Raw genomic sequence first — 114,271 nt, forward strand, 5'->3', positions numbered from 1 at the left:
TGGTTTGCCGGATTACATCGAGCCCTTGTACCAGGCAGGCCGAGAGCATGAGACGGTCACCGTGTCTGAGACGCTGGAGGTTTTGGCTGCCCATCCCGCTTTGCGCTTTACGCCGGGTGAGCGGTTTGAATACAGCAATACCGGGTATTTTCTGCTGGCCCAACTGGTGGAACGGGCCAGCGGCCAGCCACTGCCCCGGTTTTCCCAGCGCTATATTTTTGAGCCATTAGGCATGGACGAAACTGCGATTGTGGATCGCTACCCGTCTGCGTTGCCACAATTGGCTCGTGGCTATCGGGTCAAGGATGGGCAAGTACAAAACAGTGAATCCAGTTGGGAGCAGACGGGCGATGGTCAGGTGCATAGCAGCGCAGCAGATATGTGGCGTTGGTTGCAGCATCTGGAGCAAGACACGGTCTTGCAGAGCCCGGAGGGGCAGCCGCTGATGGGGGTGCGTAGTCTGCTGACGCAATCGGCCCCTACCGAACCCAAAAATAATTACCAGTTCGGGCTGGAAACGGTGCAACTGGGTGAGGACTATGCTGCCTGGGGACATGGTGGAGGCTGGGCGGGCTATCACAGCTTCATGGCCTACTCACCGGAGCGGCGTCAGGGGGCGGCGGTGATGTGTAACGCGATTCATTGGGATGTGCGTGCCATGGCCGAGCGGCTGCTGCAGACCGGTATCGGGCAACTGGAGCCCATTGTGTATCAACCTTGATGGTACGACTTGACCGGAGCCCTGTTTGATATGGCAGCGTAGCACCTGAAAACAAGCCTTCAGGCTTCAAGCAAAACAGCGCGGCTCCTGTTGATAAGTCAGGAACCGCGCTGTTTTCGCATCAAGCTGTACCAGAAAAGGGACAATCGCTGTCCAGATGGACATTGTCCCAGGCATAAGCGTCCTGCCGGGGGTGGGCTGCGTTAGAATTAATTGTCCAGCCGCCGGGCTGGCTTATTTTTTTTCTTTCATTTTCATCAAGGTTTGCCGTTATGGAATTCGATCGGGCCGGTGTACGTGCATTAATGGAAATTACCCAGCGTCCGGAGTTGGTCTTTGTGCGAGGAGAAGGTTCCTGGCTGCAAGACCACAACGGCAAGCGATACCTGGACACCGTCCAGGGCTGGGCCGTGAACGCGCTGGGCCACAGCCCTGCCAACGTGATCAAGGCGATCACCGAACAAGCGTCCAAATTGATCAACCCCTCGCCGGCGTTCTACAACGAGCCCTCTATCGCGTTGGCCAAACGCATCGTGGAACACTCCTGCTTTGATCGTGTGTTCTTTGCCAACAGCGGTGGTGAAGCCAACGAAGGCGCCATCAAGCTGGCGCGCAAATGGGGTCAGATCAACAAGAACAACGCTTACAAGATCATTTCTTTTGAGCACTCTTTCCATGGCCGTACCCTGGCCACCATGTCCCTGTCCGGCAAACCCGGCTGGGATCGCATGTTTGCGCCTCAGGTTGAAGGTTTCCCCAAAGCCAAGTTGAATGATCTGGAATCCGTGCGCGCACTGATTGACGATCAAACCGTGGGCATCATGCTTGAACCCGTACAGGGCGAGGCCGGTGTTATTCCCGCGACCGTGGAGTTCATGAAGGGCCTGCGCGCTCTGGCCGACGAGCACAAGCTGCTGCTGATCGTGGATGAAGTGCAAACCGGCATGGGCCGTACCGGCACTATGTTTGCTTACGAACACTCGGGCATCCGTCCTGACATCATGACCTTGGGTAAAGGTATTGGTGGTGGCGTGCCTTTGTCGGCACTGTGCGCACGCGAGGAAATCTCCTGCTTTCAACCTGGTGATCAGGGCGGTACCTACAACGGTAATCCCTTGATGACCGCCGCTGGCGTGGCGGTGTTTGATGAACTGACCGCTCCTGGCTTCCTGGATTCGGTCAACGCCCGCGCCAAGCAACTGTCCGAAGGCTTGCTGGCCATCAGCGCCAAGTGGGGCATGGATGGTGAACGTGGTGAAGGCCTGCTGCGTGCCCTGATTCTGGATCAGGATGACGGCCCGGAAATTGTGGCTGCGGCCCGCGACCGTGCTCCGGAAGGCATGTTGCTGAATTCACCTCGCCCTAACCTGCTGCGTTTCATGCCAGCCTTGAACATCACGGCTGATGAAATCGACCTGATGCTAGCCTGGCTGGACGAAATTCTGGTCAAGGTTCGCGGCTAAGTCGTGTTGCTGCCATAAAGAAATCCGCCTTCGGGCGGATTTTTTTGGTCTTTGCACAACAGGGGCTGTGTTCCTGCCATAACGTGGAGCAGGGGATGGTGGGTGTCACCTTCCCTGGGGAAAAGGTGTATTTACACGGTTTCTAAATGGGCTTTTACAGCGGCAGCCACTAATTCAGGGTGGGAAATATGCATGCCGTGGCCTGCCCCTGTGACGGTGCGAATCGTGGCGCGTGGCACCCGTTCCGATATTTTCTGAATGACCGCTGCGTAGGTTGGTAGGGTCGCGCTACCGGTCAATAGTGTCGTCTGGCCGGCAAACGTGGCTAAGGCGCTGACATTGACCGCCAAGCGATCCGGGTCCCGGAATTGATCGAGCCACGTGTGTGCATTGGACAGGATGGTGGCGCGGGCCTGCGAGTCGAATACTTCATGCCAGGCCTTGTCTCCGAAGGCGACTTTCTCGATAAAAAGTTTTGCACCTGCTTCGACCTGTCCTTGTTCTATCATCATGGCGGCTTGTTTCATCAAGTCGCTTGCTTCCAGTCTGAGGGCCTCGTTTTCGTCTTGTAAAAGGCTGAAAACCGGGGGTTCCAGCAACATCATCGAACTGACCCGCTCCGGGTGGCGGCTGGCCAGAACAATGGAGACATTCGCTCCATAAGAGTGTCCGAGGACATGAGCTGTTTGCAGGTTCAGATGGTCCAAAAGAGCGATGACATCGGCGACATCTTCGCTCAGGCGACCCTGGCCTTTGGGAGCGGAGCTTTGGCTGTGGCCGCGCCGATCGTAGCGCAGAAGTGTATGGTCAGAGAGCTTGTTGGCAACACCGTTCCAGCTTTGGTGATCATCCCATGAGCCATGTATACAAATGATAGGGGTTTTGCCGTTTGTGGGGGGGTGGAGATAGGCGAGACTGAAATCCTGAAAATCTATTTTTTTCATTATGTTTCGCATGTTTAGGAGCCCTTTCTCGCTGTTTTCAGTTGGTTTCGATGAAACATGAGGTATATGCCATAATTGTAGATAGTATACCAAAAGGGTGGATAGCCTCTGTTAGGGATATTCCTGCCTGGCTGGGCCGATGTGCAGCAATAGGGTTGAATGTGAGTACGGGTTCTCGGATAGCCGCCACTTTTTGTGCTGGGTGGCAGTGAAGGACAAAAGCAGTGCCAAAACTGGATAATCCGCCCCTGTGTTGTGCCAGAGCTGGATAGTTCGGTGCCAAATTGATTCATAGAATAAAAACCAGCCAATCCGGGGGATTGGCATCCGACTGTGTCACACACGCAGCGGTTTTATTTCTATGAGAGAGACAAGTCATGACCCAAAACAGCACCCCACCCTACATCGAGATCGAAAAGCGCATCGACAAGGTCCGCGACGAATACGCTCTGGTTGAAGGTCACTTCGATACGTCTGAAGAAACCTCCCCCTGGATTCCTTTCGGCCCCAATATCTGGCTGCGTCACCTGAGCTTTGATATTCGCAACAACACCTCGGTACACATCATGCGTGCCGACAAGGGTGGCTCCCTGGGTCGTCACCGTCATCGCGCTGTGGTGACTGGCTACATCTTGTCCGGCAGCCTGCGTTACGAGGAGTACGACTGGGTGGCTCGCGCTGGTCATTACATCCACGAAAGCCCTGGCCGCACGCACACGCTGGTGTCTGATGAAGGCATGGAAACGCTGTTCCACCTGGGCACGCCCATCGAGTTCCTGGACGAGAACGACAACATCCTGGAAATCATCGACGTGTTCTGGATGATCGACCACTACACCAGCTACTGTAAGAAGCACAATCTGCCCATCAACCAGTCCATGTTCATCTAAGACTGTTTGAGGCTTGTGTGCCGTGTCTGCCCCGTTTGATGGGGCAGCTCCTTGAAGCGTTGCTGATAGTAGGCAGAAAACCGGCCCAGATGTCCAAAGCCATGTGCCAGTGCCACCTCGGTGACATTGGGGCGGGGTCGGCTTTGCAGCACTTGATGCGCGGCGTCCAGACGTAGATTACGTACCCAGCTCATGGGGGATTGCTGATGATGACGGCGGCACAGCAGATGCAGGAAGCGGGGGCTCACACCCGCTGCCTGTGCCAGGTCATTCAGTGTGATGTTGTTGTGCAAATGCGCCAGCACATAGTTTTTGGCCTGGAGCAGACGCATTTGCCCTGCCCGGGCTGCGGCTCCCATGGACTCATCCACCAGAGCCTGCACAGCTTGTTTATCGGTGGGATGACTGAGCAGGAATAAAGCCAGGCTGCTTTCAATATGCTGCGTCCAGGAGGCTGAACGGTCGCTGTGCTGCGCCGGGAGCAGAAGCAGGTGCTGGATGAGGTTGGCCCATTGCGGGCCCATACAGGGGTCCAACTTGTAGACACAGCCCCGAGTCATGCCCTCGTGCGCCAGCGTCTGATGACCTACGCCATCAAACAGGCTGTAGGGAATTTTGACGATTAGTTGTTCGCAACCGGCTTGCCATAAGGTGCGCACATGATGGCGGGGGGATACCACCGCAATATCGCCGGGATAGGCTGTTAATTTGTGATGACCATCACTGATGAATTCGGCCGTGCCTTGCAAGGGCATTTGCACCAGACAGAAGTCGCCGAAGGCATCGGCCTGGATTTCCACTTCGGCACCGTAGCCCAGCCGCATCAGGCTGATCTGATCAATATCGCGGCGGTACAGGCTGGTGTTGATGCGCCCGCGACCCCAATGCAGAGCATGCCGGGAAATGGCCCGGCTCAGTGGCTGATGGGACAGCTCGGCGCTGTGTGAATGAAAGATTGGATGACGGTACAACACCGACAGATCCAAGCCATTTTCTGCCGACATTGGGAACCCCTTGTTCCAGAGCATAAGGATGCGCGTGATCAGCGACTAGTGTAAAAGTTGCGCGGCTGGGCGGGCATGGGGGCTATCCCTGATCGGGGCTTGTGGGTTTCAGAATATTCTTTATTTACAGAAGGATAGGCTGGTTGTTATTTTATTTAGACTTAAAAGAAGCTACCTGGTTTTTGGCGTTGTGGTTGAGGTTTGAAGAAGTGAGCCATAGGTCTTCAATGTCGTGAGCTGACCTTAAATAAAAGGACGAATAATCAGTTGCAAGCCCAATACCGCCAGGAACAGCAACAGACATTGCTTGAAGCGTCGCGGGCTGATGCGCACGCGAACTTTTTGCCCCAGCCACATGCCCAGTAAAGCTGGAACAATCACCACGGTGGACAGGCTCAGCTGATTTGGCTTGAACACATCGTGCATGAACAGGCCACCTGCCAGCGCGAGGGTGGAGATGGTGAAGGACAGCCCCAAGGCCTGTACCAGCTCATCCTTGTTCAGATTCAGGGCCTGTAAATAAGGTACGGCAGGCATCACAAAAACGCCGGTAATGCCGGTCACGATGCCCGTCACCAGGCCAATCAAGGGTGCAAGCCAGGGCTCGAAGCGGGGTGACACCGTCAGGGTGGGGGCGATAAGCGCATAGCCTGCATAAACCAGTAGCGCGATACCCAAGGCCATACCTGATAGCTGCGGTGAGGTATTGGCCAGCAACGACGAGCCCCAGAGCGTGCCCAGCACAATGGTCAGCATCATGGGCCAGAGCCTGCGCAGCAAAGCCAGCATGGACGGCCCGGCAAGGCATTGCCAGACATTGGTGATGAAAGAAGGCAGCACCAGCAAGGCGGCGGCCGAGGCGGGTGACATCACCAGACCCAGCAAGCTCATGGCGACCGTAGGCAGGCCCATGCCGGTAATGCCTTTGACCATGCCTGCTACCAGGAAGGTGGCGCCGATCAGAAGAAAGAAAGTGAGAGATTCATGCATGCCTGTATTGAAGCGTGGCAGGCAGGCGTACACAATGTGGATTTAAGACGGTATCCTTCGGTTTATCCGAAGGGTTTTCAGGAGTGGTCATGCGACTGGGTCTGGCAGATCTTCACTTGTTCTTGAGCATTGTGGAGGCAGGTAGCATCACACAGGGGGCGGTACGCGCGAATCTGGCATTGGCTTCGGCCAGCGAGCGTTTGCGTCGTATCGAGGACGACGCGGGTGTTGCCCTTCTGGAGCGTCTGCCGCGTGGAGTCGTCACTACCGAAGCGGGTGAGGCCCTGGCCCACCATGCCCGTTTGATGTTGCGTCAGCATGATTTGCTAAAGGGCGAATTGCAGGATTTCGCCCTTGGCGTGCGGGGGACCTTGCACCTGTACGCGAATACGGCGGCCTTGACTGACTTTCTGCCGCCCCGTCTGGCGCCCTGGTTGGCGCAGCGGCCTAACCTGCATATCGAACTCAAAGAGCGCACCAGCGCTGATATTGCGCGTACGGTTGCTGCGGGCTTGGCCGAGGCCGGTGTGGTGTCGGATGCGGTGCAGGCACCGGGACTGATGCTGGAGCCGGTCGCCAAGGATCATTTGGTGCTGATAATGGCGGCGGCTCATCCCTTGGCGGCGCTCAGCAAATTGAGCTTGCAGGAGGTTCTGCATGAGCCATTCGTGGGCCTGATGCCCGGTAATGCCTTGCAAGACCATCTGGACGAGCATGCTCGCGCTGCGGGCCATGCTTTGGCGCAGCGTATCCGCATGAAAACTTTTGAAGGGCTGTGCCAGATGGTGGCCCACGGTGTGGGCCTGGGGATTGTGCCGCAAGGGGTGGCCAGCCGCTACAAGCGCCGTTATGGCTTTGTAGCGCGGCCTTTGAGTGACGCCTGGGCCAATCGCTCCTTGTGCCTGTGCTATCAGGATTGGGATGCCCTCTCCAAACCCATGCAGCGTTTGTTGCAGCATTTGGGGTCTAAGGAGACGGTCTGAGTCCACATTTTTTGTGGAAACTTGTTCACGGAGCTGCATGCTTTACAAGCAGCCAGGGGACAGATGCCAGGCGTAAGGTTCGTGCTGGTTTCTGAATTTTTTGTGGGATTCTTCTGTGGGATTCAGCGGCCCGTTTATTTTGTCGCTGGTGCTGTGTAAATCTGTCGTTTGATTACTTGCGCTAATGCTGGAGCTTATCTTCCTGGCTTTCGTTTAACCCCCGAGCGGACAATGCTGATAAATAGCGGGCTGCTGGCGTTCTTATTCCAGCTCCTCCATCTTGTTAGCTGCAAGTGGCTCGTTTGATTCTGCAGGCTCTGTCAGGCTGACTTTCACCCCAATATCCGCCGGTTTTGCGTAGTGCAGGCTGCTGGTCACCAAGGCATTCACGCCCGTTGTGGCATAGGAGGCGGCATTGCCTGCATGAATCCCGCCCGCCGCCAGAATGGTGACGTTGGGATGCGCTTTGCGCAGCGCAGGCACGATTTGCGTCAGAATTTCAGGCGGGACTTTATCGAACTGCACCACGTCCGCGCCAGCCTGGGCCGCGCGATAGGCTTCGTCCAGATCGGCTGCTTCAATTACGATTTTTTTCTCGCATAAGGCGTATTTGTGGCGGGCAATTGCACGGCCTACCTCTTCCCAACCGCCCATCAGGGCGCGGTGCTGCGGGAAGATCAAAATGGTTTCACCCAGGCCCAGCCGATGCGGCATGGCACCGCCCGATAGTGTGGCTTTCAAGGCCAGCTTGCGTACACCAGGCGCATGTTTGCGGGTGGTCAGCACCGCTACCGAGGCATCCACCGTTTGCACGGCTTGCACCACTTGATGTGTCAGGGTGGCGATGCCGCAGGCAAACTCCAGCAGGTTCTGGCCGACTTTCCAGGCGCGCAGCAAGGCTTGGGCGGGGCCTTGGGCCAGCAAGATGGTCTGACCGGGCACAGCCGCCACGCCGCTGGGGGTGTAGTGCTGGGTCTGGCCGCCGCAAGAGCGCACAATCTCGGCCACTTCTTCAGTGCCTGCTACGCGGATAGGGTCACGCACGACGTAACGCAGTGTGGTGTTCTGCTTGTGCAGGCCCAGCATATGGCTGGTCAGGTCCAGGTAGGACGCATCTTCGCCAATCCATTGGTCGATTTGGCTTTGTTCAAAAAAAACCGTCATTTTTGATTCCCGTAGCGCCGTAGCGCCCAAAAACAGGCTAATGCCGTCAGCCCCAGCATCCAGGACAGTGCATTGGCGCAGTCTGTGTCGCCATCCAGGACGGCGTTGTAGATAGATAAAGACAGGGTTTCGGTACGGCCCGCGATATTGCCACCCAACATCAGCGAGATCCCGACTTCGCCCAGCGCCCTGCCGCCCGACAGAATCAGGCCCGTGGCCAAGGCGGGCCGCAGCAAGGGCAATTCCACCCGGAAGAGATAGGACCAGGTGCCGTGGCCCAGCGTGGCTGCGGCTTCACGCAGCCGTGGCGACAGGCTGTTCATGCTGTTTTGCACGGGTTTGACCATTAAAGGCAGCCCAGCGATAAATGCGGCAATCAACAAGGCCGCAGGCTGAAAAACAATATTGGGTGACCAGCCGGTGGCACTGGCCAGCCAGCCCTGTCTGCCCAAGGCAAGCAGCAGCAAATAACCGATGACAATCGGTGGAAAAACCAGCGGCAGGCTCACCAGCGAATCGAGTAATCCGTGGCCCGGAAAGCGTTTTCTGGCCAGTACCCAGGCCAGTGCCACCCCCAGAACCAATTGGGCCACCAGGGTGGCGGCCAGCACATAGACACTCAAGCCCAGCGAGCTGCTGGAGCAGCTCATCCAGGCAGACATCACAGGCCGTGGCGCTCAAGAATGGACTTGGCTTTGTCCGAGCCCAGAAACTGGGTCCAGGATTGCAGCGTGGGACTGTCAGGGCGGTTCTTGAGCACGGCCAGACTCAGATCAATCGGATCGTGGCAGTGGGCGGGCATGGGCAGGATGGTGCCTAGTTTGTCCTTGTGGGCCAGCGCTTCGCTGCGGTTGATGAAACCGGCATCCACTTCGCCGTTCAGCAAGTAAGTCGATACTTGCGGGAGCATGGCCACTTCAAGGGTGCGACCATCGGCCTGGATTTTTTCGCGTTCCATGCAGGTGGTGGCGGCACGGCCGTAAACCGTTTTCTTGGCATCGCCAATCGCGATGCGGGCGTAGCTGGGCTGCTGCAGATCCTGGATGGAATCAATGGTCTTGCCCTTGGGCACGGCCAGCATCAGGGCACCCTGACTGATGTTTACGAACTGCTGGGCAATGCCCATGGGTTCCAGAAAAAAGCGGTCGCCAATGATGGCGGCAATGTCCGGGTTTTGCTCGCTCTGGGCGCGGACCTGCTGCATATTGCCAAAGCTGCTCTCTACCGTCAGGCCGGTTTCTTTATTGAAGGCTTCCATCAATTCGGTGACGGGTTTGCGGTAGCCCGCGCCGGAGGCAATCAGCAGGTCGGAAGCGTGGGCCGTGGTGGAGATCGCCAGCAGGCAAGCGGCGGAGAACAGCAAAGATTTCATGGGGTTTCCTGTCGGTCAAATTCGTTATGAGCTCAAGTTTATAACGAGAAGGGACTGACAGGGACTACCGGGGTGCTTTTAGGCCGTGGGTTTGACAACGGTTGCAGGTGTTGTGGTTCGACAGCGTGTTTGGGTGTTTTGGGGAGGGGCAAGTCGCGATCAAACAGGAAAGCTCAGCAAAGGCATACCCTTAAACGAAAAAATCCCCATCCTGCATCAGCAGGATGGGGATTGGGGGGCACCCGCCACCCGGAGTCAGGCTCCGGGCGACATCGTGTGCTTTAGGCTTGAGCGGCTTTGAAAGCCAGACGCCATTGGTGCAGCAAAGGCTCGGTGTAGCCGTTAGGCTGTTCCAGACCCTTCAGAACCAGATCCTGAGCGGCGCGGAAGGCAAAGGAGCCTTCAAAGTTGCCGGCCATGTTCTGGTAGGCGGGGTCGCCCGCGTTTTGCTGGTCCACCACAGCCGCCATGCGCTGTAGGGTTTCAACCACTTGTTCGTGGGTGACGATGCCGTGCAGCAGCCAGTTGGCGATGTGCTGGCTGGAGATACGCAGGGTAGCGCGGTCTTCCATCAGGCCGACGTTGTGGATGTCAGGCACTTTGGAGCAACCCACGCCCTGGTCAATCCAGCGCACGACGTAACCCAGAATGCCTTGAGCGTTGTTGTCCAGCTCTTCCTGGATTTCCTTGGCGGACCAGTTGGTGTCCGTGGCTACAGGAATGGTCAGGATGCTGTCCAGGTAGTCGTTGGTGTCGCCTTCCAGACCTTTCTGGACGTCGACCACGTTGACTTGGTGGTAGTGCAAGGCGTGTAGCGTGGCAGCAGTAGGCGATGGCACCCAGGCGGTGTTGCCACCCGCTTTCACGTGGCCAATTTTTTGCTCCAGCATTTCTGCCATCAGGTCAGGCATGGCCCACATGCCTTTACCGATCTGGGCGCGACCGCGCAGACCGCATTGCAGGCCGATCTGAACGTTGTTGCGTTCATAGGCAGGCTGCCATTCGGCTTGTTTCATGTCGGCCTTGCGCACCACGGCGCCCGCTTGCATGCACGTGTGGATTTCGTCGCCAGTGCGGTCCAGAAAGCCTGTGTTGATGAACACCACGCGCTCGGTGGCCTGGGCAATGGCGGCCTTCAGGTTCACGCTGGTGCGGCGCTCTTCGTCCATGATGCCCAGTTTGACGGTGTTGGGAGCCAGACCCAGCAGGCTTTCGACGCGGTCAAAAATTTCGCTGGCAAAGGCCACTTCGTCAGGGCCGTGCATTTTGGGTTTGACGATGTACAGCGAGCCGCTGCGCGAGTTTTTCTTCAGTTGCAGATCACGCATGCCGATCAGGGTGGTGATCACGGCGTCCAGAATGCCTTCAGGGATCTCGCGACCTTCGCCGTCAATGATGGCGGGGTTGCTCATCAGGTGACCGACGTTACGCACGAACATCAGCGAGCGGCCAGCCAGAGTCTGGGTAGCGCCCTTCAGGTCGGTGTACTGGCGATCGTCAGCCAGGCGGCGGGTGAAAACCTTGCCGTCTTTCTTGATTTCTTCGGTCAGCGAGCCGGTCACCAGACCCAGCCAGTTGCGGTAGGCCAGAACCTTGTCGTCGGCGTCCACGGCAGCCACGGAGTCTTCGCAGTCCATGATGGTGGTCAGCGCGGCTTCCAGAACGATGTCTTTCACGCCAGCCGGGTCGGTCTTGCCGATGGCGCTGTTGGGGTCGATCTGCAGTTCAAAGTGCAGGCCGTTGTGCAGGAACACGATGGCCTCAGGCGCATCGGGCTGACCACGGTAACCCAGCAGGGTCGATGTATCTTTCAGGCCGGTGGTGCCGCCGTTTTCCAGGGTGACGCGCACAGCGCCGTCAGCGATGGTGTAGGAGGTAGCCTGGTCGTGGCTGCCTTGAGCCAGAGGAATAGTGTCGTTCAGGAACTGGCGGCCAAAGGCGATAACCTTGGCACCGCGCACGGCGTTGTAGCCACCGCCACGCTGGGCACCGTCGGTGTCAGGGATGGCGTTGGTGCCGTACAGAGCGTCGTACAGGCTGCCCCAACGTGCGTTTACGGCGTTCAGCGCGTAACGTGCGTTCATGATGGGCACAACCAGTTGAGGACCACCTTGTTCGGTGATTTCAGTGTCGACGTTGGTGGTGTTGACCTTGACGTTGGCAGGCGCCTCTTTCAGATAGCCGATGGAGCTCAGGAAGCTCTTGTAGGCAGGCATATCGGTGATGGGGCCTGGATTGGCCGTGTGCCACTTGTCCAGTTCGACTTGCAAGCGGTCGCGTTCGGCCAGCAAGGCGCGGTTTTTAGGTGCCAGATCATGGACCAGCTTATCGAAACCAGTCCAGAAGGCTTCGGAGGAGATACCTGTGCCGGGCAGGGCTTCTTGTTCGATGAACTGATGAAGCACCTCGGCGACTTGCAATCGCTGGCAGGAGATTCGAGTGGTCATGTGTACCCTTGCTGATAGTTAAAAGTGATTCGGTACAGCGGCAGGCCAAACGGCCTTGCTAACTGCGATTACCTGGTCAAGAGCGCATTCAGAACTTGCTGAAATCGCGGGTGGATAGACCCACGCGGCGCCAGGACACAAATGACATCAGAGGGCGAGCAGATTGCTTGAAGCGAAAATCATTAAAATACGCTAACCCATTGTAAATTAGCCTAAATACAAGCTAATTTGCGCGATGACGAGCTATGTCTCACACGCATGCCGAGCACACTGCCAGGTTGGATAACTTAAATTATGAAGGACTGACGCAAGCTGGATTTAATACTAAAAGTATTAAGACTACATACTTAATGTATTTACTGGTTTTGGGCAAGTCTTATATATGAGGTAGAAGACGTAGCTGACTTTCCCTTGTCATCATAAGCTGCCACATCGAGTACTGCTTGAAATACTTGAAATGCCTGCCAAGCCGCTTGTATAGGGCCTTTGACATCAAAGCGGGTTCTAGGGGGCAGGCGTACGTCAGGGTGTCCTTGGCCGAATCGGTGAAAAGTGAAATGTGCCCAAAACCGGGGCAAAGGCGCTGATCCAAATAGGGACCGTGAGTGAATTCCGTCTGAAAACCACAGAGAGTCGCGTCCATTGTGTGGACAGGAGGGCTTGTGATTCAGTCAAAAACCAGTGACGACATTTGCTTTGGGTTGGGTGCTGCCTTGGCCATCCTGCGCGGATACGGCAAGACGCTGGGGGCTGACCGAGCCATTTCAAAGGTAGATGGGGGATGGCTGTAGGTGTAGGCGAAAACGATAGCCGGGCTTCTGCCTCGGGTGGTGGTGGTCTGCGAAAGCGGCAGACGGCCAGGCATGTTTGTTTGGCTGGCACATAAGCGTGCGGATCAGGCAGTTGAATTTGTCATAGAGCCGTGTAGGAGGCCAGACAATAAACAGCTTATGATGCTTGCAGATCTGCTTGTCTTTGTTTCCCCTTGGAATACTTGTTATGTCTGATCCCAGCGGTTTTTCTCGTATCACGTCCACGCCTGAGTTGATTCCGTTCAAGGCTTATCAGGACGCCGGCCAGGCTTTGGAGCAGTTGCGCCATATCTACGATCGCAATACCGCTTTTTTGCGTGATTCTTTTGCCCAGTGCCTGGAAAGTGGCTTTCCACGCGGGCAGCGGTTCAGAGCCTGCTACCCTGCGGTGCGCTTGCGCGTCGATACCTATCAGGAAGTGGATAGCCGTCTGTCTTACGGGCACGTGGTTGAACCTGGTGTGTACATGACCACCATTACCGCCCCTGGCCTGTATCACGATTACTTGCTGGAGCAGTTGGAGTTGCTGCTGCGCAATCATGGTGTGCAGGTAGAAGTGGGCGAGTCATCCGTGCCTATTCCATTGCATTTCGCCCTGAACAATGGCGTGCAAACTACCGTGACGACTGTGCCCGAGTCCCCCGGTGACACCTTGCGTGACCACTTCGACGTGCCCGATCTGGCGTATATGGACGATGCCATTGTCAACGGCACGTGGGAGCGTGTGCATAACGAACCTTTGCCGTTGGCCCCGTTTACCGCGCCGCGTATCGACTACTCCTTGCATCGTTTGCAGCACTACAGCGCCACCCGGCCCGAGTACTTCCAGAACTTTGTACTGTTTACCAACTACCAGTTCTATGTGGACGAGTTCTGCCAGTGGGCGCGTGAAGTGCTGCAGGCCGACGAGCAGGGGTATATCGATCTGGTGGAACCCGGCAATATCATCACCCCGGCGGGCGCGAATGCTTCAACAACAGGTTCGCCCCTGGCCCGTGCGCCGCAGATGCCCTCTTACCATTTGCGCCGGGCTGATCACTCTGGCATCACGCTGATCAATATCGGTGTGGGGCCGTCCAATGCCAAGACCATTACGGACCACGTTGCCGTCTTGCGCCCTGCCGCCTGGCTGATGCTGGGCCACTGCGCGGGGTTGCGTACTACCCAGCGTTTGGGTGATTACGTGCTGGCACATGGCTATGTGCGTCAGGATCACGTGTTGGACGAAGATTTACCCACCTGGGTGCCTATCCCTCCCCTGGCTGAAATCCAGGTCGCTCTGGAGCAAGCCGTGGCCGAGGTGGCCGGGCTATCGGGTTGGGAGCTGAAACGCATCATGCGCACGGGCACGGTGGCGTCCATTGATAACCGTAATTGGGAATTGCGTGACCACCACGAGCCGGTGCGACGTTTGTCGCAGTCGCGGGCGATTGCACTGGATATGGAGTCCGCCACGATTGCCGCCAATGGCTTTCGCTTTCGCGTACCGTATGGAACCTTGCTGTGCGTGTCGGACAAGCCCTTGCATGGCGAGCTGAAACTGCCGGGTATGGCCAGTGAGTTCTATGCGCGTCAGGTTGGCCAGCATTTGCACATCGGCATTCGGGCGCTGGAATTGCTGCGCGAGATGCCCAAGGAAAGGCTGCATTCACGCAAGTTGCGCAGCTTTCTGGAAACGGCGTTTCAATAAGCTATCGCAGTGCCTGTCAGTGTTTGCCAGCCTGGACGTGTTGCAAACTTGCAGTGCCGCTAAACCATCTTGAGCAGCTTGCCAACGGGTCATGCTGGCAAGTGGCGAACGGTCTACTGGTTTGTATTGCGGGCGGCAAGCTAGAAATTTTTTGCTTAAGCGCGTTGGTCGAACAAAAAAAGCCGGGCCTGAAATAGGCCCGGCTTTTAGTATTGCCAACCCAGTTATTTAGCGGCTGGCAGCAATGGCGTCACGCGCTTTCTTTACCAGATCTTCACCAATGGTTTTGGTCCATTTTTCGACCACACCTTCGGTTGCCTTGGCAAAGGCGGCATGCTGCTCAGGAGTCAGGGTGGTGATTTTCACACCGTGGCTTTCGATCTCTTTGAGCAGGGACGGATCTTCAGCCGTGATGCCGGTGCGCGCAATGACGATCTCACGTTTGCCAGCTTCCATAGCGGCTTCACGCACGATCTTCTGGTCTTCCTCACTCCAGGATTTCCACACATCGCGGTTCACCACAAACACCAGTGGATCCGACACGTAGTTCCACAGAGTCAGGTATTGCTGCTGCACGTCGTACAGCTTGGCACCGGCGTAGATGGACAGGGGGTTTTCCTGGCCGTCCACGGCCTTATTGGCCAGTGCTGGCTGTGCGTCAGCCCAGCTCATTTGTGTGGGATTGGCGCCCAGGGCACTGAAGGTGTCCATGTACAAGGGCGAACCCACCACACGTAGTTTCAAACCCTTCATATCCTCAGGCTTGGTCACTTCGTGTTTGGAGTTGCTGAGCTGACGGAAACCGTTTTCACCCCAGGCCAGAGGCACCACACCGGCTTTCTCGATGTAGCCAAACAGATCCTTGCCCACTTCGCCGTGGATCAAGGCGTCGGTGGCTTTGGCATCGGGCTGAAGGAATGGCAGGGAGAACAGGTTCAGTTGTTTGATCTGGGGGGACCAGTTGATGGTGGAACCCACGGCCATATCAATGATGCCTTGGCGAATGGCGGTGAACTCGCGTGTCTGGTCGCCTTGCACCAGCGAGGTACCCGGGTAGATTTTGATATTGATGCGGCCATCGGTGCGTTCGCGCACCAGGTCGGACCAGATCACCGCACCTTGGCCCCAAGGGAAGGAGGTGCCCACCACGATGGACAGCTTGTATTCGGATTTGTAGGCGGCTTGCGCTGCCGGAACCACGGCCAGGGTGGCGGCTGTACATGCCAGAGCGGCCAGAATGTGACGGAATTTCATGGGTCAGGTCTCCCTTTCTATGAGTTGTGTTGCAGTCTTGTGGTTTTAGTTAAAACCCAGGTAGCGTGGCAGCCACAGGGCGATTTCGGGCTCTATGATCACTAGCATCATGGTGGTGCCCATACCCAGCAGCAACCAGCCTACCCAGCGCAGGGTGCTTTCCATGGGTACGCCTGCGATACGGCAGGCCACCATCAGGTTCACGGCGACGGGTGGGGTGAATTGGCCCAGGGCGACATTCAACGTCAGCAGAACCCCAAACCAGACGGGGTGCCAGCCAAAGTTGTAGGCAATCGGCATGAACAGCGGCACAAAGATCAGGAAGATCGAAATGCCATCCAGGAACATGCCCAGCACAATCAGCATGACAATCATCAATGCCAGAATGCCGTACTCGCCCAGACCGGAATGGATGATGGCATTGGTGACGGGGTCAATAATGCTCAGGGTGGATAAGGCCCAGGCAAAAATACCGGCCAATGCCACGACCATCATGATGACGGCTGATAGTTCGGCGGCTTCTCGCAGGATCAAAAACAGATCGCGGAACTGGATGGTGCGATGGATGACCATACCCACAAACAAGCCGTAGAACACGGCCACCACAGCCGCTTCAGTGGGGGTGAACAGACCCAGGCGCATACCGCCCAGAATAATGACCGGGGCAATCAGGCCCCAGGCGGCTTCTCGCAAACTACGCCAGAATGGCGGGCGCGGCAGTTCGGCTTCGGCCAATCCCAGCTTGTGACGACGCGACAGCCAGATGGCTGGAATGATCAGGCCTATCCCTGCCAGCATGCCTGGAAACATACCGGCAGCAAACAGGGCCGGTACCGAGGCTTCCGGCACCAGCACCGAGTAGATAATGAACGCAATAGACGGTGGAATCAGAATGTCAGTGGCAGCACCCGCGCCCACAATACTGGCGGCAAAGGGGCCTGGATAGCCCGCGCGTTTCATCGCGCCGATCATGACTGCACCTACGGCGGCGGCGCAGGCGGGGCCGGAACCGGAAATACCGCCCAGGAACATGGCCACCCCAATGGCGACGACGGGCAGCATGCCGGGACCACGGCCAACCAGCGCCACGGCAAAGTTCACCAGACGGCTGGCAACGCCTGAGCGGTCAAAAATGGAGCCCACCAGCACAAACATGGGGATGGCCAGCAAGGGGTATTTGGCCAGGCCGGCGTAAAAACTTTGCGGTACCGCCATCAGGCCAAACCAGTGCGTGTCCAGGTTCGACATCAGGATGGCAAACGTACCGCCTATGCCTAGCGATACGCCAACGGGTACGCCCACCAGCATCAAACCGATAAAGATGATGAACAGCAAGCTTGCAATCATGGTTTGGCCTGCCAACGACGGACCCACATGCCCAGTAAACGCAGACTCAGGGTTGTGGACAGGATGGGCAGCCACATGCTGTACCACCAGGTGGGCACGCCAATGGAGGGAGAGGTATCGCCCCACTGGAATTCATCTAAGGCCATGCGGCCCGACAGAATGGCCATGCCAATAAAGAACAACAGGCTCATGCCAATGCTCAACAAGGCCAGGCGACGTTGCCGATGCTGTGTACCTGCATCGGCAAAGACTTCAATGCGAATATGCAGGTGGCGCACACAGGCACTGGCACCTGCATTCATGGTCAGGACCACCAGCAAGAAGATGGAAATTTCCTCGGTCCAGGCAAAGGAGCTATTGGTCAGATAGCGGACAAACACGTTGGCGAACGTAATTAAGGCCAAGGCCGCCATGATCAGGACCGATGCCCAGTCCTCTATTTGCAAAGGAATACGCAGTCCGGATTCGGCGGGCGGGGCGGTGTGATGATCAGGTGTATCTGTAGAACTTGAATCCATGAGATCGGTCGGATTGGGCAATAAAGCTACATGCTAGCGGTCAAAGACGGGGCTGGCAGTGAGTAATTTCCCCCGGTGCACGAGCACTGACGGGCCATTGCTGGCCCTGAGGGGAGACGATAGGAATCGAGGGCGAGGGCACACGCGGTACGGGGTTGGTGCTTCGCCTAGCTGAGGAGGTGTAAAACCTGGCCCGGCACGACAGATGGGCCTGTGTGTGGCGCTCTGAGAGAGCCCGGCAGGGGTGTGGCCGGGCCTGCTGTGCGGGGCGATTAGCAAGGGTGCAGGCTGCCGGTGAGGCAGCCTGGGCTAATGCAAGCTGGGGGACAGCTTACTCTTTTTTACGGTCCTTTTTTTCCTTTTTGCCTTCTTTGTCCTTTTTGGACGATTTTTTGTCTTTATTTTTATTCTTGTGTTTGGCTTTGTCTTTCTTCTTCTTTTTGCTCTTTTTGTCTTTTTTATCTTTGTGCCCTGAAGACTCTGTATCGTCGTCCGTGTCGTCGTCTTTATCCTGATCGGGCTCGTCCTTTTCCACTCCCTGTTTAGTGGCGGCGGCTTGTAGATCAGCCGTTTTTTGCTTGACCGAGACAGGGGCTTTGCGGGCTTGCTCCATTTCTGCATCCAACTCGGCGGCCACGTCACGCAGCTCGTCTGCCACAGCCTGGGAGCGATCCGATTGCAGGGCAATCATGGTGCCACGGCATTGGGCCGCGCCACACAGACAGCGATAGTTCTGCTTGAGCTCTTCGGTAATTTCATCGTCGATGACCAGCGAGTAGTCATACAGAAGCTCTTGCCCGGCAGGGATATCGCGCATGGCCACAATGAACACGCGTGAGCCGTCTGCGTTCTCGTGACCTTCACAGTTGGGTGCGCAAGAGTGGTTGATCCAGCGCGAGTCGTTGCCCCTTTGGCCACCGTCCACAATTTTGCCGTTGCTCAATGCAAAGAAAAAAGTGTGAAAGGGCTCGTCGGGATTGACCGGGAACAGGGCATCGGCCTGTTCGGGTGTCAGCCGCTTGCCCGCGTATTGCAGAATGCGCGTTCCGGCAGGAATATCGCGCAGCGCAAAAACGCCATTGCCATGCAGTTTGGACGGTTTGACGACATGCCAGGGTTGGCGTTGAGTGACCATGGGGAATCAGCCTGTAAAAGGGGATAAACTGGACGGCGATCTCTATCTTACAAAACATGCAGGGCTACGCAACCATGTCACTTGAAACGACCGCCCATAACGGCGCGCAAATCTTGCTCGAAACCTTGATCGCTCAGGGTGTGGATACCATTTTTGGTTATCCTGGCGGAGCGGTGTTACCGCTCTATGATGCGCTTCATGCTCAACCGCGAATTCGTCATATTCTGGTCCGTCACGAGCAAGCTGCCGTACACGCGGCCGAAGGCTACGCCCGTAGCACCGGTAAACCTGGCGTGGTGCTGGTGACATCGGGGCCCGGTATGGCCAATACCACCTCCGGTTTGCTCGATGCCTTGTGTGATTCTATTCCTGTCCTGTGCATTAGTGGTCAAGTAGCGACCACCGCAATTGGGACTGCTGCGTTCCAGGAGTGCGATGCCATTGGCATTTCCCGCCCTGTGACCAAGTGGAATGCCCAGGTGCGTCGGATTGAAGATGTGGCTTCCTTGACAGCCAAAGCCTTGCGCCTGTGTACCCAGGGTCGCCCCGGCCCGGTGTTGCTGGACTTTCCCAAAGATATTCAGATCGCCACCCTGCCGGCTGCCAGCAGCGAATCACCCGTTCAGGAAGAGGCCGACAGCCTGTTGGCGCCTGCCGCTCCGGCCCCTGCTCAGGAAGCGGCGATCAAACGCGCGGCTGCCATGATCGCCCACGCTCGTCGCCCCGTATTTTACGGCGGTGGTGGCTTGATCAACTCCGGGGCCGATGCCAGCCATGCCTTCACCAGCCTGGTTCAGGAAACTGGCGCACCTTGCACGCTGACCTTGATGGGGTTGGGGGCTTATCCTGCGCGTGACGAACAGTTTGTCGGCATGCTGGGCATGCACGGCACCTTGGAAGCGAATCTGGCCATGCACCATGCCGATCTGATCATCTGTGTGGGTGCGCGTTTCGATGATCGCATTACCGGCCGCCTGTCCGACTTCTGCCCCCATGCCAGCAAGATTCATATTGATATCGACCCCGGTTCCATCGACAAGGTCGTGCGTGCCGATGTGGCCTTGGTGGGCGATTGTTATCCCCTGCTACGCGCCTTGCGCAAAGAGCTGTCGCATCACGAATTGCCCGAAGGCCGCTTGAACGACTGGTGGCAGCGTATTGGCGTGTGGCGTGCGCAAGAGTGCTTGAACGTCACCCCGCGCAGCGATGCGATCTTGCCGCAGCATTTGCTGCAACGGTTGGACGCGCATTTGGAAGGCCGCGATGCCATCGTGTCTACCGATGTGGGCCAGCATCAGATGTGGGCGGCACAATACATCAAGTTTGATCGCCCCCGCCGTTGGCTGACCTCCGGTGGTGCGGGCACCATGGGGTATGGCGTGCCCGCCGCGTTTGGCGCGCAGATTGCACATCCCGACAAGCTGGTGGTGTGTGTCAGTGGTGACGCGTCGGTGCTGATGAATATTCAGGAACTGGCCAGCGCCGTGCAGCATCGCACGCCGATCAAGGTGATTTTGTGCAATAACCGCCACATGGGCATGGTGCGCCAGTGGCAAGAGCTGATCCATGATGGCCGTTACAGCCACAGCTATAACGAAGCCATGCCGGATTTTGTCGCGTTGTCACGCGCTTTTGGTTGGGAAGCCGAGCGCGTGGAGCATCCCGATCAGTTGGATGCCGCGCTGGAGCGCTGTCTGTCTCATGACGGCCCCTTCTTCCTGAACGTGGAAGTGCTGGCGCTGGAAAACTGTTTCCCCATGATGCCAGCGGGCTATGGCCACCAACAGGTCATGTTGTCCGAAGATAACTGGTATGTAGAAGAATAAGGTGTCTGGCGGGGGGCACAGGCGTAAAAACCCCTATGTCCCAGCCCGGACACTACGCATTAAATACACTGATCCATTCAGACAGGAGGGGCATGCATGATGTACCGACACATGAAGAACCGTCTTTTGGCCGCAGGTTTGATGCTGGGCTTGGGCCTGGCGGCGGGGGCGGCTACGGCTCAGACTTCCTTGAAGTTGGCCTACGCTTTGTCCACCAGTTCCCACTACGGTGCGGGCGCCAAAGCCTTTGCCAGTGCGCTGGAAAAGGATGGCAATTACACCATCGAGGCCTTTCCCAACAGCGCCCTGGGCGGCGAACGCGAAGTCATTGAAGGCCTGCAACTGGGCACAATTGATCTGGCCATTGTCTCGACCGGCGCAACCTTGAACTTTGTGCCCAAGACCGGCGTATTCGATATTCCTTTCCTGTTTCGCGATCTGCAACATGCCCGCCATGTGCTCGATGGCAAGATCGGTCAGGACATGCTGGCTGAATTTCCCAAACGCGGGATTGTGGCCTTGGCCTGGGGTGAGCAAGGCTTCCGTCACCTGACCAATAATGTGCGTCCTGTGACGACCCCGGCCGATGCCAAGGGTTTGAAGATACGCACGACAGAAAACCCTATTCACATTGCCGCTTTCCGCGAGATTGGCATTCTGGCCACGCCCATGGCCTGGCCCGAAGTGGCGACTGCCCTGCAACAAGGCACCATCGACGGCCAGGAAAACCCCTTGTCCGTGATTGTGTCGGCCAAGCTGCCGCAGTTGCAAAAGTATCTGTCGCTGACTGCTCACGTGTACGGCCCGGCCCTGGTGCTGATGTCCCCGGCGGTGTATGACGGCCTGTCCGACCAGGACAAGCAGTTGATGAAGGATGCCGGTGTGACAGCCGCCCAGGCCATGCGTGATTACGTGGACGACATCGAGAAAACCGGCGTGGATGCCGTCAAGGCTGAAGGCATGCAGGTCAATACCGTTGACCACGCGGCGTTTGCCAAAGCGGTCGAGCCGGTCTACCCCCAATACTACAAACAGTTCGGCCAGGAACTGGTCGAGGCCATTCGTCAGGCTCAGTAAACGGCGCTCATCATGAAAGTGCTGCTGTCCGTTCTGGATAAGGGCCTGTTCCGTCTGGTGTCCTGGGTGACGCAGTTGCTGCTGCTCTCGGCAGTGGCGGCTGCGTTCTATCAAGTGATTGCCCGTTTCGTGCTCCAGTCGCCCGCCGACTGGAGCGAAGCCTGGTCGCGTGCCGCCCTGATCTGGACGGTCATGCTGGGGCTGTGTCTGGCCTTGCGTCAAGGCGCCATGCTGAGCGTGGATGTGCTGCGGCTCTGGGTCGGGAAGCGAACTCAGCATCGGCTGGATGTGGCCGTGCTGTTTACTTGCCTGGCTTTTTTCGGCCTGCTGACCTGGGTCGGCATTCAAATGACCTGGCGGGTGCGGTTCCAGACCATGCCCAGTCTGGAGTGGTCCATTTCCTGGGTGTATATCGCGATCCCGATTGGGGCCGTGCTGGCCATTTTGGGCCTGCTGGCCCGTTGGCTTGAAAGACCGGCACCTGCTGTGGTGGATCACACGCAGCTTTGACCCCTTGTCTTTAAAGCACCACCGAACGTTGGATGCCAGGCAGGCATCTGTTTAGACCGGAGACCGTATCGTGCCCCAGATCATGCTTGTGTCCATGCTGCTGTTTTTTGTATTGACGGTGCCCGTGGCCATTGCCGTGGGGCTGGCCAATATGGCGGGGGTGGCGTGGGAGGGGCGCATGACGTTTCTGGTGATCGCCCAGCAGTTGTATGCGGCCCTGGACAAGTATCCCCTGGTGGCGGTGCCTTTCTTCATCCTGGCGGGCAATTTGATGGAATCGAGCGGCATGTCCAGCCGTATGGTCGAGTTTGCCAAAAGCCTGGTCGGTGGTGTGCAAGGTGGCTTGGCCTGCAGTTGTGTGCTGACCTGCATGATTTTTGCCGCTGTGGCCGGCTCCAGTGTGGCAACCACCTTTGCGGTGGGGGCGATTTTGATTCCTGCTATGGTCCGGCACGGCTATCCGGCGCCGTTTGCGGCGTCCTTGCAGGCATCTGCTGCGGAGCTGGGGGTGATTATTCCCCCTTCCATTCCCATGATTCTGTTTGCCGTCTCAACGGATACTTCGGTGGGCGAGCTGTTTGTCGCGGGGATTGGTCCAGGCTTGTTGATCGGTGGTGCCTTGATGCTTTACGTGTGGCTGTATGCGCGCCGTCATGGACTGGGCCTGCAAGATGGTGTGGGTCGTTTGGGCGTCTGGACGGCCTTTCGTCAGGCGTGGCTGGCCTTGTTGATGCCGGTGATCATTCTTGGTGGGATCTATGGGGGTATTTTCACGCCGACCGAGGCCTCGGCCGTGTCGGTCGTTTATGCCTTGATCGTGAGCATGGTGATCTATCGCAGCGTGAAGTGGAGCGATTTGTCCAAGGTGCTGCATCGTTCCGTGGTATCCACGGCGGTCATTATGTTCATCATTGCCAATGCCGGTGTATTTGGTTTCTTGCTCAATCGCACCGGCATTCCAGCCGCCTTGGGCACATGGTTGGGGGAGTTGTTTAGCAGCCCTGTGCTGTTTTTGATGGGGATAAATGCCGCCTTGTTCGTGGTGGGCATGTTTGTCGAGACCTCGGCCTCAATCGTGGTTCTGGCCCCTCTCTTGTTGCCGGTGGCCGTGCAGTTTGGCATTGATCCGGCGCATTTTGGCATCATCATGGTGGTCAATTTGGCATTGGGAATGATAACGCCCCCCTTTGGCGTGAACTTGTTTGCCGCCTGCTCAGTGGCCGGAATTTCCTTGGAAAAACTGGTGCGCCCCCTGCTGCCCTTCGTGGCGGCTATTTTGGTCTGCTTGATGCTGATCAGCTATGTGCCAGAAGTCAGTTTGTGGGCGCGAGACCTGGTGTACCGTTGATGAATTGTCTGCTTTTCTGAGCACTGTTCATGAGCTACTTTCTCCTGCTGTTGATCCATCTTTTGGCTGCGATTTTTTTCATCGGCACGGTGTTTTTCGAGGTGCTGATGTTGTCGCCTCTGGCGCGCCATGTCTCCCGGCCATCGATGCGGGAGTTCGAGCATGCCTTGGGGCGACGGGCGCGCCGTATCATGCCTTGGGTCTTGTTATTGCTTTACGGTGCGGGTTTGAGTCTGGCCTGGCAGCATCGGGCCCTGTTTGAGGTGGGTGGGGCCCGTGCCTGGATTTTGGGCTTGAAAATCGCCTTGGCGTTAAGTGTATTTGGACACTTCCTGTCCGTCATGGTGATGAGCCGGCGCAAGACCATGACGGCGCGGCGCTCACGGATTATTCACCTTAGTGTTCTTGCTCACGTATTGTTGATCGTGGTGCTAGCTAAGGCTTTATTTTATTGGCCGCTTTAAGGTTCCGGTTGTTGTCGTCTATGCCAAAACCTGACAACTGTCCGCTTTCTATTGGCGTTTCCATATGCTGCGCTATTGCTATGTTGATATTGATGTACAGCCGTAAATCTGGCCGGTATAAAGAACGGAAAAAAAGTCGTCAAATATACTTATATTAACTAATGTAAAATTCATATAAAATCTATTAATATCAATATATTTAGATGTGATCGCAATCGAAATTTAAGTAGGCAAAAAATGTATGATTCTCCTCATCAGTTCGACCCTCTTGTTCCGGCGAGCTTACCTCAGGCTTTGATCGAGAAAGCGGCCGATATTGCTCGTGATGCAAGCCGTTTGGCGGGTGTGGCTCACCCGCGCGCGCGTGAAAGTATTCGTGAGCTTGTACGATCCATGAACTCGTACTACTCGAACCGGATTGAGGGACAAAGTACTCATCCGATCCATATTGAGGATGCTTTACACAAGCAGTTTTCAGATAAGCCAGACGTTGCTCGACTACAGCGCGTCGCGTTGGCGCATATCCAGGCGGAAAAAGATCTGGAGGAGTTGCTTGATCAAGGAGTGTCTCCGATGAACTCGGAGTTTCTGCTGATCGCTCATGAGAAGTTGTACTCGCAACTGCCTCAGGAGGACCGGCTTACCGAAGATGGCCGAGTCATTATTCCTGGCAAACTTCGAGAGGAGACGGTGCAGGTTGGCCGACACATTCCTCCGGTCGCCACATCTTTACCCCGTTTTATGAAGCGCATGGACGAGGTCTATGACCAAAGCCATTCTTGGGATCGACGACTTATTCTGGTCGCCTGCTTGCACCACCGTGTCACATGGGTGCACCCCTTTTTGGATGGTAATGGCCGCTCTGCCCGCTTGCAGACGCATTGTGCTCTTTGGCCTTTATCCGAAGGCTTGTGGTCGCCCAGTCGAGGGCTGGCCCGTGCCACGCAAGACTATTACGTTCATTTGAATAATGCAGATTCGGCCCGCCGTGGGGATTTGGACGGTAGAGGCAATTTGAGCACTGCCGGTTTGAATGAATGGATTGAGTTCTTTCTTGGTATTTGCCAAGACCAAGTGAAATTCATGGGACGTATGCTTGATTTGGATGATATGAAGCGACGCATTGAGGCGCTCATCATATTTCGCCACGCTCATGACAAGGAGGTGCGTAAAGAGGCTATCTTGCCTCTCTATCATTTGTTTGCAGCGGGTCCTCTCAAGCGCATGGAGTTTGCGCAGATGACGGGTTTAGGCGAGCGTACAGCACGCTCCTTGATGTCGAAGCTGTTAAAAAGCGGCTTGCTTGTCAGTGATACTGCATCTGGGCCAGTGCGTTGGGGCTTGCCACTTGATAGCTTGCAGTTCTTGTTTCCGGAGTTATATCCGGAAGCCGCAACCAAGCCGGATTAAGTCTCGCTATCTTGTCAGGCGATATGGCGTTGTATAAAAAAATGGCCCCCCAAAAAAGGGAGGCCATTTCTTCCAACTAAGCCGAGCTTTTTACTCTGCCTTGCTGGCCGTCTTTTTAGCAGTCGTTTTCTTGGCTGCCGTCTTCTTGGCCGCTGTTTTCTTCACTGCCGTTTTCTTTGCTGCTGTTTTTTTAGCCGCCGCTTTAGTCGCCGTTTTCTTGGCGGCGGACTTGCGGCCTGGCTTCTCTGGACGAGGCTCGAACTCAAAGCCGATCTTGCCGTCGGCCTGACGCACCAGGAAGGCTTTGAACTTGCGGTTGGTGCGCGAGGACACGAAACCATCCAGCAAGTCTGTCTTGCCCTCACCCAGCAACTTGGCCATCTGCTCGCGGGTAATTTCCTGCTGCAAAATCACCTTGCCGCTACGGAAGTCGCAGCTCTTGGATGGGCCAACGGACTTTTCGCACAAGTAACGCAAGCCATGCTCAAAGACGGAGGACTGGCACTTGGGGCAGGGACCGACCGGGGTCTGGCCGCTGAAATCCAGGGTTTCGTCATCATCGTCGTCGTTCTGGCCGAAGTCGAACTCCAGCTTGTACTCGTCGGTGATGCGCAACAATGCCGCAAAGGGGCGACCCATTTTGCTGATGAAACCAGGCAGAGGGCCCAGTTCCTTCTTGGCCAGCAGCTCTTCGACTTCCGGCAGTTCAAAGGTGCGACCGCCGGGGTGTTTGCCAATCGAAAAATCGCAAGCCGTGCAGGCATAACGACGGTAATTTTCTTTGACCACACCGCCACATTTAGGGCATGGCGTCTGCAAGGTTGCGTAGTCGCCAGGAACAGTGTCGCGTTCGTACTCTTTCGCACGTTTGACGATCACTTGCGTCATTTGCGCGATTTCACGCATGAATACGTCGCGGTCCAACTGACGTTGCTCGATCTGCTTGAGCTGGTGCTCCCACTCGCCTGTCAGTTCGGGCGAAGTCAGTTCGCTAACGCCCAGACCGGACAACAAAGTCATCAGTTGACGTGCCTTGGCGCTAGGCACCAGTTCGCGGCCTTCACGGCGCAGATAGGCTTCGTTCAGCAGACCTTCAATAATGGCGGCACGAGTGGCTGGTGTACCCAGACCGCGCTCGGACATGGCTTCGCGCAAGGCTTCATCGTCGACGAGCTTGCCCGCGCTTTCCATGGCCGACAGCAAGGTCGCTTCCGTAAAGCGTGCAGGCGGCTTGGTGGCCAGTGCCTTGGTGTTCACATCTTCAGTGCGGACCTTCTCGCCATCGGCAACGGGTACCAGGGACGCGTCTTCGCCTTGGGCATCACGGCCATAAATAGCCAGCCAGCCCGGTTTGACCAGCACTTTGCCTTCCGTCTTGAAATGGTGTCCCGACACCTGCGTGATACGTGTGGTGACGCGGAACTCTGCGGTCGGAAAGAACACGGCCAGGAAGCGACGGCTGATCAGCTCGTAAATCTTGTGTTCGGCATCGCTCAGCTCCCGGGGTACCTGCAAGGTGGGGATGATGGCAAAGTGATCCGACACCTTTTTGTTGTCGAAGATCCGACGGTTGGGCTTGACCCATTTTTGTTCGACCACTTCCTGCGCAAACGGCTGCACCGAAGCACTGGCAGGCGTGCCGCTGTCAGCCAGCGCACGCATGGTTTCTTGCACCGTGCTTATATAGTCTTCGGGCAAATAGCGCGAATCCGTACGGGGGTAGGTCAGCGCCTTGTGACGTTCGTACAGCGTCTGGGCCAAGGACAAGGTGGTCTTGGCCGAGAAGCCAAAGCGCGAGTTAGCCTCGCGTTGCAGCGAGGTCAAATCAAACAAGGCGGGCGACATCTGCGTGCTGGGCTTGGATTCCTCGGTGACCACACCGGGCTGCTCGCGGCAGGCAGCCACAATGGTCTGGGCGGCAGCCTGGGACCACAGACGCGAGTCTTTCTTCTCGGGGTCGTGTTCGTCCTTGGTGAATTTGGGGTCAAACCAGCGGCCGGTGTACAGGCCGGCAGCGGCGATAAAGTCCGCGTGTACTTCCCAGTAGTCGCGTGATACGAACTGGCGAATGCGGTTCTCGCGCTCGTTCACGATGGCCAGCGTGGGGGTTTGCACACGGCCCACGGGAGTTTTGAAAAAGCCGCCGTCCTTGCTGTTGAAGGCGGTCATGGCACGAGTGCCATTAATGCCCACCAGCCAGTCAGCCTCGGCACGCGAACGGGCCGCTGCTTCCAGCGGTTTCATGTCCTCATCATCACGCAGGTTTTCAAAGGCTTCACGAATCGCCGATTGTGTCATCGAACGTAACCAAAGCCGTTGCACCGGCTTTTTCGTTCCGGCGTATTGCATAATGTAGCGAAAAATCAGCTCACCCTCGCGCCCTGCGTCACAGGCATTAATAACAGCAGTGACATCTTTTCGTTTGATGAGCTTGACTAGCAGTTTCAAGCGTTCAGTCGATTTTTTGTCTGTTGGGTTGAGCTCAAACTGAGGGGGTATAACAGGTAGATGTGTGAAGCTCCACTTGCCGCGAACCGGATCATTAGGGGCTACCAGGCCCAGCAGATGGCCGATGCTGGAGGCCAGCACATAGCGATCGCTTTCAAAATAATCACCTTCTCGAGTGAAACCGCCCAATGCCCGCGAGATATCTACGGCGACTGAAGGTTTCTCGGCAATGATTAGTGTTTTATCCATATGATTCCAGTGACAGCAACTGCGCTGCAATGCGCGAAATGATACGAGGTGCTTATCCCTCTATGCAAGTTATGAGACCTGACAAGACTAACGTATGGCCAACTGACTGGCGAGTGTTTCTGACAAAACTGGCCTGGGGTTTGGCCGTTTTGCTGCTTGCCAGTGGTCTGGTGACCTGGATTGCGGCCAATTGGGAAAACTGGGGGCATGCCGCCAAATTTGCCCTGGCTCAAGGTGCCGTGCTGATTTCAGCAGGACTGGCCTTGCTGTTTCGCCGACGTTCCGGTGGCTGGGGACATGATCTGGGAGTGCCTGCTGCTTTGACCGGCCTGGCCGCCGTGGCCACGGGCGGTTTGCTGGCACTGATTGGCCAGACTTATCAGACTGGCGCAGACCCTTGGCAGCTTTTCGCATTGTGGACTGTGCTGATCATACCTTGGGTATTCACCGTGCGCAGTGTCTTTCTGTCCGTGCTGTGGCTGGTACTGATCAATACGGCCTTCTACCTATGGATAGATGTGGCCCGTCTGGACTGGTTTGGGCGCAGCTACACCACGCAGACCTTGCTGGCTCTGGCCGTCAATGCGCTGCTGTTGCTGGCAGCCGAAACCATCTGGCGTGCGCGTCATGACCCGTGGCGCATCGTGCCGCGTGTAGCAGCGATTGCGGTGGGCTTTTTCATCGGTGCCCAGGTCATGGAAGGCAACTTCCTGCTCGGTCTTGCCTTGTTCCTGGCGTTGTACGGTGTTTATCGCTACCGTCGCCCGGATTTGCTGATCATGTCCTTGGCCTCGTTCGGCGCGTATGGTTCCTTGAGCATGCTGATTATCGAGTATGCAGGCGATGCGTTTCTACTGATCGTGGTGGTGATTGTGGGCCTGGGTCTGGGCTTGCTGCGCTTCCTGCAGCAACAGGTTGTCCATTGGCGACGGACTCATGGTAGCGAGGCGCTGGCTGTTAAAGATGATGTGGTGTCAGATGTCACCTTGGGGACGGCCTTGGCAACGGGTGCAGCAGCGACCAACGCCACGACCAAGACAAATGCTGGAACCGAAGCGGCCGCAACTCAAGCATCAGTAAACGCAGCAATGGCAAGCAGTCCTGCCGCCTCAACAGCACAGATCCTGGCCAACGCACAGTTTAGTGTTCACGCTGACGCTCAGGACAGTGACGAGCATCACCCCTGGTATCTGCGCGTGATCAAGCTGTTCCTATACCTGCTGTTACCACTGATTATTCTGCTGTACCTGGCTGTTTCTCTGGACTTGAGTCTGGAAGCGCTGGGTGTACTGGGCGGCATCATGGCTCTGGTGTCACCCGTACTGTTTGCCAAGGCTCAGACGGTCTCCAGCCGGGATCTGGTCGGCGGCTGGGTTGCGTGCGCGGTGCTCTTGCTTAGCGTGCCGCTTGTGGACATGCGTTACCCCTGGCCACATGAAGTCAGCGCCATGATAGCCGTCGTGATCAGCACCTTGCTGTACAGGCTGGCCAAAGGACAGTTCGTATTGCGCATGTTGCTGGTGATTTGGGCACTGGCCGCGATCGAGTTTCTGGTGATCGAGCGTCTGTTTGATCGCTGGACCATGATGCCTTATTGGGTGCTGGAAATGCCCGCTGCATTCATGTTCTTTGCTGCCTTGTTGTTAGGACATCTTTATTTGCGTGGTGAGCGCAAGCCGCATTTCTGGCTGCCCTTGTTCTGGTCTTTGCTGCTTGCTTCCCAGATTCATCTTGTTTTGGCGGGCACGCTGTTTTATTCCATGCCCTTCTGGGACGAGTCGCGGCCTTACCTGACCGTGGCTGGCTTTTTGCTGGCGATGGCTCCTTTGGCGATACTGGCGTTTTATTGGCGCGGCTGGCGTGACCAGCCTCTGGTCTATGGCATTGCCTTGCTGGGTCTGACAGCCTTGTGCGCGGTCTGGACACCCTATCCGCCGGTGGCTCTGGCTTTGAGCTGGATTCTGGTGGCTTATGCCTGGCGCTATCTCAGCTTGTTGGCCGTGGCCGTGGCAATGGGCCTGTTCTGCCTTTGGCGTCTGTATTACATCCTGAACATCAGTCTGCTGGACAAGGCCGAACTCTTGCTGGCAACGGGCGTAGGCTGCTTGGTGTTTGCGTATCTGGGTCAGCTAGGTCGCAATAAAGTGGTGGCCGACGCGCCGGTGCAGGCGGCTCCCAAAGGCATTCTTGCCAGCGTTTTGTTGGGGACGGTGCTGGTGCTGGGTGTGGCCAACGTCGCTATCGTGCAAAAAGAACGTATCTTGAGCGATGGTCAGACGGTGTTGCTGGAGCTGGCTCCGGTGGATCCCCGTTCGCTGATGCAGGGCGACTATATGTCCTTGAACTTTGCCCTGTCGCAGAACTTGTCTGCCCTGTCCTGGGGCTTGCCCAAGGATGCGCTTGCCAAGATGGACGCTCAGCAGTGGGTGGTTGTGGCGGTGCAGCTGGATGAGAACAAGGTGGCGCAGCTCAAGGGTGTTTATCTGGAGCAGGACGGCCAGGAGCGCCTGTGGAGCGAAGAAGGCCCTGTGGCTGAACCTTCCGATGTGATGCGCTTGCGCATGCGCCGTCACCGCAGTAACTGGACGCCTGGAACAGATGCCTGGTTCTTTGCGGAAGGCTCGGCAGATCGCTTCGATGCCGCCCGCTACGGCGAGTTTGCCGTGGTCGAGGATGGTCAGAGCCTGTTGCGCGCGATGCTGGACAAGGACAGGAAGGAAATCAAGTGAGCCTGATCGGATCAGTTGCGCTCAATAGCCTATAGTCGGATTGCCCCTATCTAATAAAGACAATCCGGCTTTCTTGAGTGTCTGCCTTATCCACAAAGAAGGTTAAACACCGTCCAAGCGACAGCAAGACCCATCAAAAAGGCCCGAATCCGATGAAGTGTCGGAGTCGGGCCTTGGTTTTTTGTGTGGAAGGACCCTCTTTATCGGGGCCGTTTCTTGAACAAAAAATAGGTTCCTGTGTATCAGCTTAGTGGGACTGACGGGTGGAGTCGTCGCTGAGCAGCTCTTCAAAGATCAGATGATCGATTTCGGCTTCGTGGCTCCACAAAACCATCAGGGCGACAATTTTTATTTTGTCCAACGAGACCGGGCTTTCGTCCACTGTCATGGCGCTTTCAATCAGAATTTCGCGCAGGTGGGCGGTAAGAGCGCCGGAATTTTGCAAAAAGGTGATGAAACCCATCGCGTCAGCGCCCAGCACATTCTGTTCGTGCTCAGAAAAAATACGCTGACTGTTGGGACTGAGTTGAGCGGTAGGCTGACACTGTTGCGAGGTCTCGCCCAGTGCATGTAGCCAGCCCAGTGCGTCGTTGATGTCCTCGTCTTCAAAGCCAATAGCGGCCAATTTGTGGGCCAGAACCTCCGCCTTGGGACAGGACTGGGGGTTGTAATACGTCTCGAAAAGATAAACCAGGATATCAAACATGGGTATAAGGTTGCCGTCCTAAGTGATTAAAAAAACTGCGTGAATTCGGTAACCAGTGACCAAACTTTACGCTGATTTGCGGTAGGGGGCAAATGGGGGGTTCAGGGCTTGGGTGGGTTCTGCCGTGAGCGGTGAGGCCGATTTTTACCGGGTTTTGCTCTGGCAGACGCCCTGTGCGGCGGGGCGTCTTTATGATTGAAACATAAATCGATTGTTCGGGCAGAAACTGTCGTTTATTTGAAACCTAATAAGCTGGCACAGAGAGCCGACGGAGGGGCACACTGGTTGGCAGCAGGCAGCAGGCAGCAGGCAGCAGGCAGCAGGCAGCAGGCAGCAGGCAGCAGGCAGCAGGCAGCAGGCAGCAGGCAACAGGCAACAGGCAGCAAGGAATCAGCGCTCAGAATCCAGTGTGCTGCATGGATACCTGGATTTTAGCTAAGCGATAAGGGGAAGCGCCGTGCCCAGGCGCTGGTGGCCTGGCTCCAGAACTCGTCCAGAGTGTTGGCAACCAGGGGAGCAAAGCCCAGAAAGGCCCAGACTCGTTGCAGCGTTTCCATTGGATGGTCCAGATCAAAGGCCGGGGCATGGTTCTGTTTGGAAAGCTTGCGGCCTTGCTCATCGCAGGCCAGCGGTACGTGCAGGGTACGCGGGAGCGGCAGGCCCAGGATTTTTTGCAATACCCGCTGGCGGGCCGTGGAACTGAGCAAGTCTGCGCCACGCACGACATCGGTGATCTGGCTGTCCGCATCATCAATGGCCACCACAAACTGGTATGCCCAGAGTTTGTCGGCGCGTTTAAGAATGTAGTCCCCTACTTCTTTGGCTACGTCCTGCTGTTGCGGCCCGGCCCAGCGATCCGTGAAGTGTTCCATCCCTTCCGGTACGCGTAGCCGCCAGGCTCGTACGGCGCGATCTGCCGGGATGCCGTGGCGGCAGGTGCCTGCATAGGGATATTCATGCGAATCCGGGGCAAGCGGCATGGAGGCGGCCAGAATCTCCTGACGGGTGCAGGTGCAGCCGTAGACCAGATCCCGCTCGCGCAGGCCGTCAAACACGTCCTGATAGCGAGCCAGCCGCTGGCTTTGCCATAGAACTTCGCCATCCCAGTGCATGCCCAGGCCCCGCAGTTGCTGCATGATGATCTGGTCTGCCCCGGCGACCACGCGTGGCGTGTCTATATCTTCAATGCGTAGCAACCAGCGCCCGTTCTGGGCGCGTGCATCCAGGTAGCTGGCCATGGCCGCAACCAGTGAACCCTCGTGCAAGGGACCACTGGGACTAGGCGCAAAGCGACCACAGTAGGGGGTAAGAAGCTGGGCGGTCATGAGTCGTTCTTAACGGCAAGAGCCCCTGGAAGGGGGCTCTTGGTAATGCGACTTTACGCCTATTTTTCTAGCCCGGCAATGCGTTTTGTGCGGGCTGGAAAGAAGAGGTTTTAGCTCTCCATGGTGACCAGCTCTGCGCCTTCGGGCACTTGATCGCCCACCGCAAAGAACAGTTCGGCCACGGTGCCATCGGCAGGTGCCTGAATGGAGTGCTCCATTTTCATGGCTTCCATGACCAGCAGCACATCGCCCTGCTTGACACTGTCACCTGCAGCCACATTCAGGGCAATAATCTTGCCCGGCATGGGAGCGGTCAGGTGGCCACCGTGCGCTTCCTGGCCGCTGGTACTGGCGCTGGCCAGGGTGTCGACCACGGCCAGGGTCCAGTCCGAACCGGCCTGGGCCACTTGCAGATGGTCGCCATCTTGCAGCACCTGGGCACGGTATTCGACCTGATCCAGCCACAGGCGTACGGTCAAGGTCTGGGCTAGACCCGCCGTTGCCTCGGCTTGCCAGCGCAGCGCGTGTTGAGCTTCGCCCAGCGTGATCTGCCACTGGTTTTCACGACGTTGCAGCAGCACGTCGTGGGCTTGTTCACCCAGTTGCAAGGCTACTTTCTGATCGTAGTCCCCACTGAGGCGCCAGCCGTCATGTACGGCCCACGGGTCGGAGTTGGGAGCTTGCCCGCTCAGACCCTGGTGAGTCAGTACGGCGCAGGCGGCAAAGGCCAGCACAGAAGCCGGAACGTCCTGATTGCTGGGGAACAGCGCATCGTGACGGCGTGGGATCAGGCCCGTATCCAGATCGGCCTGGGCAAAGGCGTCATCGCCCAGCAGACGTTGCAGGAAGGTCTTGTTGGTGTGAACACCGGCCACCTGAGTGTCCGCCAGCGTGCGAATCAGGCGACGACGAGCCTGTTCACGATCAGCACCATGAGTGATGACCTTGGCGATCATGGGGTCGTAGAAGGGGCTGATGACGCTGCCTTCACGCACACCGCTGTCGATACGCACCTCACCGGAGGTGAAGGACGCATGGGCGGGGTACTGCAAGCTGCGCAGCGTACCGATGGACGGCAGAAAGTCCTTATCAGGATTCTCTGCGTAAATGCGAACTTCAATGGCGTGGCCATTAATGCTCAGCTCGTCCTGTTTGGCCGGCAAAGGCTGGCCATCGGCCACACGCAGTTGCCATTCCACCAAGTCGTGGCCAGTAATCAGTTCGGTGACGGGGTGCTCCACTTGCAGACGGGTATTCATTTCCATGAAGTAGAAACGTCCGTCCTGTTCGGCAATGAATTCCACCGTGCCTGCGCCCACATAGTTCACGGCGCGGGCCGCTGCAATGGCGGCTTCGCCCATGGCCTGGCGACGCTCGGGCGTCATGCCGGGGGCGGGAGCTTCTTCAATCACTTTCTGGTGACGGCGCTGTACCGAGCAATCGCGCTCGAACAGGTACACGTACTCACCATGTTGGTCACCAAAGACCTGGATTTCGATATGGCGTGGTTTGGTGATATAGCGTTCGATCAGCACGCGGTCGTCGCTAAAGCTGCTTGCGGCTTCGCGCTGGCAAGAGCGCAAGGCTTCCAGGAACGCGCCGGACTCTTCCACAATACGCATGCCCTTGCCGCCACCGCCAGCACTGGCCTTGATCAGCACGGGGTAGCCGATCTGGTCGGCTTGCTGGTGCAGAAAGTCGGGGTCCTGGTTGTCGCCGTGGTAACCGGGCACCAAAGGCACACCGGCTTTTTCCATCAGGGATTTGGCGGCGGATTTGCTGCCCATAGCCGCAATGGCTTGAGCGGGTGGGCCTACAAAAATAATGCCGGCTTCTTCACAAGCGCGAGCAAAGTGCTCGTTCTCGGACAGAAAACCATAACCAGGGTGGATGGCATTGGCACCAGTGGCACGGGCCGCTTCCAGAATGGCGTCGATCTTCAAGTAACTGTCGCGTGGCTCGGGGCCACCGATGCGCACGGCTTGATCACAAGCACGTACGTGCTGGGCGTCCGCGTCCGCGTCGGAGTAAACCGCAACGGTACGCAGCCCCAGGCTGCGGGCAGTGGCGGCCACCCGGCAGGCAATTTCACCGCGATTGGCTATCAGCAGGGTCTGAAACACAGTGTCTCCTTGTCTTACATGCGGAACACGCCAAAGCGGGTGTCTTCAATAGGGGCGTTCAAGGCGGCGGACAAACCCAGGGCCAAAACGCGCCGGGTGTCCGAAGGCTGGATGATGCCGTCATCCCACAAACGCGCGGTGGCGTAGTAGGGGTGGCCTTCATGTTCGTATTGTTCGCGGATTGGGGCTTTGAAGGCTTCCTCGTCCTCGGCACTCCAGGTCTGGCCACGGGCTTCCAGGCCATCACGGCGCACGGTCGCCAGCACGCTGGCAGCTTGCTCACCACCCATGACCGAGATACGAGCATTGGGCCAGAGAAACAGCAGGCGCGGGCTGAATGCGCGGCCACACATGCCGTAGTTACCGGCACCGAAAGAGCCGCCCAGAATCACGGTGAACTTGGGTACGGCAGCCGTGGATACGGCGGTGACCAGTTTGGCGCCGTGGCGGGCAATCCCTTCGTTTTCGTATTTGCGGCCCACCATGAAGCCGGTGATGTTTTGCAGGAACACCAGGGGCGTCTTGCGCTGGCAGCACAGTTCAATGAAGTGGGCGCCTTTTTGAGCCGCTTCCGAGAACAGAATGCCGTTGTTAGCGATGATGCCCACGGGCATGCCGTGAATATGGGCAAAGCCGGTCACCAGCGTGGTGCCAAAGCGGGCTTTGAATTCATCAAAATCGGAGTCATCCACAATGCGGGCGATCACTTCGCGCACATCGTAGGGCTTGCGGGTATCGGCGGGGATGATGCCGTTCAACTCTTGCGGGTCGTAACGTGGCTCGCGTACTTCTTTCAGCGGCCAGGGCAGTTTTTTCTCGCGGTTCAGGCGGCCGACGCAGCGGCGTGCCAATTCCAGCGCATGCAGATCGTTCTCGGCCAGATGGTCGGCCACGCCGGACAGACGGGTGTGCACATCGCCACCGCCCAAGTCTTCGGCGCTGACTTCTTCACCTGTTGCGGCTTTCACTAGTGGCGGGCCACCCAGGAAGATGGTGCCCTGGTCGCGCACGATGATGGACTCATCGCTCATGGCCGGAACGTAGGCACCGCCAGCGGTACACGAACCCATCACCACGGCGATCTGTGCAATCCCCTGGGCCGACATATTGGCCTGGTTGTAGAAGATGCGGCCAAAGTGGTCCCGGTCCGGGAAGACGTCTTCCTGGTTGGGCAGGTTGGCCCCGCCCGAGTCCACCAGGTATACGCAAGGCAGATTGTTCTGCTGGGCAATTTCCTGGGCACGCAAATGCTTTTTAACAGTCAGCGGATAGTAGGTACCGCCTTTGACCGTGGCGTCGTTGCAGACCACCACGCATTCAATGCCCGCAATGCGGCCAATGCCCGTGATGATGCCCGCGCCGGGAGACTCGTTGTTATAGACGTCCTGGGCAGCCAGAGGCGAGAGTTCCAGAAAGGGAGTACCGGGATCAAGCAGCCGTTCGACGCGCTCGCGGGGCAGCAGTTTGCCGCGACCCACATGGCGTTGCCGGGAGGATTCAGACCCGCCCAAAGCGGTTTTCTGTAGCTTTTGGCGCAGATCAAGGATCAGGGCCTGCATGATCGAGGCGTTGTCCTGAAAGTCTTGGGAACGCGGATTGATGCGGGATTCAATAACTGACATGGCGTGCCTGGAAAGAGAACAGAGAAAAGCCCATAAAATCAGCCGGGCCGCAGCCCGGCTGATGAGCTTGCTTTAAACCAGCTCGACGGCCAGGGCGACCGCTTCGCCACCGCCAATGCACAGCGAAGCAATACCACGCTTGCCGCCGGTCTTGCGCAGGGCGCCGATCAAGGTCGCCAAAAGGCGAGCACCCGATGCACCGATGGGGTGGCCCAGGGCCGTGGCGCCACCGTGGATGTTGACCTTGTCATGCGGGATGTTCAGCTCTTTCATGGCGGCCATGGTGACCACGGCAAAGGCTTCGTTGATCTCGAACAGGTCCACATCGGCCACGCTCCAGCCGGTTTTATCCAGCAGCTTCTGGATAGCGGCCACCGGTGCGGTGGTGAACCAGGCGGGTTCCTGAGCGTGCTGGGTGTGAGCCACAATGCGGGCCAGCGGTGTTGCGCCCAGTTCTTTGGCCTTGTCTTCAGTGGTGATCACCATGGCGGCGGCGCCGTCCGAAATGGACGAGGCGTTGGCAGCGGTAACCGTGCCGTCTTTCTTGAAAGCGGGACGCAGCGTGGGGATCTTCTCGGGCATGGCTTTGGCAGGGGCTTCGTCCTTGGCAATGACGACATCACCCTTGCGACCCGCAATGGTCACGGGCGCAATTTCCCATTCAAAGCTGCCGTCATCGCTGGCTTGGCGAGCGCGGCGCAGCGATTCCAGCGCGTAAGCGTCTTGCTCTTCGCGGCTGAATTCGTATTTGCTGGCGCAGTCTTCGGCAAACACGCCCATGGCGGTGCCACGGCTGTAGGCATCTTCCAGACCGTCCATGGCCATGTGGTCATAGACGGTGGAATGGCCGTAGCGGTAGCCCTGGCGGCCTTTAAGCAGCAGATAAGGGGCGTTGCTCATGCTTTCCTGACCGCCAGCCACCACCACGTCCACACTGCCTGCTTTGAGCAGATCGTGGGCAAACATAGCGGCTTTCAGACCGGAACCGCACACTTTGTGAATGGTGGTGCAAGCCACACCCTGGGGTAGACCGGCGCCCAAGGCAGCCTGGCGCGCGGGGGCCTGGCCCTGACCGGCTTGCAGCACATTACCCATGATCACTTCATCGACCTTGTCGGCCGGAATGCCCGAACGCTCCATGGCCGCCTTGATGGCGACGGCGCCCAGTTCGTGGGCGGCCAGATCGGACAGGCTACCCATCATGCCGCCCATAGGGGTGCGGGCGATCGAGACGATGACAACGGAATTAGTCATGAAAGACTCCTGGTTGCAAAGAGGAGACCGGCGCGCGTTTGGCAAACTCGTGCAGCTGCCGATCTTTGTTGTACGGAAAAATATTTTCGATCCGACCTTGTGTTACCCGCAAGCGACATTGGGACCACCACTCAGGTTCGAGCAGTTCGGCATGGTGGGCCATGAAGGCTTTGCGAATGCGTGGGTCGGTTAGTAGAAAGTAGCCGAATTCTTCAGGAAATACATCGTTCGGGCCGATCGGATACCAGGGTTCGCTGGCCATTTCGGCTTCTTCGTTCGGTGCGGGTGGAATGGCGCGAAAGTTCATCTCGCGCATGTGCTGGATTTCGTCGTAGTCATAGAAGACGACGCGGCCCAGGCGGGTTACACCAAAGTTCTTGAACAGCATATCGCCTGGGAAAATGTCGGCAGCAGCCAGCTCGCGGATTGCTTTGCCGTACTGGTCGACAGCGGCATTGAGGGCGGGGTCGCTGGCCTTGTTCAGATACAGATTCAGCGGGGTCATGCGTCGTTCAATGTAGACGTGACGCAGCAAGATGGTGTCCTCGGACTCTTCCAGCAGGCTGGGCACTTCGCGGCGCAGTTCTTCCAGCAAGGCGTCGGAAAAGCGCGCCTTGGGTAAGGCAACCTGGGCGTAATCCCAGGTGTCGGCCATGCGTCCGACACGATCATGCTTTTTGACCAACTGGTATTTGCTGCGTACCGTGGCATGGTCCATGCCCTGCTTTTGAATACGGTCGCGGATCAGTTTGAACACATAGGGGTAGGACGGCAAGGTAAATACCGTCATCACCATACCGGCAATACCGGGAGCCAGATCAAAGTGATCGTGCGAGTGCGACAGGTGATGCAGAAAGTCGCGGTAGAACAGGGTCTTGCCCTGCTTTTGCAGACCGATGGCGGTGTATAGCTCGGCCTTGGGTTTGCGCGGCAGCAGGCTGGACAGGAAGTCCACATAGGCCGACGGCGCTTCCATATCGACCAGGAAATAGGCGCGCGTAAAGCTGAACAGCGTGGACAGGTCGTCCGTGGTGTGCAACAAGGCGTCTATATACAAGTGTCCCGAGGGGCGATGCAAAATGGCCAGGGAGAACGGTAGCACTTCGCCCTGGTTGATCAGTCGGCCCACCACATAGGCACCCTTGTTGCGAAAGAACAGGGAGTTCAGCACCTGAATCTGGCAGTCCGAGCCAATGCGCGAGCCATAGCCGCGCGGCAGACGGCGGCATAGTTGACGCACGGCCATGCGGGCCAAGGTGCGTACATCGCGCGGCAGGTCGGCAAAGGGGGCAGCCAGACCGAAGTCGGCCAGCATACTGGTCAGACTGGCTTCCAGACCCTCTTGGGTGGGGTAATAGACGCGATATGAAGGCAGTGCGCCGTCCAGGTAATCCGTGGCAACGGCTGGGCGCACGAAAATGAATTCGTTGCGAAAGTAGTGCCGGTGCAGCACGCGGCAGGAGACGGAGTTGAAGAAGGTCTCCGCACATTCGGGCTGACGGTGGCCCGAGAGCAAACGCACAAATTCAGCTTTGGCCTGCAACCACAATTGCTGCTGGGCATCGTCCAGATGGGCCGGATCGGATGGCGTAGGTTGATGCAGACGCAGGCTCTGGCTAAGCATGGCCGCGCATTCGCGCACCCGTGTCGCGTAGTACTCGATACGTTCGCGCGAGAGCTGCTGAATGCCATGCCAGTCGCCCGATTCGTACAAAGACTTGGCGCGCTGGGCGCTGTAGCGAAACAGTGCATAGTGGCGATTGAAACCATTGAGCATGGTCTGGGCCACCTGGATAGCGGTCATCCCCGGTTTCTGAACCGGGGTGATGACAGTCGTTTCGCCAAAGTCAGGGTTGGACATGCCTGTGCCTTTTTAGGCGGTTTCGGCGAACAATTCGCGACCGATCAGCATGCGGCGGATTTCGCTGGTGCCCGCGCCGATCTCGTACAGTTTGGCATCGCGCCACAGACGGCCTGTGGGAAACTCGTTGATGTAGCCGTTGCCGCCCAGAATCTGGATGCCTTCACCGGCCATCCAGGTGGCTTTTTCCGCGCTGTAAAGAATCGCGGCAGCGCAGTCTTTACGCACGGAACGCACGTGGCCGGCACCCAGACGATCCAGGTTCTTGCCCACGGCATAGCACAGGGCGCGGCTGGCTTGCAGGGTGGTGTACATATCGGCCATCTTGCCCTGAATCAGCTGAAATTCGCCAATGGCCTGGCCGAACTGCTTGCGATCGTGAATGTAGGGAATCACGACGTCCATGACGGCTTGCATGATGCCCAGTGGACCACCGGCCAGGACGGCACGTTCGTAGTCCAGGCCGGACATCAGTACTTTGACGCCACCATTGAGCTGGCCCAGTACGTTTTCTTCCGGTACTTCGCAGTCCTGGAACACCAGTTCACCCGTGTGGCTGCCGCGCATGCCTAGCTTGTCCAGCTTTTGGGCAACGGAGAAACCAGCAAAATCTTTTTCGATCAGAAAGGCGGTAATGCCGCGCGCACCGGCTTGCGGATCCGTCTTGGCGTACACCACCAGGGTGTCGGCGTCCGGGCCGTTGGTAATCCACATTTTGGAGCCATTGAGTACGTAGCGATCGCCCTTCTTTTCGGCGCGCAACTTCATGCTGACGACGTCCGAACCGGCACCGGGCTCACTCATGGCCAGGGCACCGACATGCTCGCCGCTGATCAGCTTGGGCAGGTATTTCTGCTTCTGGGCCTCTGTCCCGTTGCGGTTGATCTGGTTCACGCAGAGATTGGAGTGCGCGCCATAGGACAGGGCCACCGAGGCGCTGGCACGCGAGATTTCTTCCATCGCGATCATGTGGGCCAGATAGCCCAGGTTGGCACCACCGTATTCTTCGCTGACGGTCATGCCCAGCAAACCCATCTCACCGAACTTCTTCCACAAGTGCATGGGGAACTGGTCATCGTGATCCAGTTGAGCCGCTAAGGGGGCAATTTCGGCCTGGGAGAAGTCGGCGACAGCGTCGCGCAGCATGTCCAGGTCGGAGCCAAGATCGAAATTCAGGCCGGGCAGGCTCATGAGACACTCCGTGGAAATAAATGGGTTGTGGAATCGTATTTATATTACGTTTACGTAAACGTCATATATATGGGTTTTCCCTTATCGGGACTCCAGCTTCAATTGTTCGCTCATGGTGTGACAGATATCGAGCTGATCCTGAATTTCCTGCAGGGTCTGGTCCAGATCCTGCCGTTGTCGCTCCAGACGCAGGCGGTGCTCGGTCAGGACCTCCTGATAATGCTTAAGCTGGGAGGCGGTGTCCATCGGGGATTCATACATATTGATCAGTCGCAGAATCTCCGATAACTGCAGTCCCAGCCTTTTGCCGCGCAGGGCCAGTTTCAGGCGGGCGCGATCACGGGGCTGATAAATGCGCTGTGTACCTTGACGCAGCGGGCTCAAGATTCCTTGATCTTCATAGAAGCGCAGGGTGCGAGGCGTGATGCCAAACTCGTGCGCCAGATCCGATATTGTCCAGGTTGTCGTTGTCATTTTTAGTGTGATTTACGTAAACGTAAACTATCATGCCATAGAGCCGGGGTGCGAACCAGGGCCTTTTAGTATGGACAGCCCTTACGCCCTACAAGAGCCATTCTATTGGAGCGAGCATGAATCCTAACGAACAAAAATTGAATTATCCCTGGGCAGATACCCTGCCCCCAGCGGGCGGCAGCCTGGAAGTGGCGCCGGGGGTGCGTTGGCTGCGCATGCCTTTGCCCTTTGCGCTGGATCACATCAATCTGTGGTTATTGCGCGACCAGATCGACGGGCGCGAGGGCTGGACGATTGTGGACTGTGGCGTGGCCCGCCCCGAAGTACTCGAGCTGTGGGAACAGGTTTTTAACAATGAGCTTCAAGGCTTGCCCGTTCTGCGCGTGATCGTCACTCACATGCACCCGGATCACATCGGTTTGGCGGACTGGTTGTGCCAGCGCTGGAATGCGCCGCTGTGGATCAGCATGACGGACTACGCAATTGCCAAGCTGTGGTCGGGTACAGGTGGACGCCAGACGGGTGCGCAAGCCGGTGGCCCGAATGGCGCGGCCGCAGAAGCGCACTTTGTCCGTCATGGCCTGCAGGACGAGAAAGCCCGTGAGCAGATTCGCAGCCGTGGGGATTACTACCCGTCCATGGTGCCTTCGGTGCCCGAGCGTTTTGTACGCTTGATGGATGGTCAGCGTGTGGTGATTGCCGGTCGCCCCTGGCGTTTGATCGTGGGCTATGGCCATGCTCCCGAGCATATGTCTTTGTATTGTGAAGAACTGAAGGTGTTGATCTCTGGTGACATGCTCTTGCCGCGTATCTCCACCAATGTCAGCGTGTTCGATACCGAGCCCTTTGCCAATCCTTTGCCTTTGTACCTGAACTCGTTGCTGTCCTATCAGGATCTGGCCCCGGACACCCTGGTGCTGCCTTCGCACGGCAAGCCTTTCCGTGGCATGCACGAACGTATCCGTCAGCAGCAGGAGCATCACGCCGAGCGTCTGGAAGAAGTACTGCAAGCCTGCTCCCAGCCTTGTACGGCCGCTGACATTTTGCCCGTGCTGTTCCACCGCAAGCTGGACTCGCACCAGATGACCTTTGCCATGGGCGAGGCCATTGCCCACCTGCACGCCTTGTATTTTGATGATCGTTTGCGTCGCGAGATGGGCGAGGATGGGGTTTACCGTTTTCAGCGTATCTGAATACCGGAGCGCCTCTTAATAAGAGGGGGCAATATAGCGACTGTCGGCATAGGGTACCGGGCCTGCTGGCCTGTGGTAGCGTAGAGCTTTTCTTGCTACCGCCTGCCGACACTATGAGCTCTGATCTCGCCCTGGATACTGCCCTGCAACACACGGGTCTGGCCCCGTTCGATCCGCATACGGATGCCGCGCCAGTGGCCGTGCCCATCATGCGCACCAGTACGGTGCGCTTTCGTAATCTGGATGCTCTGGATCGGGCTCAGGCTGACAAGGCAGATCCTGAAAAACGTTCGGTCACTTACGGGCGCTCGGGTATGGATACCCATGCCGCGCTGGAGCAGGTGTTCTGTCAGTTGGAGTCTGCCACCCAGGCCTTGCTGGCGCCGTCGGGTATGGCGGCCATTACCTTGGGTTTGTTGGCCTTGCTGGATTCGGGCGATCACGTGCTGATTGCCGACAGTGCTTACGGCCCGGTGCGCTATCTGGAAAAGACCGTGCTGCGTCGCATGGGCATACAGGCTACCTTCTGCGCCCCGACCCCCGAGGAGATGGCCCGTCATTTGCAGGACAACACTCGCATGGTGTACGTGGAGTCACCGGGTTCCTTGCTGATGCAGATGCTGGATATGCCCGCCCTGGCGGAGTTTGGCCGCCAGCACAATTTGCTGCTGGTTACCGACAACACCTGGGGCTCGGGCTATATCTACCGTCCCTTGGAGTTGGGCTTTGATGTGTCCATCGTAGCTGGGACCAAGTATGTGGCAGGCCACTCTGACTTGATGTTGGGGGCAGTCATGTCCACCGACCCTGCCATTAACAAACGCCTGCACGATAACCATTATGCGCTGGGCTTTTCCATCAGTGCGGACGATGCCTGGTTGGCCTTGCGTGGTGCACGTACCCTGCCCATCCGTATGCGTGAAAGCGCCGCCAATGCGCTGGCCGTGTGTCAGTTTCTGGATAGCCGCCCTGAAGTTAGCCGTATTTATCACCCGGCTTGGCCTCAAGATCCGGGCCATGCTTTGTGGCAACGCGACTGCACCGGCTCTAATGGCATGTTGTCGGTGCAACTGCGACTGAACAATGCGCAGGCTCGTGTGTTTGTGGATGCCCTGACGCTGTTTGGTATCGGCTTTTCCTGGGGTGGCTTTGAAAGCCTGGTGCAACTGGTGGATACCGCATTTTTAAGCGGCCACAGCTATTGGCAAGAAAGCCAGGACAGCCTGGTGCGCCTGCATATCGGCCTGGAATCGACCAAGGATTTATGTGCAGACTTGGCACAGGCTTTTGAAAAGGCGGCGCAGGCTTAGGCCTTTAACTGACTGCTCTAGCCAGGGACGCACCCTGGCTTTAATAACTGGCTCAGACTTGCAATGACGTTGGAATCCCGTACCTTCTTGTAAGCCGCTGTTATCGAATGACTGACGAGCTATCGGCAGCTAATAGATCACAGATATAGAAACACCAAGGGCCCTCAAAACCGGAACGAATCCAGTCTTGAGGGCCCTTGGCCGTATGGCTCAGCCAGAGCGCCAATTAGCGATTGGTGACCATTTTCAGCAGCTCTTGAGCCTTGCTGATGCTTTCGTCGTAGCCATTGGCCAGTGCCGGCGAAGTCACGAACTTGCCGCCCACAGCCAGACTAGGTGTGCCCTGGATCTGGTAGGTGTTGGACAGTTCGTTGGCTTTATTGGCCTTGGTCTGTACGCCAAAGGAGTTGAAGGTCTGCTCGAAACGAGCCTTGTCTACGCCTTGTTTGGCAGCCCAGGCCGTGATGGTCTTGGCATCAAAAATGCGCTCACGCTTTTGATGAATGGCTTCAAACACCTTGGGGTGCAGGTCCAGACGGTCCATGGCTTCCAGGGTGTAGTACAGCTTTTGCAGATCGGTCATGCCGGCATTGAAGGCGACAGGCACACGGCGCAGCACGACATTGTCTGGCAGGGTCTTGGCCCAGGTTTCGACCTTGGGTTCCAGGATGGCGCAGTGTGGGCAGCTGTAGGAGAAAAACTCCAGCACTTCGGTTTTACCGACGCTGTCCGAGGGCTGAGCCGCAGGCAGGGTGACGTAGCCCTGGTTGGCTTGTTGAGCCAGCGCGCTGGTGGCGGGCAACAAAGTCGCCCCAGCCAACAGACTGGCACCGACCAGGGATCGTACAAACAATGCGTTCAGCTTCATGAATCAATTTCCTTAAGGGGGAAGATGAGGTCTATGACCTGTGCAATGGCGGAAAAGTTCACCTTGGGCCTACCCAGGGTGCAACTTGTTCAGGGCCGTACCACCGAGCTATCAATTTTTTCCTCGGCCAGACGGCTGCGAGCCCGGTTCATTTCGTCTATGCCCTTGAAGGGACCCAGGCGTACCCGGTTCACCGTGCCGCCATTGACCTGGGCACTTTGTACCGAGGCATTAAAACCCAACATCAACAAGCGGGCTTTCATGGCTTCGGCATCCGCATTGTTGCGAAATGCACCTGCTTGCAGGTAGTAGGGGGTGGATGTGGTGGCTGGCTTGGCGGGCGCCGGGGGCGCAGCAGGTGTCGGTGTAGCCGGTTTGCTGGCGGCCGGTGCCGGAGTGCTTGGTGCAGCAGGTGTTGTGGCTGGTGGTGTTACGGCAGGAGCGGTAGTGCGAGTCTCTGGCTGACGGGCTGGTTCCGTACCCATGGCAGGCAGGGTGGCAATCAAATCACCCAAGGCATCCGGAGCGGCAGGCTTGGAAGAGATGCTGGGCAAATTGGCCGGTGGCAAGGTCAATCCGGGGATGGTGTCGCCCGGCGCAGGCGTCTGCCCGCTGGAGCTGCCATACAGACCCCGGTTCGGGTCCAGCAAGTCTCGCCCTTCAGGCAAGGCAACGGTTGGTTTGTCCCGGCTGGCCTTGTCCACAAAGGGCATGGGTACTTTGGTGACAAACAGGGCAACGGCCACCGCCGCGCCCAGACCCAGAATCAGGCCAATCAGAATGCCGGTATAGGTACCGCCGGAACTACTGGATTTTTTACGTGCTCTTGCCATATCTGCCTATGGGTTTACATACGTTCGGGTGCGGACACACCCAGCAGGTTCAGACCATTACGAATGACCTGGGCGCAGGCCTGGGCCAGGCGCAGACGGGCCAGACGCAAGGCCGTGTCGTCGACCGACACGCGCTCGGCGTTGTACCAGGAGTGGAAGTCTGCAGCGCAGTCGCGTAGCCAGAAAGCAATGTGGTGAGGGGCCAGTTCGCGAGCGGATTGGGCCAGCACATTGGGGTATTCGGACAGGCGTTGCATCAGAGCGATCTCGGTGGGGGCGGTCAAAGGCGTGATGTCGGCCTGAGGCACTTGATCCAACAGTTCTGCCGACTGGTTCAACACGGAGTTGATACGGGCATGTGCGTACTGGATGTAGTAAACCGGGTTTTCTTCGCTCTTGGACAGGGCCAGATCGATATCGAATACGAATTCGGAGTCGGCACGGCGCTGGATCAGGAAAAAGCGCACGGCGTCCTGGCCTACCCATTCGATCAGGTCACGCAAGGTGACGTAGCTGCCTGCGCGTTTGGAGATTTTCACCTCCTGGCCATTGCGCATGACTTTGACCATCTTGTGCAGGATGTAGGCCGGAAATTCCTTGGGGATACCCAGGCCCAGACCTTGCAGACCAGCGCGTACACGGGCAATGGTGCCGTGGTGGTCGGAGCCCTGAATATTGATGGCGTGGTGGAAGCCGCGCTCCCACTTGGCCACGTGATAGGCCACGTCCGGCACGAAGTAGGTGTAGCCGCCTTCGGATTTGCGCATCACGCGGTCTTTGTCGTCGCCTGTGCCCAGTTCCGTGGTGCGCAGCCACAGCGCGCCGTCCAGCTCGTAGGTGTGACCGGCGTCGATCAGGGCCTGCACGGTTTTTTCAACCTTGCCGGAGGTGTACAGCGAGCTTTCCAGGTAGAAGTTGTCGAACTTCAGGCCGAAAGCCTGCAAGTCCAGATCCTGTTCGCGGCGCAGGTAGGCCACGGCGAAGCGGCGGATGTCTTCCAGATTGTCCAGATCACCACTGGCGGTGACAGAGGCGCCATCGGCAGCCTGAACGGTTGCACCAGCCTGATAGTCGCGGGCGATATCCAGAATGTAGTCGCCCTTGTAGCCGTCAGCGGGGAATTGCTCGCTGTCGGGCTCGATGCCACGAGCACGGGCATGCACGCTGGTGGTCAGGTTGTCGATCTGGTTACCGGCGTCGTTGTAGTAGAACTCGCGGGTAACGTCGTAGCCTTGCGAGCTGAATACGCGGCACAGGGAGTCGCCCAGCGCCGCTTGGCGGGCGTGACCCACGTGCAAGGGGCCGGTCGGGTTGGCCGACACGAACTCCACCATCAGTTTTTCCTGGGTAGGAGCAACGTGGCCAAAGTTATCGCCTTGCTCGGCAATAGTCTTCAGGACGGCCTGATGGGTGGCCGTGGACAGACGAAAGTTGATAAAGCCCGGGCCGGCAATTTCCGCGCCTGCCAGCAAAGCAGCGGCGTTCGGATCGGCCAACAGGGTATCGACGATTTGCTGAGCCAACTCGCGCGGGTTACGACCGGCGGGTTTAGCCAATTGCATGGCAATATTGCAGGCGGCATCACCGTGCGCAGCCACTTTGGGGCGCTCCAGCGTGATGTTGGGTTCAGCCTGGGGCAAGATGGCACGGACGGCAGCCTGTAGGCAGGCGATTAATTGAGATTGTTGCTCAGCAAGCATAGGAAAGGTCTGGATTGGTAGAAAGACAACTGGGGCGAGTTGATCTCGCCTCAGATGGAAGGCGCGACATTGGCCCGCCGGATAGCCCCACATGATAGCGTGATTTGACGCCAAATTCTTTTCAAGCACCCTAGCGTTCCCATCCCAGGTGGTTATGTAGCCACGCATCGTAAGCATCCATGTCTACCCAGCCTACTTGATTGTCACCGCGCAGGCGCCAGTCATTAAAGCGTGTGATCAGGTTTTCCAGGGTGTTGCGCACCTGTCGGCCCAAGGCTGGGTGCGAGTCCTGATACAGCAGATCCTGACCCTGGCCGTGGTAGTCAACGCGGCGTACTCCCTGTGTGCTCAGACGCAGTCCGGGTGTACGCATGTCCTGCAAGATGGGATGCCTGATCTGCAGATCGGTTTGAGGCAGTTCGGCCAGCGTCAAGCCGGCGGCGGTGGCTTGCCAGTGCATCCAGGCCAGGGCCACTTTGTCCAGGTCGCTGATGCTGTTGTCATCGGGCAGTACACCACCACCTATCTGGCTATGAGCGCCGATAAAAGGCATTTCCACTGTGTTCATGGCCTGGGCCAAGCCGCTTAAGGGAAAGAGCACGCGGTGTTCGTGCATTGCTACGGCGTGGGCCACCCAATTCCAGGCTTGCGAGACGCCCAATCGGTATTGAGAGTTGCTCCAGCCGCCCAGCCCAAATTGCGCCACCGTATCGAAAAGCCCTAGAAAGCGGGGGGTGATGCAGGCCCGGATGGCCCCACGCTGTGGATCATTCAGCACAAACCAGCCTTGTTGGGTGTAGTCCATAATGCGATTGGAAAAGTCCCTGGCCAGCGCTGCTCCCCGTGAAAAACCCAGCAAGTCCACCGGTACGGCGCGAGCTGCGGGCCCCTGCTCCTGCATGCGGTTCAGAAAGCGGTTCCATTGCGCCTCCAGAATGCGACCTGCTCGCCACGCCGTCAGCGCATCCAGATCCGTGCTCACAGGATTGCCGGGACCCTCGCTGTAATGCACCGCCCCATCCTGATACAACTGCGACAGTTTCCAGACATTGCTGTTGGTGATGGGGGCTTGCCGTGTGCCATCAAACGCGAACAGCAGCAGGCCGGTGGGATCAATATGGCGCAAGGGCTGTTGCTGGGCATAGCCCACTGCCTGGGTGTGCGGCCACGGGCCCAACGGGTCCGCTTCCAGATAGTGACCGCGATCGGGGAGATAGGTACGCAGCAGATTGTCGTGCCAGCCGGTAGCGGACTCTGCATACTGCCCCGGCAGGCGTAAGTTGAATTCCAGCGTTTCGAGTAAAGGCTCGGCCTTTCCCAACGGGTTCAGATCTGTGGCCCAGATTGGCCGGGCTTGGTGATCGCTAATCAGTCGGACGGCGCCCATCAAATCACTATGCAGGTAGTACAACTGCTCTTGCCCATCTGGTTGATAAACAATCATCCCTACGGGCGTCAGCCCGGCATACAGATAGCGCCGGGAAATGAGCTGGCCGGGCGCAGCGGCTAAATCCAGTTCAGCCATTAATTGCTGGCCGTGAAAGAAGAAAGCGCGCTCCTGATTGCCTTGCTTGCGCCAGATGCGCTGGCCAAAGGCATCGTGCCGGTACTCGACCAGGGTGGAGTTGGCCGTGTGCACGCGCCGTAAGCGACGGTTGGGGCCGTAGTCCAGATTCAAGGCTCCGACGGCTTTCGCCGTGCCGGTGGAGGAACGCTGAATGGAAGCGGCTGGCTTCGGGTAGCGCGCAGCAAGTGCGCCGCTGTGGCTCCAGGCCAGCCATTGTTCTGATTCTGTCTTGCCCTGACGCAAGGCAATCATCCGGTTCTGGGTGTCGTAGTGCAAAAACCAATGGCGTATTTGCTGTAGCAGCGGGTAGTCGTGGCGGTCCTCCAGTACATTTCCTTGTGCATCCAGGCGGCGGGTTTGTGTCCAGACAGGTTTGCCATCCGGCTGCAAAAGCATTGCATCCACAGCTTGACCAGTGCTGTTCGCATGGCTGATCAGTTGAAGGCCATTGCCCCAGGCGTAGCCCACCTCTTGTGCGTGGATGACAGTCTGGATTTGCCCGGTTTGCTGGACCCATTCCAGAGACTGTAGACGTCCATGAGCATCCCAGCGGTAGCGTAGTTGTCCGCCTTCCGGCAGTGAGTGCAGCGTCAGCCTACGCTGCTCGTCATACTCAAAGCGATCGGTCCAGTTTTTTCCAGGGCTATGGCTACGCTCCAGGCGACGTTCTTGTAATAAACCCGATCGTAACTTCAGCCATTGTGTTTCCGTGGGGTGACGAATACGTAGCGCGCCAGGCCCCAACCAGTCCAGTTCACTGCGTTCAACTTCATGGCCTTGTTGGTGTTCAAGACGGCTCAAGCGCCCCTGCTGATCGTAGTGAATCTGAAGCGAGCCTTCTTCTGCGTAGTCAATGCGCGTCAGCTTGCCATCCGGGCTCCAGTAGCGGGCTTCGCTTCCATGCTGGCTGGACGCCCACCGTTGCAAGCGCCCTTTTTCATCAAGCCCTAGGCTTAGCGACCCCCAGCCACCCTGCTTTTGCTCCAGCCGTGACACCGTTCCATTTGTACGGCGCTGCGCTGTCCACGGCCCAGCCTGCAACCAGCGTCCTTGCGGATCGTACTGCCATCGCGTGCTATAGGCCGGGCAGTCCTCGCACAAGCGGCTTTCCAGTTTTTGTAGCCGCTGCTGGCCTTGATAGTCGCGGTAATGGAAGCGATGTCGTTCTGTGCCGATGGACCATTCACTCAGGTTCGGCCCATAGTGTGCCGTCCAGTCCTGATTGAAGGCATGAGAGATCAGACGGCTGACTCGGCCTTGGGTGTCGTATTCCCATTGCTGTACTGACTGGGCAGCTTGTCCAGGCGCTTGCAGGCTGCTGCCGCCTAAACGATTCGACCAAGGCGCGGGGGCTGGATGGTAGAGGCGCTGCATGCCATCGGGTCGGCTGACGCCGGCCAGCCAGACTTGTTGGTCGTGCTGTTCCAGAAGCAGGCGAAACGGCCCGGCTGGGGTTTTAATACTGATGGCTGTGGCTGTGGCTGTGGCTGTGGCTGTGGCTGTGGCTGTTGGCGTGGTTGTGACCATCGCCATCGCCACTGTCGCAGTTGCTGCCGTTTCCGCTGCTCTTACCGCCGTTGTGACATTGGCTAGGGGCCTGGTTTTGGTGTGGGATTGAGCTTGTCTTGGAGTCTGAACCTGAGCTTGGTTTTGCCCTTGCCCCTGTGGCGACGCCTGCTCCTGCACTTGGCTTTGCCATTCAAACACCAGCGTTTGGCCCAAATGATTACGCACAGTCTTAACCGCATACGCCTGCGGATGCGTGCCGGGAAAGCGTTCTATATCCAGCCACTGCTGTGTCGAAACACGCACATGGATTAGCCAGCCCTGCTCGTCAAACCTCAGAATCAAGCCATTCGGGCCTTGCCAGAACCAGCCCTTACGTTGCACGTGTGCCGGTGGGTACAAGCGGGTCTGTCGTCCATCCGGCATGAACAGGGCATGTCCTTGCTGCCGCAATTGCAGGTCGTAACTCAAGGCCCAACCTGTGTGTCCCAGCGTCGGCGTAGGATTGCGCCCCCACCCATTCCAGTGACGCTGCAATTGCAGCAAAGGCCAGGCTTGGCTTAGCGGTAAGTCGGTATCGCTTTGGTATTTCTGCCCGCTCAGCAAGTCCACTGGATTGAGCAAACCCATATCGGCTGCGGGTTCGCCCTGTTCCCCTAAGGCGGCTGCTGGCGCGCAGCGGGTGGATGACGGGGGCAAGGGACATTCAAGCGAGCTTTGTGACCAGGCCAGGGATGGGCAGGTGATCAAGAGCAAGATTAGCCAAGACAGGAATGCGGCAGGCATGAAGGACTCTCCAAGACGGGGAAAATCCTGCTATCTTGCAGGGGTGTGTATCCTGAAAGTCGAATCGGAAACACAAAGATCCATAAGGAGAAACCGTATGCTAGTCGTCTTTAAAAGCAAAGCCGCCGCCGATGTGCTGATGTTCTCCGAACATGCCATGCCTATTCTCCGGGCCGCAGGGCGCTCCTACCCCGATGGTTTGCCCGAGCGTGGTGTGTTCACGGCAGAGCAATTGTCCGAAGCCATTGGCAATATTGAACGAGCGATTGGGCAAGACCGGGAAAACAAGCATTCGCCCCACGAGGACGAAGACGAGGAAAAGGAACACCCGATGTCCCAGGTCGTCAGCTTCAGCCAACGCGCCTATCCTTTGCTGGATATGTTGCGCCAGGCAAATAACACCGGCGTGCCGGTCATGTGGGAACCGGCAGATAGTTCCTGGTAGTCCCTGGAATGTCGGCCTGCCGACAATTTGGTAGGCCTTCTTTGCTTAAGCTCCAGAGTTGATCTATTTTTTTTCGGAGATCGTCTATGAGCGCTATGGTGCTTGTGATCTTTAGTCCTCGCCAGCACATAGAGCTGGTCACTCCTATACAAACCATTGATCCGGAAAGCGGCAAGCAATCGCGCGACTGGTTCGATCGCACCTGGCAAGAGCTGGGCTGTGAACCCCTGCGAGCCAGCGGCAAAGTCCTGTTGTTGGACAAAATCATGGGCGTGGCTGATGCCATGGGTTATACGATGCTGTCGCAGGACGATGAACGCGCCCAGGAATTTGCACGCCATTGCTTGCAAGCGGTGGGTTCCATGCAGGTCACCGTGGATTTGCCGGGTTTGGCGGTCACGTATTGATCAGGCCAAGGCAATGGAAAACCGGCTCTGTAGGGCCGGTTTTTTTTATGTTTTTTTGAATGCTTTTGGGCTTGTAAGGCGGTTGGTTTGCAGTTGATGCTGCCGTCACAGCCACAGCCACAGCCACAGCCACAGCCACAGCCATAGCCACCGTCACCGTCATCACCGCCGTTATTGCCGCTGCCAGCGCCACTACACGGGGCAGGTATACCTTAATCATTTGAACGGCTGTCGGCCTCGCCTTGTTCCTGCCTGAGTTCCAGTTACACAATGCATAGGCTCAGTCCCCAAGGGCTTATTACAATCCAGCAGATTCAGACTTGGCCTTAGCCGGCATAGTCAGCAACCCTGTCACCCGAAGCAATATGGATCTCAAAACGCTAGAAAAACACCTTGATGCCTCGCCGCTGCTGCAAGCGCATAAACAGTATTTCCTGGATTTGGCGCAGCCAGCGGTGGCTATCCATTTGGGTAAGGACAAGGGCCAGCCCTTGCAAAGTCGTTTTGGTGGTCAACCTATGGTGCCTCCCGGTTTTACCTGGCCCGAGCATCCTGACGGCCATTATCTGTTTGTTGGCCAGATCAACTTCGCGGAATTGCCCAAGGGGCCGGATCGCCCGGCTGATTTGCCCAGCAGCGGCCTGCTGTCACTGTTCTACGGTTTCGATGAAGACGATGCCATTTTCTGGCGTGATGAGGACTATCTCAAGGCTTACTACTGGCCAGACACCAGCGGTTTTCAGGAGATCCAGGCGCCCCACTGTTGGAGTACCCGTAGCTGGGCGCTGCAGTTTGAAAACTGCATCGACATTCCGCGTCATGAAGAACTGCGTCAGGATTGGCCAGTGCCTTTCGAGGAACTCTACGACTGGTTCGATAAGCTGGAAGAAAACGGTGATTTGCCTGGCGACTATCTGTTGGGCCGTCCTTCCTGGGACAGCCTGGCTTATGACCCTACGCCCAATCAGGTGGAGCATCCAAGTCAATCGCGCTGGCGCTCTTTGCTGACCGTACAGTCGCACGAAAAACTGCATTGGTGCTGGCAGGATGGTGCCCGTCTCATGGCTTTTATCGAGGACGATAAATTGCGGGCCAAAGACTTCAGCCGTTTGCAGGTTGACTGCGGTTAAAGGCAATCAAGCTATTGAGGGCATGGCTGGTTGCGTTGACGCGGAATAACAAAGGCTGAAGATATTTCCCCTACGCTCTGTTGCCAAACCAAACCAAACCAAACCAAACCAAACCAAACCAAACCAAACCAAACCAAGCCAAGGTGGATGTTTGCGCCATTGTTGATGCGGGTTGCATTTCGTTGCTGGGTTTGCCGCGTGTTGAGATGAGCAGTCATGCTGCGCCCACGAAAAACCCGCCTTGTGGGCGGGTTGCAGGCAGAGCGACGATAAGTCGGGCTGCGAAAGCGGGTCAGGCGCGGCCGGGATGGGCCGGGCGGGCGCTGGAGTGGGATCACCACCCCAGTCGCGACATAAAGATCGTTAGGCGGTGGTCGCTTCAGCTTCTTGCTGGGCGATGGTGTGGCGGTTAACCGCGCTCAAGATCGCCAGGAAGGAGGATGTCACGATGTCGGCGTGAACGCCCACACCAAAGCCCGATGGACTGTCACCGATACGCATTTCCACGTAAGCGGCAGCGCGGGTTTCCGCACCGGAACCAATGGCGTGTTCGTTGTAGTCCATGATCTTGATGGACATATCCAAAGCATTCACAAAGGCAGAGATCGCGCCTTCGCCCGACCCCTTCAAGGTGCGAACCTGACCGTCGTGTTCCACATCCACTTCAATCGTGAATTGCTGGCCGCTGTCGGCGTGCGGCTGGCTGATGATGTTGTGCTTGAGCAGCTTGTAGTGCTTTTTGCAGTTCAGGTATTCGGACTCGAAAATGCCGTACACATCTGCAGGTGTTACTTCCTTGCCGGAAGAATCGGTCACGCGCTGAATGGCACGGCTGAATTCGATTTGCATGCGGCGTGGCAAGACCAGACCGTGCTCTTGTTCCAGCAGGTAGGACACACCGCCCTTGCCTGACTGGCTGTTGACGCGAATAACCGCATCGTAGCTGCGGCCCAGGTCGGCCGGGTCGATTGGCAAGTAAGGCACTTCCCACAGTTCGTCGGATTTTTGCTGTGCCAAGCCTTTCTTGATGGCGTCCTGGTGGGAGCCGGAGAAGGCGGTAAACACCAAGTCGCCCGCGTAAGGATGGCGTGGGTGCACGGGCAACTGGTTGCAGTACTCGGCGGTGCGGCGCACTTCGTCGATGTCCGAGAAGTCCAGCTCAGGGTTCACACCCTGGGTGTACAGGTTCAGGGCCAAGGTCACCAGGCAGACGTTGCCGGTGCGCTCGCCGCTACCGAACAAGCAACCTTCGATACGGTCTGCGCCCGCCATCACGGCCAGTTCAGCAGCAGCCACCGCCGTACCACGGTCGTTGTGCGGGTGTACGCTCAGGGTCACGTTGCTGCGTTGCTCCAGATTGTTGTGCATCCACTCGATCTGGTCGGCGTACATATTGGGCGTGGTGGCCTCAATGGTGGCGGGCAAGTTCAAAATGACGCGCTCGTCGGTGGCTGGGTCCCAGGCTTTCACCACCGCATTACACACGTCCAGAGCGAATTCAGGCTCGGTGGTGCTGAACACTTCGGGCGAGTACTCGTAGCCCCATTGGGTTTGCGGGTACTTGGCCACTTCGCTTTTGACCAGACGTGTACCGGTCAAGGCAATTTCCTTGATCTCGTCCTTGCTCAAGTTAAAGACGACCTTGCGAAAGGCCGGCGCACATGCGTTGTACAAGTGAATGATGGCGCGTTTGGCGCCCGCAGCGGCTTCGACTGTGCGCTTGATCAGGTCTTCACGCGATTGCGTCAAGACGATGATGGTGACGTCTTCAGGGATACGGTTTTCGTCGATCAGCTTGCGAACGAAATCGAAGTCGGTCTGCGATGCGGAAGGGAAACCGACCTCGATTTCCTTGAAACCGATTTTGACGAGTTGCTCGAAAAAGCGCAGTTTGCGAGCCACGTTCATGGGCTCGATCAGGGACTGATTGCCGTCACGCAAGTCAGTGCTCATCCAGATGGGCGCTTTGGTAATGCGCTTGGACGGCCAGGTGCGCTCGGCGAAGTCGCGATCAAAGGCGACAAAAGGACGATACTTTTGAGAGGGGTTTTTCAGCATTGCCATGGGGATACCTGTCGGACAAAAAGTGTTGATTACTTCTTGCCGTCACCAGCGATTGCAGCATTTACGTAGGCCGGTGGCGGCACAAATGACGTAGATGTGGCTGAGTATTGGCTGCCGAACTGCCACAGGACACTAGGCCCGGCAACCGGACGCTAGTAGTAGCAGCTGGGATAGGATGGAGGCAGGGGCCGAGGAACGGCCTTCACGCACGGAACGCGACAAGGTTGCTTCAGCGGCGGGGCTGAAACCTTGGCAAGCGTAGGAGAGTTGGCGTGCGTGAGTCATGACCGTTAGTCAAACACAAAAGAAACAGGAAGGCAAGTGTCAGGTTTGTGGTTCTTGGCGCTCATAGTCGGCCTGTAACAGGCGGCTTTGTTGCTCGGCCAGTTCGATCTTGCCAAAGCGGCCAGCGCGCAACTCGCTATAGGCGCGTTGTAAATCACCCACAGTCAAAGGGCTGCGCTGATCGGGCCAGCACCACAAAATGACTTCACGGGCCGGACGGCTGAGCGATCGGGCCAACTGAGCCACGGTGGACTCGTCGATAATGCGTTGCTGGTTGCGTTGCATGACCCTTTGTATAAAGCCATACAAAAGATAGGCAATAATGAGCGTTATGACGCCCACTACCGTCCACCAGAAAAACGGGTTGTATTGTTTGATCAGCGCCAGGTTTTGAATGCTCAAGGCCTGCAGGCCAGAGTAATCCAGGCCACGCCCGAAGCTGATAAGACGGTTGAGAAGGTCCCACCAGATAATGGCTACTACGACAGTGATGACGGTGCAGATAATAGTGGCTGTGGCGCACAGCTTGAACAGAGTGCTACGCAGAGCCTGACTATCGTTGGCGGTGGGTGTCTGGGCGTTGTCAGTTTTCATGGAAACGATTGTACCTATGCTTACGCGTCAGTCACTAGATTTACGCCAGCAGCAAACGCTGGTTTTGACGCCGCAATTGCAACAGTCTATTAAAGTGTTGCAGCTATCGGGGGCCGAGCTGGAGCAGGAGTTGGCTCAAGCTTTGCTGGACAACCCTTTGCTGGAACGTTTGGACGTGCAGATGGATGTCGCCGCCGAGCCATTGCCCGAAGCCGCTTCGGGCGAGGCGGAATCCTCGTGGGCGAGTCTGGAGTTTCCCAAGCACCAAGGGGATTCGCATGACACTGATTGGTCCCCCGAATCGGCCATTGACCAGGACCTGGCTGCTTATCTAAGCGAGCAGTTGGGATTGTTGCGTTTGAGCGACCGTGACCGGGTCCTGGCACAGTTGTTAATCGACGAGCTGGACGATAACGGCTACCTGCCCGTCTCTTTGGACGAGGTGCTGGCCTGCCTGCCCGCTGAGCTGGATATTGATGAAAGTGATTTGCGCTGCGCGCTGGCACAGGTGCAGTCTTTGGACCCGGCCGGTGTCGGTGCGCGGGATCTGGCCGAGTGCCTGAGCTTGCAACTGATGCAACAGGCCCAGCAACTGGAGCCCGCCTTGTTTGATTGCGCCCGCTATCTGGTGCGTGAGCATGTCGGCGTTCTGGCCTCGCCCAGTCAACTGCGTCAGCGCTGTGCAGGCCTCTATCCGGCCGAGCTGGTGGAGCGGGCCCATCATTTGATCCTTAAACTGGACCCCAAGCCGGGGCGTGCCTGGACGCAGAACGTCTCGGCGTATGTCGTGCCGGACGTCTTGCTGATTCGTGGCAAGGATAGCTGGCAGGCGGCCTTGAATCCCTTGGCTGTACCGCGCCTGCAACTGGTGAACCTGCACGATTATGAAATTGAAGCGCACCCAGCCTTATTGGCAGAGCGCCAAAAAGCGACCGGCTTGCTGCGCAGCGTCAACAGTCGCTTTGTGACGATTTTGCGCGTAGCACAAGCGATCGTGCAGATGCAGCAGGATTTCTTCACGCAGGGTGTGTCGGCCTTGAAACCCATGCAGTTGGCCGATCTGGCAGCCGAGCTGGATTTGCACGAGTCCACGATTTCTCGTGCAACGCGGCAAAAGTACATGCAAACACCGCATGGGGTGATGGAGCTTAAACAGTTCTTTACCGTGGCCTTGGCCAGTGTGGATGGCAAGGCCGATATGTCCGCTGCTTCGGTGCGGGCGCAGATTGTACAGATGATTCGTGACGAGCCACCGGCCAAGCCTTTGTCGGACCAGCAGATTACCGATCTCTTGCAGGCTCAGGGCCTGACGTTGGCGCGCCGTACAGTGGCCAAATACCGGGAGGCGGAAGGTTTGGCACCGGCTTCACAGCGCAAGATGCGGGCAGCGGCGGGAGTCTAGGGCGACAGCCACAGCAGGCCCAAGATACTTGGCAAGACCTTGGAAACAATAAAAAAAACAGGGCCTGCATACACGCATGAACAGGCCCTGCAAAAGCAAAGTTAGCGCCTGCCATCCAGACGGAGTCACTGGATCGCAGGGTTATTGTTGGTCTATTTAGAATTTCATGGTGGCCGAAGCCAGGAAGGTACGTGGTGAGCCTTGGCCATTGCTTAAAGGCACGACCCAGTAGGCTTTATTGCCTACGTTTTCCAGGCTGGCGCGCAAGGTCACTTCCTTGCCGGCAAAACGTGTTTTGTAGCGCATGCCCAGGTCATAAGTGGTCACGCCCGGCATGTAGTAACTGTTGCTGGCGTTGGCATATTGCTTGGACTGGGTGTGCAGATTGGCATTTAAGGTCAGGCCTTGAACAAAGGGGGTGTCCCATTCAATCCCGGCCTTGGCAACCCAGCGGGACAGGCCCACGGCGCTACGCCCTTCGGTATCCGGGTTGCTGGCCTTGCGGATTTTCGGATCCAGGTAGGCGATACCGCCAGTCAGGCGCCAGTTCTTGGCAATCTGGCCAAACACCTGTACTTCCACGCCTCGGTTGCGCTGACGACCGTCGTAGCTCAAGTTGGGCTTGCCATTGAAGCGCTCATTGCTCTCGTAGCTATTGGGTTGGGTAATGTCGAACAGGGCGGCGGTCAGTGCGTAGTCGCCACTGTCGTACTTCATCCCGATCTCGTATTGGCGTGTTTTCTGGGGGGCGAAGACTTGACCTTCGTTGGCGTAGTCGTCGCCCACAATCATGCCCTGGGTTAGACCTTCGGCATAGTTGGCGTACAGCATCCAGTCGTCCTGCAGTTGCCAGACACCGGCAATAGTGGGTGTTAGGGCGTTCTTGCGGTAATTATCGCTTTTGCCGCTTTTATCCTTGGTGCTGACCCATTGCTGGCGCAGACCCAGGGTCAACTGATATTTGCCGTCTGCAAAAGACAGGGTATCGGCCAGCGCCGCACTGTACAGATAGCTGACATTAGGCGCACTTAGCCCATTCATGGGGACATAAGGGCGTGCCGGGTAGTCCGGATCATAGATATTGATGGTCTCAGACCAGCCCTTGATGGAGGTGTTGTCGCTGCGCGAGCTTTTACGATTCCAGTCCAGCCCGGCGCTGATGGTGTGCTGCACCGAGCCGGTGTCGAAGCTGTAGAACAGGCCGGTATTGGCAGCTAGGTTGTAGCCAGTATTGTTGCGCCGAGTCGCGGCCAGCTTCAGGTCCCCTTGCTCGTTCAGCAAGGTGCTGCCCTTGGTGTTGTAGTTGTTCATCTCGGACTTGCTGTAACCTGCCGAACCGTACAGGGCCAGCTTGTCGCTGGCAGCCCAGTCTGCACGGATCAGCGCCGTGGTTTCACGCGTCAGGCCGGCAGCCCAAGGGACACCCAACAAGACATCGCCTTTGGGAGGCGTAGGCAGTGGGTTCTTGTCCAGACCCTTGGCCAGACGCACACCTCGATTCAGGCCGGAAATGTACTCTTCCAGGTGATACAGGTCGGCGGACAACTTGAGCGATCCCAGACGGTAGTCCGCTCCCAGCGAGATCAGTTTGTCGCGATTGGTACGGTGATCCACCACGCCCTCGCCGTCCTTGAACACGCCATTCAAGCGCAGGCCCAGCTCATTGGATTCCCCGAAACGACGGCCCAGATCCAGATGCGTCCCGAATTGGGAGGGCTGGATGTAGGACAGGGTGACGTTGCTAATGGGATCGTCCGTGGCGCGCTTGGTCACCAGATTGATCGAGCCACCCACATCATTGCTGGCATTCATGCCGTTCAGAACGGCAGAGGGGCCTTTGAGAATTTCTAAACGCTCTGCGATGGCCATCAGGCGGCGGCCACTGGTCAAGCCTTGCAAACCATTTAGAGACACGTCACCGGCACGGAAACCCCGTATATACAGAGTGTCTTTCCCACCTGTTCCACCTGCACCGGGTGTCTGCACGGAAGGGTCGTTCTTGCTGATCAGAATGCGCAGTTCCTGGCCTTGCAGGTCCTCGATGTAGTCGCTGGTGTAGTTGATGGTGCTAAAGGGGGTGTTCATGACATCCCGGTTGCCCAGCAAACCCAGATTGCCGCCGGTAGCGACATGATTGCCTTCGTACGCAGGCGGCAAATCAATGTATTCGCTGGCTTTGACTTCAATAGTGGACAAAGACGTGACCGGGGGAGCCTCGGAAGATTGTGCCCAACTGCTGCCTGCACTGAGCAGGCTCAGGCCAACAAGATAAGAAATACGCATGGATTTGCAATCTAAATATAAATGATTCTCATTAATGTTTCATTTGTAGCATTTGCTTGTAGGGGGTTCAAGCAGTTAGGTGGCTTTGTGATATAAAAACGACCCTAAGAAACTTAGGGGTATAAGGAGACGATGCAGTCGATTTCGCTCCGAAATCGCGCCGGAATTAGGGTTTCAGGGGGATCTTTGAGCAAAATCGTGGCACGTCTGACTCGACGGTGGGAGTGCGTCCCATGGAGCGATTGTTGGAAAGCAGGCAGTGTTGCCGAGAGCTTGTCGCCCGCTGCGCGCTTGTTGATGGACCACTTGTTGCAGAATTGATGCGTTTGTCGGTGTTGGGCCAGCCTGCAAAGGCAGGCGGAAAGCGCTTCTTGGATATATGTTGGCGTGATAGCTTTCTTAATGAGAATGACTCTTGATATTTTTATGTTTCTTGATAATAATAGTTCTCATGTTTATCTGCATATGTAACGCGATCACCGAGCGTCAAGTACAAGAAGCTGTACGTGGCGGCGCTTCCAGCCTGGCAGACCTGCAAGGTCAGCTTGGCGTGGCGTCTTGCTGTGGCTGCTGCGCCGAGACCGCTCAGGATTATTTGCCCGGCGGGCGCTATGCCAATCAAACCATGATTGCTAGCCTTGAAACCGCCCGGGTGGATTACGCTGCCAACGACAGCCTGATCCCTGCCCCTGAGTTCGGCCGCCTTGTTTGTCGCGCCTAAGCGCGTGTTTTTGATCAGGATTTCACATTCCCGCTGTTGCTAGTGGGAATGATTGTTATTGTTCCTGCTACTAACCCAAAAGTGCAACGCTTTCTGGGTGCTTCTTTGTTTTTTAAGCCATTGCCCATGCGTGCATGGTAGCCTGTCACATTCACCCCTCACTGTGTTTTTGCCTATATCGCGCTTGTGTGCGATCACTGGCGGAAGTAGCGTTTGTGGGGGCTCGGCGGCTCCTTGGGGGGAGCGCCGTCAGATTTACAGGAGAACAGCATGTTTGGCGATAAAGTGGTAATTCAGCATCTGAACAAGCAGCTAAAGAACGAACTAACAGCAATCAATCAATACTTCTTGCACGCTCGCATGTTGAACCATTGGGGCTTTAACAAGCTGGGCAAACATGAGTATGACGAGTCCATCGGCGAGATGAAACACGCCGATATGCTGATCGAACGTATCTTCATGTTGGACGGCCTGCCCAACCTGCAGGACATGCACAAGATCATGATCGGTGAGAACGTGCCTGAACTGCTGGGCTGTGACTTGAAGCTGGAACAGGCTGCCCGTCAGACGGTGGTGGAAGCGATTGAGTACTGTGAGTCCACCCGCGATTATGTCTCGCGTGATTTGTTTTTGAAGATTTTGGACGATACCGAAGAACACATCGATTGGCTGGGTACACAGCTGGAGCTAATCGAAAAAGTGGGACTGCAGAACTACCTGCAATCACAGATGGGCGATCACGGCGAGTAAGCTTGCTGGTTGCTCAGACAATAAAAAGCACCCGTTCTCTAACGGGTGCTTTTTTATTTTCCCTGCCATTCGCAGTGCGCGGCCTTGGACGTGCAGTGCTTAAGGGTAAAGGGTGGTAGTGGTCAAAAAACGCGGCTGTTTCTTTAGAAGGATTTTTTTGGACAGCCAGGAACCTTGCCCCATGCATCGTTTGGACCGCAATATTTATTCCGGGCGTCCCAGGAGCAACTTGGGCGATCAAAAAATCCTTTTTGGCTACAGGCATTTAACTCTTGCTGCAGTTGTGCCTGCCAGGCGCCGCCATTGTTGCTGGCCACTTGAATATCTTGTGGTGGTGGTGGCGGTGGTGTGCCGACATCGACCGGCTGAATGGGCTCGGTGCCACCCAGATTCACGCGGGCAATTCCTTGCAACTCCCGGTTCTGCTCAGCCATGGCGATTTGTATCGCCTGCTCCAGCGAAATGGAGGTTGTGGCCAAAGCAATGGGAGGCTGCTCTTCAGTAAGGGTAGACGTGTCGATTTCCCAAGCAATCGGCGTTGGGGCTTGTGGCACGCCTAAGCGACCGTTGATCAAGGGTTGTGGCGGCTGGGCGGTAAAGGGCTTGCCATCGGCATCGAGCGTAGGCAGATCGGACGGATCAGGCGTACTGACCACCATAGACTTCTCTGGGCCGTGCGCGATGAGCCAGTTCCCCAGTTCCAGGCCGCCCCACACTGAGGCACCTGCGGCCAGCAGCAAGACAGCAATGATAAAACGCCAGGGCATAAGCGATGTCTCGGTTTTGAGTCAGGAGCGATCCGATGGGTCGGATGCGCGTTATTAAAAGAAAAGAGCCGTCATTGTAGCGAAATGTCGGCCCTGTTCTTGTGACAGAATTAGACGGCATCCCCGAAAACGTGTCCACCGTGTTCACGTAATGCGTGAAATTCAATGCCTGGATTGAGCTCCTGAGCCACACGCAGTTGCGCAGGCGATGTTGCTAAAAAGGCAATGGCCTCGACCACGTCATAGGCAATATTGCCGGCGTTGGTCTCGATAAACTTCTTCATGTCTTTAGGGTCTTTGGCGGTGACCCAACGAGCCAGGTTAAAGCGGCTGGACGATAGGCGTGCTTCCACACCGTATTCGGTTTTCAGGCGGTGTGCCACCACTTCAAACTGCAGTTGGCCGACAGCACCCAGGAGCATCATGCCCCCTGCCATATGGGGACGGAACACCTGAATGGCGCCCTCTTCACCCAGTTGGGTCAGGCCGGTACGCAACTGTTTAGTGCGCAAAGGATCTTTGACCTCAATGGACTGGAACAGTTCAGGGGCAAAGAATGGCAAGCCGGTGAACTGCAGGTTTTCGCCTTCAGTCAGCACGTCGCCCAATTGCAGGATGCCGTGATTGGGGACACCGATGATGTCACCGGCAAAGGCATCGTCCAGCAGTTCACGACGTTGCGACAGGAAGGACACCACGTTGTTGGGGCGAATTTCCTTGCCAGTACGTGACACTTTCAGTTTCATGCCGCGCTTGAAATGGCCCGAGCTGACGCGCACAAAGGCCACGCGGTCACGGTGGGCGGGGTCCATATTGGCTTGCACCTTGAACACCACACCACTGAACTTGGGTTCGTCGGGCTGCACTTCGCGCTGCAAGGCGGCGCGTGGACCTGGAGAAGGGGCCAGGTCAACCAGCGCGTCCAGCACTTCCTGCACACCAAAGTTATTGATGGCCGAGCCAAAGAAAACAGGCGTTTGCTGGCCAGCCAGGAACATTTCCAGGTCGAACTCTGGGGCGGCGGCGTTGAGCAGCTCAATCTCTTCCTGTGCCTTTTCAAAGGGTTCGCCAAAACGCTCGGCAATCACGGGGTTGTCCAGGCCGGGGATGATTTCATCCTGGCCATGGCGTTCCTGACCGGGTTTGAACACACGCATATGATTGGCGCGCAGATTGAACACACCGCCAAAGCGACGCGCCATCCCGATAGGCCAGGAAAAAGGCACTACTTCCATACCCAGGTGCGACTCAATTTCCGACAGCACATCCAGCGGCTCTTGAACTTCGCGGTCCAGCTTGTTCACAAAGGTGATGATGGGCGTATTGCGAGCCCGGCACACTTGCAAGAGGCGGATGGTCTGCGGTTCCACACCGTTGGCCGCGTCAATCACCATCAAGGCGGCGTCCACAGCGGTCAGCACACGGTAGGTATCTTCCGAGAAGTCCTGGTGACCAGGGGTGTCGAGCAAGTTGATCACGCAGTCGCGGTACTCCATCTGCATGACCGAGGAGGCCACCGAAATACCACGTTGTTTTTCAATTTCCATCCAGTCCGAAGAGGCGTGGCGGCTGGCTTTACGGGCCTTGACGCTCCCTGCAATCTGAATCGCACCTGCGAACAGCAGCAGTTTTTCAGTCAGTGTGGTCTTACCCGCGTCAGGGTGCGAAATGATGGCAAAGGTGCGGCGTTTCTTGACTTCAGAGCGTATGTCACCGGACGACATTGAAAATCCTTGTGGCAGCGCCAGTCTGGCGCGTGGAAAACAGTGAGCGAATTATCCGTAAAGCAGGGCTTGGGGGCAAGTTGATGCGTGCACAAGGCTAACGCGACACGCCGGCCAATACCGTCCCTGCCAAGATAAATAGCGAACCGAATACGCGGTTCAGCAGCCGTACGTGGCTGGCCTGACGGAGCAAATGCAACATGCGCGCGGCCAGCGAGGTGTAGCAACCCATGGCCACCAGGTCCGTAAAGCACAGGGTCATGGCGATCAGCAGGTATTGCAGTGGCATGGGCCGATTCAAGTCCAGAAACTGGGGCATGATGGCCAGCAGAAATACCAGCCCCTTGGGGTTGGTGATATTGATCAGACAACCACGAAGCAATAGATCACGAATGCGAAAATCGCTGGGTGCCTGGCCTGTGACCTGCACCGGCATGGCGTCAGTGCGTAATTGCTTCCAGCCCAGATAAATCAGGTACGCCGCGCCCAGCCACTTAAGCGTGGTGAACGCCAGTTCCGAGCGCGCCAGGACTTGTCCAAGCCCCAGGCTGATGATGAATATCTGGATCATGATTCCGATATTCAGGCCAATTGCCATCCAATACCCACGTTTGAAGCCGTATTTCAGGCCCGAGGACATGGAGGAGATCGCGCCGGGACCGGGTGAGAAGGAAATGACCCAGGAAGCCGCGAAAAAGGCGAGCCAGGTGCTCAGTGCCATGGTGTGCTCGGTTCAAAGGCGGGCGCTGTGCCCGCCTTTGGCAGGCACAGCCCCTTTTGCAGGGTTTAGGCTTTGGCTTGGGCGGCGCTGCGGTTGCTGCGGTTCGGGCCACGGCTGTCCTGACGGCCACCGGGGCGGCCTTGACCGGCACGGGCAGCACCACCACCTGCACCACCAGGAGCGGCGCTGCGACGTGGACGGTTGTCATTGCCAGGACGGCGTGGACGGCTTTCGCCATTACCACCACGGCCTTCAGGCGAGCGAGCCTGACCACCACCGCCACCCGAGCGGCGAGCACCTGCTGGAGCACGAGCACCAGGGCCAGGAGCGCTGTGGAAACGGCGCTCTGCGTAGGTGTCTTCCTTGGCTTCTTCAGCCAGAGCAGCACGCGAGGGAGGCGTCCAGCCTTCCACCACGATGCGCTCGATAGGATTGCGGGTCATGCGCTCGATCTGCTTGAGCAAACGCATTTCGCTGCGATCGACCAGCGACAGGGCCACGCCTTCGCTACCGGCACGGCCAGTACGGCCAATACGGTGAACGTAATCTTCAGGCACGTTAGGCAGTTCGAAGTTCACCACGTAAGGCAGTTGATCAATGTCCAGACCACGTGCGGCGATGTCGGTGGCAACCAGCACCACAACCTTGCCGTTCTTGAAGCCGGCCAGCGCACGGGTACGAGCCGCCTGGCTCTTGTTGCCGTGCAGGGCTTCAGCCGCCATACCGTCTTTGGACAGTTTTTCGGCCAAACGGTTGGCGCCGTGCTTGGTGCGGCAGAACACCAGCACCTGGTTCCAACTGCTTTCGCGGATGATGTGGCTTAGCAGGTCACGTTTGTGTGCCTGGTCAGCCAGAATCACTTGCTGGGTAATCAGTTCATTGGTGGTGTTGCGAGCAGCAACAGCCACTTCGACCGGGTTGTTCAGCGAGCTGCGGGCCAGCTCACGGATTTCGTCCGAGAAGGTAGCCGAGAACAGCAGGGTCTGACGCTCAACGGGCATCAGGCTGATGATCTTGCGAATGTCGCGGATAAAGCCCATGTCCAGCATGCGGTCGGCTTCGTCCAGCACCAGAATTTCCACGCCAGTCAGGTCTACCGTGCGTTGACGCACGTGATCCAGCAAACGGCCAGGGGTCGCGACCAGAATGTCCAGTGGCTTGCGCAGGGCATGGAACTGGGGGTTGATGTTCACGCCACCAAACATGACCATCGAGCGCAGACGGGTGTGCTGGCTGTACAAACGTACCGATTCTTCAACCTGGGCGGCCAGTTCACGGGTAGGAGCCAGGATTAGCGCACGTGGGCGGCCTGGTTTACGATTTTGCTGAGGGTTGTTCAGCAGACGGTGCAAGATAGGCAGGGTAAAGCCTGCGGTCTTGCCAGTGCCGGTTTGAGCAGCGGCCAACAGGTCACCACCTTCAATGACCTTAGGGATAGCCTGGGCCTGAATAGGGGTGGGGTGGGTATAGCCTGCGTCGGTTACAGCACGCAACAGAGGTTCTGCCAGCTCAAGAGAGGCAAAAGTGATTTGAGAGTCCAAGAATTTTCCAGTGACTAGCCCAAAAGCCCTCTTTGGGGCCCTACCAATCCAGGCTAAGGTATTTTGTTTATGGCGACGATGCCACGGCAGGGGCAAGAACGCCGCCTGCTGCAAGAGGCGCAGTGATTGGTGCGCTGCGCAATCAGCCATTATAGCGTGAAATCAGTAAAAATCCTCATTGACCATCTTGTATCATTTTGAGTGGTCGCGTTAAAACAACCTGTTTCAAGCATCAAAGGTCAGGCTTGCTGCGTAGCCGGATTTGACAGAAATTGTTAAGCGCCGTCATAGACGCACTTGTTATGCGGCGGGACGCGGTTTACGCTGGGCGTGCACGCACTGCCGGGCTCGGTTTGGCAGGTGCCCGAGCGAATGGGTTAGAACCCTTTTTTGTTGTTTATCTGCTTATTTTTGCAGGAAAAAATCATGACATCATGGATACGATGGGTCTTTATCAGCAGTGTAGCGGTCTTGCTCTCTGGTTGTGGGTATAACGAGATCCAGCGCCTGGACGAGCAGGTCAAGGCTGCTTGGTCGCAAACCTTGAATCAATACGAGCGCCGGGCCGAACTGGTGCCCAAACTGGTCAGCTCGGTCAATGCCTATATGGTTAACGAGCGTGCGGTGCTCACCCAAGTCACCGAGGCTCGCGCCAAGGTCGGCACGATTCAGATGAAAGTGGATGATCTGGACAACCCCGAAGTCATGGCGCGTTTCCAGCAAGCCCAGAACCAGTTGTCCTCGGCCTTGTCGCGTTTGATTGCCGTCTCGGAAAACTACCCACAACTGAAAAGCGACGGCCTGTTCCGTGATTTGATGACACAGCTTGAAGGCACGGAAAACCGTATCGCTACCGAGCGTGGCCGTTATGTACAGGCTGTGCAGGAATACAACCTGTTCATTCGTCAGTTCCCTACCCTGATTACCGCCAAGCTATTTGGTTACAAGGTCAAGGAAAACTACGGTGTGGATCGTCAAAGCGAGATCACGCGGGATCCCGAGGTCAAGTTTGATATCCCTGCGACCCCTGCTCCTGCCGGGTCTTGATTAATTCTGGAGGTGGCACCATGAGCGTGCACGATCTTGCACGGACTGCTGGGCCTGGGTCTGCACGTTCTGGCAGGCTGGTCTGGGTTTGTGGCTGGTTGATGGCACTGCTGTTCTTGTGCTGGCCCTGGGCACAAGCGCATGCCAAACCCGAGCCTATTCCCGCCATTGCGGGTTGGGTGACCGATACCACGGGCACCTTGAGTCCGGATCAAAAAGACGCTCTGAACCAGCAGCTCAAGGCGGTGGAGCAGGAAAAAGGCGCACAGGTGGTCATTTTGATGGTGCCCACCACGGGCGACGAAACCATCGAGCAATACGCCTTGCGTGTTTTTGATCAGTGGGAAATTGGTCGCAGAAAAGTGGATGACGGCATCTTGCTGTTGGTGGCCAAGGATGATCGCCGCATGCGTATCCAGACCGGCTACGGCTTGGAAGGCGCAGTGACCGATTTGCAGGCTGGCCGCATCATTCGCGAACAGATGACGCCTCGTTTTATGGAAGGCAATTTCTACGCGGGTATTCAGGCTGCTGCCGATAGTCTGGTGGGCTTGGTCAATGGTGAAGAGCTTCCCCCTCCCCCTAAGAATGCGCCTGTTACCTCTTCAGGTGAAGAAGGCGTGTTCTGGGAGCCTTTGCTGGCTGTGGGGGCAATTGTGTTTTTTGCCTCTCCCTTGTTTGCTGCCTTTGCCGCAGGCGTCTTTACCCTGATTGTCTCGGGCAGCATTGGCTTGGCTCTGCTGGCCGCTGTTGTCGGTGCAGGCTTGAGCATGATTGGTCGACTCTTCGGGGCAGGCGGCAAGTCCAGCTCCGGGCGCGCCTCACGCCGTGGTGGCGTCATTGGTGGCCTGGGCGGTTATTCCTCCGGCGGGTTTGGCGGGAATGGCGGCAGCAGCGGCGGTGGCTTCGGCGGTTTTGGCGGAGGCAGCGGCGGTGGTGGTGGCGGTAGCGGAGGCGGTGGCGCTTCCGGTAGTTGGTAAGGCCACAGGGGAGCGATATGAATGTGAATTGGAAAGAACTCTCGGGCTGGGCATCGGTACACGGCCAATGGCTGCGCCGTCGATATTTCAATGCTGAAATGCTGGGCCATCTGGCCGAGCAGATTCGCAAGGGTGAAGAAAATCATAGTGGCGAGCTGGTCGTGGCGATTGAAGCGGTTTTGCCCGCTCATGAGGCCGACAGCGCCCAGCGTGCGCTGGAGGTTTTCGGCCGTTTGCGCGTCTGGGATACGCCCTTGAACTCTGGCGTTCTGCTGTACCTGGCCCTGGGCCAGCGCCGTATCCATATCATTGCGGATCGGGGCATCAAGGCCGATCCGGTGCAATGGGCACAGATCTGTCAGCAACTGGAAAAAGACCTGGCCGCGCGCGAGTACCTGTCTGGCCTGCTGGCGGCTGTCAGTGCGATTGAAGCGGTCTTGCAGCAAGGAGCGCCATCCCAGGCGCCAGGCGCAACGCCGGCCAATGCCTTGCCTGACGAACCGGTACTCCTTTAAGTGGTGGCCAGTGCCATGAAACCGTCTGAATCCGTCGGCTCCTGGCAGCAGCAAACTCTGGTGGAAGCCATACGTTTGCGCGAAACCCTGTGGGGCCCTATTGAGGACCTGTCTGAATCGCGCCGTGCGCGGGCGGCGGGTGGTTCATTTGCTCAACGTGTATCGGCACGCGCTTTGGCTCTGGCGCGGCGCGATGGGCTGGAACAAGCCTGGACGCGTTGGTGGCGTATGGCCCGCCTCCTGCTGATCGCCATGGCGGTGCTGGCTTTGTTGGCAGGCGCCGGGACCGCTGCAGGAGCACTGGGCGATGGCAGTCGAGCCGTGAATGTATTGACGGCCTTGGGGGCTTTGCTGGGTTTGCACGCGCTGACCTTTATTTTCTGGCTGTTCAGCTTGTTCTGGTCCGGCAAAAGCGCTGGCACGGGCAGTTGGGCCAGTGATGCCTGGTGGTGGCTAAGTCGCCGCTTCGTCAAAGGCGATGCCAGTCTGGTACCCCAGGCTTTTGCCGCCGTACTGGCACGCCGAGGTAGCCAGTCCTGGCTAGCGGGTCTGATCAGCCATAGTTTGTGGGTGCTGGCCTTTTTGTCAGCCTTGAGCACCCTGCTGTTATTGCTGGCTTCGCGCCGCTATCACTTCAATTGGGAAACCACGCTTTTGACGCCAGATAGCTTTGTCTGGCTGGTTGAAGGCCTGGGTGCCCTGCCGTCCTTATTGGGCTTTGCCCAGCCCGATACCTTCACCATACGTAGCAGCGATGGCCTGCAAGTGCTGGATGCCCAGGCTCAGGCCCTGTGGTCCAGTTGGCTGTTGGGCGCGGTGGTCACCTATGGTTTGCTGCCTCGTGTGCTGGCCTTGGCCTGGAGCCTGTGGCAATGGCGTAAACATACGGCTCGCTTGAGTCTGGATGACAGCCTGCCGGGCCTGGCAGAGTTGCGTCCGCGCTTGATGCCAGCCAGCGAACCGACGGGCGTGGATGAATTGGCATCGCCCGACAGGGTGGCTCGCATTCAAAGTCAGCCCAGCACGCCTTTGACCGCTAATGCGCTGTGCGTGGTGGGGCTGGAGTTGCCGCCAGAACATAGCTGGCCGCCTGCTTTCGTGCAGACACAGATGCAGGACTTGGGCCGGGTGGATTCGCGCGCTGAGCGCCTGGATATTCTGGGGCGCTTGCAGTTGGCCAGTCCTCGCCATTTGTTGATGGTATGTGATGCCGCCCAGACGCCAGACCGTGGTGTGGTGGCAACGCTGGTTGAATGGGCACAGTTGGCCCAGCAATCCGATGTGGTGTTGCTGGACGACGCCTTGGCCGACCCGGACCAGACGCGCCGGCGCAGTTGGCATGAGCGCTTGGTGGCGGCAGGCTTTGCGCCTGGGCAGATTCACGATCAATGGCCAGACTTGTCTACGAAGGAGCCATCATGAGTGCGGCGGCTTTGACGCTGGCGGTGGTGGGTCACACCAATACGGGTAAAACCTCTTTGCTGCGTACCCTGACGCGGGATACGGAGTTTGGGCAGGTCAGCAATAGCCCTGGCACTACACGGCATGTGGAAGGAGCCAGACTGACGGTGGACGGCGAGGCCCTGGTGGAGCTGTTCGACACCCCCGGCCTGGAAGACAGCATGGCCTTGCTGGACTTTATGGATCAGCTCAGCCAGCCCGGTGAACGTATTGATGGACCGGAGCGGATACGTCGTTTTCTGGAGTCCCCGGCGGCACAGGGCCGTTTCGAACAGGAGGCCCGTGTGCTGCGCAAGTTGCAATCTTGCGATGCGGGTTTGTATGTGGTGGATGCGCGCGATCCTGTCTTGAGCAAGCATAAGGACGAGCTGACTTTGTTGGCCTATAGCGGGCGGCCTTTGTTGCCTGTGCTCAATTTCGTGCGTAGTCCGCAGGCGCGGGTACAGGAATGGCGCAGTGCGTTGGCACGTCTGGGGCTGCATGCCTTGGCGGAGTTCGATACGGTGGCACCGGCTTTGGATGGCGAGGCTTTACTGTACGACAAGCTTGCTGTTCTGCTGGAGACGCAGGCCGGAGTGTTGCAGCAGTTGAAAGTGGATTTGGCGCAGCAGGCGGTATTGCGGCGTCGAGACGCGATGCGGCTGCTGGCAGAATTGCTGGTGGATGTGGCGGCCTGGCGGGTCAGTACACCCTCGGACAAGGAGGCCATGGAACTGGCCGCGCAGCAGTTAAAGGAGCCGGTCTTGGCGCGCGAGGCCAAGAGTGTGCAGGCTTTGCTCAAGCGCTACAGCTTTGGCCGTCAGGATGTGGTGGCGGATCTGCTGCATTTTGACGGTGGTCGTTGGGGCATGGACTTGTTTGATCCCCAGGCCTTGAAGGAGTTTGGCGTGCAGTTGGGCAAGGGTGTGGCTGCCGGTGCCATGGCCGGCGCGACGCTGGATGTGATGACGGGCGGTCTGAGCTTAGGAACCGGGACGGTTCTGGGCGCCTTGGCAGGTGGTTTGTGGCAAGGCGCGGACAAATGGGGCCAGCGTTTGATGGGCAAGTTGCGGGGCGAGACTGAGCTTAGCGTGGATGATGCCGTCTTGCGCTTGCTGGCCGTGCGGCAGCTAAGTTTGATGGCGGCTTTGGAGCGACGCGGTCATGCCGCACAGACGCCGATTCGCCTGGGCGAGATTGATGCCGAGAATTTCGATCAGGCCTTGCAGAGGGAGTTGAACGTGTGGCGGGCACAAGGTCTGCCGGAGGAGCTGGCACAGGCACGGATTCATCCGGCCTGGTCGACTTTGCGAGCGGACTATGCGCCGGACTCACGGCGCGAGGCGTGTGTGCAGGGGTTGGTGCAGCGTCTGCTGGGGGCGCGCAATGCGCCTGGCGCTAATACTGTCGGGCGGCCGCAGGGATAGCCAGTCACGGCTTATTGCTTGTCTTCTTTCACTACGTGCGCGTAACAAACCGGCGAACTGGGTTCATTGCCGTCGTGTAGGCGATCCTCTTTGGCCAAAGCCTCGATCACAGCCTGTTTCAGCACCGTCAGATAGGAGGTTTGCGGGTCGTGGGTGGCGGTTAGCAATTGCAGCTCGCCTTGGCGGGCCAGTTTCATCAGGGGAAACAAGGCGTCGGGGTCGTGCTGCAGTTGTTCGTGATAGCGGTGCTGGAATTGCTCGGGGGAGATGGCGCCGCTATGAAAATTTTTGCGCAATTCGCTTGCCGGGCTGGCCTCGTGCAGCCATTGGATGTCGCCCAACTCGTCTTTGCTCAGACCGCGCGGCCAGAGGCGGTCTGTGAGTACACGGGCCGCTTTGCCGGCAGGCTCATGGATGGCGTCGTAAATGCGACTTAAGGTGATCGTGTAGGGCATGACTGGCTCCGGGAGCGTCAGGCTTTGTGTGTTCAGGCGCTGGCGGTCAATGACACAGCGTCTGTTTTTTCTGTGAGTCAGGGTCGCGATAGCTACAGGTATCAGTGAATCGCGCCTTATGCAGACTGGCAGACTGCGGTATGGCAGCCTTCCAGTAGTGTGTGGCCGTGGGGATACTGCGGATTGCCAATCACATTAGCTGCAAGGCTGCGGTTTTGTATTTATACGGCGTTTTACGCTTTTTTGCTGACCAGTCCGTAGACAAAGAGGACGATGATGGCACCCACGATGGAGCCGATCCAGCCTGCGCCTTGCCCTGGCACGTACCAGCCCATGGCTTGTCCCAGATAACCTGCAACAAAGGCACCGACAATACCCAGGATGGTTGTCATTATCCATCCCATTTTTTGGTCGCCGGGCATGATGGCTCGTGCCAGCAAACCTACGATAAAGCCCACAATAATCATGGAGATAATACCCATCGTGCTACTCCTGTGCTGTGTGTCGGTCTGGGGTTCGGACCGCTCCGCTTATATTAGGTATGGAGTTTTTAGGCGTCTATCGTTTTGCGTTTTGGAAACAGAGAAAAACGTCAGGTTTTGTAAATGAAGGGCTTGTAATCCACTTCGTTATGTCGGGTGATCGTTGCCTGCATCTGGCTCGGCTTAATCCAGTAAGGCGGGTTTGCGTTTTTGTACCCACTGCGTGGCCTGCTCATATGCGTAGGGCAGTGACAGGGGGCTTTGCGTTTGGCAATCTAGCCCGACAGGGTCTGCGTATTGGCCATGATGATGTCTCGGGCCATACCCCGGTCGGGGGAGGTTGTTGCGAAGGCTTGGCGCTCTAAAGAAGGGGGCCTGCCTGCCAGCGACAGCAAGCCGGTGGTTGTTAAAACGTGGTGGCGCGTACCCGGCTGTGTCGGGGAAACAGCCATGGTTGTCTCCGGTGTTTTTATAGGCTTTCCAAGCGGTCGAGCATATTCTATGCAGGTACAATGCGCGGCTCAAACGCCAAAAAAACATCAAGTTGATGCGGTCTGTGCATAAGCCGGTTCAAGCGTCAGCAAGGGGGCAAGCATGGACTTTCGCAAGCTGCGGCATTTTGTGGCCATTTGCGAACACGGTACGTTTGTCAGGTCGCACGCAATTGCCGGCCTTGGATATTGTTTATGATCTGGCGCGCCGTCTTTGCAGGGCTTAGGCTAAACGCCCTTTTTCTCGATCCGTCTTGTTTGAGGGTTTGCTGATGACGATTCCCTTGCCTACGCTGGACCTGCAGTCGCTTGATGCCGATCACGTTTTGCGCGCATTTATCGGTTGGTGGCCGGACGTACAAACCCGTGCCTGGCTGGCCGAACAGGCGCTGCAGGCGCATGCGATTTACGGCGGGCGCATGATGCAGCCCGATCACTTTCACTTAACACTGGCATTTCTGGATGGCAGCCGCGTGTCTGATCTGCAGACCTTGGCGACACAGATGGCGCAATGGACGGAGCCGCAGATCAAGATGGACCTGACAATGCGTGATGTGTTTGAGAAACCGCGAGTGGTGTGGGCCGGGCCGGACGCGTCGCAAAGCCAGGCATTGACGGCCTTGCAGCAGTGGCACGAAGAGATTTGGGCCAAACTGATTGCCTTGGGCTGGACCCGGCAACCACGTCTTTTTCGTCCGCATGTCTCCTTGCTGCGCCATGCTCAGATTGCTGCTGGTCAGCCGCATGGCCATGCTTTGCCTACGCAGGCTTTTGTGGGGGATGGTGTGGGCCTGATTGTCTCTGTTCCTGGTGAACAGCGCAGTCAGTATCATCTGGCTGCCATGATCAAGCCCGAAAGGACAGGTGCATGAATATCCGCTTTTTGGAAACCTTTATCTGGATCGCTCGCTTGGGCAGTTTTCGTGCAGCCGCGAACAAGCAGCATTTGACGCAAGCGGCTGTCTCAGGGCGGATTGCGGCTCTGGAAAGCGAGTTTCAGAAAACCCTGTTTGAGCGCGGTCATCGTGATCTGCGCCTGACCCCGGCAGGACGCAAGCTGATGCAGTATGCCGAGCAGATGCTGGGTATGGAGCACGATTTGCGCGAGGCCCTGGCAGGCTCCAGCCGTTTAAGCGGCCGTATGCGCCTGGGTGTGGTCGAATCCATTGTGCATACCTGGTTCAAGGATTTGATTCGTCAGTTGCATGCCCTCTACCCCGAACTGGAAATAGAGCTGACCGCCGAATCCACCTTGCGCCTGCATGACTTGCTCAAGCGCGGCACCATTGATGTGGCCTTGCAGACCGACCCCATCATGGGGGATGGCATACGCAACCTGCCGATGGGCTCCATGCGTATGGGCTGGGTGTGCATGGCCGATGAATCCATGCCGGTACGTAGCGGCTTGCAGGAACTGGTGCAGCGTTGGCCTTTGGTGACGTTTCCCCGTGGCTCCCAGCCGCATCTGGCCTTGGTGCAATTGCTCGAACCCTTGCCGGTGGATCAGGCACGGATTCACTATGTCTCTTCGATTGCCGCCAGCACGCAATTGATCGAAGCTCAACCTTGCATTGCGACTTTGCCCTTGGCGGCAGTCAGCCGTCAGTTGGACAGTGGGCTGTATCAGGAGATTGTGTGTGAGCATGCCTTGCCCGACTTGCGCCTGGTCGCCAGTTGGCGGCCTGACCCTTTAACGCAGACCGCCCAGGCAGTGATTGGCGTGGCGCTGGAGCGCATGCATCATTTTGCGGCCGAGCATCCTGGACTGGCTTTACCCCCGCCAGACACGCGTGTCTTTGCCATTTAGCCTTTGAGGGTTTTCCCCTTGACTGTGCCTGTGTACGGATTGTCACCTTGCTTGATAATCTAGATACTGCGCCATTCGCTTTGTCTGATCGCTTTTTCCTATCGACCCAGGTGGAAATAAAACATTTGGACTCTGCTTAGAAGCCGTTGGACACTCCCACAAAGAGTGTGCAATAACCTTTTTGGGGAGGCTTTCGTGTCTGCTACTTTTCGTACTGATCGTGATGCACCGGGGGAACTGTTTATCTGGACGGATATCGCCCCTGAGCATGAGCAGGATTTCAATCAATGGTATGAGCGCGAGCACATGGCTGAACGCGCGGCCATACCGGGTTTTCAATGGTCGCGTCGTTATGTGCGCCATGGTGCCGGGCGCAAGTATCTGGCTTTGTATCGCACGCAGTCCTTGCGTGTTTTTGGGACGGCGGAATATAAAAAAGCCTTTGAGCAGCAAACGGACTGGTCTAATACCAATTTTGCCCGTATGAGCAATACCCAGCGCCGCGTAATGGCGGTGTCGTTGCTCGGTGGTGCTGGCACAGGTGCTGTTGTGTTGCTGGTACGTCTGCCAGAAGCGGCTCAGCGACAAGCGTTGGCACGTCAATGTGCCGCCTATCTGGAACAGACCGATGGCCTGCTGGCCTTGCGCGTACTGACACCTGATCCGGAGCTCTCTACCCCTTTACCGTCCGAGGATGTGCAACAGCGCAGCCTGGACCCTTACCTGGTGGCTGATCTGACCACCCTTGACGCCGCTCGTATCCTGGCTGCCCGCTTGCAGCAGGATTTAGGGGTGGCAACAAACGATGTATCCGAGTTTTCTTTGCTGTGGGATCTGCAGTCACGGGATCTGAATGCGGGCCGCTCATAAGGCGGTCATCACCTCAATTCTTGGGAGAAGCGACATCATGATTAAAAAACTACTTTCCATTGCCTGCGTCTTTGCGTTGGCAGGCACTGCTCAGGCCGCGACCAACTGGAACATGAGTACCGAGCAGCCCGATAGCAATTTCCTGACGCAAAATGCGCGCGAGTTCGCGGCGGATATCAAAGCGGCGACTAATGGCGAATTGAATATCAACGTGCAGTCGAACTCGGTGCTGCTCAAGCGCCCCGAGGTCAAGCGTGGCGTCCAGCAAGGCGTGGTGCAGGCTGGTGAAATGCTGGTGGCGGCCATCGGTAATGAAGATCCCCTGTTTGAAGTCGATAGCGTGCCCTTGCTGGCTTCGTCGTTCGATGAGTCAGAAAAGCTCTGGAAAGCCACACGTCCCTTCCTGGCAGAGCGCCTGGACAAGCAAGGCATCATTCTGGTGTATGGCTCGCCTTGGCCTCCGCAGGGGATTTACACCAAAAACCCCGTGGAACAATTGTCTGACCTGGAAGGCGTGCGTTTCCGTGCTTATAGCCCGGCAACCAGCCGTTTGGTCTCCTTGATGGGGGCCGTGCCGACCACTGTGCAAACGCCCGAAGTCCCTCAGGCTTTTTCCACCGGCATTATCGATGCCATGCTGACCTCGCCCGCCACGGGTGTGGACTCGCAGGCCTGGGACTATGTGAAGTACTACTACGATGCCCAGGTGTTTATTCCACAAAGCTTTGTGATCATTAACAAGCGTGCCTTTCAGCGTCTGCCCGAGAATGTTCAGAAAGCGGTTCTGGAAGCGGGTGAACGCGCCGAACAACGCGGTTGGGCCATGTCGCGCGAGCAAACGTCCAAACTGACCCAGACCATGGCCGATAAGGGCATGGTGGTAGGCCAGTTAAGCGAAAAGCTGGCCGGCGAGATGCGGGCGATCGGCCAGACCATGACCGAAGAGTGGTTGAAGAAAGCCGGTGCCGACGGTCAGAAGCTGCTTGATACCTACCGTCAGCCCTAAACAAGGAGTGCGTCCATGATTGTGCTCGAGCGTATGGCCAGAGTATGCGGCGCACTGGCCGCACTCTTTCTATGTTTGATCGGGGTGGTGGTGACGGCGCAGATCGTGGCGCGCCTGTTCTCTACGCAAATCCCCGCGTCGGATGATTTTGCTGGCTGGTTTATGGCAGCGTCGATTTTTCTGGCGCTGCCCTACGCCATGTTGCATGGTGACCATATCCGGGTGTCCTTGTTGCTGCAGGTGATCCCGGAGCGTTTGCGACGCCCTTATGAACTAGTGGCAACGCTGATCGGGCTTGTGCTGGCTGCCTGGTGTACCTGGGAGACGGCCCACTTTGTCTATGAGTCCTTTATCTACAAGGAAGTGGCGCAAGGCATGGTGGCAGTGCCGCTGTGGATTCCCCAATTGGGGATGCCCATTGGTCTGGGCTTGCTGACCTTGATGTTGTTGCGGCGCTTGCTGCGCGTGGTTCAAGGTCAAGAATTGGAGGCGACTGAGCATGGCTGATTTATCTCAGGCAATTGTGCTGTTTGTTGTTCTGCTTGCCTTGCTGGCCAGTGGCGTGTGGGTGGCGCTGGTTTTGATCGCTTGCGGTATCTTGTCTATTTTTCTGTATGCCGATGCGCCTGCAGGCATTATTTTCGCGACCAAGGCGTGGGACTCTTCGGCCAGTTGGGCCTTGACGGCCTTGCCCCTGTTTATCTGGATGGGGGAGATTCTGTATCGCACCCGCCTGGCCGAGGACATGTTCAGTGGCCTGGGGCCGTGGGTACAGCGTTTGCCGGGCCGTCTGTTACACGTCAACACCTTGGGTTGCGGTATTTTTGCGGCGGTCAGCGGTTCGTCGGCGGCCACGGCGGCCACGATAGGCCGTATTTCCTTGCCTGAACTGAAGGCGCGTGGCTATGACGACAGGATCAGTATCGGTTCGCTGGCCGGTGCCGGGACCTTGGGCCTGCTGATTCCGCCTTCCATTGTGATGATTGTGTATGCGGTGGCCGCACAAGTTTCCATCATTCGACTGTTTGTGGCGGGTGTGCTGCCAGGCCTTTTGCTGATGTGCCTGTTTTCGGCCTACATCGCTTTTTGGTCTATCCGCCATCCGGATCGTGTGCCCTCGGCAACCGAGCAACTAAGCCTGAGCGAGAAGGTACGACGCTTGCGCTTGCTGTTGCCGGTCGTCTTGCTGATCATTGCGGTGATCGGGTCGATTTACGGGGGTATCGCCACGGCGACTGAAGCGGCTGTGCTGGGTGTCATTGGTTCTTTGGTGATTGCCGCTTTTGGTCGTTCCCTGAGCTGGAAAACCTTTACCGCCAGTTTGCTGGGTGCGGCGCGCACCTCGTGCATGATTTCCTTCATTCTGATCGGCGCCGCTTATTTGACCAGTGCCATGAGCTTTACTGGCCTGCCTGCAAATCTGGCGGCCTGGATTGGCTCTTTGGGCCTGAACCAATACGCCCTGATTGCTGTATTGACGGTGTTCTTTGTGATTTTGGGCGCCTTTCTGGATGGTATTTCCATTGTGGTGCTGACCACTTCGGTCTTGCTGCCTGCGGTGATTGCCGCCGGTATTGATCCCATCTGGTTTGGTGTTTATCTGATCCTGACCGTGGAAATGGCCCAGATTACCCCGCCTATTGGTTTTAACTTGTTTGTGATCCAGAGCATTACCGGGCGCAATCTGTTCGAGCTGGTACGCATGGCGCTCCCGTTTTTTCTGTTGCTGGTTCTGGCGACCGTTCTGGTGACGATATTCCCGCAAATTGTCCTGGTCTTGCCTAACGCCATGTAAGGGAGGCGGAAGATGGCACTTGCTTATGTGATCTTGGGTTCGCAACGCTACAAAGTAGAGCGCGCCTGGACTCAGGCTGATATCAGCGGCATCACCAGTGTGGCGGTGCTGACAGACGGGCGTATCGCTGCCTTGCTGCGTCGTCCGGCCTGTGTCTTGGTACTGGCACCGGATGGTCAGGTGTCAGCGCGCTGGTCTTTGGAGGACATGCTGTGCCCGCACCATATCAGTGCCCGTCCGCAAGGCGGGGTACTGGTGACGGATCTGGATGGACATCAGGTCCTGGCTTTGGGCCCCCAAGGCCATGAGCAATGGCGTTTGGGCACGCCTGGACAGCCCTGTTGGCAAGAGCCGTTCAACCATCCCACGCACGCCGTTGAATGTGGTGATGGCGGCTTGTGGGTAAGTGATGGCTACGGCAATACCGTGGTGCATCGCTTTGATCCGCAGCGCCAATGGCTGGCTGCGTTGGGGGCGCCTGGCCCAGGCCCTTTGCAGTTCAGCACGCCTCATATGCTCGCGTGTGCTGCTGATGGTTCGATCTGGGTAGCCGACCGCGAAAACAACCGTGTCCAGCATCTGGATGTCCAAGGCCGTTATCTGGGTGAATTGCGCCCCCTGCACAAACCCATGGCGGTGGCTGTGCAAACTGACGGTTCGGTGTTGGTTAGCGATCAAACGGCCAGCTTGTCTTTGTTCGACCCGGATTCGGGCACATTAGTAGGACGTTGCCGGGTGCAAGGTGTCTACGGACACGGGCTGTCCGTCGGCTTGGACGGGCGTATTTATATAGCGGAAATGTTGCCGGATTGTTTGACTTGCTTACAGCCCGCTTAATTGTCCACAAAGCATGAAAAAGTAGTCGGCGCTATGGAAGCTGTCAGAGCAAATCCATTAGACTATGCGCATGAATACGTCCGTGCCTCTGTATGTTCGTACAGACTCCCCTGGTCAGCTGCAATTGCTAGGCGATTGGTCCTTGCGTCACTATGAAGCGCTGCAAAGTAGTTTGCGCTCGATAAGTGACAAGCAGGGCCGTTGGTCTTTGGATTTCAGCCAATTGAAGTCCCTGGACACAACAGGTGCTCAAGTCCTGTGCGAATGGCTGGGTGCCGAGCGTGTGCAAACGGCCTTGGACAGTGCTCAAGGCTTGTCCAAAGAGCGCCATCAATTATTGCAAACCGTTGCCAAGGCAATGAGCCGCATGGATGAGGAGCACGTGACTGCGGCGCGTTGGGGGATGACGGATCTGCTCGAGCGCGTGGGCCTGTCCATGGTCCACATCACGCGCAATATGCGTGAGCTTTTGGGTTTTATTGGCCTGACGCTGGAAACGCTCATCCTGAATATGCTGCGGCCCAGCCAGTGGCGCGTCACCTCGATTGTGGCGCAGTTGGAAGAGACCGCCTTTAACGCCGTACCTATTGTGGCCTTGCTGACGTTCCTGGTGGGGGCGGTGATCGCATTTCTGGGAGCGACGGTGCTGGCGGATTTTGGCGCCACCATTTACACCGTAAATCTGGTTGGTTTTTCCTTTTTGCGTGAGTTTGCGGTGCTGTTGACGGCCATCTTGATGGCAGGCCGCACCGCCAGTGCCTTTACCGCGCAGATCGGCTCCATGAAAGCGAACGAAGAAATTGATGCTTTACGCGCTCAGGGCTTGAATCCCATGCTGATTCTGGTCATTCCGCGCGTATTGGCCATGCTATTGGCTATGCCTATCTTGACCTTTGTGGGCATGGTGGCCGGGATCTTCGGCGGCGGCTTGGTCTGCGCCCTGATTCTGGATATCTCGCCCACCATGTTCATCAATATCTTCAATCAGGATATTGATTTGCGGCACTTTGTGCTGGGCATGGCCAAGGCTCCGATTTTTGCCTTTTTGATTGCTGTGATCGGTTGCCAGGAAGGCTTTAAAGTGACCGGCAGCGCCCAGTCCGTGGGGGAGCACACGACTTCAGCCGTGGTGCAGTCCATCTTCATCGTGATCTTGATTGATGCGCTGGCCGCGTTGTTCTTCATGGAGATGGGATGGTAGAGGCAGCCGCTCGTCCCATTATTCAAGTACGTGATCTGGACAATCGCTTTGGCGATCATGTCGTGCATGAGCATCTGGATATGGATGTGTATCCCGGCGAGATTGTGGGTGTGGTGGGTGGTTCCGGCACAGGCAAGTCCGTGCTGCTGCGCTCCATTCTGGGACTGCGCCCACCCACCGGCGGCACGGTACGCATTTTTGATCAGGAAATCGGCACCCTGTCGCCCGAGGATCGTTCGCGACTGGAACGCCGTTTGGGCGTGCTGTTCCAGCAAGGCGCGTTGTTCTCCTCGCTGACGGTGGTGGAGAACATTGCCATGCCTCTGATCGAGCATATTGGCCTGTCTCGTGCTGCCGCTGAACATATTGCCGCCATGAAAATGGCCTTGGCAGGTTTACCGGCCAATGCGGCTACCAAATACCCAGCAGAATTGTCCGGTGGCATGATCAAGCGTGCTGCCCTGGCACGTGCGCTGGCGCTGGATCCGGAAATTCTGTTTCTGGATGAACCCACTGCCGGGCTGGACCCGGTGGGTGCGGGGGATTTTGACCAGCTTATTTTGACCTTGCGCGATGCGCTGGGATTGACCGTGTTTTTGGTGACACACGATCTGGATACGCTCTACACCATTTGTGATCGGGTGGCCGTGCTGGCGCAAAAGCGCGTGCTGGTCAACGACACACTGGCCCGCGTAGAGCAAGTTGATAACGACTGGATCCGGGAGTACTTCCACGGTCCACGGGGACGGGCCGCCCAACAGGCCCAAAACCGTCGTCAGGAGCATAATTAATGGAACCGCGTGCCCATCATGTATTGATCGGGGTCTTTACCTTGGTAGTGGCGGCGGCCGCTGTCCTGTTCTCGCTTTGGCTGGCCAAGTCGGGGCAAGATGCCGAGACCCGCGATTACGATATTGTCTTTCTGGAAGGTGTGCGTGGTCTGTCTCGTGGCAGCGCCGTGCAATACAACGGCTTGCGTGTCGGTGAAGTGCGCTTGCTGCGCCTGGACCCGAATGACTTGCAGCGTGTGCGAGCGCAAGTGGCGATTCAGGCTTCCATCCCGATTCATGAAGACACGCAAGCTCGCCTGGCACTGGCTGGTATCACCGGCCAGTCCGTGATCGAGCTTAGCGGCGGCACACCGAACAGCCCCTTGCTGGAAGCGCCCGACGATGGCCTGCCCATGATTGTGGCCTCGCCGTCTCCGCTGGCCCAATTGATGGCAGGTGGCGAGGAGCTGATGACGCAAATTTCCAAGTTGCTCGATAACGCCAATACGTTCCTGTCGTCCGAGAACTCCCAATCCCTGTCGGCCAGTCTGCAAAAACTGGAAGTCTTGATGGGCCAGCTCTCGACCGCCAGCGAAGGCGTGCCAGCCTTGGTGAAGGAGCTGTCCCAGGCCAGCCAGCAAGCCACTACCTTGCTGTCTTCTACACAAGGTCTGGTAGACCGTCAGGGTACGCAGGCCATGAATGCCATCCAGAAATCCATGGAAGATTTCAGCCGTGCCACGCAAAGCTTGAACACGCTGCTGGAGCAGAATTCGGCAGCTATTGGCCGGGGCGCTCAGGGTTTGACCGAGATCGAACCGGCATTGCGAGAATTGCGTCAGGTGCTGGCCGGTTTCCGCGCCGTCACCTCCCGTCTGGAAGATAATCCGGCCGGCTATCTTTTGGGTCGCGACAAATTACAGGAGTTCACACCATGATGCCCACTGTTGTGCGTCGTTTTTTACAGGTGTCGCTAGTGGGTCTGGCTGCCCTGTCTGCCGCTTGTTCTGTTCTGCCTCAGGCGGAGTCCCTGACGTATTATCAGCTTCCGGCAACGGCCTTGAAGGCGCAGTCCGCACCTGCTTCGCATAGAAGTTTAATCATTCAGGTGAACCGGCCTCACGCCGAGCGCCTGCTGGCCAGTTCGCGCATCACGGTGCTGCCTCAAGGTAATGAGCTCAGCGCGTATAAAGGCGTACGTTGGGGTGACGATGCACCCGCCCTGTTGCGTAACCGTCTGGCCGATGGTTTACGTGATGCGGCTCAATTCCGGGCGGTGGTGCTGGATAGCGAATCCGTCATTGCTGATGTGGAGCTTGGCGGGACGCTGGGCGCCTTTCAGGTGGAGTATGTCCAGGGCGTTCCACGGGTACGGATTCAGTTTGATGCTTTAGTGCGTGATCAGCGCTCGGGCCAGTTGATTCAGACCCGCCGCTTTGTCGCTCAACAAGAAGTTGACGGCACGGCCGTGCCACAGGTGGTTGAAGCATTTGGGCAGGCTACCGATGCCTTGTCCTTGCAAGTTAGCCAATGGTTAGCTTCTTTAACTGTTCAGGCCAATACGCTTTAATGACATGTACGAGTCACGTGATCAGCCCTTGATTTCGCGTTGGCAGTTTGCCAAGCGCCTGTTGGCGCATGCCTCGATCGGCATCGTGTTTGTGGTCTTTTCCCTGATGCTGGGGGCATTGGGCCATATGTGGTTTGAAGAGAACGTACATTGGCACGATGCGGCCTTGAATGCGGCCATGATGGTCGGTGGGTTGGGGCCGATGGCCTTGCCTGAAACATGGGCTGGCAAAGTGTTTTTTGCCATTTATGGGGCGTATGTCAGCCTGGTGTTGGCCGCAGCGTTCGGGCTGATTATTGCGCCGGTGCTGCATCGAATTTTGCACACCTTCCATCTGGAAGACTAAGCAACAGAAAAAAGGCCCCATACTACGCCTTGCGGTTTGCTGCCGTCCGAGGGGGCTTTTTATTGGCAGCACCGAGTCTTAAGGCGGTCTGGCGGCAAATAAGGCGCTGTGTTTTAAGCAGTTCCAAAAGGTTGGATCTCCCTCTTTTGAAGAAACTGCTCAAAACACAGCGCCTTTTCTATTGTCTGGCTATGAATCAGCCTTGTACGCGTTCCTGCTCCAGCTTGGCGATCAACGTGGGTAATTCATCCATGCGGCGGAAGGTGTCACGCACACCAAGACGGCGCAAGTCCTCTTGCTTGTCGGGGACCGGGCAATAGCCCAAGACGGTGGCCCCGGCAGCCAAGCCAGCCGTTGCGCCCGTGACGCTGTCTTCCACAACCAGACATTCCTTGGGGTCGACACCCAAGCCATGCGCGGCGGCCAGATAGACATCCGGGTAGGGTTTGTTGCGGGGCGTCTCTGCACCGCTATAGATATGGGTGCCAAAGTAATCCAGCAGACCAGTCTGGCCCAGTTGCAGTGCCAGCTTGCCGCGGTCGGCGCCGGACGCACAGGCAATCATGCCGGGCTTGTCGCGCAAGATCGCGTCCAGCGTGTCCTGAATACCGGGAATGGCCATGACTTCATTGCTCAGTGCATGGTTGCGGCGCATGCGAAAGGCCATTACCCATTCCATATCCAGATCTTTACCGGTCATCTTGCGCACGGTGGGTAGTTCGTCGGGCAGCGCTTTGCCAATGAACCAGTCATAGCATTGCTCGTAGGTCATGACCCAGCCTTCTTCTTGCAGCATGTCCCGCAGCACGCGAACCGTGATGGGTTCGCTGTCCACCAGCACACCGTCACAATCAAACAGCACAGCGGAAAATGTCATGAGTCATCCCTATTAAGCAATAAAACGTCAAGTTTGTGATGATACCGCAGGCTGCCCACCCACAGGATTGAGGTGCAATGAGGGGGCGCACCCTATGAAGCCCTTAGGGGGCTTAGTGAAAACCCCGACTCATAAATAATTGATTATTGATATATTTATATCTAAACTAAAATTTCATTACACACATTTCTGCGGAACTTCCGTCATGGTGCATAAAACAACTCGAGTAGTGGCAGCAGCCTTGCTGGCATTGGGAATGGCTGGCGCTCAGGCAGCGGAAGTTACGCTGAAAGCGGTATCTGTCTTTACGATGGACACCTTCTTTACCAAGCGCTTCAAGCAGTTCGTTGACAAGGTCAACGCAGAAGGCAAGGGGTTGGTGCAGATCAATGTCATTGGCGGCCCAGAGGCCATTCCGCCTTTCGAGGTCGGCAATGCGCTGCGTTCTGGCGTGATTGATTTCGCCAATACCACCGCCGTCTTTCATGCCAATCTGGTGCCAGAGGCACTGGCCTTGACGCTGACAGAAAAACCCATGAGCGAGCTGCGCCAGAACGGCGGCTACGAGCTGATGGACAAGATTCACCGCGAGAAAGCCAACATCACTTGGCTGGCTCGTACGACGGACGGTTTGCAATACCACATCTACACCAACAAGCCCGTGACCTCGGCTGACCTGTCGGGCTTCAAGCTGCGCGGTGTGCCGGTGTACCTGTCCTTCTTTCGCGAAATTGGCGCAACCCCGCTGCAGATTCCACCGGGCGAGGTCTACACCGCGCTGGAGCGTGGTGTCGTGGACGGCTATGGCTGGCCTTCTGTGGGCGTGATGGAAATGGGCTGGCATGAAAAGACCAAATACCGTGTAGAGCCAGGCTTCTACAACGTGGAAGTGGGTTTTTTCATGAACCAAAAGAGCTGGGAAAAACTGGACGAAGACCAGAAAGCCTTCATGCGCAAGCAGATCGAGTGGATGGAGTCGCAGAACGTGACTGAACACCAGATGGCAATCGAAGAAAAAGCGGCGACCGAACAAGCCGGTGTGCAAGCGCTGGTACTGGAACCTGAGGCCGCTCGTGCCTTGCGCACCAAAGCCTACGAAGCAGGCTGGGCCGGTATCGACAAATCCAGTCCCAAATATGCGGCGCAATTGCGTGAATTGTTTGGTGGCTATCAGCCTTAAGCCAGTTTATTGATGATTTAGTTTGAGAGTGGACATTGTGCCCTTGGGGGACAGTGTCCACTTTTTGATGGTGCCATATGGGTGGCTAGATGTCCGCCCTTTCAGTGACCTTGATCTGCGGAGAAGACGCGATGTCTGCTGCCACTGCCTCGGAAGGCTTGCCTTCCAACCCGACCTGGGGGCGTCCGTACGCCCTGTTAATGAATACTTGTGGCGCCGTCGCGGCCCTGACCTTTGGGCTGATGAGCCTGCTGGTGTGCGCGGATGTGGTGCTGCGCAACCTGGGCTACGACGCGCTATCCACCAGCGTGGAAATAACCGAATACATGTTGATCATTGCCACCTTCGTGGCAGCACCGTGGGTGCTGTACCTGGGCGGCCATATTCGTATCGATGTGCTGTTTAACAACTTGCCCCTGCCCATGCAGCGTGGCCTGGACCTGCTCTCTAACCTGTTGGGGCTGACCGTCTGTGGCATTTTGGCCTGGCAATGCGCGGTCGTTGCCCTGGACTCGTACGAGCAAGGGGCCCTGGTCTTTAAAGCCCTGGTCTTTCCAGAATGGTGGCTGAATCTGCCTTTGTTGTTTGGTGCATCCATGTTGGCGCTGGAGTTTCTGCGCCGCCTGATTTCCCGTCCCGTTGAGCAAGGAGCCTGAACATGGAATGGCACATGGCATTGATTCTGTTGCTAGGATCGCTCTTTGTCTTGATGGCGATCGGCACACCCGTCGTTTTTGCCTTTCTGTCCGTCAACCTGTTGGGGGCTTGGCTGTTTCTGGGTGAAGCGGCAGGTTTGGCACAATGGGCGCGCAACACCACCGCCTCCATTGGCAGCTTTTCCTTAACCCCCATTCCTTTATTCGTCTTGATGGGCGAGGTGTTGTTTCACACCGGGCTGGCCTTCAAGGCCATTGACTCCATCGAGCGCATGATCTCGCGCGTGCCGGGCAAACTGTCTATCGTCAGTATCCTGGGGGGGACAACCTTTGCGACGTTGTCGGGCTCGTCCATTGCCAACACGGCCATGATGGGCGGCGTGATGCTGCCAGAAATGCTGCGTCGCGGTTATCACCCCACCATGGCCATGGGCCCCATCATGGCGGTAGGCGGTATTGCCATGCTGATCCCTCCTTCGGCTCTGGCTGTCATGCTGGGGAGTCTGGCTGGTATCTCCATCGAACGACTGTTGATCGGCGGTATCTTGCCGGGCATCTTGATGGCAGCCGGCTTCCTGGCCTACGTCGTGGTACGTAGCCGCCTGCGCCCACAGGATGCCCCCATGAGCGACGAAGATCCGGCCATTCGCCTGAAAGGTTGGGTCTTGTGGAAGCCCTTTGTGTTTAACGTCTTGCCATTGTTGGGTATTTTTGTTGCGGTCGTCGGCTCGATGCTGGTCGGTTGGGCATCGCCCACCGAGTCGGCTGCGATTGGTGTCGTGGCCTCGGTGCTGGCAACCATTGCCTACCGCGCTCTGACCCTGAAAGCCCTGTGGAAAAGCCTGATCGAAACCGCCAAAGTCTCGGTTGTGATTCTGTTCATTCTGGCTGCATCAACCACGTTTGCTCAATTGCTCAGCTTCTCTGGAGCCAGCGCAGGCTTTTTGGGCATGATCAAAGACTACAACCTGTCGCCCTTCGTGCTGGTGGTGTGCATGTTGCTGGTGCTGATAGTCATGGGCATGGTGTTGGATCAAATCTCCATGATGATGATTGCCTTGCCGTTTTTCATGCCTCTGGCTCTGGCTGCTGGCGTGGATACCGTCTGGCTGGGCGTGATGATTCTGATCGCACTGGAAATCGGCTTGCTGACGCCACCCTTTGGCCTGTTGCTGATAGTGATGCAAAGCGTGGCCCCTCCATCCATCCGTTTGCCTCAGATCTACAGTGCCGCCGTGCCCTTCCTGGTCATAGAAATCGGCATCCTGGCCCTGGTCCTGTTTGTCCCCTGGATTGCCGTGGGTCTGCCAGGCCTGATCGGCTAAGACCGAACAGTCCGCTGAAAAGAGGGGCAACAGCGATGTTGTCCCACACAGAAAACCAGAGTCTCGAACAGGCTCTCCGGGCAAAAACGAAAAACCTGAGTTCGGCGTTTGCCAAACTCAGGTTTTTTTGTCGCCGGGCCGCCCCAAGACAAAAGGCACCCCCCTCGGGGGGCAGCAAGCCAAAGGCGCGGCGAGGGGGCTTGTTTTGTCGCCGGGCCGCCCCAAGACGAAAAGCACCCCCTTGGGGGGCAGCAAGCCAAAGACGCAGCGTGGGTTTTTTTGTGCGCGATAGCATAGATCCGTTCTGGCCGTATCTCTGCCTGCTTAAAAGCGACTGATGTGGGAGCCGGATTTCATTGCCAAGCCGCCTTTCAGCTTCTTGCAGACTTTTGGGGGGGGCGTGGGCTGGCTTCATGGGTTTGGGCCGTGCTAAACCAAGATAGTGCTGAGAGCCAAGGCAAGCCGTGCGCCCGTTTTGAACCCGTTTGTCGTACGACCCAGTTGAACAAGGCAGACGCATAAGATCGCCGAGAGTTGTCATCCTAATTTTTCAAAAAAGTCAGTTAGACCGCCAGTGCTGGATAGCAAATATCTCGTTCGAGACGCAAACTGTGACCCTGGAAAACTCAACCAACAATCGTCCGATAAAAGATGCTGTGAGCTGATCGAGGGGCGGTGCCGGTGTGGGGGCGGATCAGGTGACTTGCCGCAGGCAGATCATTGCGTAGGGATGCAAGCACTTTGCTGTTCGAGTCCGGCGCTTGTGATTGGTCCGGCGGACCAATCACCGAACGAGTTCAAGGTGCGCCCGTAGCGATTATCTGACCAGGGCATCGGCGTGCAGCGCCGGCAAGTTGCCAGCCCCGACACCGGCACCGCCCCTCGATCAGCGTTTTATAGTCACCCTCTTTATCACCGGGCAGTTGATGATCCTGACCTTTGGACGAGAGTGTCGGAAATTTTGTGTTCGGGCCTATGATTGCCGGTCAGTTGTTGACCCTGAGTTCTGAGCCATCATTTTTGTGCGCAAAAGCAGAGTGCAAAAGCCTAATTCCCAGCTAGCCAAGCATTAAAAACCAAACTCGCAAGAAAAAAGACTTTTATTTGCGCCCAGGCTCAGCATAAATCCCGCCATCCCGCAAAACCAAAGCGACCTTATCTCCCCGCTGCATGGTTTCATCCAGCACACGAGCAATCAACATCGGCCCCGCATCGCTGGCAACCGTTGCCAGCATATACCTCTCAGCCCCTTCATCAGAGGAGGCACTACGCGTCAGTTCCGTCACCATCCCAGACGAGCACTCCTCAGCCTCAAACTCATCCCCATGACACGTCGGACACAAGAACCGCTCTGGGAATACCCGATGATCACACTGCACACAACGAAACACAGAAGGACCCATCACAAGGCCTCCAAAACAAGAGCTGTCGAACACATGCCATAGCGATACTCCACCATGCCGTAGCCCGTGACCAAACCATAACGGGCCTGCGCCACCTGACGCTCCCCAGCCTGAGCGCTTAACTGACGCATTACCTCCACCAAACCATGCAAGCTGCATGCCGCCCCGGCCTGCCCGGCCGACAACTGCCCGCCAGACGTATTCAAAGGCAGGCGCCCCGTTGCAATCGACTCGTGAATAAACTGCTTTGCGTCATCCGCCTGAAAAAACCCCAAATCCTGCAACTGCGCCAGGACCATGACCGGGTAATCGTCATAAATACTGACGACATCCATCTGCGCCGGACTCAATCCCGATTCCGCCCATAAAGCCGGGGCCAAAGTCGCCAAACCTGTGCTCAAACCATCGCCCTGCTGATCATCAATATTGTGAGCACTGCGTAATGCTTTCACCGTAATTGCTGGCTGATTGTGCGCCGCCGGATGATCCGCGCGCATCACAATCAAGGCATTGGCCCCATCTACCACCGGCACACAATCGAGCCGCGTCAAAGGATCGGCCACTTGAGGCGCATTCAAGTATTCATCCAGACTCATGGGGCTGCGATACACCGCGGCAGGATTCATGCTGGCCCACAAGCGCTGGCGCATCACCAAGGCGGCATAATCCGTCCGTTCCAAACCCAGCTTGCGCATTTGATTGGCGGTTAGCATGGCAAAGCGATGATTCGGACTGCCTGCGCCTAACGGCCGTAAATGATCGTAAGTTGTCTGGTTATAGTTCTCGACCAGTTGCTGGAAGTCCTTGGCCTGAAAATGATCGCCGGCCACAATCGCAATACAGCGGGCATCCCCTGCCTGAACCGCGCGAATCGCGTGCTGCAAAATATTCAGCCCGCTGGCCCCGCCATTGCTGTCATCCATTATCCAGCCCACCGTCAAACCCAGCTTCCAGGCCAGATCAATAGCCCGATCCGGGGCGTGGGTGAATGAGGCTACTCCCAGACCATCAATATCGCTGGCCTTCAAACCTGCGGTGGCAAGAGACTGCTTGAAAGCCTGGGCCAGCAGCTCGGAGGTGCCAAGCTGACCACGCCGGGTATAGGTGACCTCGGTCGCGCCCAGCAGGCGCACCGTCTCCAGATTAAAACTAGGCGTCATATCGAATTCCAGTGGCAGCGATCAGCGGCGAACCTGATAGCCCGCTTTTTCTCTATCCCAGGTGTCGGGGCCAATGCCTCGATCACGCAGGGCAAACTTTTGAATCTTGCCATTTTCCGTGGTGGGCAAGACTTGGGCAAACTCAATAAAGCGCGGCACGGCAAAGTACGGCAGACGGCGCTCGCAATGTTGTAGCAGCTCCTCGCAACTGACCGTGCAATCCGGGCGCAGCACAATCATGGCCATGACCTCGTCCTCGGCCAGCTCGGACTTGGCGGCATAGACCGCGACCGTGTGAACGGCAGGATGGCTGGCCAAAGCCTGCTCAACTTCGTAGGAGGAAATGTTTTCCCCACGGCGGCGAATCATGTCTTTCAGACGGTCCACAAAGCGGTAGTAGCCATCGGCATCGCGTACCACGCGGTCGCCCGTGTGGAACCACAGATTTTTCCAGGTCTCCACTGTCTTGTCGGGTTGACCGTAGTAACCCAAGGCAAAAGCGTAAGGCTCATCGGCGCGCAACAACAGCTCGCCCACCTCACCATCTGGCAGTGGGTTGTCGTTCTCGTCCACCACCAGGGCTTCAAAGCCCTCAGACACTCGGCCCATATAGCCATTACGCTGTTCCTGAATGCCACGGCCCATCACATAGTTGGTTTCGGTAGAGCCAAAACCATCCAGTAGATGCATGTGGCAGCGCTCCAAAAACTGGCTATGAAATTGTTCGGGAACGCCTGGGCCCAGGGCAATGCGTGTCTTGTGCCGCTTTTCTGCCGCTGTTTCTGGTTTGGACAGCAAGATAGGCACCATGGCGCCCAGCAGATAGGTAATCGTCGCGCCGGTTTCGCACAGATTGTCGAAGAAACGGCTGGCGGAGAAACGTTTATCCACCACCATGCAGGCGTCGCTGACCAGGGCCTGGAAAAAGGTGTTCAGGGCATTGGTGTGGAACATGGGCAGGCAGGTGTACAGCACATCATCGGGTTTCATGCCCAACTTGCTGGCGGTGTAAATACCCCACCAGTAGAACTGGGCGTGCGGGCACTGAACGCCTTTGGAAGGGCCTGAAGTTCCGGAGGTATACAGAATGGCCAGCGTATCGCCAGGGCCTATGTCGGCAGGCTCGCAGTAATCGCCCAAAGCAGGTAGATCGCAGGTGGGTACAGCCAGGGTTTGTGCCACTTCCTGGCCTTGAATCAGCCAGGCTTGCTGGACGGCGGTGGCGGCAAGGTCCACATCGGCCAGCAGTGGTGTCAGATCGGTTTCCACCACCAGCAAGCTGGCCTGGCTATTGCACAGGATGTGCTGCAACTGCGCGCCGCGCGAGGCGGTATTGATAGGCACCACAATCGCGCCCAGCCAGCCGCAACCCAGCACCATGTCCAGGAACTCGTGACGGTTGGTGCACAGCAGGGCAACACGGTCGCCACGCTTGATACCGGCACGGCTCAGGCGGCTTGCACTGGCGGCGGCCGCCTGCAAGGTTTGCTGGCCGGTGTAGTGGATGTGTCGGTCTGAGAACAGCGGCGTATCACCCATGCGCTCTGCGCGCAGGCGCAACAAGGCGGGCACCGTGCGCTGCGTGGCAGGTATTGAAAACAGTGGCAATTCAGAAGCAGGAATGGAATGGGCGTGCATGATCAATCTGTCTCCCGGCCAACGCGCGATCAAGGCGGCAAGCCGATATGCATGGGTGAAATTACTAATATCCGGCAAACAGTATACTGCAATATATTATTTTGAAATTCCTGTCCTTCACCGGAAAAACCCGAAGTCGATGAGGCCGCCAAGTCGTGGTGTTTCGCATAAACCAAGGGCTGGACAAGGACGGAAAAGGGGGCGTTTTGCAGGCCAGGGCAGTACGGCAGGCAAGGCGGTTGATCAGGTTTCAGAACGACAGTCGATCAGCAAAAAGCAGGTCAGGCCCATGTGTTTGGGCGGATGTGCTTCACAATGACTTTGAATAAGCCCACAGGGGCAACGGGGATAGAACAATGAAGGTATGGCTTAAGTTGGCAACGTGTTGCGCGCTCATGTTGGGTGCACAGGCTCATGCTCAGAATAAGAATGTCACGCTGGTTATTCCTTATCCGCCTGGTGGTGCGGCTGATCAGTTGGCGCGTGTGATCTCTCAGGAAATGGGAACACGCTTCGATCAGAAAGTGATTGTGGAGAACCGTCCGGGTGCCGGTGCGCAGGTCGCCATGAATGTGGTGAAAAATGCCAACCCCAATGCCTTGGGAACGGTGCTGTTTCTGGCCGATAGCGGTGCCTATTCGCTTAACCGCCATATGTATCAGCGCCTGAACTACGATGTCGCCACGGACCTGATTCCCATGACGCTGGCCGCCAAGGCTCCTGTGTTCCTGCTGGTCAACAAAGACAGCCCTTTCAAGACCGTTCAGGATCTGGTTGCCGCCGGCCAGAAGCAAGAGCTGACATACGGCTCGCCCGGTATGGGTACCGGCACTCACCTGTTGGGCGAGATGCTGCGCAAAGAAACTGGCGCTCGTCTGGTGCACGTGCCTTACAAGGGCGCAGGTCCGGCCTTGATCGATGCGGTCAGTGGCCAGATCGACTTTATTTTTGATGTATTGACCGGTAGCCGTGGCTTTTTGGAGGATGGTCGTTTGCGCGCGATTGCCGCTGCCACGACAGAACGTAGCCCGTTGCGTCCTGATACGCCCACCCTTGCTGAAAGCGGTATTCCCAATGTGGCTTTTACGATCTGGTGGGGTATCTCGGCCAAGGCAGGCACCCCTGCCGATGAGGTGACACGCTTAACCGAGCAGTTGACGGCTGTGCTCAATGCGCCGGAAGTCGTGCAGAAGTTTGTGGACTTTGGTATTGAGATTCAGCCCTCGACACCACAAGCGTTTGCTGAGTTGATCGAGAGCGATGCGACGGCGATGGGCCCGATGATCCAGTCTTTGCAGATTACGTTGGATTAATTCTGTTTTAGGTGACGGGCCTGCCGTCAGAGGTGTTGCAGACAAGCCGGCCATGCCGGCTTGTTTCATTGATGCCCGGCCCCAGAATCAGGGACGCAACTCTTTGGCGCCGCGTTCGATCAACATGGCCGAGATTTCCTTGTTGCCATTTGCATTGGCACGCACCAGTGGCGAATAGCCTTCAAAATCGCGGGCGTTAACATCGGCACCATTGTCCAGGAGGAAGCGGGCGATTTCTTTGTTGCCGTTCATGCTGACCAGATGCAATGGGGTATAGCCGTCCAGCTTGGCATTGACCAGGGCTTTGTCTTGTTGCATCGCCGTAATGACTTGCTCGGCTTGGCCAGCCCAGATCTGTTCATACAGATCGGCGTTGGCGGCGTAGACGGGGGCGGCAAGGCTCAGGGTAAGCAGGGCAGCGGAAATAAACTTCATTTAATACTCCAAAAGCAGATTTAAACTAACCGTTATGAATAATAGTTATTTTTGAAAGCGGGTTCTGTAATGGCTTGTTACTTCAGGAGGCTGGGCCAGGGGCTGGCCATGCGCTAGTGGGACAGCAGTTCGGCTTGTTTGATGCAATAGGCGGAGCTGCAGATCACCAGATTTTCATGAATTTTTTGCGCGGCCTGTTCAGGCTGGCCCTGCTCAAAGGCCTGGTAGATGCCTTGAGCGCGTTGCAAGGTTTCTCGACGGAAAAGCGGGTCTTGCAGGCAGGCGATACGGGCTTGATCGGCCCGGTCATGCAAACGCTCCATGGTATCGATGAGCTGCTTGTTGGGCACCATATTGATCCAGGCACTACGAAACGACCAGTTGGCCTGAATGTTGTCCAGAGGATCCCCTTGCTGATGCGTGGCTTCAATGCGGGCCACCGCCTGCCCCATGGCACGCAAGCCCACTGCACTTTGATGCTGACAGGCAAGGTGTGCGGCGGAAGGCTCCAATAGCAAACGTACCGAGAAGATGTCTTCAATATCTTGTGGGGTGTAGATCTTCAGGACAAAGCCGCGCGAGGTGCTCTCGAGCACGCCCTCGTTTTTAAGCTGCAACAGGGCTTCGCGCACGGGCATGCGCGACACGTTCAGGCTGGCTGCAATTTCATTATCAACCAACCTGACCTCAAAGCTGATCTTGCCCAGTGCAATGTCCTGGCGAAGCATGCCATAGACTTGTTCACGGATATTGGGTTCGCGTTTTTTGTAGGGGGTAGCAGCCATAAACTCGTCCGGCGTCTGGCGCACGGCAAAACTCTGAAAGGGGTATAGGATACCAAGTAAGCATGAAGGGCTGAGGCGTTTTGTACCAGGATGGGATGGGTTGAAACCGTCTGGCCTGAGTGGCTGAAAAGGATTGTTCTGGCGGCGTGGCCGTCGTGTGATGTCTCCTGTATGGGCAAGACTCTGGGCAAACCGCTTCACAGGCTGACTTGCCGCATAATAGGTGTTTTTCAACTCAGCACGCACCAGAGGGGGCAATTGATGCGGTGGCGGCATGTAGAAATTTTTGATGCGATCTGCCGCGGTGGCTCTTTGACGCAGGCCGCACAGTTGCTGCATATCTCTCAGCCTGCGGCCAGCAAAATGTTGGCGACGGCAGAAATGCAGCTGGGTTTTAAGTTGTTCGATCGCGTACGTGGCCGCCTGATCCCCACGCGTGAGGCCAGCATTCTGGCACCCTACGTTGCGCGTCTACATCAGAATCTGGATGACGTCAGCCGACTGGCGCGCAATCTGCGCTCTCATCATGAAGGCCTGTGGCGTATCGGCAGCAGCCCGGCTTTCGGATTGGAGTTATTGCCGGTGGCCTTGAGCCGTTGTCGCCAGTCCCACCCGGCCATGAGTTTCGAGTTGCGTACCCATCACAGTGGGGAGTTATTACAAGCCCTGGAAACGCGCGACCTGGATATGGTGATCAGTTTTGATCAGGGCGAGTCCTCGGGCGTGCAACAACAGGTTCTGGCCGATACCGAACTGGTGCACGTGACCTTGCCGGGTGTTGCTCCTTTGCGTCATTGGGAGGAGATGGCCGAGCGCGCTTTTATCGCTTTAGACGCTAATGATCCTGTGGGCGCGATGGTTGAGGATCTGCTGCAGCGCTATGCCCCCGATGTGGCCCCCTTTATGCGTGTACAGACCCATTACGTGGCGTGCAACCTGGTTGTGCAGCAGGTGGGTGAGGCCCTGGTGGACCTGGTCACTGCCCGCGCCATGCAAGGTCGGGGCTTGGCCATACACCGCTTGCCCGAGCCGTTGCCTATCCCAGTCAGTATTTTGACGGCCCATGATGATGCGGGTTCTGGCTCGCGTGAGCGGGTGCTGGATCACATCCGTCAGGCCCTGCTGGAATGTCGTTTCCCGGACTGAGCGGAATCTTGACTCCATAACCCTGGGTTATGGAGAGCGCCAACTATTCATTGGCGCTCTGTAGCACCCCCCAAGACAATAGAGGCCAGTTATTGGGGGTATGTTCATGCATGTATGTATTATCGGCGCCGGTGTCATTGGGATGAGTACCGCGTTCATGTTGCGCCAGAAAGGGGTGAAGGTCACGGTACTGGAGGCGGGTTCACAAGTGGCCGGACAGACCAGCTTTGCCAATGGTGGACAACTGAGCTACAGCTACGTGGCCCCCCTGGCTGATCCTGGCGTATTCAAGGATTTGCCTCGCTGGTTATTGAAGAACGACTCGCCGTTGCGTTTTAAGCCTGCGCTGAGTCCGCAACAATGGCGCTGGCTGCTGCATTTTCTGAAAGCCTGCCGGGGTGATGTGGTGCGCCGTACCACCGCGCAGATGCTGACCTTGTCCTACCTGAGCCGCGACATTTTGCACGACTGGCAAGAGCGCTTCAATCTGGAATTTGCCCATCAAAACAATGGCAAGTTGATTGTGTTTCGCAGCCCCGGCCCGTTTCAGCATGCCCGTGAGCAGGCGCAATTGCAGGCGGATATGGGCTCCTCGCAGCAAGTGCTGGAAGCGGCTCAAGTGTTGGAGCTGGAGCCTTCTTTGCAGACGTTGGGCTCGCGCTTGCAGGGTGCGATTTACACCCCTAGCGAAGAGGCAGGGGATGCTTATCTGTTCTCTGTGGCCTTGCATGAGCGCATGCAAAATGACCGCGATTACCAGCTCAAACTCAATACGCCGGTGCAGCGCTTTGTGAGGGAAGGGCGCGATATCCGCGCTGTGCAAACCGCAGAAGGTGAGATCCAGGCCGATCAGTTTGTTGTTGCCAGCGGTATGGGCACGGTGCCTTTGTTGCGCCAATTGGGTGGCCGCCCTCTGATCTACCCGCTAAAGGGCTATAGCTTGAGCCTGCCGTTGGAAGGCTTGAATCAAGCCGTGCCCGCCATCAGCGTGACGGATTACGAACAGCGCATCGTGTATGCCCGCTTGGGTGAGGTGCTGCGTATGGCTGCCATGGTGGATATCGGCTTTGATGGGTTGGATATTCCGGCCGATCGTATGGTGACCTTGAAGCAGCAGGTGAAGGATCTGTTCCCTGCTTTGCCGTTGGAGCAGGCACAGACTTGGGCAGGCTTGCGCCCTGCAACACCTTCGGGCAAGCCTATTGTAGGGGCCAGCACGCTGGCCGGTCGTTTGTGGGTGAACGCAGGCCACGGCGCATTGGGCTTTACCTTGGCGTGTGGCAGTGCAGCGATTCTGGCCGCGCACCTGACCGGAGAGGCTTCACCTATTGATGATGCGCCGTTTCGTCCTTAATCCTAGACCGTCGCCCGCAACACCGGCATGGCTTTCAAACCCGCCGTCAGCAACAGGGATAGACCATAGATGGCGGCCGCCAGCACCGGAATCGACCACAGTGCATTGAAATCCAGTGCCGTGAACAGATAGCGGTACATCAGGTCGATCAGCCAGGGGTGGATCAAATACACCCCCAAGGTCAGCTCTGCCAGATGGGCACTGATCCGCGAGTTGATCAAGGGCTGGTTCCAGTCACGCAGCAATATAATCAGCGCGATGGACATGGGGATGACGGTAATACTCAGGTAGTCATAAAAGTACGCAGCGGTTTGCCGGTCGTGGGTGATGGCCAGCGCATAAAAGCCCCAGGCTGTGGCCGCGATACTACTGAGCAGCACCGTCATAGTCAGCCAGCGGGGCATACGCACCGGCACTTTGCGTAGCAGATAGCCCAGCAGAAAATAGGGCAGATAGGACAGGAACCAGGTGAAGAAGGGGGCAGAGTGGGTGTTTAGCTCTGGCTTACTGAGCGTGCTAAGGGCAGATAGCACGAAGGCCGCCCCGGTCAGCGCGGCCAGTTGCTTCAAGTTGGTGTTCTGAACCATACGACGCAAAAAGGGCGTGAACAGGTACAGGAACACAATCATGTACAGAAACCAGAGGTGGAAATAAGGCCGACCCTGCAGCAGCCGCTCCAGATAGGGATAAGGGTCAGCGTCTGGCGTCCACCAATGCTGCTTGAAGGCCGTCCAGCCTAGATAAAACGCGGTCCAGAACAGCAGTGGCAGCAAGACTCGCGACGCCCGCTTGCGGTAGAAGCGCTTCATGCCCTCCTGGGGACGGGGTTCCAGCAAGAGCGCACCGCTGACCATGACAAACACTGGTACACACCAGCGGGTGGCGGCATCGTAGAGATTGCCACTCCACCAGTTGGCTGTGCCCAACTCGGCATTCAGGACGGCGTAGGCGGCGATATGCAGGCAAACGACAGAGAAAATCGCCACGATCCGTGCATTGCTGATCCAGTTCATGACAGGACATCAAAATCAGAGACCTAACTATCGTAACGAGCAGACGTTTCTGATATGTCCCCCAAATACGGGATTTAGCGTCCAGTTTTGTCTGGATGTGACGGTGCAAGGGAATGTTGGCTACTGATGCGGGCAGGATGGATTCATCCTATCGCCTTTCGGGAACGACTGAAAAAGGGTGTATAAATTACCAGCGTTATACGGTTAAATAGCAGGCTTAGCCAGACAGACCAGTCAGGGCACTCCTGAACTGGCAGTGCTGGTCAGGAGTAGGGTGAATGGAGCTGGATTTTAGCGGGTTGGATGTGCTGATTGCCCTGGTCGCTTTGGCGCTGGGCTTGCTGATCGGGTTGTGGCTGCGAGCGCGCATGAGAGCGCCTGTTGAGCAAGTTCTGGAGGATCGCTGTGCACGTCTGGAACAAGATCTGGCCCTGGCGCAGGACAGGGCGGCGGAGCTGGACAAGGAACTGATACGCCGCGATGCCCAGTTGCAGGCTCAGCAGATGCGCAATCAGGCCATCCAAGAGGACTTGGAACATAGCCGCGAGCAGATGCGCTTGCAGTTTGAGTCCCTGGCCCAGCAGATTCTGGAGTCCAAAGGGCAGACGCTGCGTCAGGATAGTCAACGCACCCTGGATGAAATGCTGCGACCCTTTCGAGAACAATTGGCAGGTTTTCAACTGCGCGTGAATCAAGTACATGATGAATCCGTCAAAGGCCAGACCGCCTTGAGTCTGGAGCTGCAACGCATGCAGGAAATGGGTCTGCGCATGAGTGCTGAAGCACATTCCTTGGCTGTGGCCTTGAAAGGCGATAAAAAGACCACTGGTAATTGGGGTGAAACCCAGTTGGAAAAAACGCTGGAAGTGGCTGGTTTGGTGCGCGGTGTCCACTTTGATACACAATGGCAAGCTCGCGACGAGCAAGGTCGCCTGCGATACCCTGACTTCGTGGTGCATCTACCGCAGGACAAGCATCTGGTGCTCGATTGCAAAGTGTCCTTGGTGGACTATGATCGCGCCATCCGCGCTCAGACTGACGAGGAACGCCAACAAAGTCTGCAAGCCCATGTGCAGGCGCTACGCAAGCATATTGATGATCTGGCCTCCAAGGATTACAGCGCCTTGTCTGGCCTGAACAGCCCCGGTTTCGTGTTTATGTACGTGCCTATCGAGGCGGCATATATGCAGGCTTTGCAGCAACAGCATGGCTTGTTCGACTACGGCCTGGGCAAAAATGTCCTGATGGTCTCGCACACCACCTTGCTGCCTATTTTGCGTACCGTAGCCAATATCTGGATGATGGTGCGCAGCAACGAGCAGGCTCACGAACTAAGCCAACGTGCGGGCGACATCTATAACCAGGTATCTATCTTGGCTGAGCGCCTGAAAAAGCTGGGCGAAACCTTGGGGCAGGCGGGCAAGCACTACAACAGTACGGTGACAGCATTGGCAGGTCAGCAGGGCTTGTACGGGAAAGTCAGCCGCTTTGCCGAGCTATCGGCCCGGGCCAAGCGTACCCAGCCGGGGATCGAACCCTTGCATACGGATATAGAACACGAGCGCCTGGATTGGGTCTTGCCTGAGGATACCGAGCCGGCGCAGGGCAAAGAGTCGGATGCCTAATTGTTAAAAGCTTAGGTGCCTGTTCCCGCAACCGATATGGTGTCGTGATTTTGTATAGGCTGGCTGAGGGCGGCCCATGGCGTTTACGGTTGAGCGCCATCTTCCTGCTCAATTGCCTCCAACCAGTGCTCTACCAACTGCGGCGCGCTGAATAGATAGCCTTGCAGGGCATGGCAGCCGCGGCGCAGCAGAAACTCCTTTTGCTGCTCATTTTCCACACCTTCAACGACTACGTGCAGCCCTAGTTGCCGTGCCATGGCCAGTACCGTACGCACAATGGCGTTGGCTTCCTGCTCCATGGGTACTCCCAGGATCAGGCTGCGGTCCATTTTCAGCTCGTATAGTGGCAGGCGGCGGATGGCGGCCAGGTTGGAATAGCCTGTGCCAAAGTCGTCCATGGAAAAGCGGATCCCCAGGTCTTTGAGCTCGCGCATCATGCTGTTGGCCGAGGAGAAGTCTTCCATCAGTACGCCTTCGGTAATTTCAAAGATCAGACGATGGGCGGGGGCGCCGCTGGTCTCCAGGATCTGGCGTGTGCGGCGAGCAAAGTCAGGGCGGCGGAATTGAATCGGGCTGACATTAATGGAAATGGGAAAGCTGCACTCCTGGGTCTGTAGCAGCAAATCACAGACTGATGCCATGATCCAGTCGCCCAGGGGCGTGATCAAGTCGGTGCTTTCCGCCAGGGGAATGAACAGATTGGGGGTCAGCATACCGCGTGTTGGGTGTAACCAGCGCAGCAGCACCTCGGCCCCGCAGATGTGGTTTTGCTTGTCGTACTGGGACTGGACAAACAGGCGCAACTGATCCGAGCCAATCGCAAAACGCAGATCGTGCTGCAGACTCAGATGCTCTTCCAGGGCCTCTTGCATACCAGGTTCGTACAAGGTGATCTGGTTGCGACCATTTTCCTTGGACCGATACATGGCTGTGTCAGCTTGTCGCATCAGGTCCTCTGCAGTCAGGGTGCTGTCGGTAATCAAGGCCAGACCAATACTGCTGCTGCTCAAGTAAGAGTGGCCTTCAATGCTGTAGGGCTCTTCCAGACGGGTGCGTACCTGTTCGGCAAACTCCAGGGCTTCTTTGTGGCAGTCTCGTACCGTACCGAGTTGCAGTATCTTCAGGATGACAAATTCGTCCCCACCCAAGCGGGCCACGATGTCTTGGGGGTCAATCATCAAGGATAGGCGGCGCGCCACTTTGCGTAGCAGCGCATCGCCAATGGCGTGTCCCCGCGCATCGTTAATGTGCTTGAATCGGTCCAGATCCAGGAAATACAGCGCACCAGGTCGTTTGTAAGGCTCTATGGTTTGCAGGTGGCGTTCCAGGCGTTGCATCAGCAGGCGGCGGTTGGGAAGTTCGGTGAGCGGGTCGTAGAAAGCCAGCCGGTAGTTCTCTGACTGCGTGGCTTTGAGCGCCGAGATATTGGTGGAAATACAGTACAGGCTGGTTTGTTGAGTCTCGGGGTCTTGGACCGGCATTTTGATGGAGAAAAAGGTGGCGCGTACATCGCCTTTCCGGTCCCGTACCACTTCTTCTACAGCCAGGCGTTCACCGCTGTACAGCACCTGCTCGTCGTTATGACGGAATTCGTTAATGGTTTGCTTGTTGGCGTACAAGTCCTGGTCGGTTTTACCCACAATACTGACCGTGGTGTAGTTCAGGTCTTCGCATAGTTTGCGGTTGGCGTATTGATAACGAAACTGGTCATCCTTGATGTAGACGTAGGCGTCAATGGCATCGAGCACGGTATGCAGATGATGCTCGGTGCGGACCAGTTTTTTGCGCTGACGACGCAGGCCAATGCGCATTAGGCTCACGGTGAGCAGGGCAAGGGTCAGCAAGATACCCAGTGTGAGCAAGGCGGGGATGATCCAGGGCTTGGTGGGTTTTTCAATCAGGCGCAGGCCCCACTGGTTCAGTGTCTCTGTGTAGAACGGATCGTTATTGTCTTGCCACTGCTTGATATGAGTATCAATAGCGGCCAGCAGGTCCAGGTGGCGGTCCTTGGCGGTCACAAAGTAAGTGCTGGTGGGCTCTAGCCGGATAGGCGCGGTTTTCAGGCCATGTTCGCCTGCATGACGTACGCCAAATAAATGGCCGACGACGGCGGCGTCGGCCTGTTTGGTCTGGACCAGTTTGAGCGCGTTGTATTGGGAGTCGGTAATGACCAGCTTGGAGCCAAGCTCCAGTTTCTGCAAAATATTGTAGAGCTGGGTTAGCTGCAGGGTTCCGCTCATGACGGCAATGCGTTTGCCATTCAAGTCGTTCAGCGCACTAATATGCGTGCCTTTTCCCGTGAATATCTGTGACCAGTCCTCCAGTACGGCTCGGCTGTGATAGCTGTACAGGGTGGCGCGTTCGGGGGAGTAGGCCAGGCCCGGCACGATATCGATCAGGTCATTTTGCAGGGCGTTCAGGCATTGTTGCCAGTCGCATTGCACGGCTTCCAGTGTCCAGCCTTCACGCTTGGCAATTTCCAGCAGCAGTTCGCCCATGATGCCGCCGGGACGGGCCTGACTGTCGAGCAGGAGTTTAGGTGGGTTTTCGTAAACGCCTATACGTACGATATGTTGCTGGGAGTGGGGGGCTGCCTGGGTCGGTGGTGACACAAATCCTAGTGCAACCAGCATGCCTAGCATGTACATTGCCCTGCACATCGATAAAGTAAAAAGGCGGGGCAAATTCATAAGGTAATGGCTGCACAAAGCAGATAATCGGGGACGGGGGCGATCATGCAACAATGATGTGACTAATTTAACTGAATATCGAGATGTGGGGCGGATGCGTGCCGTATTTCGGCGATAAATAGCAGGAGCAGGCGAATGGCGGATTGTGAAACGGTAGAGGTGCGTGTTAAGGGGCGTGTGCAAGGGGTCGGGTTTCGAGCCAGCGCCTTGCGTCATGCTCATTTGTATGGCGTCAAGGGCTGGGTCAGCAATGCTGGGGATGGTTCCGTAGAACTGCTGCTGCAAGGCAGTGCTGATGTCATCGACAGTATGGTCAGCTGGTTGTATATCGGGCCCGAGCATGCCGTGGTCGAGCAGGTGGATATACAGCGCTCTTATACTGACAAACGATATGATTTTTTTGAGATTCGCTAGCAAGAGCTGACGCCAGCGTTGAGTTTGCCCACGCAAAAAAAGAAATAATTATAGGTATTTGCGGGCAAACCCTAGGAAAACATTTGTTTTTTTTAGTGTTCTCCAGATTAACATGCGTTTTATTGCACTGATATGTGAGTAGGACGACAAATGGAGCCCTTGTTGCGTTTGCAGCGTATCTTGCCTGGCCTGACGCCCGAGCTGCGTCGCGCTGCGCAATGGGTGGAGCGCCATCCGGTTGAAGTCAGCCTGTGGTCCATGCGCAAACAGGCCCAGGAGTTGTCGGTTGCACCGGCAACCATGCTTCGTCTGGCTAAAGCGGCGGGTTATGAAAGCTACGACGGTTTTCGTGAGCCGTTTCAGCAGGCCCTGCACCGCAATGGCGGCACGATGGCGGCGCGAGCGCAAAATTTGCAAGGTAACCGGGCCTCAGAACAACAAATACGGGACCTGGGGGAGCAACAAGAGCAGGCCCTGGAGTCGGTCTTGAGACTGAATTCAGCCAGCGCTCTGGATGCTTGTGCCCAGGCGCTTCTGGGCGCCTCCAAAGTGGGGTTTATCGGTCTGGGGGTCAGTTTTGCCTGTGCGTTCCAGATGCATTATGCCTATCAATTGATACGTGGTAATGGTGTCTTGCTGAACCGGGCCGTAGACTTGTTCCTGGAGCTGGACGCCGGTTTGGACAGCGGGGGTGTGCTGGTTGTGATCAGCCAGGCGCCATATGTCAAAACAGTGGTCAATAGTGTGCATCAGGCGGTGCAGCAGGGCATCACGGTGGTCGCGGTAACTGACAGTGTGCTGTCCCCGGTGGCCCAGGGGGCCAAACATGTCTTGTTGTTTGATGCACAGGCCAGCGAGCAGCCAGCGGCCAGTTTTTTTCATTCTCTAGTGGGCACGGTCACCGTTGCAGAACATTTGTTGGCACGGATCGCCACCTTGGGCGGTAAGACAGTGGTGCAGCGTCTCGCGCAGCTGGAGTCTTCATTTCGAAGTCAGGGAGTTTATTGGCAACAGGACCAAGCGGTTGACCCCGCTTCGTCTATGTAAACAAACCGGTCGTACCGGTCACACAAACCGGGGATACCCCCATGGGAGACACAAAGATGGAACACATTAGTAAGAAAACAGGTAAGAAAGCAGTGTGGGCACTTAGCACAACGGCAGCGATGTGCGCCATGTTGCTCAGCCCCTTGCCTGCCAGCGCCCAGCAGAAGTTTGTCAGTATCGGGACGGGGGGTGTGACCGGGGTGTATTACGCGGCCGGTGGCGCTATTTGCCGCTTGGTCAATAAGGATCGTGGTACGGATGGCGTACGTTGCTCGGTGGAATCCACGGGCGGTTCGGTCTTTAACGTCAACACCATCAAAGCGGGTGAGCTGGACCTGGGTGTGGTGCAGTCTGATGTGGGCTATAACGCGTACAACGGAGAAGGCCAGTTCAAGGACGGTGGGGCGTACAAGAAGCTGCGTTCGGTATTCTCCATTCACCCGGAGCCCTTTACCGTGCTGTCTCGTAAAGAGGCCAATGTCAGCAAGTTCGACGACTTCAAGGGCAAGCGTTTTAACGTAGGCAATCCGGGTTCGGGCACACGCGCCTCGATGGATCAGTTGTTGCAGGCCATGGGGCTGGATAACAGCTTTTTCTCACTGGCCTCGGAGCTGCGTCCCGATGAACACGGCCCGGCATTGTGTGATGGCAAGATTGACGGCTTTATCTATGGCGTAGGCCATCCTTCGGCCAATATCCAGGATCCCACCACCTCTTGCGGCGCCAAGCTGGTGCCTCTGACCGGTCCTGCGGTGGACAAGCTGGTCGAGACTTATCCCTACTACGCCAAGGTCGCGATTCCTGGTGGCTTGTACCCCAACAATCCTGACGATGTCCAAACCTATGGCGTTCTGGCAACCTTTGTGACGTCCGAGGACGTACCGGAAGAGTCTGTCTACAACGTCGTCAAAGCGGTGTTCGACAACTTTGATGATTTCAAGCGCTTGCACCCTGCGTTGGCGAATCTGAAGAAAGAAGACATGGTCAAGAACGGCTTGTCTGCCCCATTGCACAAAGGCGCTGAAAAGTACTTCAAGGAAAAAGGGCTGCTGTAAGACAGTCTGATTGACACCAGGCTGGCTGTGCCAGCCTGGCCGCAAGTGCCATGGCCCTAGCTGTGGCCTTGCCTCTGGTCTGGGGTTCCTGGGCTGCGCAGTCCAGGTGGATCGGGTGCCTGGCTGGTGGTACTCGGGCTCCACGCCGGGTTTTCCTGGAGATACAGTAAATGACACAACAAGAACATAAAAAAATGGGGCCAGACTTGGCCCTGACACAGGATGAAACGGCAGAGCTGGAAAAACTGGTTGCCGATGTAGACCGTGGTGGACGCTCTGTGGCTGGCGTTGCAGGCATGGTTTTGTTTTTGGTTGGAATAGGCTGGTCCTTGTTTCAGCTTTGGTACGCCTCTCCGCTGCCATTTGCCCTGAATCTGGGCATTTTCAATGACACAGAAGCGCGAGCCCTGCATTTGGGCATCGCCATGTTTTTGGCCTATCTGGCGTTTCCTGCAAGCAAACAATCCGCGCGCGACCGAATTCCGATCCATGACTGGCTCTTGGCCCTGATTGCGGCCTTTTGCGGCTCGTATTTATTCTTTTTCTATAAGGAATTGGCCTCGCGCCCCGGTATCCCCACCACGATGGATGTGGTGGTGGCCAGTATGGGTCTGGTATTGCTGCTGGAGGCGACGCGGCGCTCGTTGGGCGCGCCCATGGCGGTGCTGGCGATTGTCTTTATTGCCTATATTTTTCTGGGCCCCTGGCTGCCGGATGCCTTGTCTCACCGGGGCGCCTCCTTGCAGCGCCTGGTTTCGCATATGTGGCTGACCACGGAGGGTGTGTACGGAGTTGCCCTGGGCGTTTCTGTCTCGTATATCTTTATTTTTGTATTGCTGGGCTCTTTGCTGGATCGCTGCGGGGCGGGCAATTACATGATGCAGGTCTCGTTTGCCTTGCTGGGGCATTTGCGGGGCGGGCCAGCCAAAGTGGCTGTGGTCTCCTCGGCCGTGAACGGTCTTGTGTCGGCTTCTTCGGTCGCCAACGTGGTGACAGGCGGTATTTTTACCATTCCCTTGATGAAAAAAGCGGGCTATGGCGGCATTCGGGCCGGGGCGATTGAAACGGCCTCGTCCGTCAATGGCCAGATCATGCCGCCGGTCATGGGGGCGGCTGCCTTTTTGATGATCGAGTATGTCGGCATTCCTTACACCGATATCATTCGTCATGCTTTGCTGCCTGCGGTTATTTCATATATTGCGCTGTTTTATATCGTGCACCTGGAAGCGCTGAAGCTGGGTATTCAACCCATGATGGCCTCGGGCAAGCCCAAAACCTTCATCCAGAAATTAGCGGGTTGGGGCATGGGTACGGCCGGCACCCTGAGTGTGATGGGGCTGGTCTATTGGATAGGTGTTGGGGTTCAGGCAATCGCCGGTGATGCGGCTATTTGGATTTTGTTGCTTTTGTTGCTGGTGCTGTATGTGTACTTGCTGAAAATTGCAGCGGACCACGAAGACCTGCCTACCGATATTAATGTGAACACGCCCGTGCGTCCCGAGCCTTGGCCCACCGTACGTGCTGGCTTGTATTTCCTGATCCCGATCGGCATTTTGGTGTGGTGCCTGACGGTAGAGGTGATGTCTGCCGGCTTGTCGGCTTTCTGGGCCGTTGTGGCCATGTTGTTTCAGATGGCCACACAGCGCCCCATCATTGCCTGGTTCCGTAAACAGGCAACGGCGCAACCGCTGCGCCAAGGTGTCAGCGAGGTGTGGACAGGACTGCAGGAAGGCGCCCGCAATATGGTGGGTATCGGGATTGCCTGCGGGACAGCCGGCTTGATTGTGGGAGCGATTACCCTGACTGGTTTGGGCCTGCGTATGACGGCTTTTGTGGAGCTGGTCTCCATGGGTAATGTGCTGGTCATGCTGTTCTTTACGGCCGCTGTGTGTCTGGTGTTGGGTTTGGGTATGCCCACGACCGCCAACTACATTCTGATGGCCACGTTGATGGCGCCTGTCGTGGTGGAGCTGGGAGCGCAAAGCGGTATGGTGATTCCGCTGATTGCCGTCCATATGTTCGTGTTCTATTACGGGATCATGGCCGATATTACGCCGCCTGTGGGCTTAGCCACTTTTGCGGCAGCGGCCATTTCAGGGGAGGATCCGATCAAGACCGGCGTGAAGGGCGTGACCTATGCCATGCGTACGGCGGTGCTGCCTTTCATGTTCATCTTCAATCCCATGCTGTTGTTGATCGGCATACACAGTGCCTGGGAGCTGGTTCTGGTGGTGGTGGGCTCAACGGTGGCGTCGCTGGCTTTTGCGGCGGCGACAATCGGGTGGTTGCGTATTAAAACCAGTTGGCTGGAGACCGTTTTGCTCTTGCTGGCTACGTTCATGCTGTTTCGTCCGGACTGGTTCATGGATCATGTCAGCGAGAAGTACCAAAGCCGTCCTGCATCCGAGTTGATGCAGGTGGTGCAGAACACCCCGGACGGGGGCAATCTGGTGGTGCAACTGGCCGGGATGAACCTGGAAGGCAAGGATCTGCAGAAAACGGTTGCCGTGTCCTTGCCTGCCCTGCCAGAAGGGGATCAGGCGACAGGTCTGGCCGCAGCCAGCAAACGTCTGTCTTTGGCTGGCCTGACGGTCATGGCCTTTGGAGACACGGCTCAAGTGGCATCGGTTGCCTTTGGCAGTTCAGCGCGCCGAGCAGGCTGGGAGCAGGGCTGGGATATTGAGCAAGTGAAAGTGCCGCATCCCGATCGTCCCTCTGAGTTTTGGGTATTTTTGCCTGCCTTGCTGATCTTGTTCTGGGTATGGATCAGACAAGGTGTGCGAATGCGGCGTGCTTTGCCTGCGAACCCGGCGGTTTAAGTCTGGGCACCGTCTCTACCAGCCGCCCCTGTGGTGGCTGGTAGTACACTGATGGCCCTGGATTTCAGGCCCGCTTTTAGCGGGCTGTTTTCTGTTTGGCTTTTGTAATGTCACCGATCAGTTGCTCTTCACCTGTACCGTCGCGCAATGGGGTCAGCCCCAGCAAAGTGTGGTGCCCGCGTGGCCCCTGGATAATGCTGGACGCTTTTCTCCTGGAGCGTTTTCCGCATATGGACCCGGAGGTATTGCGAGAGCGCCTGGCGCGGGGCGATATCCTGGATCAAAACGGTGTGCCGCAGCAGCCGGGCTCCAGCTATCAGCCTGATCGCTGGCTGTGGTACTTCCGCATGGTGGAAAACGAAGCGACCGTGCCGTTCGAGATGCCCGTGTTGTATGCGGACGAGCATCTGATTGCGGTGGACAAGCCACATTTCCTGGCGACAACGCCGGGTGGACGCTACTTATACGAAACGGCGCTGACTCGTCTGCGGCGAGACTTTGGCGAGGATGACATCAGCCCCATCCATAGGCTGGACAGGGAGACGGCGGGAATCTTGTTGTTTTGCCGTGACCCTGCCGTTCGTGGAGCCTATCAGTCCTTGTTTCAGCAAGGCGGTATTGAGAAGGAATACGAAGCGGTCGCGCCGTTTCAGGAAAAACTGGCCGATGGACTGGTGTATCGCAGCCGTATGAAAGAGGTGCCTGGCCGCTTTGTGATGGAAGAGGTTGCCGGAGAGCCGAACAGTAGCACCGAGATCCTGTGCGAGCGTCATTGGCATACCGAGCAGGGGCTGCATTTGGCGCTGTACCGCTTGCGGCCCCATAGTGGCCGTAAACATCAGTTGCGGGTACACCTGAGCAGTCTGGGTGCGCCCATCATTAACGATGTGTTTTATCCCGTGCTGCTGGCGGAGCGCGATGCAGACGATTTCAGCCAGCCCCTGCAGTTACTGGCGCGGCATATTGCCTTTATAGACCCTTTAACGGGTGAACCAAGATGCTTTAGCAGTCAGCGGCAGTTGGAACTGGGTTGAACCCACTGGTATTGCGCTTGAGGAAGCGGTTGCCGAACAGCCCTTGCATAGTTACTGGACGGGTATCGGCCATTCGTCTTTGGCAGCCACAGCCAGCGTGCCGCCTCGGGTCGTCGCCTGGTCGGCGCGTCTAAGGGACGATGACTGAAGCCCGAGCCTTAATAGTCGCGGAAAGCCGCCGCTATCTCATCGTGCTCCAACTGAGCAGCCAGACAGAGCATTAACAAAATCCGGGCTTTTTGTGCGGGCAGATAGTGCGCCGCGATCGTGTGATGGTCCTCATCGTAGGCGCTGTCCGTCACCGGCCCTGCGTGGATGCGCGAGGCTCGCACACAAACCACGCCTAGTCTGTGCGCCCGGCTGACGCCTTCCAGTGCGCCGGGGGTCAGACTACCGTTGCCGGTTGCCGCCACTACAATGCCTTGCACACCGCTTTGTGCTGCATGGCGATACAGTTCCGCCAGGGTATCGGGGTGATCGTAAAAGACCTGAACTTTAGGCAGGTTGTGTTGGGAGCGCACATCGAACAGGCTGCTGTGCGTGTGCGGCAGCAGGGTGCGCATCATGAAACGTGGCTGACCACCGGCGACCAGCCCCAAGGGGCCCGCATCGGGTGAGCCGAAGGCGCTGGTCTGAGTGGTGTGTTGCTTGCTCAGGAAGCGGGCGCTGTGGATCTGGTCGTTCAGCAATACCAGCACACCTTGGTCTTGTGCCAGCGAAGAGCAGGCTACCTGCACGGCTTGATACAGGTTCAGCGGCCCATCTGCACTCAAGGCCGAGGCGGGGCGCATGGCGGCCACCATGACTACAGGTTTGTCGGTTTTCAGGGTCAGGTGCAGGAAAAAGGCGCTTTCTTCCAGCGTATCGGTGCCGTGGGTAATCACCGCTCCATTGATGTCCGGTCGAGCCAGCAGTTCATTGAGCTTGTGGGACAGCTCCAGCAACATCAGCGAACCCATGGCCCGGCTGTCCACGTTGAAAAGCTGATGGCATTCCAGGTCGGCCAGCTCGTTGATGCCGGGTACGGCCTGCAGCAGCGTGTGCACGCCTTGGGTGATGTCGTAATCGGTCAGGCCGGTATTGGATTGGGTTGTGGCAGCAATGGTGCCACCCGTGCCCACCAGGACCAGTTTGGGGCGTATTGGCATTGAGGTCGTGCTCCGCATCCAGTTGTTGCGCTAGAGGGGGCGCAGAGCTTGAGATAATGCCGGTTTAACGGCGAACTTTCAACCAACGCTCGATCAGGTGGACCACCGACAGCAGGGTGAAGTTAATCAGCAAGTACAACAGGCCCGCAACCACAAAGGTCTCGATGATGGCGTAGTTCTGGTTCATCAAGCGTTTGGCGTGGCCGGTCAGGTCCATGACGGCAATGGTCGAGGCCAGACTGGTGCCTTTGATGGCCAGCACGATTTCATTGCTGTACGCGGGCAGTGCCTGGCGAATCGCCAAGGGAAAAACCACGCGACGAAATCGCATCCAGGCGGACATGCCGATGGATTTGGCCGCTTCGATCTGGCCAACCGGCACGGCCTGAAAGCCGCCACGGAAAACTTCGCTGACATACGCCCCACTATTCAGACCAATGGCCAGAATCGCGCAGCGCATGCCATCGCTGAACAGCCACCACAGAGTGGGTGACTCCTTTACAAAACTCAGGGTGCCCACGCCGTAGTACAGCAGGAATAATTGCACCAGCAAGGGCGTGCCACGGAACACGGTACTGTAGCTAAAGGCGAAGCTGCGCAAAATACGGCTATGGGACTGACGCATCAGGGCCAGCGACAGGCCGATGAACAGTGACAGCACAATGCCCCACAAGCCGATATACACGCTCATGCCAAAGCCCTTGAACAGGGTTTCGACGGTGGTATTGAATAATTCCAGATCAATCATGCCTGGGCTCTCATACCTTTGCCGGTGTAACGTTCGGCCAGCAAAAACAGGGCCTGACTACAGGCACCAATCAGAAAATAAAGTACACCTGCAATCAGGTACATAGCCATGGGCTCGCGCGTATTGGCGGCACCCAGGGTAGCGGCACGCATGATCTCGACCAGGCCTACCAGGGAGATCAGGGCCGTGTCTTTCAGTGCGGTTTGCCAGACGTTATTGGCGCCGGGCAGGGCGTACCAGAACATCTGCGGCAAAATAATGCGGCGCAGACGCTGCCAGGGGGACATGCCAATGGCTTTGGCCGCCTCGATCTGGCCTTCGGGAATGGCTTGCAAGGCGCCGCGAAACACTTCCACGCTGTAAGAGCCTGCAATCAGGCCAATGGCCAAAATACCGACCAGCGCAGGGAACCAGCGCGTCACCACATCTTCCATGCGCATGAAGTCGGCCAGATCGGAGACAAACTGCACCGAGCCGAAAAACAGCAGGTAGATGATGAGCAGCTCGGGGATACTGCGAACAACCGTGGTGTACAGGCTGACGGGGCCACGCAGCCAGCGCGGCCCGTTGGTCTTGATGCTGGCTCCTGTAATCCCAATGACTACGCCAAGGGCCATGCCCAAAACGGAGATCAGCAAGGTCATTGCTGCTCCGCGAAGGAACATCCAGCCCCAGCCTTCGCGCAGCACATTAAAAATAGTCTCTAGCATCAAGTGGTACTTCTCGACTTATTTCTTGCAGATCTCGTAGTTGGCGATGTCGATGTCAAACCACTTTTCGCTGGCGGTCTTGACGGTGCCATCATCGATCAGCTTGCACAGGGCAGCGTCAACCTTGGCTTTCAGCTCTGCATTGTCTTTGTGAATACCGACGGCAATGCCATAACCCAGGGTCTCGGGGTCGGAAGAGCCTTTGATGACCAGCTTGGACAGGGCAAAGTTGTCTTCACCGACTTTATGCAGGAACTTCGATTGCGAGGTCAGGTCGGCAAAGGTGCCGTTCAAACGGCCGGCGTCCAGATCGATTTGCATCTGGTCCAGGGTCTCGTAGTTCTTGATGGTCGTCTTGGGGGCTTTCTTGGTCAGGAAAGCGCCGTGGGTGGTGCCGCCTTGAACGCCAATGGTTTTACCGGCCAGACCATCAAAAATGGTTTGTTCGTTGTCGGCGCCGACCAGTTCACTGTTCTTGGGCAGAACGAAAATGGCGTCTTCAACGGCGTAAGGAATGCTGAAGTTCACGCGCTTGGCACGCTCGGGGGTGTAGGACATGCCCGAGATGATCAGGTCAAATCGTTTGGCATCGAGCGAAGGAATCAGGCTGTCAAAGGCTTGTACGATGAACTTGCAGTCGCTGTTGAGCTCTTTGCACAGAGCCGCGCCCACGTCGGCGTCAAAGCCGGTAACCTTGCCGGCTGCATCCACCATGCTCCATGGTGGGTAACCGCCTTCCGTGCCGATTTTCAGGGTGTCTGCCATTGCAGCCTGGGAGCCCAACAGGGCCAGGCTGGCACAGATCAGGGTCTTGCTGAGGAAACTCATGGTCTGGCTCTCCTTTGTGGATAGGCTGGTCAGGGCCGTCTTGGCCCTGCTGGTTTTCCAGCCTGTGTCGTATTCACGAAGCGATGATCTTACTGCATTGGTTGTAGAAACTGCTGTAGACGCTCGGATTGTGGCCTATCGAACAGCTCTTTGGGGTGGCCACGTTCTTCAATCAGGCCGTTGTGCATGAAAATGGTCTCGGAGGACACGTCACGCGCAAAATTCATTTCGTGGGTGACCAGGATCATGGTGCGACCTTCCTGGGCCAGTTGGCGAATGACGCGCAGTACCTCACCCACCATTTCCGGATCCAGCGCGGAGGTCGGTTCGTCAAACAGCAAGACGTCCGGGTCCATGGCCAGCGCACGGGCAATGGCCACGCGTTGCTGCTGGCCGCCGGACAGTTCGGCCGGGTAGGCATCGCACTTGTTGCTCAGGCCGACCTTGCCCAGCAGTTCTCGGGCGTATTCAGCCGCTTCACGGGCCGGGCGGCCCTTGACGTGAATGGGGCCTTCGGTGACGTTTTGCAGCACCGTGCGGTGCGACCATAGATTGAAGTTCTGAAACACCATCCCCAAGCGGGCGCGGACTTGTTCCAACAGACGCGGATTGTCTGTCTGGCAAATGCCCTTGCGGTTGCGATGGCTGCGCAAAATGTCATTGCCGATCTGGACTTCGCCCTGATCGGGGACGACCAGGTGGTTAATGCAGCGCAGCAGGGTACTTTTACCCGAGCCCGAGGCGCCGATAATGGAGAGTACATCGCCCTTGTGGGCCTGCAGGGAAATGCCCTTGAGCACCTCGTTGGTGCCAAAGCGTTTGTGGATGTCGCGTACCTGGACCGCCGCGTTCAGGTCATTGTTATTCACAGCAACGTCCTTGCGGTCAAAGAGAAAGGGGGTAAGGGTTTCATACGGGTGTCATATCCTGGATGCCCCGATTCTACCGCTTTCCCCCTGATTTTTTTGCACAAGCGCTGTATTTTGCGCATAAAAAGCGGCATAAACCGAGTATGCCGCCTTATGAGCTTAGGGATACAGGCCGCGTACCTGACGAGATTCCAGAATGCGGGCGCAACCCACAATAAAGGCAGCGGTACGCAGGGTGACGTTGTGCTCTTTGGCAACGGCCGCTACCGTGGTGTAGGCCGCGCGCATCATCATTTCCAGCCGATTGTTGATCTCGTCCTCGGTCCAGAAAAAGCTGGAGAAGTCCTGAACCCACTCGAAGTAGGACACAGTCACACCGCCGGCGTTGGCCACCACGTCCGGGACAATGGTCACGCCCTTGTCGTTCAGGATGTCATCGGCTTCGGGGGTGGTGGGGCCATTGGCACCTTCGATCACAATGCGAGCGCGGATGCGGTCGGCATTGTTCTTGTTGATCTGGCCTTCCAGCGCGGCCGGGATCAGCAGATCGGTTTCGATGTGCCAGAAATCGTCATTGGAAATGGCTTCGGCGTTGGGTGCTCCGGCCAGACCTTTGTGTTGTTCCATGTGGTCCAGCAAGGCCAGCACGTCCAGACCGTTGGGGTTGTACACCGTGCCCGTGTGGTCCTGTACGGCCAGCACTTTGGCACCCGCTTCCTGGAACAGGCGGGCGGCCGTGCCACCCACGTTCCCGAAACCTTGCACAATGACGCGGGCGCCATTCAGATCGATACCAGCATCGCGGGCGGCTTCGCAGCCTACTGTGTAAACGCCACGGCCAGTGGCTTCTACCCGGCCAAGACTACCGCCCAGGGACACGGGTTTGCCGGTGACCACACCGGTGCTGGTGCCGCCCACGTTCATGGAATAGGTGTCCATCATCCAGGCCATGGTCTGGGCATTGGTGTTCACATCCGGTGCGGGAATGTCCTTGTTGGGGCCAATGATCACGCCAATCTCGCTGGTGTAGCGGCGGGTGATACGTTCCAGTTCGGCCTGGGAGTAGTGGCGTGGGTCAATACGAATACCGCCCTTGGCACCGCCAAAGGGCAGGTTCACGGCCGCTGACTTGATCGACATCCAGGCAGCCAGCGCCATTACCTCGGACAAGGTAACATCCTGGTGGTAGCGCACGCCGCCCTTGCCTGGGCCACGGGACGTATTGTGTTGAACGCGGTAGCCCTCAAAGTGGGCCACGGTGCCGTTATCCAGTTCGATGGGGACGTCGACAATCAGTGTGCGCTTGGGGCGCTTGAGTGTTTCAACCCATCGGGACAATTTGCCCAGATACGGAGTGACTCGCTCCACTTGTTCGAGATAAATACCCCATGGGCCGACGTCGTCGGCATTCAGGTATGACGGCAAAGCATGGGTGGGACGATCTGTCATGAGCTCCTCGATAAAGTTGGGGAAACGGGATACGAGTACACAGTGAAGATGCAAATTACGCCTAGATGCAGAACACGGCAAAGACGCTGTGGATTGGCTTAGCGATGGCCGTGTGCAGCAGTTATGCTATCGGAAATGGCCGCTGTTGTGTTTGCAGCGTTTGCGATGGTTTTATCTGGGTGCTGGTGCATTGATGGATTCTTCTGACTCTTCCCTTTCTGGTCGCTTGGCGCAATTGCGCCAACGTATCGAACAGGCTTGCTTGCAGGCCGGCCGCCCTGCCGGTGCGGTGGCGCTTTTACCGGTCAGCAAAACCTTTCCTGTGCCCGTGCTGGCGCAAGCTCTGGACCTGGGCTTGTTGCGAATGGGCGAGAACAAGGTTCAGGAGATTCGGGACAAGCAGGCCGAGCTGGCCGATCGCGCGGTGCAGTGGGTGATGATAGGCCATCTGCAGAGTAATAAGGCTAAAGATATTGCACGCCTGGCCAGCGAAGTCCAGTCTTTGGACCGTTTGTCGCTGGCCCAGGCCCTGGATCGGCACCTGCAAACCGAGCAGCGTAGCC

General features: G+C 57.1%; 100 protein-coding genes (2 of these 100 cut by a window edge). 50 read left to right on the forward strand and 50 right to left on the reverse strand.

The features are described 5' to 3' along the window. Both AB7E06_RS03415 and AB7E06_RS03420 read left to right on the forward strand, forming a co-directional pair. Positions 1-721 carry the 3' portion of a serine hydrolase domain-containing protein gene (locus AB7E06_RS03415; RefSeq protein WP_427955097.1) on the forward strand. 341 nt of this gene lie to the left of the window's left edge, so 721 of the gene's 1,062 nt are visible here — the last part of the coding sequence; its start codon lies off the left edge, out of view; the stop codon is at positions 719-721. Between the two features lie 272 nt (positions 722-993). Next, entirely contained in the window at positions 994-2,184 is a 1,191-nt protein-coding gene (locus AB7E06_RS03420) for an acetylornithine transaminase (protein ID WP_094195198.1), read from the forward strand. 131 nt (positions 2,185-2,315) lie between these two features. Here AB7E06_RS03420 and AB7E06_RS03425 read toward each other — a convergent pair whose 3' ends face one another. Continuing rightward, positions 2,316-3,128 carry an alpha/beta fold hydrolase gene (locus AB7E06_RS03425; protein WP_427955100.1) on the reverse strand — a complete coding sequence of 271 codons (813 nt, stop codon included), beginning with the start codon at positions 3,126-3,128 and terminating at the stop codon, positions 2,316-2,318. A 377-nt stretch (positions 3,129-3,505) separates the two neighbouring features. Between AB7E06_RS03425 and AB7E06_RS03430 the strand changes: the two genes are divergently transcribed. Beyond that, positions 3,506-4,018: a 2,4'-dihydroxyacetophenone dioxygenase family protein gene (locus AB7E06_RS03430; protein ID WP_026483888.1), complete on the forward strand. Its 513-nt coding sequence runs from the start codon at positions 3,506-3,508 to the stop codon at positions 4,016-4,018. On the opposite strand, the gene AB7E06_RS03435 is transcribed toward AB7E06_RS03430, so the two are convergent. Both AB7E06_RS03435 and AB7E06_RS03440 read right to left on the reverse strand, forming a co-directional pair. Then, positions 4,015-5,022, reverse strand: coding sequence for an AraC family transcriptional regulator (locus tag AB7E06_RS03435; protein ID WP_427955104.1), 1,008 nt, complete (start codon positions 5,020-5,022; stop codon positions 4,015-4,017). The genes AB7E06_RS03430 and AB7E06_RS03435 overlap by 4 nt on opposite strands. A gap of 243 nt (positions 5,023-5,265) precedes the next feature. Further along, positions 5,266-6,012: a sulfite exporter TauE/SafE family protein gene (locus tag AB7E06_RS03440; protein ID WP_230019516.1), complete on the reverse strand. Its 747-nt coding sequence runs from the start codon at positions 6,010-6,012 to the stop codon at positions 5,266-5,268. Positions 6,013-6,101: 89 nt separating this feature from the next. On the opposite strand from AB7E06_RS03440, the gene AB7E06_RS03445 reads away from it, so the two are divergent. Beyond that, the gene (locus AB7E06_RS03445) at positions 6,102-6,995 is read left to right on the forward strand and encodes a LysR family transcriptional regulator (protein WP_427955108.1); all 894 of its coding nucleotides are present in this window, start codon (positions 6,102-6,104) and stop codon (positions 6,993-6,995) included. A 261-nt stretch (positions 6,996-7,256) separates the two neighbouring features. Here the strand turns inward: AB7E06_RS03445 and modD are convergent, their stop codons facing one another. The 4 genes from modD to AB7E06_RS03465 form a co-directional block, all read right to left on the reverse strand. After that, on the reverse strand, positions 7,257-8,159 hold the full coding sequence (gene modD, locus AB7E06_RS03450; protein ID WP_427955111.1) for a ModD protein: 903 nt from the start codon (positions 8,157-8,159) through the stop codon (positions 7,257-7,259). After that, positions 8,156-8,809 (reverse strand): molybdate ABC transporter permease subunit, encoded by a 654-nt coding sequence (gene modB / locus AB7E06_RS03455; RefSeq protein ID WP_427955114.1) that lies wholly within the window; start codon positions 8,807-8,809, stop codon positions 8,156-8,158. Before modB ends, modD begins: the two co-directional genes overlap by 4 nt. Before the next feature lie 11 nt (positions 8,810-8,820). Next, positions 8,821-9,531 (reverse strand): molybdate ABC transporter substrate-binding protein, encoded by a 711-nt coding sequence (modA, locus tag AB7E06_RS03460; protein WP_108727050.1) that lies wholly within the window; start codon positions 9,529-9,531, stop codon positions 8,821-8,823. A 281-nt stretch (positions 9,532-9,812) separates the two neighbouring features. Further along, entirely contained in the window at positions 9,813-11,978 is a 2,166-nt protein-coding gene (locus tag AB7E06_RS03465) for a malate synthase G (RefSeq protein WP_427955118.1), read from the reverse strand. A gap of 999 nt (positions 11,979-12,977) precedes the next feature. On the opposite strand from AB7E06_RS03465, the gene AB7E06_RS03470 reads away from it, so the two are divergent. Then, the gene (locus tag AB7E06_RS03470; protein ID WP_108727053.1) at positions 12,978-14,480 is read left to right on the forward strand and encodes an AMP nucleosidase; all 1,503 of its coding nucleotides are present in this window, start codon (positions 12,978-12,980) and stop codon (positions 14,478-14,480) included. Positions 14,481-14,708: 228 nt separating this feature from the next. Here the strand turns inward: AB7E06_RS03470 and AB7E06_RS03475 are convergent, their stop codons facing one another. The 4 genes from AB7E06_RS03475 to AB7E06_RS03490 form a co-directional block, all read right to left on the reverse strand. Further along, positions 14,709-15,734: a DctP family TRAP transporter solute-binding subunit gene (locus tag AB7E06_RS03475; protein WP_094195222.1), complete on the reverse strand. Its 1,026-nt coding sequence runs from the start codon at positions 15,732-15,734 to the stop codon at positions 14,709-14,711. A gap of 45 nt (positions 15,735-15,779) precedes the next feature. Continuing rightward, on the reverse strand, positions 15,780-17,081 hold the full coding sequence (locus AB7E06_RS03480; protein WP_230019509.1) for a TRAP transporter large permease: 1,302 nt from the start codon (positions 17,079-17,081) through the stop codon (positions 15,780-15,782). Continuing rightward, entirely contained in the window at positions 17,078-17,599 is a 522-nt protein-coding gene (locus AB7E06_RS03485) for a TRAP transporter small permease (protein WP_346549166.1), read from the reverse strand. Before AB7E06_RS03485 ends, AB7E06_RS03480 begins: the two co-directional genes overlap by 4 nt. A gap of 331 nt (positions 17,600-17,930) precedes the next feature. Then, positions 17,931-18,734, reverse strand: coding sequence for an SET domain-containing protein (locus AB7E06_RS03490; RefSeq protein WP_230019507.1), 804 nt, complete (start codon positions 18,732-18,734; stop codon positions 17,931-17,933). A gap of 56 nt (positions 18,735-18,790) precedes the next feature. Here AB7E06_RS03490 and ilvB point away from each other — a divergent pair, with 56 nt between their 5' ends. From ilvB to AB7E06_RS03520, 6 genes are all read left to right on the forward strand, one after another. Next, positions 18,791-20,560 carry a biosynthetic-type acetolactate synthase large subunit gene (ilvB, locus tag AB7E06_RS03495; protein ID WP_094195226.1) on the forward strand — a complete coding sequence of 590 codons (1,770 nt, stop codon included), beginning with the start codon at positions 18,791-18,793 and terminating at the stop codon, positions 20,558-20,560. A 111-nt stretch (positions 20,561-20,671) separates the two neighbouring features. After that, positions 20,672-21,637: a TRAP transporter substrate-binding protein gene (locus tag AB7E06_RS03500; RefSeq protein ID WP_162988219.1), complete on the forward strand. Its 966-nt coding sequence runs from the start codon at positions 20,672-20,674 to the stop codon at positions 21,635-21,637. A 12-nt stretch (positions 21,638-21,649) separates the two neighbouring features. Continuing rightward, positions 21,650-22,147 carry a TRAP transporter small permease gene (locus AB7E06_RS03505; RefSeq protein ID WP_249460783.1) on the forward strand — a complete coding sequence of 166 codons (498 nt, stop codon included), beginning with the start codon at positions 21,650-21,652 and terminating at the stop codon, positions 22,145-22,147. Between the two features lie 70 nt (positions 22,148-22,217). Beyond that, a complete protein-coding gene (locus AB7E06_RS03510) occupies positions 22,218-23,495 on the forward strand; it encodes a TRAP transporter large permease (protein ID WP_125277896.1) in 1,278 nt (425 codons plus the stop codon). A gap of 29 nt (positions 23,496-23,524) precedes the next feature. Then, positions 23,525-23,959, forward strand: a complete 435-nt coding sequence (locus tag AB7E06_RS03515) for a CopD family copper resistance protein (RefSeq protein ID WP_125277895.1) — start codon at positions 23,525-23,527, stop codon at positions 23,957-23,959. 237 nt (positions 23,960-24,196) lie between these two features. Then, complete coding sequence (locus tag AB7E06_RS03520) at positions 24,197-25,369, forward strand: Fic family protein (protein WP_094195231.1); 1,173 nt, start codon at positions 24,197-24,199, stop codon at positions 25,367-25,369. Positions 25,370-25,459: 90 nt separating this feature from the next. Here the strand turns inward: AB7E06_RS03520 and AB7E06_RS03525 are convergent, their stop codons facing one another. Further along, positions 25,460-28,066, reverse strand: a complete 2,607-nt coding sequence (locus AB7E06_RS03525) for a DNA topoisomerase III (protein ID WP_427955128.1) — start codon at positions 28,064-28,066, stop codon at positions 25,460-25,462. A 113-nt stretch (positions 28,067-28,179) separates the two neighbouring features. Between AB7E06_RS03525 and AB7E06_RS03530 the strand changes: the two genes are divergently transcribed. Next, positions 28,180-30,795 carry a GDYXXLXY domain-containing protein gene (locus AB7E06_RS03530; protein ID WP_427955131.1) on the forward strand — a complete coding sequence of 872 codons (2,616 nt, stop codon included), beginning with the start codon at positions 28,180-28,182 and terminating at the stop codon, positions 30,793-30,795. 247 nt (positions 30,796-31,042) lie between these two features. On the opposite strand, the gene AB7E06_RS03535 is transcribed toward AB7E06_RS03530, so the two are convergent. The 8 genes from AB7E06_RS03535 to AB7E06_RS03570 all read right to left on the reverse strand — a co-directional run bounded on the left by AB7E06_RS03535 (position 31,043) and on the right by AB7E06_RS03570 (position 41,351). Then, a complete protein-coding gene (locus tag AB7E06_RS03535; protein ID WP_042484796.1) occupies positions 31,043-31,501 on the reverse strand; it encodes a DUF494 family protein in 459 nt (152 codons plus the stop codon). A 431-nt stretch (positions 31,502-31,932) separates the two neighbouring features. Continuing rightward, positions 31,933-32,826 (reverse strand): tRNA glutamyl-Q(34) synthetase GluQRS, encoded by an 894-nt coding sequence (gluQRS, locus tag AB7E06_RS03540; RefSeq protein WP_427955134.1) that lies wholly within the window; start codon positions 32,824-32,826, stop codon positions 31,933-31,935. A 110-nt stretch (positions 32,827-32,936) separates the two neighbouring features. After that, positions 32,937-34,949: an acetyl/propionyl/methylcrotonyl-CoA carboxylase subunit alpha gene (locus AB7E06_RS03545; protein ID WP_427955137.1), complete on the reverse strand. Its 2,013-nt coding sequence runs from the start codon at positions 34,947-34,949 to the stop codon at positions 32,937-32,939. A gap of 14 nt (positions 34,950-34,963) precedes the next feature. After that, positions 34,964-36,571, reverse strand: coding sequence for a carboxyl transferase domain-containing protein (locus AB7E06_RS03550; protein ID WP_094195235.1), 1,608 nt, complete (start codon positions 36,569-36,571; stop codon positions 34,964-34,966). Positions 36,572-36,643: 72 nt separating this feature from the next. Then, the gene (locus AB7E06_RS03555) at positions 36,644-37,825 is read right to left on the reverse strand and encodes an acetyl-CoA C-acyltransferase (protein ID WP_108727065.1); all 1,182 of its coding nucleotides are present in this window, start codon (positions 37,823-37,825) and stop codon (positions 36,644-36,646) included. Then, positions 37,818-39,686, reverse strand: a complete 1,869-nt coding sequence (aceK, locus tag AB7E06_RS03560; protein ID WP_094195237.1) for a bifunctional isocitrate dehydrogenase kinase/phosphatase — start codon at positions 39,684-39,686, stop codon at positions 37,818-37,820. The genes AB7E06_RS03555 and aceK overlap by 8 nt, the downstream gene beginning before the upstream one ends. Positions 39,687-39,698: 12 nt before the next feature. Then, positions 39,699-40,877 (reverse strand): isovaleryl-CoA dehydrogenase, encoded by a 1,179-nt coding sequence (locus AB7E06_RS03565; RefSeq protein ID WP_094195238.1) that lies wholly within the window; start codon positions 40,875-40,877, stop codon positions 39,699-39,701. 81 nt (positions 40,878-40,958) lie between these two features. Beyond that, entirely contained in the window at positions 40,959-41,351 is a 393-nt protein-coding gene (locus AB7E06_RS03570; RefSeq protein ID WP_094195239.1) for a MerR family transcriptional regulator, read from the reverse strand. A gap of 116 nt (positions 41,352-41,467) precedes the next feature. On the opposite strand from AB7E06_RS03570, the gene AB7E06_RS03575 reads away from it, so the two are divergent. Both AB7E06_RS03575 and metC read left to right on the forward strand, forming a co-directional pair. Beyond that, positions 41,468-42,544, forward strand: coding sequence for an MBL fold metallo-hydrolase (locus AB7E06_RS03575; protein ID WP_427955143.1), 1,077 nt, complete (start codon positions 41,468-41,470; stop codon positions 42,542-42,544). A gap of 113 nt (positions 42,545-42,657) precedes the next feature. Further along, complete coding sequence (gene metC / locus AB7E06_RS03580; protein ID WP_108727069.1) at positions 42,658-43,854, forward strand: cystathionine beta-lyase; 1,197 nt, start codon at positions 42,658-42,660, stop codon at positions 43,852-43,854. Between the two features lie 226 nt (positions 43,855-44,080). Here the strand turns inward: metC and AB7E06_RS03585 are convergent, their stop codons facing one another. From AB7E06_RS03585 to AB7E06_RS03600, 4 genes are all read right to left on the reverse strand, one after another. Beyond that, positions 44,081-44,722 (reverse strand): thiol:disulfide interchange protein DsbA/DsbL, encoded by a 642-nt coding sequence (locus tag AB7E06_RS03585; RefSeq protein ID WP_094195242.1) that lies wholly within the window; start codon positions 44,720-44,722, stop codon positions 44,081-44,083. An 89-nt stretch (positions 44,723-44,811) separates the two neighbouring features. Then, the gene (locus AB7E06_RS03590) at positions 44,812-45,555 is read right to left on the reverse strand and encodes an SPOR domain-containing protein (RefSeq protein WP_427955148.1); all 744 of its coding nucleotides are present in this window, start codon (positions 45,553-45,555) and stop codon (positions 44,812-44,814) included. A gap of 14 nt (positions 45,556-45,569) precedes the next feature. Beyond that, positions 45,570-47,255 (reverse strand): arginine--tRNA ligase, encoded by a 1,686-nt coding sequence (gene argS, locus AB7E06_RS03595; RefSeq protein WP_094195244.1) that lies wholly within the window; start codon positions 47,253-47,255, stop codon positions 45,570-45,572. Positions 47,256-47,385: 130 nt separating this feature from the next. Further along, positions 47,386-51,114 carry a phospholipase effector Tle1 domain-containing protein gene (locus AB7E06_RS03600; RefSeq protein ID WP_427955153.1) on the reverse strand — a complete coding sequence of 1,243 codons (3,729 nt, stop codon included), beginning with the start codon at positions 51,112-51,114 and terminating at the stop codon, positions 47,386-47,388. A 97-nt stretch (positions 51,115-51,211) separates the two neighbouring features. Here AB7E06_RS03600 and AB7E06_RS03605 point away from each other — a divergent pair, with 97 nt between their 5' ends. From AB7E06_RS03605 to AB7E06_RS03615, 3 genes are all read left to right on the forward strand, one after another. After that, positions 51,212-51,559: a DUF1840 domain-containing protein gene (locus AB7E06_RS03605; protein ID WP_094195246.1), complete on the forward strand. Its 348-nt coding sequence runs from the start codon at positions 51,212-51,214 to the stop codon at positions 51,557-51,559. Between the two features lie 86 nt (positions 51,560-51,645). Beyond that, the gene (locus AB7E06_RS03610; protein ID WP_094195247.1) at positions 51,646-51,966 is read left to right on the forward strand and encodes a hypothetical protein; all 321 of its coding nucleotides are present in this window, start codon (positions 51,646-51,648) and stop codon (positions 51,964-51,966) included. Between the two features lie 365 nt (positions 51,967-52,331). Continuing rightward, positions 52,332-53,096: a YwqG family protein gene (locus AB7E06_RS03615; RefSeq protein WP_427955157.1), complete on the forward strand. Its 765-nt coding sequence runs from the start codon at positions 52,332-52,334 to the stop codon at positions 53,094-53,096. Positions 53,097-53,107: 11 nt separating this feature from the next. On the opposite strand, the gene AB7E06_RS03620 is transcribed toward AB7E06_RS03615, so the two are convergent. From AB7E06_RS03620 to AB7E06_RS03635, 4 genes are all read right to left on the reverse strand, one after another. Continuing rightward, entirely contained in the window at positions 53,108-53,314 is a 207-nt protein-coding gene (locus AB7E06_RS03620; protein ID WP_427955160.1) for a hypothetical protein, read from the reverse strand. A gap of 145 nt (positions 53,315-53,459) precedes the next feature. Continuing rightward, complete coding sequence (gene leuA / locus AB7E06_RS03625) at positions 53,460-55,154, reverse strand: 2-isopropylmalate synthase (protein ID WP_203226763.1); 1,695 nt, start codon at positions 55,152-55,154, stop codon at positions 53,460-53,462. Positions 55,155-55,292: 138 nt separating this feature from the next. Continuing rightward, positions 55,293-55,445 (reverse strand): hypothetical protein, encoded by a 153-nt coding sequence (locus AB7E06_RS03630; protein ID WP_159063885.1) that lies wholly within the window; start codon positions 55,443-55,445, stop codon positions 55,293-55,295. A 39-nt stretch (positions 55,446-55,484) separates the two neighbouring features. Continuing rightward, positions 55,485-56,039 carry a hypothetical protein gene (locus tag AB7E06_RS03635; RefSeq protein ID WP_094195249.1) on the reverse strand — a complete coding sequence of 185 codons (555 nt, stop codon included), beginning with the start codon at positions 56,037-56,039 and terminating at the stop codon, positions 55,485-55,487. A gap of 16 nt (positions 56,040-56,055) precedes the next feature. Here AB7E06_RS03635 and rpoN point away from each other — a divergent pair, with 16 nt between their 5' ends. Further along, positions 56,056-57,441, forward strand: coding sequence for an RNA polymerase factor sigma-54 (gene rpoN / locus AB7E06_RS03640; RefSeq protein WP_427955164.1), 1,386 nt, complete (start codon positions 56,056-56,058; stop codon positions 57,439-57,441). Between the two features lie 156 nt (positions 57,442-57,597). On the opposite strand, the gene AB7E06_RS03645 is transcribed toward rpoN, so the two are convergent. Further along, positions 57,598-59,724 (reverse strand): TonB-dependent receptor, encoded by a 2,127-nt coding sequence (locus AB7E06_RS03645; protein ID WP_427955167.1) that lies wholly within the window; start codon positions 59,722-59,724, stop codon positions 57,598-57,600. Between the two features lie 451 nt (positions 59,725-60,175). Here AB7E06_RS03645 and AB7E06_RS03650 point away from each other — a divergent pair, with 451 nt between their 5' ends. Continuing rightward, positions 60,176-60,445: a (2Fe-2S)-binding protein gene (locus AB7E06_RS03650; RefSeq protein WP_009460253.1), complete on the forward strand. Its 270-nt coding sequence runs from the start codon at positions 60,176-60,178 to the stop codon at positions 60,443-60,445. A 270-nt stretch (positions 60,446-60,715) separates the two neighbouring features. Beyond that, a complete protein-coding gene (bfr, locus tag AB7E06_RS03655) occupies positions 60,716-61,195 on the forward strand; it encodes a bacterioferritin (RefSeq protein WP_094195261.1) in 480 nt (159 codons plus the stop codon). Positions 61,196-61,338: 143 nt separating this feature from the next. Here the strand turns inward: bfr and AB7E06_RS03660 are convergent, their stop codons facing one another. The 4 genes from AB7E06_RS03660 to AB7E06_RS03675 all read right to left on the reverse strand — a co-directional run bounded on the left by AB7E06_RS03660 (position 61,339) and on the right by AB7E06_RS03675 (position 65,948). Continuing rightward, positions 61,339-61,962, reverse strand: a complete 624-nt coding sequence (locus AB7E06_RS03660; RefSeq protein WP_094195262.1) for a hypothetical protein — start codon at positions 61,960-61,962, stop codon at positions 61,339-61,341. Between the two features lie 110 nt (positions 61,963-62,072). Further along, positions 62,073-63,686, reverse strand: a complete 1,614-nt coding sequence (locus tag AB7E06_RS03665) for a peptide chain release factor 3 (protein ID WP_094195263.1) — start codon at positions 63,684-63,686, stop codon at positions 62,073-62,075. A 97-nt stretch (positions 63,687-63,783) separates the two neighbouring features. Next, positions 63,784-64,407 carry a LysE family transporter gene (locus AB7E06_RS03670; protein ID WP_094195264.1) on the reverse strand — a complete coding sequence of 208 codons (624 nt, stop codon included), beginning with the start codon at positions 64,405-64,407 and terminating at the stop codon, positions 63,784-63,786. A 65-nt stretch (positions 64,408-64,472) separates the two neighbouring features. Then, entirely contained in the window at positions 64,473-65,948 is a 1,476-nt protein-coding gene (locus AB7E06_RS03675) for a DEAD/DEAH box helicase (protein ID WP_230019491.1), read from the reverse strand. A gap of 426 nt (positions 65,949-66,374) precedes the next feature. Here AB7E06_RS03675 and AB7E06_RS03680 point away from each other — a divergent pair, with 426 nt between their 5' ends. Genes AB7E06_RS03680 through AB7E06_RS03700 form a run of 5 tightly spaced genes read left to right on the forward strand, consistent with a single transcriptional unit; the run spans position 66,375 to position 71,357 of the window. Next, on the forward strand, positions 66,375-66,995 hold the full coding sequence (locus tag AB7E06_RS03680; protein WP_094195266.1) for a LemA family protein: 621 nt from the start codon (positions 66,375-66,377) through the stop codon (positions 66,993-66,995). 20 nt (positions 66,996-67,015) lie between these two features. Then, positions 67,016-67,975, forward strand: a complete 960-nt coding sequence (locus AB7E06_RS03685) for a TPM domain-containing protein (protein WP_427955175.1) — start codon at positions 67,016-67,018, stop codon at positions 67,973-67,975. 17 nt (positions 67,976-67,992) lie between these two features. Beyond that, on the forward strand, positions 67,993-68,490 hold the full coding sequence (locus AB7E06_RS03690) for a TPM domain-containing protein (protein WP_121737683.1): 498 nt from the start codon (positions 67,993-67,995) through the stop codon (positions 68,488-68,490). Positions 68,491-68,505: 15 nt separating this feature from the next. Further along, complete coding sequence (locus AB7E06_RS03695; RefSeq protein ID WP_427955178.1) at positions 68,506-69,912, forward strand: DUF2868 domain-containing protein; 1,407 nt, start codon at positions 68,506-68,508, stop codon at positions 69,910-69,912. Beyond that, positions 69,909-71,357 (forward strand): DUF3482 domain-containing protein, encoded by a 1,449-nt coding sequence (locus AB7E06_RS03700; RefSeq protein ID WP_121737685.1) that lies wholly within the window; start codon positions 69,909-69,911, stop codon positions 71,355-71,357. Before AB7E06_RS03695 ends, AB7E06_RS03700 begins: the two co-directional genes overlap by 4 nt. Before the next feature lie 11 nt (positions 71,358-71,368). Here the strand turns inward: AB7E06_RS03700 and AB7E06_RS03705 are convergent, their stop codons facing one another. The 3 genes from AB7E06_RS03705 to AB7E06_RS03715 form a co-directional block, all read right to left on the reverse strand. Then, positions 71,369-71,812 (reverse strand): DUF488 domain-containing protein, encoded by a 444-nt coding sequence (locus AB7E06_RS03705; protein WP_108727084.1) that lies wholly within the window; start codon positions 71,810-71,812, stop codon positions 71,369-71,371. A 233-nt stretch (positions 71,813-72,045) separates the two neighbouring features. Next, the gene (locus AB7E06_RS03710; RefSeq protein ID WP_123050762.1) at positions 72,046-72,294 is read right to left on the reverse strand and encodes a GlsB/YeaQ/YmgE family stress response membrane protein; all 249 of its coding nucleotides are present in this window, start codon (positions 72,292-72,294) and stop codon (positions 72,046-72,048) included. Positions 72,295-72,569: 275 nt separating this feature from the next. Beyond that, a complete protein-coding gene (locus tag AB7E06_RS03715) occupies positions 72,570-72,746 on the reverse strand; it encodes a hypothetical protein (protein ID WP_159063886.1) in 177 nt (58 codons plus the stop codon). 311 nt (positions 72,747-73,057) lie between these two features. On the opposite strand from AB7E06_RS03715, the gene thpR reads away from it, so the two are divergent. From thpR to AB7E06_RS03775, 12 genes are all read left to right on the forward strand, one after another. Continuing rightward, on the forward strand, positions 73,058-73,657 hold the full coding sequence (gene thpR / locus AB7E06_RS03720; RefSeq protein WP_249460826.1) for an RNA 2',3'-cyclic phosphodiesterase: 600 nt from the start codon (positions 73,058-73,060) through the stop codon (positions 73,655-73,657). Continuing rightward, positions 73,654-74,592: a LysR family transcriptional regulator gene (locus AB7E06_RS03725; protein ID WP_230019486.1), complete on the forward strand. Its 939-nt coding sequence runs from the start codon at positions 73,654-73,656 to the stop codon at positions 74,590-74,592. The genes thpR and AB7E06_RS03725 overlap by 4 nt, the downstream gene beginning before the upstream one ends. 195 nt (positions 74,593-74,787) lie before the next feature. Beyond that, a complete protein-coding gene (locus AB7E06_RS03730) occupies positions 74,788-75,462 on the forward strand; it encodes a DUF4286 family protein (RefSeq protein ID WP_094195274.1) in 675 nt (224 codons plus the stop codon). A gap of 37 nt (positions 75,463-75,499) precedes the next feature. Beyond that, positions 75,500-76,468 carry a TRAP transporter substrate-binding protein gene (locus tag AB7E06_RS03735; RefSeq protein WP_108727086.1) on the forward strand — a complete coding sequence of 323 codons (969 nt, stop codon included), beginning with the start codon at positions 75,500-75,502 and terminating at the stop codon, positions 76,466-76,468. 15 nt (positions 76,469-76,483) lie between these two features. Continuing rightward, positions 76,484-76,975 (forward strand): TRAP transporter small permease, encoded by a 492-nt coding sequence (locus AB7E06_RS03740; RefSeq protein ID WP_094195276.1) that lies wholly within the window; start codon positions 76,484-76,486, stop codon positions 76,973-76,975. Further along, positions 76,968-78,263: a TRAP transporter large permease gene (locus AB7E06_RS03745; RefSeq protein ID WP_108727087.1), complete on the forward strand. Its 1,296-nt coding sequence runs from the start codon at positions 76,968-76,970 to the stop codon at positions 78,261-78,263. Before AB7E06_RS03740 ends, AB7E06_RS03745 begins: the two co-directional genes overlap by 8 nt. A gap of 12 nt (positions 78,264-78,275) precedes the next feature. Further along, positions 78,276-79,100 carry a peptidylglycine monooxygenase gene (locus AB7E06_RS03750; protein WP_230019484.1) on the forward strand — a complete coding sequence of 275 codons (825 nt, stop codon included), beginning with the start codon at positions 78,276-78,278 and terminating at the stop codon, positions 79,098-79,100. A gap of 64 nt (positions 79,101-79,164) precedes the next feature. Continuing rightward, entirely contained in the window at positions 79,165-80,301 is a 1,137-nt protein-coding gene (locus tag AB7E06_RS03755) for an MlaE family lipid ABC transporter permease subunit (protein WP_427955187.1), read from the forward strand. Next, positions 80,295-81,092, forward strand: coding sequence for an ABC transporter ATP-binding protein (locus AB7E06_RS03760; RefSeq protein WP_094195280.1), 798 nt, complete (start codon positions 80,295-80,297; stop codon positions 81,090-81,092). The genes AB7E06_RS03755 and AB7E06_RS03760 overlap by 7 nt, the downstream gene beginning before the upstream one ends. Further along, positions 81,092-82,009 carry an MlaD family protein gene (locus tag AB7E06_RS03765; protein WP_125277874.1) on the forward strand — a complete coding sequence of 306 codons (918 nt, stop codon included), beginning with the start codon at positions 81,092-81,094 and terminating at the stop codon, positions 82,007-82,009. The genes AB7E06_RS03760 and AB7E06_RS03765 overlap by 1 nt, the downstream gene beginning before the upstream one ends. Then, positions 82,006-82,641, forward strand: a complete 636-nt coding sequence (locus AB7E06_RS03770) for an ABC-type transport auxiliary lipoprotein family protein (protein ID WP_125277873.1) — start codon at positions 82,006-82,008, stop codon at positions 82,639-82,641. Before AB7E06_RS03765 ends, AB7E06_RS03770 begins: the two co-directional genes overlap by 4 nt. A gap of 4 nt (positions 82,642-82,645) precedes the next feature. Beyond that, the gene (locus tag AB7E06_RS03775; protein ID WP_094195283.1) at positions 82,646-82,987 is read left to right on the forward strand and encodes a hypothetical protein; all 342 of its coding nucleotides are present in this window, start codon (positions 82,646-82,648) and stop codon (positions 82,985-82,987) included. A 196-nt stretch (positions 82,988-83,183) separates the two neighbouring features. On the opposite strand, the gene AB7E06_RS03780 is transcribed toward AB7E06_RS03775, so the two are convergent. Further along, on the reverse strand, positions 83,184-83,864 hold the full coding sequence (locus AB7E06_RS03780; protein WP_094195284.1) for an HAD family hydrolase: 681 nt from the start codon (positions 83,862-83,864) through the stop codon (positions 83,184-83,186). 205 nt (positions 83,865-84,069) lie between these two features. On the opposite strand from AB7E06_RS03780, the gene dctP reads away from it, so the two are divergent. The 3 genes from dctP to AB7E06_RS03795 all read left to right on the forward strand — a co-directional run bounded on the left by dctP (position 84,070) and on the right by AB7E06_RS03795 (position 87,025). After that, complete coding sequence (dctP, locus tag AB7E06_RS03785) at positions 84,070-85,044, forward strand: TRAP transporter substrate-binding protein DctP (protein ID WP_094195285.1); 975 nt, start codon at positions 84,070-84,072, stop codon at positions 85,042-85,044. A 131-nt stretch (positions 85,045-85,175) separates the two neighbouring features. Then, on the forward strand, positions 85,176-85,700 hold the full coding sequence (locus AB7E06_RS03790) for a TRAP transporter small permease (protein WP_094195286.1): 525 nt from the start codon (positions 85,176-85,178) through the stop codon (positions 85,698-85,700). Positions 85,701-85,714: 14 nt separating this feature from the next. Next, positions 85,715-87,025 carry a TRAP transporter large permease gene (locus AB7E06_RS03795; protein WP_230019483.1) on the forward strand — a complete coding sequence of 437 codons (1,311 nt, stop codon included), beginning with the start codon at positions 85,715-85,717 and terminating at the stop codon, positions 87,023-87,025. 1,100 nt (positions 87,026-88,125) lie between these two features. Here the strand turns inward: AB7E06_RS03795 and AB7E06_RS03800 are convergent. The 3 genes from AB7E06_RS03800 to AB7E06_RS03810 all read right to left on the reverse strand — a co-directional run bounded on the left by AB7E06_RS03800 (position 88,126) and on the right by AB7E06_RS03810 (position 91,226). Then, positions 88,126-88,314, reverse strand: a complete 189-nt coding sequence (locus AB7E06_RS03800) for a hypothetical protein (RefSeq protein ID WP_125278026.1) — start codon at positions 88,312-88,314, stop codon at positions 88,126-88,128. A 113-nt stretch (positions 88,315-88,427) separates the two neighbouring features. Continuing rightward, entirely contained in the window at positions 88,428-89,588 is a 1,161-nt protein-coding gene (locus AB7E06_RS03805) for a thiolase family protein (protein ID WP_125278027.1), read from the reverse strand. Between the two features lie 21 nt (positions 89,589-89,609). Further along, positions 89,610-91,226 carry an ATP-dependent acyl-CoA ligase gene (locus AB7E06_RS03810; RefSeq protein ID WP_094195290.1) on the reverse strand — a complete coding sequence of 539 codons (1,617 nt, stop codon included), beginning with the start codon at positions 91,224-91,226 and terminating at the stop codon, positions 89,610-89,612. Positions 91,227-91,582: 356 nt separating this feature from the next. Here AB7E06_RS03810 and AB7E06_RS03815 point away from each other — a divergent pair, with 356 nt between their 5' ends. Then, positions 91,583-92,539 carry a Bug family tripartite tricarboxylate transporter substrate binding protein gene (locus tag AB7E06_RS03815; protein WP_094195291.1) on the forward strand — a complete coding sequence of 319 codons (957 nt, stop codon included), beginning with the start codon at positions 91,583-91,585 and terminating at the stop codon, positions 92,537-92,539. Positions 92,540-92,626: 87 nt separating this feature from the next. Here the strand turns inward: AB7E06_RS03815 and AB7E06_RS03820 are convergent, their stop codons facing one another. Continuing rightward, the gene (locus tag AB7E06_RS03820; protein WP_094195292.1) at positions 92,627-92,974 is read right to left on the reverse strand and encodes an ankyrin repeat domain-containing protein; all 348 of its coding nucleotides are present in this window, start codon (positions 92,972-92,974) and stop codon (positions 92,627-92,629) included. Positions 92,975-93,087: 113 nt separating this feature from the next. Continuing rightward, on the reverse strand, positions 93,088-93,759 hold the full coding sequence (locus AB7E06_RS03825; protein WP_094195293.1) for a GntR family transcriptional regulator: 672 nt from the start codon (positions 93,757-93,759) through the stop codon (positions 93,088-93,090). Positions 93,760-94,020: 261 nt separating this feature from the next. On the opposite strand from AB7E06_RS03825, the gene AB7E06_RS03830 reads away from it, so the two are divergent. Continuing rightward, positions 94,021-94,905 carry a LysR family transcriptional regulator gene (locus tag AB7E06_RS03830; RefSeq protein WP_094195294.1) on the forward strand — a complete coding sequence of 295 codons (885 nt, stop codon included), beginning with the start codon at positions 94,021-94,023 and terminating at the stop codon, positions 94,903-94,905. 106 nt (positions 94,906-95,011) lie between these two features. Further along, on the forward strand, positions 95,012-96,259 hold the full coding sequence (locus AB7E06_RS03835; protein WP_346549176.1) for a D-amino acid dehydrogenase: 1,248 nt from the start codon (positions 95,012-95,014) through the stop codon (positions 96,257-96,259). 2 nt (positions 96,260-96,261) lie between these two features. Here the strand turns inward: AB7E06_RS03835 and AB7E06_RS03840 are convergent, their stop codons facing one another. Beyond that, positions 96,262-97,272 carry an acyltransferase gene (locus tag AB7E06_RS03840; RefSeq protein ID WP_125278029.1) on the reverse strand — a complete coding sequence of 337 codons (1,011 nt, stop codon included), beginning with the start codon at positions 97,270-97,272 and terminating at the stop codon, positions 96,262-96,264. Positions 97,273-97,550: 278 nt separating this feature from the next. Between AB7E06_RS03840 and AB7E06_RS03845 the strand changes: the two genes are divergently transcribed. Then, entirely contained in the window at positions 97,551-98,897 is a 1,347-nt protein-coding gene (locus tag AB7E06_RS03845; RefSeq protein ID WP_346549177.1) for a DNA recombination protein RmuC, read from the forward strand. 83 nt (positions 98,898-98,980) lie between these two features. On the opposite strand, the gene AB7E06_RS03850 is transcribed toward AB7E06_RS03845, so the two are convergent. Continuing rightward, complete coding sequence (locus tag AB7E06_RS03850) at positions 98,981-101,539, reverse strand: EAL domain-containing protein (protein ID WP_249460842.1); 2,559 nt, start codon at positions 101,537-101,539, stop codon at positions 98,981-98,983. A 183-nt stretch (positions 101,540-101,722) separates the two neighbouring features. On the opposite strand from AB7E06_RS03850, the gene AB7E06_RS03855 reads away from it, so the two are divergent. The 5 genes from AB7E06_RS03855 (at position 101,723) to AB7E06_RS03875 (ending at position 107,956) form a co-directional block, all read left to right on the forward strand. Beyond that, positions 101,723-102,001, forward strand: a complete 279-nt coding sequence (locus AB7E06_RS03855; RefSeq protein ID WP_094195298.1) for an acylphosphatase — start codon at positions 101,723-101,725, stop codon at positions 101,999-102,001. 150 nt (positions 102,002-102,151) lie between these two features. Next, entirely contained in the window at positions 102,152-103,048 is an 897-nt protein-coding gene (locus AB7E06_RS03860; RefSeq protein WP_094195299.1) for a MurR/RpiR family transcriptional regulator, read from the forward strand. A gap of 56 nt (positions 103,049-103,104) precedes the next feature. Further along, a complete protein-coding gene (locus AB7E06_RS03865) occupies positions 103,105-104,103 on the forward strand; it encodes a TAXI family TRAP transporter solute-binding subunit (RefSeq protein WP_094195300.1) in 999 nt (332 codons plus the stop codon). A 170-nt stretch (positions 104,104-104,273) separates the two neighbouring features. Next, positions 104,274-106,922, forward strand: a complete 2,649-nt coding sequence (locus tag AB7E06_RS03870) for a TRAP transporter permease (protein WP_234354370.1) — start codon at positions 104,274-104,276, stop codon at positions 106,920-106,922. Between the two features lie 107 nt (positions 106,923-107,029). Further along, positions 107,030-107,956: a pseudouridine synthase gene (locus AB7E06_RS03875; RefSeq protein ID WP_395029894.1), complete on the forward strand. Its 927-nt coding sequence runs from the start codon at positions 107,030-107,032 to the stop codon at positions 107,954-107,956. 158 nt (positions 107,957-108,114) lie between these two features. On the opposite strand, the gene AB7E06_RS03880 is transcribed toward AB7E06_RS03875, so the two are convergent. The 6 genes from AB7E06_RS03880 to AB7E06_RS03905 all read right to left on the reverse strand — a co-directional run bounded on the left by AB7E06_RS03880 (position 108,115) and on the right by AB7E06_RS03905 (position 113,708). After that, positions 108,115-109,104, reverse strand: coding sequence for an asparaginase (locus AB7E06_RS03880; RefSeq protein WP_094195302.1), 990 nt, complete (start codon positions 109,102-109,104; stop codon positions 108,115-108,117). A gap of 64 nt (positions 109,105-109,168) precedes the next feature. Further along, positions 109,169-109,852, reverse strand: a complete 684-nt coding sequence (locus tag AB7E06_RS03885) for an ABC transporter permease (RefSeq protein WP_094195303.1) — start codon at positions 109,850-109,852, stop codon at positions 109,169-109,171. After that, on the reverse strand, positions 109,849-110,562 hold the full coding sequence (locus tag AB7E06_RS03890) for an ABC transporter permease (RefSeq protein ID WP_094195304.1): 714 nt from the start codon (positions 110,560-110,562) through the stop codon (positions 109,849-109,851). Before AB7E06_RS03890 ends, AB7E06_RS03885 begins: the two co-directional genes overlap by 4 nt. Positions 110,563-110,580: 18 nt before the next feature. Further along, positions 110,581-111,390 (reverse strand): transporter substrate-binding domain-containing protein, encoded by an 810-nt coding sequence (locus tag AB7E06_RS03895; protein ID WP_094195305.1) that lies wholly within the window; start codon positions 111,388-111,390, stop codon positions 110,581-110,583. 89 nt (positions 111,391-111,479) lie between these two features. Further along, positions 111,480-112,259 (reverse strand): ABC transporter ATP-binding protein, encoded by a 780-nt coding sequence (locus AB7E06_RS03900; RefSeq protein WP_094195306.1) that lies wholly within the window; start codon positions 112,257-112,259, stop codon positions 111,480-111,482. 159 nt (positions 112,260-112,418) lie between these two features. After that, positions 112,419-113,708, reverse strand: coding sequence for a Glu/Leu/Phe/Val dehydrogenase (locus tag AB7E06_RS03905; RefSeq protein ID WP_346549178.1), 1,290 nt, complete (start codon positions 113,706-113,708; stop codon positions 112,419-112,421). Positions 113,709-113,901: 193 nt separating this feature from the next. On the opposite strand from AB7E06_RS03905, the gene AB7E06_RS03910 reads away from it, so the two are divergent. Continuing rightward, positions 113,902-114,271, forward strand: the 5' portion of a protein-coding gene (locus AB7E06_RS03910; RefSeq protein WP_125278032.1) for a YggS family pyridoxal phosphate-dependent enzyme. The gene runs 335 nt beyond the window's last position; only the first 370 of its 705 coding nucleotides appear in the window; the start codon lies at positions 113,902-113,904; its stop codon lies off the right edge, out of view.

This window comes from Alcaligenes sp., from assembly GCF_050255915.1.
Lineage (GTDB): Bacteria > Pseudomonadota > Gammaproteobacteria > Burkholderiales > Burkholderiaceae_B > Alcaligenes > Alcaligenes aquatilis.

What these genes read in the sequence shown, in the direction of transcription:
- AB7E06_RS03765 (WP_125277874.1), top strand. Translation starts at nt 81,092, where the DNA reads ATGGAACCGCGTGCCCATCATGTATTGATCGGGGTCTTTACCTTGGTA.
- AB7E06_RS03695 (WP_427955178.1), top strand. Translation starts at nt 68,506, where the DNA reads ATGAAACCGTCTGAATCCGTCGGCTCCTGGCAGCAGCAAACTCTGGTG.
- AB7E06_RS03465 (WP_427955118.1), bottom strand. Translation starts at nt 11,978, where the DNA reads ATGACCACTCGAATCTCCTGCCAGCGATTGCAAGTCGCCGAGGTGCTT.
- AB7E06_RS03780 (WP_094195284.1), bottom strand. Translation starts at nt 83,864, where the DNA reads ATGACATTTTCCGCTGTGCTGTTTGATTGTGACGGTGTGCTGGTGGAC.
- AB7E06_RS03610 (WP_094195247.1), top strand. Translation starts at nt 51,646, where the DNA reads ATGAGCGCTATGGTGCTTGTGATCTTTAGTCCTCGCCAGCACATAGAG.
- aceK (WP_094195237.1), bottom strand. Translation starts at nt 39,686, where the DNA reads ATGTCCAACCCTGACTTTGGCGAAACGACTGTCATCACCCCGGTTCAG.
- ilvB (WP_094195226.1), top strand. Translation starts at nt 18,791, where the DNA reads ATGCAGGGCTACGCAACCATGTCACTTGAAACGACCGCCCATAACGGC.
- AB7E06_RS03690 (WP_121737683.1), top strand. Translation starts at nt 67,993, where the DNA reads ATGAATGTGAATTGGAAAGAACTCTCGGGCTGGGCATCGGTACACGGC.
- AB7E06_RS03650 (WP_009460253.1), top strand. Translation starts at nt 60,176, where the DNA reads ATGTTTATCTGCATATGTAACGCGATCACCGAGCGTCAAGTACAAGAA.
- AB7E06_RS03790 (WP_094195286.1), top strand. Translation starts at nt 85,176, where the DNA reads ATGTCTGCTGCCACTGCCTCGGAAGGCTTGCCTTCCAACCCGACCTGG.
- AB7E06_RS03850 (WP_249460842.1), bottom strand. Translation starts at nt 101,539, where the DNA reads ATGCTAGGCATGCTGGTTGCACTAGGATTTGTGTCACCACCGACCCAG.
- thpR (WP_249460826.1), top strand. Translation starts at nt 73,058, where the DNA reads ATGACGATTCCCTTGCCTACGCTGGACCTGCAGTCGCTTGATGCCGAT.
- modA (WP_108727050.1), bottom strand. Translation starts at nt 9,531, where the DNA reads ATGAAATCTTTGCTGTTCTCCGCCGCTTGCCTGCTGGCGATCTCCACC.
- AB7E06_RS03845 (WP_346549177.1), top strand. Translation starts at nt 97,551, where the DNA reads ATGGAGCTGGATTTTAGCGGGTTGGATGTGCTGATTGCCCTGGTCGCT.
- AB7E06_RS03490 (WP_230019507.1), bottom strand. Translation starts at nt 18,734, where the DNA reads ATGGTCACTCAACGCCAACCCTGGCATGTCGTCAAACCGTCCAAACTG.
- AB7E06_RS03485 (WP_346549166.1), bottom strand. Translation starts at nt 17,599, where the DNA reads ATGGATTCAAGTTCTACAGATACACCTGATCATCACACCGCCCCGCCC.
- AB7E06_RS03680 (WP_094195266.1), top strand. Translation starts at nt 66,375, where the DNA reads ATGACATCATGGATACGATGGGTCTTTATCAGCAGTGTAGCGGTCTTG.
- AB7E06_RS03880 (WP_094195302.1), bottom strand. Translation starts at nt 109,104, where the DNA reads ATGCCAATACGCCCCAAACTGGTCCTGGTGGGCACGGGTGGCACCATT.
- AB7E06_RS03805 (WP_125278027.1), bottom strand. Translation starts at nt 89,588, where the DNA reads ATGACGCCTAGTTTTAATCTGGAGACGGTGCGCCTGCTGGGCGCGACC.
- AB7E06_RS03435 (WP_427955104.1), bottom strand. Translation starts at nt 5,022, where the DNA reads ATGTCGGCAGAAAATGGCTTGGATCTGTCGGTGTTGTACCGTCATCCA.
- AB7E06_RS03550 (WP_094195235.1), bottom strand. Translation starts at nt 36,571, where the DNA reads ATGTCAGTTATTGAATCCCGCATCAATCCGCGTTCCCAAGACTTTCAG.
- AB7E06_RS03635 (WP_094195249.1), bottom strand. Translation starts at nt 56,039, where the DNA reads ATGAAAACTGACAACGCCCAGACACCCACCGCCAACGATAGTCAGGCT.
- AB7E06_RS03520 (WP_094195231.1), top strand. Translation starts at nt 24,197, where the DNA reads ATGTATGATTCTCCTCATCAGTTCGACCCTCTTGTTCCGGCGAGCTTA.
- rpoN (WP_427955164.1), top strand. Translation starts at nt 56,056, where the DNA reads ATGCTTACGCGTCAGTCACTAGATTTACGCCAGCAGCAAACGCTGGTT.
- AB7E06_RS03575 (WP_427955143.1), top strand. Translation starts at nt 41,468, where the DNA reads ATGAATCCTAACGAACAAAAATTGAATTATCCCTGGGCAGATACCCTG.
- AB7E06_RS03750 (WP_230019484.1), top strand. Translation starts at nt 78,276, where the DNA reads ATGGCACTTGCTTATGTGATCTTGGGTTCGCAACGCTACAAAGTAGAG.
- modD (WP_427955111.1), bottom strand. Translation starts at nt 8,159, where the DNA reads ATGACGGTTTTTTTTGAACAAAGCCAAATCGACCAATGGATTGGCGAA.
- AB7E06_RS03430 (WP_026483888.1), top strand. Translation starts at nt 3,506, where the DNA reads ATGACCCAAAACAGCACCCCACCCTACATCGAGATCGAAAAGCGCATC.
- AB7E06_RS03630 (WP_159063885.1), bottom strand. Translation starts at nt 55,445, where the DNA reads ATGACTCACGCACGCCAACTCTCCTACGCTTGCCAAGGTTTCAGCCCC.
- AB7E06_RS03840 (WP_125278029.1), bottom strand. Translation starts at nt 97,272, where the DNA reads ATGAACTGGATCAGCAATGCACGGATCGTGGCGATTTTCTCTGTCGTT.
- AB7E06_RS03605 (WP_094195246.1), top strand. Translation starts at nt 51,212, where the DNA reads ATGCTAGTCGTCTTTAAAAGCAAAGCCGCCGCCGATGTGCTGATGTTC.
- AB7E06_RS03905 (WP_346549178.1), bottom strand. Translation starts at nt 113,708, where the DNA reads ATGACAGATCGTCCCACCCATGCTTTGCCGTCATACCTGAATGCCGAC.
- AB7E06_RS03760 (WP_094195280.1), top strand. Translation starts at nt 80,295, where the DNA reads ATGGTAGAGGCAGCCGCTCGTCCCATTATTCAAGTACGTGATCTGGAC.
- leuA (WP_203226763.1), bottom strand. Translation starts at nt 55,154, where the DNA reads ATGCTGAAAAACCCCTCTCAAAAGTATCGTCCTTTTGTCGCCTTTGAT.
- AB7E06_RS03615 (WP_427955157.1), top strand. Translation starts at nt 52,332, where the DNA reads ATGGATCTCAAAACGCTAGAAAAACACCTTGATGCCTCGCCGCTGCTG.
- AB7E06_RS03890 (WP_094195304.1), bottom strand. Translation starts at nt 110,562, where the DNA reads ATGCTAGAGACTATTTTTAATGTGCTGCGCGAAGGCTGGGGCTGGATG.
- bfr (WP_094195261.1), top strand. Translation starts at nt 60,716, where the DNA reads ATGTTTGGCGATAAAGTGGTAATTCAGCATCTGAACAAGCAGCTAAAG.
- gluQRS (WP_427955134.1), bottom strand. Translation starts at nt 32,826, where the DNA reads ATGACCGCCCAGCTTCTTACCCCCTACTGTGGTCGCTTTGCGCCTAGT.
- AB7E06_RS03685 (WP_427955175.1), top strand. Translation starts at nt 67,016, where the DNA reads ATGAGCGTGCACGATCTTGCACGGACTGCTGGGCCTGGGTCTGCACGT.
- AB7E06_RS03770 (WP_125277873.1), top strand. Translation starts at nt 82,006, where the DNA reads ATGATGCCCACTGTTGTGCGTCGTTTTTTACAGGTGTCGCTAGTGGGT.
- AB7E06_RS03815 (WP_094195291.1), top strand. Translation starts at nt 91,583, where the DNA reads ATGAAGGTATGGCTTAAGTTGGCAACGTGTTGCGCGCTCATGTTGGGT.
- AB7E06_RS03810 (WP_094195290.1), bottom strand. Translation starts at nt 91,226, where the DNA reads ATGCACGCCCATTCCATTCCTGCTTCTGAATTGCCACTGTTTTCAATA.
- AB7E06_RS03420 (WP_094195198.1), top strand. Translation starts at nt 994, where the DNA reads ATGGAATTCGATCGGGCCGGTGTACGTGCATTAATGGAAATTACCCAG.
- AB7E06_RS03825 (WP_094195293.1), bottom strand. Translation starts at nt 93,759, where the DNA reads ATGGCTGCTACCCCCTACAAAAAACGCGAACCCAATATCCGTGAACAA.
- AB7E06_RS03425 (WP_427955100.1), bottom strand. Translation starts at nt 3,128, where the DNA reads ATGAAAAAAATAGATTTTCAGGATTTCAGTCTCGCCTATCTCCACCCC.
- AB7E06_RS03865 (WP_094195300.1), top strand. Translation starts at nt 103,105, where the DNA reads ATGGAACACATTAGTAAGAAAACAGGTAAGAAAGCAGTGTGGGCACTT.
- AB7E06_RS03870 (WP_234354370.1), top strand. Translation starts at nt 104,274, where the DNA reads ATGACACAACAAGAACATAAAAAAATGGGGCCAGACTTGGCCCTGACA.
- AB7E06_RS03820 (WP_094195292.1), bottom strand. Translation starts at nt 92,974, where the DNA reads ATGAAGTTTATTTCCGCTGCCCTGCTTACCCTGAGCCTTGCCGCCCCC.
- AB7E06_RS03725 (WP_230019486.1), top strand. Translation starts at nt 73,654, where the DNA reads ATGAATATCCGCTTTTTGGAAACCTTTATCTGGATCGCTCGCTTGGGC.
- AB7E06_RS03505 (WP_249460783.1), top strand. Translation starts at nt 21,650, where the DNA reads ATGAAAGTGCTGCTGTCCGTTCTGGATAAGGGCCTGTTCCGTCTGGTG.
- AB7E06_RS03860 (WP_094195299.1), top strand. Translation starts at nt 102,152, where the DNA reads ATGGAGCCCTTGTTGCGTTTGCAGCGTATCTTGCCTGGCCTGACGCCC.
- dctP (WP_094195285.1), top strand. Translation starts at nt 84,070, where the DNA reads ATGGTGCATAAAACAACTCGAGTAGTGGCAGCAGCCTTGCTGGCATTG.
- AB7E06_RS03570 (WP_094195239.1), bottom strand. Translation starts at nt 41,351, where the DNA reads ATGACAACGACAACCTGGACAATATCGGATCTGGCGCACGAGTTTGGC.
- AB7E06_RS03705 (WP_108727084.1), bottom strand. Translation starts at nt 71,812, where the DNA reads ATGCCCTACACGATCACCTTAAGTCGCATTTACGACGCCATCCATGAG.
- argS (WP_094195244.1), bottom strand. Translation starts at nt 47,255, where the DNA reads ATGCTTGCTGAGCAACAATCTCAATTAATCGCCTGCCTACAGGCTGCC.
- AB7E06_RS03535 (WP_042484796.1), bottom strand. Translation starts at nt 31,501, where the DNA reads ATGTTTGATATCCTGGTTTATCTTTTCGAGACGTATTACAACCCCCAG.
- AB7E06_RS03590 (WP_427955148.1), bottom strand. Translation starts at nt 45,555, where the DNA reads ATGGCAAGAGCACGTAAAAAATCCAGTAGTTCCGGCGGTACCTATACC.
- AB7E06_RS03515 (WP_125277895.1), top strand. Translation starts at nt 23,525, where the DNA reads ATGAGCTACTTTCTCCTGCTGTTGATCCATCTTTTGGCTGCGATTTTT.
- AB7E06_RS03885 (WP_094195303.1), bottom strand. Translation starts at nt 109,852, where the DNA reads ATGATTGATCTGGAATTATTCAATACCACCGTCGAAACCCTGTTCAAG.
- AB7E06_RS03715 (WP_159063886.1), bottom strand. Translation starts at nt 72,746, where the DNA reads ATGGCTGTTTCCCCGACACAGCCGGGTACGCGCCACCACGTTTTAACA.
- AB7E06_RS03620 (WP_427955160.1), bottom strand. Translation starts at nt 53,314, where the DNA reads ATGACTGCTCATCTCAACACGCGGCAAACCCAGCAACGAAATGCAACC.
- AB7E06_RS03665 (WP_094195263.1), bottom strand. Translation starts at nt 63,686, where the DNA reads ATGTCGTCCGGTGACATACGCTCTGAAGTCAAGAAACGCCGCACCTTT.
- AB7E06_RS03660 (WP_094195262.1), bottom strand. Translation starts at nt 61,962, where the DNA reads ATGCCCTGGCGTTTTATCATTGCTGTCTTGCTGCTGGCCGCAGGTGCC.
- AB7E06_RS03565 (WP_094195238.1), bottom strand. Translation starts at nt 40,877, where the DNA reads ATGAGCCTGCCCGGCCTGAATTTCGATCTTGGCTCCGACCTGGACATG.
- AB7E06_RS03700 (WP_121737685.1), top strand. Translation starts at nt 69,909, where the DNA reads ATGAGTGCGGCGGCTTTGACGCTGGCGGTGGTGGGTCACACCAATACG.
- AB7E06_RS03500 (WP_162988219.1), top strand. Translation starts at nt 20,672, where the DNA reads ATGAAGAACCGTCTTTTGGCCGCAGGTTTGATGCTGGGCTTGGGCCTG.
- AB7E06_RS03830 (WP_094195294.1), top strand. Translation starts at nt 94,021, where the DNA reads ATGCGGTGGCGGCATGTAGAAATTTTTGATGCGATCTGCCGCGGTGGC.
- AB7E06_RS03755 (WP_427955187.1), top strand. Translation starts at nt 79,165, where the DNA reads ATGCGCATGAATACGTCCGTGCCTCTGTATGTTCGTACAGACTCCCCT.
- AB7E06_RS03775 (WP_094195283.1), top strand. Translation starts at nt 82,646, where the DNA reads ATGTACGAGTCACGTGATCAGCCCTTGATTTCGCGTTGGCAGTTTGCC.
- AB7E06_RS03600 (WP_427955153.1), bottom strand. Translation starts at nt 51,114, where the DNA reads ATGCCTGCCGCATTCCTGTCTTGGCTAATCTTGCTCTTGATCACCTGC.
- AB7E06_RS03470 (WP_108727053.1), top strand. Translation starts at nt 12,978, where the DNA reads ATGTCTGATCCCAGCGGTTTTTCTCGTATCACGTCCACGCCTGAGTTG.
- AB7E06_RS03585 (WP_094195242.1), bottom strand. Translation starts at nt 44,722, where the DNA reads ATGAAGCTGAACGCATTGTTTGTACGATCCCTGGTCGGTGCCAGTCTG.
- AB7E06_RS03440 (WP_230019516.1), bottom strand. Translation starts at nt 6,012, where the DNA reads ATGCATGAATCTCTCACTTTCTTTCTTCTGATCGGCGCCACCTTCCTG.
- AB7E06_RS03480 (WP_230019509.1), bottom strand. Translation starts at nt 17,081, where the DNA reads ATGATTGCAAGCTTGCTGTTCATCATCTTTATCGGTTTGATGCTGGTG.
- AB7E06_RS03745 (WP_108727087.1), top strand. Translation starts at nt 76,968, where the DNA reads ATGGCTGATTTATCTCAGGCAATTGTGCTGTTTGTTGTTCTGCTTGCC.
- AB7E06_RS03875 (WP_395029894.1), top strand. Translation starts at nt 107,030, where the DNA reads ATGTCACCGATCAGTTGCTCTTCACCTGTACCGTCGCGCAATGGGGTC.
- AB7E06_RS03555 (WP_108727065.1), bottom strand. Translation starts at nt 37,825, where the DNA reads ATGACTAATTCCGTTGTCATCGTCTCGATCGCCCGCACCCCTATGGGC.
- AB7E06_RS03735 (WP_108727086.1), top strand. Translation starts at nt 75,500, where the DNA reads ATGATTAAAAAACTACTTTCCATTGCCTGCGTCTTTGCGTTGGCAGGC.
- AB7E06_RS03645 (WP_427955167.1), bottom strand. Translation starts at nt 59,724, where the DNA reads ATGCGTATTTCTTATCTTGTTGGCCTGAGCCTGCTCAGTGCAGGCAGC.
- AB7E06_RS03835 (WP_346549176.1), top strand. Translation starts at nt 95,012, where the DNA reads ATGCATGTATGTATTATCGGCGCCGGTGTCATTGGGATGAGTACCGCG.
- metC (WP_108727069.1), top strand. Translation starts at nt 42,658, where the DNA reads ATGAGCTCTGATCTCGCCCTGGATACTGCCCTGCAACACACGGGTCTG.
- AB7E06_RS03895 (WP_094195305.1), bottom strand. Translation starts at nt 111,390, where the DNA reads ATGAGTTTCCTCAGCAAGACCCTGATCTGTGCCAGCCTGGCCCTGTTG.
- modB (WP_427955114.1), bottom strand. Translation starts at nt 8,809, where the DNA reads ATGAGCTGCTCCAGCAGCTCGCTGGGCTTGAGTGTCTATGTGCTGGCC.
- AB7E06_RS03855 (WP_094195298.1), top strand. Translation starts at nt 101,723, where the DNA reads ATGGCGGATTGTGAAACGGTAGAGGTGCGTGTTAAGGGGCGTGTGCAA.
- AB7E06_RS03800 (WP_125278026.1), bottom strand. Translation starts at nt 88,314, where the DNA reads ATGGTGACGGAACTGACGCGTAGTGCCTCCTCTGATGAAGGGGCTGAG.
- AB7E06_RS03795 (WP_230019483.1), top strand. Translation starts at nt 85,715, where the DNA reads ATGGCATTGATTCTGTTGCTAGGATCGCTCTTTGTCTTGATGGCGATC.
- AB7E06_RS03670 (WP_094195264.1), bottom strand. Translation starts at nt 64,407, where the DNA reads ATGGCACTGAGCACCTGGCTCGCCTTTTTCGCGGCTTCCTGGGTCATT.
- AB7E06_RS03710 (WP_123050762.1), bottom strand. Translation starts at nt 72,294, where the DNA reads ATGGGTATTATCTCCATGATTATTGTGGGCTTTATCGTAGGTTTGCTG.
- AB7E06_RS03525 (WP_427955128.1), bottom strand. Translation starts at nt 28,066, where the DNA reads ATGGATAAAACACTAATCATTGCCGAGAAACCTTCAGTCGCCGTAGAT.
- AB7E06_RS03740 (WP_094195276.1), top strand. Translation starts at nt 76,484, where the DNA reads ATGATTGTGCTCGAGCGTATGGCCAGAGTATGCGGCGCACTGGCCGCA.
- AB7E06_RS03445 (WP_427955108.1), top strand. Translation starts at nt 6,102, where the DNA reads ATGCGACTGGGTCTGGCAGATCTTCACTTGTTCTTGAGCATTGTGGAG.
- AB7E06_RS03475 (WP_094195222.1), bottom strand. Translation starts at nt 15,734, where the DNA reads ATGAAATTCCGTCACATTCTGGCCGCTCTGGCATGTACAGCCGCCACC.